The 115,343-nt window shown below is 36.1% G+C and carries 105 protein-coding genes, 1 tRNA gene and 2 riboswitches (1 of these 108 cut by a window edge); of the genes, 15 read left to right on the forward strand and 91 right to left on the reverse strand.

Annotation, left to right across the window (positions count from 1 at the left end):
• The 24 genes from ACXAGJ_RS13325 to ACXAGJ_RS13440 all read right to left on the reverse strand — a co-directional run.
• On the reverse strand, window positions 1-631 hold the 5' end (the start) of the coding sequence (locus ACXAGJ_RS13325) for an alpha/beta hydrolase family protein (RefSeq protein ID WP_474840626.1). The gene continues 1,409 nt to the left of window position 1, outside the view; only the first 631 of its 2,040 coding nucleotides appear in the window; it begins with the start codon at window positions 629-631; its stop codon lies off the left edge, out of view.
• Between the two features lie 56 nt (window positions 632-687).
• Window positions 688-1,137, reverse strand: a complete 450-nt coding sequence (locus ACXAGJ_RS13330; protein ID WP_474840628.1) for a hypothetical protein — start codon at window positions 1,135-1,137, stop codon at window positions 688-690.
• Between the two features lie 62 nt (window positions 1,138-1,199).
• Window positions 1,200-1,967, reverse strand: a complete 768-nt coding sequence (locus tag ACXAGJ_RS13335; protein ID WP_474840630.1) for a YwqG family protein — start codon at window positions 1,965-1,967, stop codon at window positions 1,200-1,202.
• 177 nt (window positions 1,968-2,144) lie between these two features.
• Window positions 2,145-2,561 carry a hypothetical protein gene (locus tag ACXAGJ_RS13340; protein ID WP_474840632.1) on the reverse strand — a complete coding sequence of 139 codons (417 nt, stop codon included), beginning with the start codon at window positions 2,559-2,561 and terminating at the stop codon, window positions 2,145-2,147.
• A 153-nt stretch (window positions 2,562-2,714) separates the two neighbouring features.
• Window positions 2,715-3,644 carry a hypothetical protein gene (locus tag ACXAGJ_RS13345; protein ID WP_474840634.1) on the reverse strand — a complete coding sequence of 310 codons (930 nt, stop codon included), beginning with the start codon at window positions 3,642-3,644 and terminating at the stop codon, window positions 2,715-2,717.
• A 93-nt stretch (window positions 3,645-3,737) separates the two neighbouring features.
• Window positions 3,738-4,787, reverse strand: coding sequence for a succinylglutamate desuccinylase/aspartoacylase family protein (locus ACXAGJ_RS13350; protein ID WP_474840636.1), 1,050 nt, complete (start codon window positions 4,785-4,787; stop codon window positions 3,738-3,740).
• 177 nt (window positions 4,788-4,964) lie between these two features.
• Window positions 4,965-6,185: a GTP-binding protein gene (locus ACXAGJ_RS13355; protein ID WP_474840638.1), complete on the reverse strand. Its 1,221-nt coding sequence runs from the start codon at window positions 6,183-6,185 to the stop codon at window positions 4,965-4,967.
• 30 nt (window positions 6,186-6,215) lie between these two features.
• Entirely contained in the window at window positions 6,216-6,629 is a 414-nt protein-coding gene (locus tag ACXAGJ_RS13360) for a phosphoribosyl-AMP cyclohydrolase (protein ID WP_474840640.1), read from the reverse strand.
• Window positions 6,630-6,637: 8 nt separating this feature from the next.
• The gene (locus ACXAGJ_RS13365) at window positions 6,638-7,258 is read right to left on the reverse strand and encodes a DUF1826 domain-containing protein (protein ID WP_474840642.1); all 621 of its coding nucleotides are present in this window, start codon (window positions 7,256-7,258) and stop codon (window positions 6,638-6,640) included.
• 152 nt (window positions 7,259-7,410) lie between these two features.
• Window positions 7,411-8,184, reverse strand: a complete 774-nt coding sequence (locus ACXAGJ_RS13370; RefSeq protein ID WP_474840644.1) for a hypothetical protein — start codon at window positions 8,182-8,184, stop codon at window positions 7,411-7,413.
• A 159-nt stretch (window positions 8,185-8,343) separates the two neighbouring features.
• Window positions 8,344-9,090: a HupE/UreJ family protein gene (locus ACXAGJ_RS13375; protein ID WP_474840646.1), complete on the reverse strand. Its 747-nt coding sequence runs from the start codon at window positions 9,088-9,090 to the stop codon at window positions 8,344-8,346.
• Between the two features lie 72 nt (window positions 9,091-9,162).
• A complete protein-coding gene (locus ACXAGJ_RS13380; RefSeq protein ID WP_474840647.1) occupies window positions 9,163-11,346 on the reverse strand; it encodes a M3 family metallopeptidase in 2,184 nt (727 codons plus the stop codon).
• Between the two features lie 215 nt (window positions 11,347-11,561).
• On the reverse strand, window positions 11,562-12,020 hold the full coding sequence (locus ACXAGJ_RS13385) for an META domain-containing protein (RefSeq protein ID WP_474840649.1): 459 nt from the start codon (window positions 12,018-12,020) through the stop codon (window positions 11,562-11,564).
• Between the two features lie 89 nt (window positions 12,021-12,109).
• A complete protein-coding gene (locus ACXAGJ_RS13390) occupies window positions 12,110-15,223 on the reverse strand; it encodes a VPS10 domain-containing protein (RefSeq protein ID WP_474840824.1) in 3,114 nt (1,037 codons plus the stop codon).
• A gap of 455 nt (window positions 15,224-15,678) precedes the next feature.
• Window positions 15,679-16,332: a hypothetical protein gene (locus ACXAGJ_RS13395; protein WP_474840651.1), complete on the reverse strand. Its 654-nt coding sequence runs from the start codon at window positions 16,330-16,332 to the stop codon at window positions 15,679-15,681.
• A gap of 11 nt (window positions 16,333-16,343) precedes the next feature.
• Window positions 16,344-17,060, reverse strand: a complete 717-nt coding sequence (locus ACXAGJ_RS13400) for a hypothetical protein (protein WP_474840653.1) — start codon at window positions 17,058-17,060, stop codon at window positions 16,344-16,346.
• Between the two features lies 1 nt (window position 17,061).
• Window positions 17,062-17,850 carry a DUF6503 family protein gene (locus ACXAGJ_RS13405; RefSeq protein WP_474840655.1) on the reverse strand — a complete coding sequence of 263 codons (789 nt, stop codon included), beginning with the start codon at window positions 17,848-17,850 and terminating at the stop codon, window positions 17,062-17,064.
• Window positions 17,851-17,912: 62 nt separating this feature from the next.
• Window positions 17,913-18,770, reverse strand: coding sequence for a helix-turn-helix domain-containing protein (locus tag ACXAGJ_RS13410; RefSeq protein ID WP_474840657.1), 858 nt, complete (start codon window positions 18,768-18,770; stop codon window positions 17,913-17,915).
• 248 nt (window positions 18,771-19,018) lie between these two features.
• Complete coding sequence (locus ACXAGJ_RS13415) at window positions 19,019-20,092, reverse strand: 3-keto-alpha-glucoside-1,2-lyase-like domain-containing protein (RefSeq protein ID WP_474840659.1); 1,074 nt, start codon at window positions 20,090-20,092, stop codon at window positions 19,019-19,021.
• A 57-nt stretch (window positions 20,093-20,149) separates the two neighbouring features.
• Window positions 20,150-21,019 carry an AraC family transcriptional regulator gene (locus ACXAGJ_RS13420; RefSeq protein ID WP_474840661.1) on the reverse strand — a complete coding sequence of 290 codons (870 nt, stop codon included), beginning with the start codon at window positions 21,017-21,019 and terminating at the stop codon, window positions 20,150-20,152.
• A gap of 202 nt (window positions 21,020-21,221) precedes the next feature.
• Window positions 21,222-21,725 carry a hypothetical protein gene (locus ACXAGJ_RS13425; RefSeq protein ID WP_474840663.1) on the reverse strand — a complete coding sequence of 168 codons (504 nt, stop codon included), beginning with the start codon at window positions 21,723-21,725 and terminating at the stop codon, window positions 21,222-21,224.
• A 162-nt stretch (window positions 21,726-21,887) separates the two neighbouring features.
• Complete coding sequence (locus ACXAGJ_RS13430; protein ID WP_474840665.1) at window positions 21,888-22,268, reverse strand: DUF1428 domain-containing protein; 381 nt, start codon at window positions 22,266-22,268, stop codon at window positions 21,888-21,890.
• 32 nt (window positions 22,269-22,300) lie between these two features.
• Window positions 22,301-22,690: an iron chaperone gene (locus ACXAGJ_RS13435; RefSeq protein ID WP_474840667.1), complete on the reverse strand. Its 390-nt coding sequence runs from the start codon at window positions 22,688-22,690 to the stop codon at window positions 22,301-22,303.
• 168 nt (window positions 22,691-22,858) lie between these two features.
• Complete coding sequence (locus tag ACXAGJ_RS13440; RefSeq protein ID WP_474840669.1) at window positions 22,859-23,611, reverse strand: hypothetical protein; 753 nt, start codon at window positions 23,609-23,611, stop codon at window positions 22,859-22,861.
• Window positions 23,612-24,012: 401 nt separating this feature from the next.
• On the opposite strand from ACXAGJ_RS13440, the gene ACXAGJ_RS13445 reads away from it, so the two are divergent.
• Both ACXAGJ_RS13445 and ACXAGJ_RS13450 read left to right on the forward strand, forming a co-directional pair.
• On the forward strand, window positions 24,013-25,164 hold the full coding sequence (locus ACXAGJ_RS13445) for a DUF1214 domain-containing protein (protein WP_474840671.1): 1,152 nt from the start codon (window positions 24,013-24,015) through the stop codon (window positions 25,162-25,164).
• A 200-nt stretch (window positions 25,165-25,364) separates the two neighbouring features.
• On the forward strand, window positions 25,365-25,592 hold the full coding sequence (locus tag ACXAGJ_RS13450) for a hypothetical protein (RefSeq protein WP_474840673.1): 228 nt from the start codon (window positions 25,365-25,367) through the stop codon (window positions 25,590-25,592).
• A gap of 291 nt (window positions 25,593-25,883) precedes the next feature.
• Here the strand turns inward: ACXAGJ_RS13450 and ACXAGJ_RS13455 are convergent, their stop codons facing one another.
• From ACXAGJ_RS13455 to mraZ, 18 genes are all read right to left on the reverse strand, one after another.
• Window positions 25,884-26,696: an alpha/beta fold hydrolase gene (locus ACXAGJ_RS13455; protein WP_474840675.1), complete on the reverse strand. Its 813-nt coding sequence runs from the start codon at window positions 26,694-26,696 to the stop codon at window positions 25,884-25,886.
• A 94-nt stretch (window positions 26,697-26,790) separates the two neighbouring features.
• Window positions 26,791-27,459: a hypothetical protein gene (locus tag ACXAGJ_RS13460; RefSeq protein ID WP_474840677.1), complete on the reverse strand. Its 669-nt coding sequence runs from the start codon at window positions 27,457-27,459 to the stop codon at window positions 26,791-26,793.
• A gap of 83 nt (window positions 27,460-27,542) precedes the next feature.
• Entirely contained in the window at window positions 27,543-28,265 is a 723-nt protein-coding gene (locus ACXAGJ_RS13465) for a hypothetical protein (RefSeq protein ID WP_474840679.1), read from the reverse strand.
• 375 nt (window positions 28,266-28,640) lie between these two features.
• Window positions 28,641-28,714 (reverse strand) — tRNA-Arg (locus ACXAGJ_RS13470).
• A gap of 16 nt (window positions 28,715-28,730) precedes the next feature.
• Entirely contained in the window at window positions 28,731-29,180 is a 450-nt protein-coding gene (locus ACXAGJ_RS13475) for a GatB/YqeY domain-containing protein (RefSeq protein ID WP_073315447.1), read from the reverse strand.
• Window positions 29,181-29,278: 98 nt separating this feature from the next.
• Window positions 29,279-31,252 (reverse strand): cell division protein FtsZ, encoded by a 1,974-nt coding sequence (gene ftsZ / locus ACXAGJ_RS13480; RefSeq protein ID WP_474840682.1) that lies wholly within the window; start codon window positions 31,250-31,252, stop codon window positions 29,279-29,281.
• A 75-nt stretch (window positions 31,253-31,327) separates the two neighbouring features.
• Complete coding sequence (ftsA, locus tag ACXAGJ_RS13485) at window positions 31,328-32,686, reverse strand: cell division protein FtsA (RefSeq protein WP_474840684.1); 1,359 nt, start codon at window positions 32,684-32,686, stop codon at window positions 31,328-31,330.
• Between the two features lie 7 nt (window positions 32,687-32,693).
• On the reverse strand, window positions 32,694-33,410 hold the full coding sequence (locus ACXAGJ_RS13490) for a cell division protein FtsQ/DivIB (protein WP_474840686.1): 717 nt from the start codon (window positions 33,408-33,410) through the stop codon (window positions 32,694-32,696).
• A complete protein-coding gene (murC, locus tag ACXAGJ_RS13495) occupies window positions 33,407-34,753 on the reverse strand; it encodes a UDP-N-acetylmuramate--L-alanine ligase (RefSeq protein ID WP_474840688.1) in 1,347 nt (448 codons plus the stop codon). Before murC ends, ACXAGJ_RS13490 begins: the two co-directional genes overlap by 4 nt.
• Window positions 34,754-34,777: 24 nt before the next feature.
• Window positions 34,778-35,872, reverse strand: a complete 1,095-nt coding sequence (gene murG / locus ACXAGJ_RS13500; RefSeq protein ID WP_474840690.1) for an undecaprenyldiphospho-muramoylpentapeptide beta-N-acetylglucosaminyltransferase — start codon at window positions 35,870-35,872, stop codon at window positions 34,778-34,780.
• Window positions 35,869-37,071: an FtsW/RodA/SpoVE family cell cycle protein gene (locus ACXAGJ_RS13505; RefSeq protein ID WP_073315452.1), complete on the reverse strand. Its 1,203-nt coding sequence runs from the start codon at window positions 37,069-37,071 to the stop codon at window positions 35,869-35,871. Before ACXAGJ_RS13505 ends, murG begins: the two co-directional genes overlap by 4 nt.
• 17 nt (window positions 37,072-37,088) lie before the next feature.
• Window positions 37,089-38,423, reverse strand: a complete 1,335-nt coding sequence (murD, locus tag ACXAGJ_RS13510) for a UDP-N-acetylmuramoyl-L-alanine--D-glutamate ligase (protein ID WP_474840692.1) — start codon at window positions 38,421-38,423, stop codon at window positions 37,089-37,091.
• On the reverse strand, window positions 38,424-39,653 hold the full coding sequence (gene mraY, locus ACXAGJ_RS13515) for a phospho-N-acetylmuramoyl-pentapeptide-transferase (protein ID WP_073315454.1): 1,230 nt from the start codon (window positions 39,651-39,653) through the stop codon (window positions 38,424-38,426).
• 37 nt (window positions 39,654-39,690) lie between these two features.
• Window positions 39,691-41,157, reverse strand: a complete 1,467-nt coding sequence (locus ACXAGJ_RS13520; protein WP_474840694.1) for a UDP-N-acetylmuramoyl-L-alanyl-D-glutamate--2,6-diaminopimelate ligase — start codon at window positions 41,155-41,157, stop codon at window positions 39,691-39,693.
• Window positions 41,154-43,148 (reverse strand): penicillin-binding protein, encoded by a 1,995-nt coding sequence (locus ACXAGJ_RS13525; RefSeq protein WP_474840696.1) that lies wholly within the window; start codon window positions 43,146-43,148, stop codon window positions 41,154-41,156. The genes ACXAGJ_RS13520 and ACXAGJ_RS13525 overlap by 4 nt, the downstream gene beginning before the upstream one ends.
• A 3-nt stretch (window positions 43,149-43,151) precedes the next feature.
• Entirely contained in the window at window positions 43,152-43,451 is a 300-nt protein-coding gene (locus ACXAGJ_RS13530) for an FtsL-like putative cell division protein (RefSeq protein WP_342039423.1), read from the reverse strand.
• Window positions 43,452-43,475: 24 nt separating this feature from the next.
• Window positions 43,476-44,381 carry a 16S rRNA (cytosine(1402)-N(4))-methyltransferase RsmH gene (rsmH, locus tag ACXAGJ_RS13535; RefSeq protein WP_474840825.1) on the reverse strand — a complete coding sequence of 302 codons (906 nt, stop codon included), beginning with the start codon at window positions 44,379-44,381 and terminating at the stop codon, window positions 43,476-43,478.
• 55 nt (window positions 44,382-44,436) lie between these two features.
• Window positions 44,437-44,901, reverse strand: a complete 465-nt coding sequence (gene mraZ / locus ACXAGJ_RS13540) for a division/cell wall cluster transcriptional repressor MraZ (RefSeq protein ID WP_474840699.1) — start codon at window positions 44,899-44,901, stop codon at window positions 44,437-44,439.
• A 302-nt stretch (window positions 44,902-45,203) separates the two neighbouring features.
• On the opposite strand from mraZ, the gene ACXAGJ_RS13545 reads away from it, so the two are divergent.
• Together ACXAGJ_RS13545 and yihA are read left to right on the forward strand one after the other, a co-directional pair.
• On the forward strand, window positions 45,204-45,974 hold the full coding sequence (locus ACXAGJ_RS13545) for an alpha/beta fold hydrolase (protein WP_474840701.1): 771 nt from the start codon (window positions 45,204-45,206) through the stop codon (window positions 45,972-45,974).
• A gap of 16 nt (window positions 45,975-45,990) precedes the next feature.
• A complete protein-coding gene (gene yihA, locus ACXAGJ_RS13550) occupies window positions 45,991-46,599 on the forward strand; it encodes a ribosome biogenesis GTP-binding protein YihA/YsxC (protein WP_474840703.1) in 609 nt (202 codons plus the stop codon).
• Here yihA and ACXAGJ_RS13555 read toward each other — a convergent pair.
• From ACXAGJ_RS13555 to gldB, 3 genes are read right to left on the reverse strand one after another with little or no spacing between them, the layout of a single operon-like run.
• Window positions 46,583-46,951, reverse strand: a complete 369-nt coding sequence (locus tag ACXAGJ_RS13555) for a GTPase (RefSeq protein ID WP_474840705.1) — start codon at window positions 46,949-46,951, stop codon at window positions 46,583-46,585. The two genes, yihA and ACXAGJ_RS13555, sit on opposite strands and share 17 nt — an antisense overlap.
• Before the next feature lie 44 nt (window positions 46,952-46,995).
• Window positions 46,996-47,334 (reverse strand): gliding motility protein GldC, encoded by a 339-nt coding sequence (gene gldC / locus ACXAGJ_RS13560; protein ID WP_073315463.1) that lies wholly within the window; start codon window positions 47,332-47,334, stop codon window positions 46,996-46,998.
• A complete protein-coding gene (gene gldB / locus ACXAGJ_RS13565) occupies window positions 47,334-48,302 on the reverse strand; it encodes a gliding motility lipoprotein GldB (protein ID WP_474840707.1) in 969 nt (322 codons plus the stop codon). Before gldB ends, gldC begins: the two co-directional genes overlap by 1 nt.
• Before the next feature lie 198 nt (window positions 48,303-48,500).
• Here gldB and nadE point away from each other — a divergent pair, with 198 nt between their 5' ends.
• Both nadE and ACXAGJ_RS13575 read left to right on the forward strand, forming a co-directional pair.
• Window positions 48,501-49,289, forward strand: coding sequence for an NAD(+) synthase (gene nadE, locus ACXAGJ_RS13570; RefSeq protein WP_474840709.1), 789 nt, complete (start codon window positions 48,501-48,503; stop codon window positions 49,287-49,289).
• 141 nt (window positions 49,290-49,430) lie between these two features.
• Window positions 49,431-50,063 carry a response regulator gene (locus ACXAGJ_RS13575; protein WP_073315465.1) on the forward strand — a complete coding sequence of 211 codons (633 nt, stop codon included), beginning with the start codon at window positions 49,431-49,433 and terminating at the stop codon, window positions 50,061-50,063.
• Here the strand turns inward: ACXAGJ_RS13575 and dnaG are convergent.
• The 17 genes from dnaG to rsgA form a co-directional block, all read right to left on the reverse strand.
• A complete protein-coding gene (gene dnaG / locus ACXAGJ_RS13580) occupies window positions 50,060-52,024 on the reverse strand; it encodes a DNA primase (protein WP_474840712.1) in 1,965 nt (654 codons plus the stop codon). The two genes, ACXAGJ_RS13575 and dnaG, sit on opposite strands and share 4 nt — an antisense overlap.
• Before the next feature lie 127 nt (window positions 52,025-52,151).
• Window positions 52,152-55,409, reverse strand: a complete 3,258-nt coding sequence (locus tag ACXAGJ_RS13585) for a fibronectin type III domain-containing protein (protein ID WP_474840714.1) — start codon at window positions 55,407-55,409, stop codon at window positions 52,152-52,154.
• A gap of 531 nt (window positions 55,410-55,940) precedes the next feature.
• On the reverse strand, window positions 55,941-57,011 hold the full coding sequence (locus tag ACXAGJ_RS13590; RefSeq protein ID WP_474840716.1) for a coiled-coil domain-containing protein: 1,071 nt from the start codon (window positions 57,009-57,011) through the stop codon (window positions 55,941-55,943).
• 74 nt (window positions 57,012-57,085) lie between these two features.
• The gene (locus ACXAGJ_RS13595; protein WP_474840718.1) at window positions 57,086-57,922 is read right to left on the reverse strand and encodes a hypothetical protein; all 837 of its coding nucleotides are present in this window, start codon (window positions 57,920-57,922) and stop codon (window positions 57,086-57,088) included.
• Window positions 57,903-58,472 (reverse strand): RNA polymerase sigma factor, encoded by a 570-nt coding sequence (locus tag ACXAGJ_RS13600; protein WP_474840720.1) that lies wholly within the window; start codon window positions 58,470-58,472, stop codon window positions 57,903-57,905. Before ACXAGJ_RS13600 ends, ACXAGJ_RS13595 begins: the two co-directional genes overlap by 20 nt.
• A 157-nt stretch (window positions 58,473-58,629) precedes the next feature.
• A complete protein-coding gene (locus tag ACXAGJ_RS13605; protein WP_474840722.1) occupies window positions 58,630-59,607 on the reverse strand; it encodes a polyprenyl synthetase family protein in 978 nt (325 codons plus the stop codon).
• 89 nt (window positions 59,608-59,696) lie between these two features.
• On the reverse strand, window positions 59,697-60,737 hold the full coding sequence (rlmN, locus tag ACXAGJ_RS13610; protein ID WP_473285552.1) for a dual-specificity RNA methyltransferase RlmN: 1,041 nt from the start codon (window positions 60,735-60,737) through the stop codon (window positions 59,697-59,699).
• 108 nt (window positions 60,738-60,845) lie between these two features.
• On the reverse strand, window positions 60,846-61,781 hold the full coding sequence (locus tag ACXAGJ_RS13615; protein ID WP_474840724.1) for a chalcone isomerase family protein: 936 nt from the start codon (window positions 61,779-61,781) through the stop codon (window positions 60,846-60,848).
• A gap of 291 nt (window positions 61,782-62,072) precedes the next feature.
• Complete coding sequence (gene queA, locus ACXAGJ_RS13620; protein ID WP_073315474.1) at window positions 62,073-63,122, reverse strand: tRNA preQ1(34) S-adenosylmethionine ribosyltransferase-isomerase QueA; 1,050 nt, start codon at window positions 63,120-63,122, stop codon at window positions 62,073-62,075.
• Window positions 63,123-63,233: 111 nt separating this feature from the next.
• Window positions 63,234-64,454, reverse strand: coding sequence for a 3-phosphoshikimate 1-carboxyvinyltransferase (locus tag ACXAGJ_RS13625; RefSeq protein ID WP_474840725.1), 1,221 nt, complete (start codon window positions 64,452-64,454; stop codon window positions 63,234-63,236).
• A complete protein-coding gene (locus ACXAGJ_RS13630) occupies window positions 64,454-64,711 on the reverse strand; it encodes a hypothetical protein (protein ID WP_474840726.1) in 258 nt (85 codons plus the stop codon). The genes ACXAGJ_RS13625 and ACXAGJ_RS13630 overlap by 1 nt, the downstream gene beginning before the upstream one ends.
• A complete protein-coding gene (locus ACXAGJ_RS13635; protein WP_073315477.1) occupies window positions 64,711-65,037 on the reverse strand; it encodes a nucleotide pyrophosphohydrolase in 327 nt (108 codons plus the stop codon). The genes ACXAGJ_RS13630 and ACXAGJ_RS13635 overlap by 1 nt, the downstream gene beginning before the upstream one ends.
• Before the next feature lie 2 nt (window positions 65,038-65,039).
• Complete coding sequence (locus ACXAGJ_RS13640) at window positions 65,040-67,079, reverse strand: DUF3857 domain-containing protein (protein ID WP_474840727.1); 2,040 nt, start codon at window positions 67,077-67,079, stop codon at window positions 65,040-65,042.
• A gap of 15 nt (window positions 67,080-67,094) precedes the next feature.
• Window positions 67,095-69,107, reverse strand: coding sequence for a DUF3857 domain-containing protein (locus ACXAGJ_RS13645; RefSeq protein ID WP_474840728.1), 2,013 nt, complete (start codon window positions 69,105-69,107; stop codon window positions 67,095-67,097).
• On the reverse strand, window positions 69,107-71,020 hold the full coding sequence (locus tag ACXAGJ_RS13650; RefSeq protein ID WP_474840729.1) for a DUF3857 domain-containing protein: 1,914 nt from the start codon (window positions 71,018-71,020) through the stop codon (window positions 69,107-69,109). The genes ACXAGJ_RS13645 and ACXAGJ_RS13650 overlap by 1 nt, the downstream gene beginning before the upstream one ends.
• Before the next feature lie 21 nt (window positions 71,021-71,041).
• Window positions 71,042-71,494 carry a D-aminoacyl-tRNA deacylase gene (dtd, locus tag ACXAGJ_RS13655; RefSeq protein WP_474840730.1) on the reverse strand — a complete coding sequence of 151 codons (453 nt, stop codon included), beginning with the start codon at window positions 71,492-71,494 and terminating at the stop codon, window positions 71,042-71,044.
• 165 nt (window positions 71,495-71,659) lie between these two features.
• Complete coding sequence (gene rsgA / locus ACXAGJ_RS13660) at window positions 71,660-72,610, reverse strand: ribosome small subunit-dependent GTPase A (RefSeq protein ID WP_474840731.1); 951 nt, start codon at window positions 72,608-72,610, stop codon at window positions 71,660-71,662.
• 116 nt (window positions 72,611-72,726) lie between these two features.
• Between rsgA and ACXAGJ_RS13665 the strand changes: the two genes are divergently transcribed.
• Entirely contained in the window at window positions 72,727-73,182 is a 456-nt protein-coding gene (locus ACXAGJ_RS13665) for a hypothetical protein (RefSeq protein ID WP_474840732.1), read from the forward strand.
• A 49-nt stretch (window positions 73,183-73,231) separates the two neighbouring features.
• Here the strand turns inward: ACXAGJ_RS13665 and ACXAGJ_RS13670 are convergent, their stop codons facing one another.
• From ACXAGJ_RS13670 to ACXAGJ_RS13695, 6 genes are all read right to left on the reverse strand, one after another.
• Window positions 73,232-74,314, reverse strand: a complete 1,083-nt coding sequence (locus ACXAGJ_RS13670) for a chorismate mutase (RefSeq protein WP_474840733.1) — start codon at window positions 74,312-74,314, stop codon at window positions 73,232-73,234.
• A 44-nt stretch (window positions 74,315-74,358) separates the two neighbouring features.
• The gene (locus ACXAGJ_RS13675) at window positions 74,359-75,207 is read right to left on the reverse strand and encodes a prephenate dehydrogenase (protein WP_474840734.1); all 849 of its coding nucleotides are present in this window, start codon (window positions 75,205-75,207) and stop codon (window positions 74,359-74,361) included.
• A gap of 9 nt (window positions 75,208-75,216) precedes the next feature.
• A complete protein-coding gene (locus ACXAGJ_RS13680) occupies window positions 75,217-76,410 on the reverse strand; it encodes a pyridoxal phosphate-dependent aminotransferase (protein WP_474840735.1) in 1,194 nt (397 codons plus the stop codon).
• Entirely contained in the window at window positions 76,407-77,237 is an 831-nt protein-coding gene (locus ACXAGJ_RS13685; RefSeq protein ID WP_073315486.1) for a prephenate dehydratase, read from the reverse strand. The genes ACXAGJ_RS13680 and ACXAGJ_RS13685 overlap by 4 nt, the downstream gene beginning before the upstream one ends.
• A gap of 342 nt (window positions 77,238-77,579) precedes the next feature.
• Window positions 77,580-78,767, reverse strand: a complete 1,188-nt coding sequence (gene kbl / locus ACXAGJ_RS13690) for a glycine C-acetyltransferase (RefSeq protein ID WP_474840736.1) — start codon at window positions 78,765-78,767, stop codon at window positions 77,580-77,582.
• A gap of 45 nt (window positions 78,768-78,812) precedes the next feature.
• On the reverse strand, window positions 78,813-79,787 hold the full coding sequence (locus ACXAGJ_RS13695; RefSeq protein WP_474840737.1) for an NAD-dependent epimerase/dehydratase family protein: 975 nt from the start codon (window positions 79,785-79,787) through the stop codon (window positions 78,813-78,815).
• A gap of 169 nt (window positions 79,788-79,956) precedes the next feature.
• Between ACXAGJ_RS13695 and ACXAGJ_RS13700 the strand changes: the two genes are divergently transcribed.
• The gene (locus ACXAGJ_RS13700) at window positions 79,957-80,418 is read left to right on the forward strand and encodes an Lrp/AsnC family transcriptional regulator (protein ID WP_073315489.1); all 462 of its coding nucleotides are present in this window, start codon (window positions 79,957-79,959) and stop codon (window positions 80,416-80,418) included.
• On the opposite strand, the gene ACXAGJ_RS13705 is transcribed toward ACXAGJ_RS13700, so the two are convergent.
• Window positions 80,401-81,705 carry a glycoside hydrolase family 1 protein gene (locus tag ACXAGJ_RS13705; protein ID WP_474840738.1) on the reverse strand — a complete coding sequence of 435 codons (1,305 nt, stop codon included), beginning with the start codon at window positions 81,703-81,705 and terminating at the stop codon, window positions 80,401-80,403. The genes ACXAGJ_RS13700 and ACXAGJ_RS13705 overlap by 18 nt on opposite strands.
• Before the next feature lie 303 nt (window positions 81,706-82,008).
• On the opposite strand from ACXAGJ_RS13705, the gene gldA reads away from it, so the two are divergent.
• The 5 genes from gldA (at window position 82,009) to ACXAGJ_RS13730 (ending at window position 87,919) form a co-directional block, all read left to right on the forward strand.
• The gene (gldA, locus tag ACXAGJ_RS13710; protein WP_073315491.1) at window positions 82,009-82,911 is read left to right on the forward strand and encodes a gliding motility-associated ABC transporter ATP-binding subunit GldA; all 903 of its coding nucleotides are present in this window, start codon (window positions 82,009-82,011) and stop codon (window positions 82,909-82,911) included.
• A gap of 154 nt (window positions 82,912-83,065) precedes the next feature.
• On the forward strand, window positions 83,066-83,632 hold the full coding sequence (locus ACXAGJ_RS13715) for a hypothetical protein (protein ID WP_474840739.1): 567 nt from the start codon (window positions 83,066-83,068) through the stop codon (window positions 83,630-83,632).
• Window positions 83,633-83,686: 54 nt separating this feature from the next.
• Entirely contained in the window at window positions 83,687-84,199 is a 513-nt protein-coding gene (locus tag ACXAGJ_RS13720) for an RNA polymerase sigma factor (RefSeq protein ID WP_073315493.1), read from the forward strand.
• Window positions 84,200-84,368: 169 nt separating this feature from the next.
• On the forward strand, window positions 84,369-85,286 hold the full coding sequence (locus tag ACXAGJ_RS13725) for a FecR family protein (RefSeq protein WP_474840740.1): 918 nt from the start codon (window positions 84,369-84,371) through the stop codon (window positions 85,284-85,286).
• Between the two features lie 14 nt (window positions 85,287-85,300).
• Window positions 85,301-87,919, forward strand: a complete 2,619-nt coding sequence (locus ACXAGJ_RS13730) for a TonB-dependent receptor (protein ID WP_474840742.1) — start codon at window positions 85,301-85,303, stop codon at window positions 87,917-87,919.
• Between the two features lie 68 nt (window positions 87,920-87,987).
• Here the strand turns inward: ACXAGJ_RS13730 and ACXAGJ_RS13735 are convergent, their stop codons facing one another.
• The 17 genes from ACXAGJ_RS13735 to ACXAGJ_RS13815 form a co-directional block, all read right to left on the reverse strand.
• The gene (locus tag ACXAGJ_RS13735; protein WP_474840743.1) at window positions 87,988-88,392 is read right to left on the reverse strand and encodes a response regulator; all 405 of its coding nucleotides are present in this window, start codon (window positions 88,390-88,392) and stop codon (window positions 87,988-87,990) included.
• Window positions 88,379-90,301 (reverse strand): PAS domain-containing sensor histidine kinase, encoded by a 1,923-nt coding sequence (locus ACXAGJ_RS13740; RefSeq protein ID WP_474840744.1) that lies wholly within the window; start codon window positions 90,299-90,301, stop codon window positions 88,379-88,381. Before ACXAGJ_RS13740 ends, ACXAGJ_RS13735 begins: the two co-directional genes overlap by 14 nt.
• Window positions 90,302-90,414: 113 nt before the next feature.
• Entirely contained in the window at window positions 90,415-91,164 is a 750-nt protein-coding gene (locus ACXAGJ_RS13745) for a head GIN domain-containing protein (protein WP_474840745.1), read from the reverse strand.
• Window positions 91,161-92,258 carry an acyloxyacyl hydrolase gene (locus tag ACXAGJ_RS13750; RefSeq protein WP_474840746.1) on the reverse strand — a complete coding sequence of 366 codons (1,098 nt, stop codon included), beginning with the start codon at window positions 92,256-92,258 and terminating at the stop codon, window positions 91,161-91,163. The genes ACXAGJ_RS13745 and ACXAGJ_RS13750 overlap by 4 nt, the downstream gene beginning before the upstream one ends.
• Window positions 92,259-92,329: 71 nt before the next feature.
• Window positions 92,330-93,283: a methylenetetrahydrofolate reductase [NAD(P)H] gene (metF, locus tag ACXAGJ_RS13755; RefSeq protein ID WP_474840747.1), complete on the reverse strand. Its 954-nt coding sequence runs from the start codon at window positions 93,281-93,283 to the stop codon at window positions 92,330-92,332.
• Window positions 93,284-93,300: 17 nt separating this feature from the next.
• On the reverse strand, window positions 93,301-93,783 hold the full coding sequence (locus ACXAGJ_RS13760) for a DinB family protein (RefSeq protein WP_474840748.1): 483 nt from the start codon (window positions 93,781-93,783) through the stop codon (window positions 93,301-93,303).
• Complete coding sequence (metH, locus tag ACXAGJ_RS13765) at window positions 93,783-96,455, reverse strand: methionine synthase (RefSeq protein WP_474840749.1); 2,673 nt, start codon at window positions 96,453-96,455, stop codon at window positions 93,783-93,785. The genes ACXAGJ_RS13760 and metH overlap by 1 nt, the downstream gene beginning before the upstream one ends.
• Window positions 96,452-97,459 carry a homocysteine S-methyltransferase family protein gene (locus ACXAGJ_RS13770; protein ID WP_474840750.1) on the reverse strand — a complete coding sequence of 336 codons (1,008 nt, stop codon included), beginning with the start codon at window positions 97,457-97,459 and terminating at the stop codon, window positions 96,452-96,454. The genes metH and ACXAGJ_RS13770 overlap by 4 nt, the downstream gene beginning before the upstream one ends.
• A 160-nt stretch (window positions 97,460-97,619) precedes the next feature.
• A riboswitch (SAM riboswitch) is annotated at window positions 97,620-97,726 on the reverse strand.
• 91 nt (window positions 97,727-97,817) lie between these two features.
• Window positions 97,818-98,138, reverse strand: coding sequence for a 2Fe-2S iron-sulfur cluster-binding protein (locus ACXAGJ_RS13775; RefSeq protein WP_073315504.1), 321 nt, complete (start codon window positions 98,136-98,138; stop codon window positions 97,818-97,820).
• 123 nt (window positions 98,139-98,261) lie between these two features.
• Complete coding sequence (locus ACXAGJ_RS13780; RefSeq protein WP_474840751.1) at window positions 98,262-99,317, reverse strand: NAD(P)/FAD-dependent oxidoreductase; 1,056 nt, start codon at window positions 99,315-99,317, stop codon at window positions 98,262-98,264.
• Window positions 99,304-99,906, reverse strand: a complete 603-nt coding sequence (locus ACXAGJ_RS13785) for a precorrin-2 dehydrogenase/sirohydrochlorin ferrochelatase family protein (RefSeq protein WP_073315813.1) — start codon at window positions 99,904-99,906, stop codon at window positions 99,304-99,306. The genes ACXAGJ_RS13780 and ACXAGJ_RS13785 overlap by 14 nt, the downstream gene beginning before the upstream one ends.
• Before the next feature lie 11 nt (window positions 99,907-99,917).
• Entirely contained in the window at window positions 99,918-100,694 is a 777-nt protein-coding gene (gene cobA / locus ACXAGJ_RS13790; protein WP_474840826.1) for a uroporphyrinogen-III C-methyltransferase, read from the reverse strand.
• Between the two features lie 77 nt (window positions 100,695-100,771).
• The gene (locus ACXAGJ_RS13795) at window positions 100,772-102,862 is read right to left on the reverse strand and encodes a HEPN domain-containing protein (protein ID WP_474840752.1); all 2,091 of its coding nucleotides are present in this window, start codon (window positions 102,860-102,862) and stop codon (window positions 100,772-100,774) included.
• Window positions 102,863-102,971: 109 nt separating this feature from the next.
• Window positions 102,972-104,219: a sulfate adenylyltransferase subunit 1 gene (locus ACXAGJ_RS13800; protein ID WP_073315508.1), complete on the reverse strand. Its 1,248-nt coding sequence runs from the start codon at window positions 104,217-104,219 to the stop codon at window positions 102,972-102,974.
• Window positions 104,220-104,284: 65 nt separating this feature from the next.
• Window positions 104,285-105,244, reverse strand: a complete 960-nt coding sequence (cysD, locus tag ACXAGJ_RS13805) for a sulfate adenylyltransferase subunit CysD (RefSeq protein ID WP_474840753.1) — start codon at window positions 105,242-105,244, stop codon at window positions 104,285-104,287.
• Window positions 105,245-105,263: 19 nt separating this feature from the next.
• Window positions 105,264-105,890, reverse strand: a complete 627-nt coding sequence (locus ACXAGJ_RS13810; protein WP_474840754.1) for a phosphoadenosine phosphosulfate reductase domain-containing protein — start codon at window positions 105,888-105,890, stop codon at window positions 105,264-105,266.
• A 45-nt stretch (window positions 105,891-105,935) separates the two neighbouring features.
• Window positions 105,936-106,202, reverse strand: a complete 267-nt coding sequence (locus tag ACXAGJ_RS13815; RefSeq protein WP_170864571.1) for a DUF2061 domain-containing protein — start codon at window positions 106,200-106,202, stop codon at window positions 105,936-105,938.
• Between the two features lie 266 nt (window positions 106,203-106,468).
• Between ACXAGJ_RS13815 and ACXAGJ_RS13820 the strand changes: the two genes are divergently transcribed.
• Window positions 106,469-107,011 carry a lipocalin family protein gene (locus tag ACXAGJ_RS13820; RefSeq protein ID WP_474840755.1) on the forward strand — a complete coding sequence of 181 codons (543 nt, stop codon included), beginning with the start codon at window positions 106,469-106,471 and terminating at the stop codon, window positions 107,009-107,011.
• 62 nt (window positions 107,012-107,073) lie between these two features.
• On the opposite strand, the gene ACXAGJ_RS13825 is transcribed toward ACXAGJ_RS13820, so the two are convergent.
• From ACXAGJ_RS13825 to ACXAGJ_RS13845, 5 genes are read right to left on the reverse strand one after another with little or no spacing between them, the layout of a single operon-like run.
• Window positions 107,074-108,252 (reverse strand): trans-sulfuration enzyme family protein, encoded by a 1,179-nt coding sequence (locus ACXAGJ_RS13825; RefSeq protein WP_474840756.1) that lies wholly within the window; start codon window positions 108,250-108,252, stop codon window positions 107,074-107,076.
• On the reverse strand, window positions 108,249-108,674 hold the full coding sequence (locus ACXAGJ_RS13830) for an OsmC family protein (protein WP_474840757.1): 426 nt from the start codon (window positions 108,672-108,674) through the stop codon (window positions 108,249-108,251). The genes ACXAGJ_RS13825 and ACXAGJ_RS13830 overlap by 4 nt, the downstream gene beginning before the upstream one ends.
• A gap of 13 nt (window positions 108,675-108,687) precedes the next feature.
• On the reverse strand, window positions 108,688-111,108 hold the full coding sequence (gene thrA / locus ACXAGJ_RS13835; protein WP_474840758.1) for a bifunctional aspartate kinase/homoserine dehydrogenase I: 2,421 nt from the start codon (window positions 111,106-111,108) through the stop codon (window positions 108,688-108,690).
• Between the two features lie 11 nt (window positions 111,109-111,119).
• On the reverse strand, window positions 111,120-112,082 hold the full coding sequence (locus tag ACXAGJ_RS13840; protein ID WP_474840759.1) for an alpha/beta fold hydrolase: 963 nt from the start codon (window positions 112,080-112,082) through the stop codon (window positions 111,120-111,122).
• A gap of 19 nt (window positions 112,083-112,101) precedes the next feature.
• A complete protein-coding gene (locus tag ACXAGJ_RS13845; protein WP_474840760.1) occupies window positions 112,102-113,391 on the reverse strand; it encodes an O-acetylhomoserine aminocarboxypropyltransferase/cysteine synthase family protein in 1,290 nt (429 codons plus the stop codon).
• A 125-nt stretch (window positions 113,392-113,516) separates the two neighbouring features.
• A riboswitch (SAM riboswitch) is annotated at window positions 113,517-113,623 on the reverse strand.
• 332 nt (window positions 113,624-113,955) lie between these two features.
• Between ACXAGJ_RS13845 and metK the strand changes: the two genes are divergently transcribed.
• Complete coding sequence (gene metK, locus ACXAGJ_RS13850) at window positions 113,956-115,212, forward strand: methionine adenosyltransferase (RefSeq protein WP_474840761.1); 1,257 nt, start codon at window positions 113,956-113,958, stop codon at window positions 115,210-115,212.
• Window positions 115,213-115,343: the final 131 nt, after the last annotated feature.

The raw sequence follows: 115,343 nt of genomic DNA on the forward strand, positions 1-115,343 counted from the left end.
CGATTAGTAACTTGGCTTTTAACTTTTCAGAATACACCGTGTCCTTAATTTGCTCTGGTAAAGGCATTTGAGTTAACAACTCAGGATTAAATTCTGCAACCCAAATTTGCCGTAAGCTATATTCGGCATCTTCTACAGCAAAGCCACCATATTTGTCTTCTCGTTTTTCTTCTTCTTTGGATTTATCCTCGGATTGAAGAAAAGCAATTTTTTGTCCATCTGGTGACCATTCGAAATTAGAAATGTTTTTTTTGGTATGGGTTACCTGAAAAGATTCTCCTCCTGCCGATCTAATCACCTGTATTTGTGTATTTTTCCCTTTTTTAGACAAAAAAGCAATCCATTTGCCATCAGGCGACCACTTAGGGTTATTACTTCTATTTTCAGCATTATTTGTCAATTGAAAAGGGGTATCTCCATTTTTGGATATCCACAATTCCCTATCGTATTTATTCTCGTTCCAATCCACAGATTGCGATTCGAACACTATATGTTGACCATCAGGTGATATGACAGGATTGGATACTGATCTCAAAGAAATCACTTCTTCAAATGAAGGATTTTTTGTGGTTTGCGCACTTATAGCGCACGCAAAAAAAGTAACGATTGTGATGAAGAATGCTCTTTTCATAATTTGCTTTGGTATAATTAGCTATTACGTTTTGTGTAAACCCTATTGTAATACGCTTATATGTTATTAGTATTAGATCTTTTAATTTCTTTTTTAAGTTGTTCAATTAGTTCATTTTCCCCTATAAAATCTTGAAAAAATTTACTTTTCGGAAGAAAGTATAATGTTTTTAATTGTCCAGATGCTTCATACTTTATTCTATAAGGAAAGTCATCAAAAAGAAAAGTTCGTTCAACAATTTTTATATCAGTTAATGGAACTAAATGTTTAGATTTCGCATGTCCAATGAATAAAGATTGGTGATTCCAATAGACGGTTTTGAGTTTGGCAATCCCCATTTGACGTAAGACGAGGATACCAATCAACCAACAAGCAAACAGTATCAAGTTTATTTTTAAGTCAAAAATGAATAGCAGCATAAAAACTACAATTGATAAAATGATAAATTTCACCATTAATGCGATCTGAAAGATTCTCGTTATATCAGAAGATATTTTTCTATTCATTTTTAGTTCTATACTAACTTTTATCTATATGTGCTGTAGTAGAGGAAAAAGTTACTTGTTTTTCAACAACAATCCCAATAAAAATATGCCTTAGAAAAGTCTTTTTTAATTAAGTTTTCTTTACTTATAAAAATATGCCCAAGCCCACTATCGCCAAACATTATATGATCATCAACATCAATTTGCAAAACCTGCAAATCATCTTTTTGGTCCGTGTTATAGTCTCTTGGATCAGATTGGGTAAATTCAGCATATCCACCTATTTTATGCCCCATTGCGTTAAAATATTCACCAAATAACTTTTCTTGTTCTTCGGTCAAGTCTTCCGTAAAATCCCAATAATCCTTTTCATCAAAAAGATAGTCAAACTGGGAATCCTCTGAACCACCATTATCAATTCCTTTTTCAAATGACAGTTGGTGAAGTTTATAAACGGGCATTTCGTCATAATCCTTTTCTGTAATAAATGAAAAATCAATCATATGCTCTTTCTTCAATTCCTCTACCGAATGATAAATGATAGCTGAATCATCTTCATACCAGCCTGAAATTGATAAAAAAAGTTGAAGAATTCCATTTTTTGGAAAGTAGTCTAATTCCGGAATTTGCTCAAAATTTAGTTGAGCAACCATTATCATAGGTTTCCCACTTTTATCTTTTGGATATTCTTTATGAATTGGAAAGAATGGTTTTCCTAGAAATTTACTATCCTTTAGATTCAGGTTATCTTCAAGAAGTTTTTCTTTTCTTGGTTTGGCATTTATTCGAACAAACTCACGTTCGTATTTTTTTAGATCAGATTCAAATTTCTTTAAAAAGTCAGGAATCATTAAGTTTTGTTTTTATTTCTCGCAACGTTTAACATATATGTTGAAGCGGGGTAAAATGTTACCACGCTTTTCGACTTTCTTGCCAAATGATTGCTATCTTTTATTAACAGTGAGTACAGCATCACTCCAAATAACCAGATTATCTGTTTAGTCATCAAGCTGCGATGACATGATATTTCATGTCGTAGCCTGTTTTTCCTCTTTTATTATATTATTTATTCTCTCGATTAGAACTATTCCTAAGATTATTGAAGCGCCAATCCAATCTTTTTTCCAAGAATGATATATTAAAATTCCGAACAAGATAGGAGCAATATAATCCATCATTTTTACAGAAACACGAATCCAAAATTTCACCGAATCTGGTAGTCTTGAAATGACAATGTTGGTTGTTTTATTTAACAACTCTCCTAAAAGATAAATGATAGTATACATCATAACAATCCCTATAACTCCGATAGTAAGAAGTCTCTCCGGACCATTTTCGGTAAAAAGGTCGACAAGGAATTTAATACAGAAAATAATAACTCCCAAAAACAGTATTGGTTTCATTCCTTTTTCCCAAATCGTAATTAAAAATTCTTTTCTATCCATGTTTATGCTATTACTTAATCACAAAGTCTTGTTTATAAGTAGTGCGAATTTTAATTCACAAACGTTTTAGTGGTACGATGACCTTTAATCTATTTCTATACTTTCTTTTTGTCATTTAAACAGTTATTAATGATAAACTTTGCCAGCAAATATTTAATTCGACTTTGTATTGAACAGTACGTCGGCATTTACCCAATACACTTCTCCTTTTTCAACACCTGCCCATCCTTTTTTTTCAGGGTTATTATATTTTCTGGAATAGATAAAATATTTTCGGTCAGAAGACATATACGGGCAATAATAACGCCAGTTGCTTTCGTATTTTAATGCTATTTCTTTCGGTTTTGTCCATTCACCGTTATCATTAAACGTTATCTGAAATTTACCTTGTCCATTAGTAATGGCATACCGCTCATCTGGTGAAACATAAGTTATCAGTTCTTTTTTCTCTGTCTTAGTAGTTACGATTACAGGTGTTTCAAATTTTTCATTTCCTAAATATTGTGCACGATATGTTTGCATTCCTCCTTTACTACTTGGTCTATTCGAGCGAAAATACAAACTGCCATCTGCTGTAACAACAGGATAGGTTTCTAAATATTCGGTGGAAACCGAAAAATCTACTTTAGAAGCTAATTGCCACTTACCATCCACTTTTCTACTCTTATAAATATCCGGTGGTATGGTATAAAGTTCTTCTCGAGTAACATCATTATTGTAAAGATTAGGGTCAACACCAAGGAAATACATTGTTTTTCCATCTTTAGTAATTGTAGGATCACAAGCAACTGAAACTATAACATTGTCATTATACATCTTAATGGGTTTAATTTCTGACCATTTTCCATTAATGAGTTCAGAATGGTGAATAACAAAACTGTTGTTCACAATTCTTGAAAAGAACATTTCTGTATGGTCATAATTAAAAACCACATTAAGTTCAATACTGTCTGTATTAACAATTGATGGGGCAAATAATTTAGGGGTTGTTGAAGGAAGTTCTTCATCGAAATACGAAATAGTATTCTTTTTACAACTAAAAAGTGTTGTGATAATTACGAAAATTAATAATAGTTTATTCATTACTGCAGAAATATTTGCTAACGGTTGTTGTTGCGTAACTAAAGGTTACCATATCTTTCAAAACAAGACATATAGTTACCTTAGGTATATACACTATTCTTTTTCTTGTGAACTGATACACATCACTGTATCATTAATGTTGATCGGTGGTGTAGCCAGATTATACAAAATCACTCCATCTTTGGGTGATTTGTACTCTTCCAAAACAGTTCCAAACTCGTCTGTAGAGTACCCCACTATGTCTCCTTTTTTAACCATATCTCCTGCTTTGTATTGGCTATAAAAAATTCCCTGCACGTTGGACTTGACATAGCTTTGGCTATTGCAGTACACAATATTAGGATGGGCGTCGGTGGCTTTGCTAGTATACATATCCATAGTTGCCAGCATATTAAATACTCCTTTTTTAATTAGGTTCACGTTATCTTCCTGAACATTACCCAATTTACCACACTCAATACTTAACGCCGTTTTTCCATCTTGTACGGCTTGTTTAAACGTATACTTGGCAGGATCAGTGTCTGAAATGGTATAGGGGTAAGAGACTACATACTCAAACCCACTATCTATCGATAGCTTTTTGGCCAAAGCAGTTTGTTTCGGCTTTTTGGTATTGTTGTAATAACATACAAACGGAATCAAATCTTCGGGAGCATCTCCCCCATGAATATCCAGAAAAACATCACTAACCGGGATAATATTCGTTGTAATAAAGTGTGCTTTTTGATAGGTTACACTACCTTCTGCTTTCCCAGGAAATGCGTTGTTGAGATTCTTTTGATCTTCAGGACTGATAAATGGCGTACGTGCAAAAAATGCGCCCATACTTGCGATCGGAATAATAACCAGAGTTCCACTAAGTTGTTCTGGGTTAATTTCTTTCATCAAGGCTTGTGTAGCAACAATAGGAGGATATTCAAAACCGTGTACTCCTGCCACAATAGTAAACGTAGGGCCCTCATTTTTACCTTTTATAATAGCTATTGGTAGATGGGTAGCATTTCCCGCAGTATCCGAAAAATTAATCCGAATGTTTTCTATTCCAGGTCCTGTGCTTGAACTAAAGGCCTTTTGAAATCCATTTTGGGAGGTAACAACCTGTGTTACAAAAAATAGGGTAAGATATAGAGTGATGATCCGCATTCTGGTTGCCTTTTAGATTAAGATTTGTGCAAAAGTTTGTAATGGTTGTTCGGATATAAAAGTAATAATATACAACCAAAAAACGAGGTCATACGACCCCGCTTTGCTAAGTTTTATATCAATTTTAACTGCTGAAAAGAAGACGCTATGCACAATCCCTACAACAACCTATCTATTCTATTCTAATGCATAGGCCCTTTGTATAGGCCAATCATCATCATAACCCAGTTTCCATCTTAAAGTTCCTAATTCTTCATCGGTAGCAAGACAAGCGTTCAAATCTGACAAAATTTTCTCTTTATCCATCTCCTGACCAATAAATACAATTTCAACTTTTCTATCTCCAAAAGAACGATCCCAGCGTTCTTCGATGATGTCTTGATTATCAATGTATGCTACATACTGCATTCGTTTTTGGATGGGCATACTACTCCACCATACACCCGCGCTATTCGCTTTTAAAGAACCTCCAGCCTGCCCCCAGATCAAAGCTTGTTCTGGTCTGGAAGCTAACCAAAATAACCCTTTACTTCTGATAATGGTATCCGGAAAATCGTGTGCAAAATCAAAAAAACGTCCTGGGTCAAAAGGTTTTCTAGATTTAAAGACAAAAGACGAAATTCCATATTCTTCAGTCTCGGGGGTATGTTCATCTTTTTCAAGTTCTTCGATCCAACCCGCACTTTGCTCTGCTTCTTCAAAATTGAAAAGCCCCGTATTTAAAATAGTTTCGGGAGCTACTTTGCTATAGGTGGATTCTATGATTTGCGCAGAAGGGTTTAATTTTTGAATCGCTCCTTTTAACTTTTTAAGATGTTCATCAGAGATTAGATCCGTTTTGTTTAAAATAATCACATTGGCGAACTCTACCTGATCGGTTAACAAATCGGCTATAGTACGATAGTCCCCTTCCATATCTGTAAGATCTCTATCCATCAATCTTTCTGGACTTCCAAAATCATTAAAGAAATTAAACGCATCTACCACAGTTACCATAGTATCGATATAACTGAACCTTGACAAATCAATTCCATTGTCTGTATCTACAAACGAAAAAGTTTGGGCTACAGGAACGGGTTCGCTAATTCCTGTACTTTCTATCAGCAAATAATCAAAACGGTCTTCTTTTGCCAACCGCTCCACCTCAACCATCAAATCTTCTCGTAGGGTACAGCAAATACATCCATTGCTCATTTCTACCAACTTTTCTTCTGTACGTGATAAAGTGTTTTCATTTTTAACCAACTCTGCATCCACATTTACTTCGCTCATATCGTTTACAATAACGGCTACTTTTAAGCCTTCTTTATTGTGTAAAACATGATTCAGTAACGTGGTCTTTCCTGCTCCAAGAAAACCGCTTAAAACAGTAACTGGAAGTTTTTTTTCTGCTATCATATCTATATGTTCGGTAAATTGTATCCTTTATTATTGCATGCCTTCGATGAATTGAAGACTATTTTGTTCGAGATCGAGTTCCCTGTAAAAACAAGCTTTACGATGCTTCCCTTTTGAATCGAAAGTGTGGCAAACACCATTACCTAATAAAGTGACCTGATACACTAGAGCATCCTGGTCGCAGTCGATTAAAATTTTATCAACCCTAAGCCAATCTCCCGAGGTTTCCCCTTTGGTCCAAAGTTGATTGCGAGAGGTACTCCAAAAAGTCGCCATCTTGGTTTTTAATGTTTTTGACAGCGCCTCTTTATTAACAGAGGCCAACATTAAGAGTTGCCCTGTAGAGCTTTCTTGAACAGCCACTGGCAGTAATCCATTTCGTTTTTCAAATTGAGGGTTTAATTGTAAACCTTCTTCTAATTCGACTATGGTTTGTGATATCATTTCTTAAATTACTTTGTATCGATACGGAGTAACAATCTTCTTTCTCCACTTTCTTCAATGGTCGGACTTCGGTGTACAGCACCTTTTGTGCCTTCTTTTGGATATATCGTTCCTTTTAGCATCAGTACAGATCCGGTTTCGACCTGTTGTATATGGTTATCATCAATGACGATAGATTGGTTATCTCTATATGTTTCCAACGCTTTTCGGTCAACATTATCTTCCGTAAGCCATAAAGTACCAGGACCGCTATAGGTGCAAAGCATTCGTAAATCGTTGACATCCATATGGAATTTTCTACACATATTAGAGTTTATAGTTGCCAATAGCAGTCGAAAACGTTTTGCGTTAGTCATCTCCTTAAAAAGTTCTAACAAATTTCGAATGTCTTGGAGGATCAATTGATGTTCCTCTTGCTTAATTACTTTTGAAACCTCGTTCAAAATAGTATCAATATTTCCACAAGAATCGAGTTGAATATCGCGTGTTAGTAAATGGCTAATTTCCTTTTCTAAAACACTTACATCTCTATGATAGATAGCGACATTTATATCACTTTGATGAATATTTTCAAGCACTTCGGGAGCAATGCCTTCTGCCCAATTCTTAACCAGTGTTACCGTTTTCATGCTAAAATCTTTTGGATATTCTAAGTTATATTCAACTAATGCAACTCAGTTGCAAAAATAAACAATTATTTTCAACTGCGACTGAGTTGCAATAAATTCATTTACGGTTTGTAGTCATTAGAAATGTTGGGAAGAGAAGACAGCCTCTATCTTCATTCTTTTTTAGTTCCTAATAAATATAGAACAACACCTGGGCCCGATTTTACTTTACCTATTTCCCAATTGTAATTTTCTGTTCCCTTTAAGTCCTTTACAAGTGCATTCATTTCTTTAATAGAATACGTTCGTAAAGAAGAAACAATACCATCCCACAACACAAATAATGGGACGATTGGAATGATGTAGGTAAAAATAATTCGCCCTAACCTAAATGGCCTTATAAAGGGTGTGGTTAATAAGACACTAATCGGTGAAAAAATCATCGCTATGATACTTGGTATACTCCTCTCCTGAGCCTCAAAAATTGCAATAAAACTGTTGGTATCAATAGCATTTTGAAGAATCTGTTTTGCATCCTTCGGTTGAAAATGGTGTAGTGATAAAAATTGCGTTCTCAATCCGTCTAATTCTGAAGGTACATTTCGTGCATCAACAGGAGTTTCTATAAACTTAAAATTATCAGCCTGCTTTTTTGTGAACCTAAAAGCCGAAATATTTGGATACAAATCGGTGAGCACTATTTTCAAATCTGGAATTTCCTTTTTTAGCTCCGTATTTAACCAAATAAGTCCTCCCCCACCTCCAGAACCTAAGTCGATGATCTGATTCGTTTTACTTTTTTGCAGTCCTTTTTTAATGATTGGGATAACAGGTTGATACATTTTTGTTTTGTTGGATAAAAATTGCAAAAAATCCGTTCCATAATTTCTTAGAAAACTTGGGAACCATTTTTGATCTTCGAATTCAAACAAATGTATTCTTCCCATATCGTTGGTTTATATGTGGTACAATGGTTTGCGTATGATAAGTTGTAATAGCTACTAAGTTAACAAAAAGGGGAGAAACCAAAGTCCATTAATGCATGAAATTCAGGTATATAGATGTTATCCCATGAATCGTATTAAGCTGGAATTCTAAATATGCTATTAAACCACTCTTTGAATGAACCAAAATAAGCCCACCAAGGCAATCATTATTGAGGCTGGAATTTGTACTCGCTGACGATACCAGCTTTTTTTCCGAATAAACCAAACTAATACAGCAGCGGTAATCAATACTAGTAACTGACCAATTTCGACCCCTATATTAAACGCCAGTAATGAAGGTACAAAATTATCTTTAGGTAATCCATATTCACTTAGTACTGATGCAAAACCTAAACCGTGTAACAACCCAAAGCTAAACACGATAAAAGGCCGCCATTTGTTGGTCTGTTTGAACGCGCAATTTTCGATCGCTATCCAGACAATCGAAAGCGCAATGAGGGGTTCAACTATATCACCAGGGGCTTGCACAAAACCCAGTGCTGCCAAGGCTAGGGTGAGGGTATGAGCAAGTGTGAAAGCGGTTACTTGCCAAAGTAAAGACCTAAAAACAAGGCTCGAAAAAAATAACCCTAATACAAAGAGAATATGATCCAAACCTTTCGGAATGATATGCTCAATACCCGATTTAATGAATAACAAAAATTTTTCTTGCCAAGGCATTGCTGCTAGTTGACGTAACCGCCGACGTTTTAAGGCGGCTTTATATTCATCCGTCATTTCCTGATCTTCAAAGGCAAGTTCTCCCTGTTCAATTTCCGATATAATAAGTTCGTCTTCGGGGTGAGCAAAAACTACAGCACTCGAACACAAAAACAGAAAGAAAACAAGAGTTGTAAGAAACCTCATAAGTATAACCAGGATATTTTAAACAAAAGCGGCACGGATTTCCGCGCCGCTTTTCAAATCATTTTAAAGGGATTAGTCTTTTGAACCGTCTAACCCTCTTACTTTTAAAAGTGCGTCTATTTTTGGTTGACGTCCACGGAATTGTTTATACAATTCCATTGCTTCTTCAGTTGAACCTTTTTCGTAAACATGCGTTCTCAATTTTGCCGCAAGTTCTGGATCGAATACATTTCCAGCTTCCTTAAAAGCTGCAAAACCATCTGAATCCAATACTGCAGAGTGCACATAGCTATAGTATCCAGCAGCATATCCACCAGCAAAGATATGTGCAAAATACGTGCTACGATAACGAGGTGCTATTTCTTTAATCAAACCAATTTTAGCCATTGCAGCATCTTCAAAAGCATCTGCATCTTTAAGTTCTTCATCTGCTTTAATGGTATGCCAATCCATGTCAAGTAATGATGCTGCCAGATATTCGGTATTTGCAAAACCTTGGTTAAACTTAGAGGCTTTCAGTAATTTACCGATTAACTCATCAGGAATAACTTCGCCAGTTTTATAATGCGTTGCGAACGATTTCAAGATTTCTGGTTCGCTTGCCCAATGTTCCAGAATTTGTGCTGGAAATTCGGTAAAATCGCGAGGTCCAGATGTTCCTGCCATACTACCGTAAGTAACATTAGTTAAAATACCATGCATAGCATGACCAAATTCATGGAATAAGGTAGTTACGTTTTCAAAACTAAGTAGTGCCGGATCATCACCAACAGGTGCTGGAAAATTACAAACGTTTACTACGATTGGGCGTTCTTTTCCATCAAGATTTGATTGCCCTTTAAAGCTACTCATCCATGCTCCACCACGTTTGTTTGATCTCGTGAAGTAATCCCCAATAAAAATTCCTAAATGAGTACCATCTTTATCTTTTACTTCCCAAACCCGTGCATCTGGGTGATAAACATTAATATCGAATATCTCGGTATAGGTAAGACCCCATAATTTGTTTGTTGTCGCAAATACACCATTAAGTACATTATCTAATGATAAGTATGGTTTCAATGCAGCCTCATCCAAATCATATTTAGCTTTACGAACTTTCTCTGAGTACTGCCACCAGTCCCAAGCCGCTATTTTAAAATTATGCCCCTCTTTATCAACAACTGCTTGCATATCTGCAACTTCAACTTTAGCTCTTTCCAATGCTGGTTTCCATAACTGCATTAACAAATCATAAACCTCCGCAGGAGTTTTTAACATTCGCTCTTCTAATACAAAATGTGCATGAGTTTCGTATCCCATTAACTGAGCACGCTCTGCACGCAGTTTTGCTATTTTTGCAGCGATCTCTTTATTGTCGGTTTCGTTATCATTATCTCCACGTTGCACATAAGATTTATATAACTGCTCACGTAGATCACGTCGTGTAGATTGTGTTAAGAATGGATACATGCTGCTTCGATGCGGCGTAAATACGTATTTGTCTTTATATTTTGCTTTTTCTTCTTCAGTTTCAGCTTTCTCCATTTTTTGCGCCGCTGTTTCTGCAGCTGCAGCTACAATACCATCAGACAGTCCCTCGAGGTCGGTTTTATCCAAAATAAGCTCAAAACCATTGGTTTCGGCTAATAAATTTTGACCAAAAGCAGTGGTTAACTCAGAAATTTTAGAATTGATTTCTGTAATTTTCGCTTTTTGTTCTTTATTTAATAGTGCTCCACTTCGAACAAACAACTTACGTGTATCTTCTAAAAGCTTGCGCTGCTCACTATTGAGATTAAGGTTATCACGATCTTGCCAAATTTTTTCTACACGATTAAACAATCCTTCATTAAGCGCTATCTTATCGTTGTGCGCTGACACTAATGGACTTAATTCACGTTGTAATTCTTGTAATTTAGGATTGGTATTTGAACCTGTTAAATTAAAAAATACACGTTGTACTTTGGTAAGCAATTCTCCAGTTCGTTCTAATTCTTCAAGAGTATTAGCGAAGGTAGGCGCTTCAGAATTATTCACAATCGCATCAATCTCAGCAAGGTTTTCTTCCATCCCCTTTTTAAATGCTGGCATGTAATGTTCATCCTTAATTTTATCAAATGGAGGAACACCAAATGGAGTATCCCACTCCTGATAAAATGGGTTTCCTGAGATTTGAGAATCTTCAGTTGTAGTTTTGTCTGTTTCGGTTTTGTTTGTTTCAGTTTTACAAGCACCCAAAAGCACTATTGCAGAAATAAAAAGGAGTTTTTTCATTCTTGATTTTGTTTATGATCTTGTAAATATAGTTTTTTTGAATAGTCGAAACTAAGAAAGTCTTAAAAGTTAGTTTTAAAATATTCTTAATTAACAGATCTCTCAATAGGAAGAAATTGATGTATAACTGCTCTAGTTTGGCCTATGAGAAAGTATTGCCATTTATAGCTTAAAATCTTTGCCGGGAAAATCCTTAATAAAAAAGGAATTACTCTTTAATCACGTTCAAAGGCAATGATATTTTCACCATTATTATAATACATTAAAAGTTCTGAATTTCGAATTTTAAAACTTTGAACAGCGATTACATTATATAATTGAGTCCATTCTGGCTCATTGATGAATGTTGAGAATACCGATCCTATTGTTATCTTCCCGATACCCTTAATAGTATATTCGCCTTGATAACTATTAGTAACCGTTATTCCCGAAATGGTTCCTTTGCCTTCAATATCTGGCTTAGAAAAACTTGCAGTGATATCTCCATTATTAGAGTCTGGCCATGTATTTTTATCCGCTTTAGTAATTTTTCTCCCATTCTCTATATAGTAAGCCACTTTCCAATCTCCACTTAGATCGTAAGAAGTTTCTCCATCGTCCTTTGAACAACTACCAATTAGGAATACAAAGATTAGTAATAGAGTCAAAGTTTTGATAAGAGGATAGTTTTTCATGACACCGCGTTTATTAAAAGATCAAAAAATCTAGTATCGGTTGCGTCAATTTATGGCTTTAATTCCTCTACATCTTATTCATTACCGATCTAATTCTTTTCAATTATTAAGGCCGGAATATTTAATGATTTGTACAAATTATTATAAGCTTTCATTTCGGTATTGATAATGGCATCTCTTTCATTTTCATATACCTGCCAGTCTTTCATGAGGTCGTCAAAACGTTCTTTCGCCCCTTTAGTTAACTTTGGATCTGCTTGATCTATATAGTTTAAGAGTTGTATGAGTTGCGAATTGAGTTTGTTATTAAAGTTAATGACATCTTGAAATGTTTTTTGTTTCTCCTGTACCAGGTTCTCTTCCCAACTATTGATCCGTTTTTTCAGTTCTTCTCCTTTTTCAATGAGCTCTTTTGCTTTGTCGTTCTCTTTTAAAAGTTTACCGTAATGGGCTAATTGTGATTTCGCAGAGCGCATTTGAATAACAGATTCATGCATATCCCTTAAGGTGTTTTCAATCTTTACCAAGATATTTTGTTGCTCTACAAAAGCTTCAGGAGTGGATTGAATTGCCGGATTGGGAAGAATTGTTGCCTTCGTTTCTACAGTTTCGTCCTCTAGAGATAATCTCAAAGTATACGTCCCAGGAGCAACACTAGATCCCGAATGCCCCCCAAAAACAAAAAGTTTTTTGATAGCAGGAATGGCCTCTCGATCAAAATCCCAGGTAAATCTATGGTATCCTTGTTTTGAAGGTAAGATTTGAGGTTTGGAAGGACCTCCTGGCCAAGTTTTAAAGTCTTTTGGTTTATTATTAGTATAGGATCTGATGACCTCTGTTCCTTGTAAAATATCCAACTTAAGATCTAATGAATCTGCATCTTTATCCAGGTAGTAATCAAATGTTACTCCACTTTTAGGGTTTTGACCTTGACCTACAGCTTTGGAAACACCTCCAAAAATGCGATAACTGGCTTTTGGTTGAAATAATTGAATGGCTTTTTGTGCTGTAGTCATATTTTGAAGAACACCCAAATCGTCTAAGATCCAGAACCCACGTCCAGATGTCGCAGCCACCAAATCGTTGTCCTGAATAATGAGATCATTAATAGCAACTACTGGCAAATTTAATGTAAGGCGTTGCCAATGTGCTCCATCATCGTTGGAAACATACAAACCAGTCTCTGTACCAGCATACAACAGTCCTTTTCGCCTTTTGTCTGCTCTAACCACTCGGGCAAATCCATTAGGGTCGTCCAACCCATTTACGATTTTTACCCAGGTTTTTCCATAATCATTTGTTTTAAAAATATAAGAATTGAGGTCTAATGATTTGTAGCGCATCAATACTACATAAGCTACTGCAGGATCATGTTCAGAAATGTCTATACTATTAATAATACCATCAGAAATACCTGCAGGTGTTATATTTTCCCAACTCTCACCTCCATTTTTGGTGATGTGCAATAAACCATCATCACTACCGGCATATAGCACACCTTCCTGATGCTGAGACTCTACCAATGCGGTAAGGGTATTGTAGTTTTCTCCACCAGCAGCTTCATTGGTATAAGGTCCTCCACCGGGACCATGCTTATCTTTTTCGTTTTTTGTCAAATCAGGACTGATTGTAGTCCAACTTAGACCCCCATCTGTTGTTTTAAAAACCACATTCCCTGCATGATAAATGGTTTTTCTATTATGAGGTGATGAAATGATTGGCGCATTCCAGTTGTAGCGATACTTCGAATCTTCTGGGGCTATACTCAATCCCAATTCTGGATACTCCTTGATCGCTTTCTGTTCTCTCGACGATTTGGTCCACTTGCTGATATTACCTTGATAGGTTCCTCCATACACCGTCTCTGGATTATCTGGATCAAATGCAATAAAAGCACTTTCTCCTCCCGCTACAGAATACCAATCCTTCCAATCAATTCCTTGGTCGTTGGTACGACTCGCAATAGCAATTGCCGAATTATCTTGTTGCCCTCCGTAGACATTATAAGGGACCAAATTATCAGTGATCACTCGATAAAATTGAGCAGTAGCCTGATTTTGTTGAGTGCTCCAACTCTTCCCTCCGTTGAAAGAAATATTGGCTCCTCCATCATTAGAATTGATTAGGTTGGTGTTATCGTATGGATTGATCCATAGGTGATGATTATCCCCGTGAGGAACCGGGATATTAGAAAAACTCTTACCTCCATCTATCGATTTCATCACTGGAGCATTTAAAACATATACTACATTTTCATTTTGCGGATCGGCAAAAATCTCCATGTAGTACCAGGAGCGGGCTATATTTACACGGTTTTTGTTTACTTGTTTCCATTTTTTACCAGCATCATCAGAGCGATACACTCCTCCTTTTTCACCTTCTGCTTCTATCACCGCAAAAACCCGTTCTGGATTTGCTCGAGAAACGGATATCCCAGATTTACCAAATTCTGTTGGCAGTCCCCCTTTCATTTTGGTCCAGGTATCACCTCCATCAGTAGATGTATACAAGCCAGAATGTTCGCCTCCAGATTCTATAAGCCAAGGGTAACGACGATGTTGCCACATGGACGCGTATAAAATACGTGGGTTTCTCATATCCATAGATAGCGAAGATGCTCCAGTATTTGTGTTGATGAATAGTATTTGTTCCCAGCTTTTACCTCCATCTACGCTTCTGTAAATTCCTCTTTCCTTGGTAGGTGCATATTGTGCTCCTTGTGCTGCTACATAAATGACATCTGGATTTGTGGGATGAATAATCACATCAGAGATATGGCAGGTTTTTTCTAGTCCTATATGAGTCCATGTTTTTCCTGCATCCATCGATTTATACACCCCATCTCCCATTGAAGTCATCACACCTCGAGCTGCATGTTCTCCCATTCCTACTACTACAATATTGGTATCACTTTCTGATACAGTGATTGCACCAACAGATCCTGTTTTAAAAAATTTATCCGAAACATTTTTCCAGGTAATACCATCATCCGTAGTTTTGAACACTCCACCTCCCGTAGAGCCCATGTAATAGGTATGAGGTTGTCCTATAACACCAGAAGACGCAACACTTCTGCCCCCTCTAAACGGGCCTATATTTCTCCATTTCAAACCATGAAACAAAGAATCGGTAAGCTTCAAAATAGGTTCTTGAGTTTTCTTTTTCCTTTTTTGTGCATGATGACTTACCGGTAGTAACAGCATGCAGATAAGAAGAAATTTTAGTGTTGTACTGAAGTTGCGTTTGGTTTGGGATGTAGATAAAAGTGTGAAAAATGTAATCATAGTGTATGAGTTCATTATTATGAGATACCGAATATTTGTGCGCACATTCTTGAAAATTCTTTGATAGAATTTTCAATGTGTCCCAAGATAACAAAATTGTAATGCATTCCGATGTAATACGGTATACATCTTTTTGTTCTTACTTTTTAGCAATACTTTCTATATCAAAGCAACAATCTCGAATAGTAATGGTATCATATTTTGGGTTCTGTTTGTATGTCCATTTAGCATTAGGATAAAAAAGTGACAGATGTAAACACTACGACTTTTATGGAAGGTAAGATAATTATTTAAAAACGGTTCGAGTAGTTACTCGAACCGTTAATCCCATAGAAAATATTACATACTGACTGCTATTAGAAATAGCATAAACTTTATGAAATAGCCTCACCAATGATGAAAACTAAATTTTCAAGGCTTTCATCTCTTTTGGGGAACAAGGCTTGCATCCTACTATCTTCATTCATTTTCTGTAAACTATCCGGAATATCGAAATAAACCCTATGAATTTCACTAGGTTGTTTAAAAGCATCGTTAGCAGCAGCAAATGGTATTAAAAATCGCTCAAAGTGAATGCCAAATTCTGGAAGAATAGTTGACACCTCTTGCTGATAATTTGCAAATTGTTTGTAGCTTTCTTTACCTTCTTTTAGATAAACCAATGCTATAGCAAATGTTTTTGTTGTATCTCCATGCTCTCTATAAAAATCCAAATTAGGATTTTCATTGGTTATAAATCCAAACATCTTTTCAATTGAGGTGGCTGCGTATTCTTTTTTCAGCTCTAAAAAATCGGGATCTGTATCAAATTTTTCCTTTGCCTCTATACTCGGGTAATAGGCAAAATGAATTTCATCTGGCAGCTCTAATTCTCCTTTTACTTGATTTGGTTTGATAATTCGCTCAATTCTTCCACCGTACTGTTCTAAAATTACATGCGCTCTATTTCTAAACTTTTCAAAATTAGATTTCGAGTCTTTTTTAAGGTAGAAAAAACCTGTATTTATTATTCCATTTTGTGTATCCATGATCTGTTGGGTTATTTTGTAGTTGATTTTGATATTAATACTGAAAGCTCATTCATATTGAATATTTTGTTTCTAACAGGAACCAACTTTTGTTGGTACTGTTTGTCTTCTAGAATACTCTTCATTGTACTCTCTTTTTTAGCTTCATAAAAATTGACCAATACCGTTTCTTTGGGGCCAACTCCCCTCATGAATTTTAGTATTTCGTAACTAGCAAATCTTTTTAAGCCATGTTTTTTACCGTATTTGGATAAGAACTTTTTAAAGTATTTATTGGCATCTTTTATCATATATCCATCTTGGAGCACAACAAAATCAATTAGAATGGTATTTTGTTTATTGTAGTCTTTTTCAAAGATTGTCTTTGCCATAAAAAAAGTCATTTTAGGCATATCATGAATCTTGTTTCTCTTGGGAACATATTTTTCTTTATACGTTTTGTCCTCAAAAACACCTTTTAAATTTTCTGGAGATTGTATCGAGAAAACACCTACTTTAACCGCATCTTCTGCCACAGTTCCTGATGCCTTCTGTAGAATCTGGAAATTCTCGAGATTCTGCATTCCATGTTTGTTCAAAATTGGCTCAATCTCTCCTCCATAACTGAGATGATCTTTAAGGTTATAACCATTGTTCAAAGTCACTATTTCTATAACTCTTAATGATTCTTGCGCATACGTTGCAGACATGAGTAGTGCAACCAAACAACTAACTATTATTTTCTTCATTTTACTTAATTTTATTGTTTTCTATTTTGAAGTTATTGTTGAATTTGACATCTATACTTTCATAGATCCCCGCTAACTTGTATTCTCCTTTTTTATCTGGAAAAATGCCCTTTCTTGTTGTGGCAACATAAACGCCATCGATAACCGAATACGTTAATTCCATTTTCAAGACGGGTTTATGAACACCAAAAGCAGGTAAAGAAAAATAAAAGAGATCTACAAGATGTGTTGTTGGGTTGAAATAAAGTATATATTCGTCATTACTAGGTTTACCCGTTTTGTTGCTATCATAGATAATACTTACTTTGTCATATTGGATATTGTTCACTTGTTCTTTACCAATATGTTTTGCGATCACAGCATCATCGTTTAGTTTATACATCATGGAAAACCAGAAGAAATTTACTCTTCTCAAAAAATCACCCAGCTGAATTTCGGGTTCACTGGTGATTTCTTTACCATTTAATTCTACTCTGATGTTTCCATTGATTAAACTCTGCGCTACTTTCCCTTCTGAAGTTGGCAACACGTTTACTTCGTGTAAAAAGTATTCTCCAAAGGAATGCTCTCCATCAAATATTAGACGTTCCTTGGAAACATCTACACCTTTTGCCATATCCCTATAGACATAAACAAACTCCACATCTTTTTTAGAAGACAAATTTTTCCGGCCACCATTTACGGCCTCTAGTTGATTAATAAGGAATTTGGCTTTTGCATCAGACTGCACTTTCAGACTGTGTGTTATACTTATAGCAAGCATAAACACGATTAAAAATGTTTTTTTCATCTTTTTTTGTAATTATTTAATAGTACAAAGATGAAAACAGGCCTATAGAAAATATTTTACAATTAGTTCAATGATTTGCCAAAATGGGTCGTTTTATAATTGGTAGGAGCTATTCCGTATTTGGATTTGAAACTTTTAGAAAAGTGTGAAGCATCTGCAAAACCGCAATCATATGCGATATCAATGGCTCTTAGTTCTGTTGAACCCAATAACTTTACAGCCTTTTCTAACTTTTTATCTCGTAAAAAGGACGCAGGAGGTTTTTTATATATTTTTCTGAATTCCCTTTTAAAAGTAGATAGACTTTTATTGGTTAATTGAGCCAGTTCTTCCAAAGTAACGTTCGAGAAATAGTGAGCCTCTATAATTTCTCTAAAAGTATAGGATGTAGGACTAAATAAATTAGAGAGTAAAACACGAATTTTTGGAGCATTTTTAGTCTGATTTAAGAGTAGTATGATTTCCTTTAATTTTAAAGCTAAAATCTCTTCATTGACCAGATTTGGATTACTGAAGTAAAAAAAGACGCTTTCCACATACTTTTTGATGATGATATCACTATTCAATTTTGCTATTCCAAAATCTACCGGTGTGGCATCTGTAAGAAATCCAGGCAATTTATTTTCATATATTTTTAATAACACTTCAGGATGGAAGTGAACTGCAAGAGCTTGGTATTCATTTCTTGATTCGGACGGCAACATTTTCGACAAATAATTACCGCATTTCATCAATACCGATTCATCAGTTTCTACTTTAATTTGTTCTTTAGGGGATAGTGAACTGTATTCCCCCTTCAAGATGTATAAAAAACAGGCTTCGTTTTGTAAGGGGGTTTCCTTTTTAAAAGGAGGGATCAGCAGTATTGTTTCGAAGAGTAACTTGCCAAATAAATTAATCTTTTTATAATCTAGAACCATTTTTGTAGACAAAGCAAGAGTAAAAAAATCATATTACATTTCCGATTTAGTCCAACTTTTTATTCTTTTAGGTCATACTGACATACAAATACTAGTGCATTCATGGTAACAAATTTCTACCCATAAACTTCTTATACAGATTTTCGAATTTGATATACTTTTTGGTAGATTATGAACTGATTGTGGCTAATGTATTCTGTATATAATATCTGTACACCGATCTATTATATGCAATGTTGTAAATCGTTTTATTCCAATTTACCTATTAGCCCCCATCCATTTGCCTTATCTATCACAACACAGTGAATGGTATTTGTTCCTTTTTCAAGTTCAAGATACAATTTGTTGGTATTGATATCCACATGTCCCGTATGTTGAATGCCTTTGGATCTAAAAGCATTATTACCTTTGAACATAAGTTTACCATTCAGGTATACCATTATTTTGTCACTATAATCAAATGAAAAGAGGCGAGTTTCGTTGTTCTCTGATTCGATGGTTTTGGTTGCAACTATATAATCTTCCTTGTTTTGTTCAAAACTACCAGCAGAAGACTTTTTAACGTATTTTGATATGGGCAATAGACCTGACTCTTCTGTAGTTACCGAAGTGTATTTTTCTTTGGCAAAAAACGTAAAGCTTAGCTTTTCTTCTTCATAAGGGAAAGACTTGGTAATCTTCCAATTGGTAATGATGTTAGGATCTCCTTTTGTTACTTTGGCGAGGTTAGGTTTTTCATCTATATCGCTATGCGAGACTCTAAAGTTCGAAAACCGATTCCCAAACAACGCCCAGAGCCCTACTCCTCCTTGATATTGCTCTGTTTTCAACTTGTCTACTGTCATTACCTTTGTATTATTGACAAAGATTTCTGCACTTTGATTACTCACCTCAACTCGCAGGGCATTCCATCCTGTATCTTTAAAAGGTACTTTTGCCTGGTGTTCTCTATACAATTGCCAATTTGACTCATTGTTAAACATGGGAGTGTACTGCACAGCGTCTACCTGGTTTGATTTGTGCATTCGCATATACACCTCCTCCAGATGGTTGTTGTCTTCTCTGAAATTGATACCCGCAAAGCTTCTTTTGGGATTAGCATATATATCTACCTCGATTGTCCCATTTGTAAAACTCAGATTTTTGACCGTAGCCCTCCCTTTTTTCAGGACAAGAGTTTCTCTATTGTCAAATTTTTCAAAAAGCGCATCTTTGGGAACATTCCATTTGGCAGGAATCATCTCAATCTTTTGCGGTGAACTTTGTCCAAAAGCCAGTTGAAGGCTCAACAAAGAAATAATGGAAAACAGGATTTTTGTCATGATTTTTTATTTACAAATATCAAGAATATCAATCCTTGTGGTCATATCATTTCAATCCTAAAAACTATCATTTTGAGCATTTTTTCTGTAGGCAACAGGACTAACACCCTCCATCTTTCTAAAAAATCTGGTCAAATTGTTGGGTTCACTAAAATTTAAATCATAGGCGATTTCTGCTATCGTTTTGGTAGAATACCGAAGTTCCCGCTTTACTTCTTGTAGTAGTCTATTATTGATGATTTCTTTTGAAGAGTGTCCCGTATGTTCTTTTACCAACTTGTTCAGTTTATGACGGTTTAATTGCAGCATTTCACAATAGTTGTTTACTGAATGTGTTTTGCGAATATTTAATTCGAGTAACTCTTTGAATTTGTGAATTCTGGTGTCAGATTGGGTATCTGGAGAAATATTATAAAAGGTGGAATAGAATCGATTAAGTTTTGATAAGGAAAAATACAACAAAGAACGTATGATATGAGAACTATCATTATGATAATGGTTGATCTCAGCAATTATCTCTTTCAAAGCAAATTGGATGATATCATATTCTTCTTCTTTCAGCAGTAGATATTGAGGATGTTGAGAGTTATAAAAGTATTGTAATCGATATGCAAACAGTTTGTCGTCAAAAAAATCGGACAAGAAGTTATTTTGAAACACCAAATGAAACCCTTTGATATCCTCGAGAGGGATTTTGCAGGACTTTTTTTGAAAGGGACAGATAAAAAATATACTGTTCTCAACAACTTCTAATAGCTGTCCGTTCAAATCCATCGTTCCCGAAGCTTTTTCGAAAATCATAATCTCAAAAAAATCGCAGGTATGGGGATCCGACTCAAAGAACACATTAGGATTGTTCTCAAAAGTGTGTACATCCATCAACAGCTCAAAGCCGTATTTCCTTTTTTCAAAAAAGAATTTTCGCAAGGATACTTATATTTTGATTTTTTAAAAGCTTTATTACGTTAAGGCTATAGATCATTAAAAATCCCATTGAGGAATTTTCTAAGAGTTCCAAGGTAACAAAATTGTGATGAATGTATATGCGCTTAACCCATTATAATCCAGGAAAGTTGGTGGTAACAGAGAATTCAAATCCAAGACACTATAAACACACTACCTGCCTTTCTTACTTCACTCTCGTATAAACCGAATAATCGGCAACAATAACTCCCTCTGGACTTTTTACGAATGAAGTTTCAGATTTAGAGTAATCATCATAGATCTTTAGTGTGTCGTTATTATTCGAAAAAGAAAAAGTATTGGTCTTATTAGAGTAATTACTTATATTTTTATCGGAGAACATAACTCTATAATCCATCTGGTAAGTTTTGTCATTGACTTTTTTCCACTTTCCAGTCCAAAAATCCTTTGGTCTGTTAATACACTCCTCTAACTTTTCTCCTTCTGTTCTTTTGAAAATAAGACTCCCGTCTGATTTATACTCATATCTGCTATTTTTAAAGCATTCTGACGGATATTCGATTTCAGTATTACCATCTTTAAAGACATGAACGGTTTTTTCTATTCTCCAAACACCTACAATAGGATCCATCCTATCACTTTTCTTTTCAACAAACGATATGCAGATACTAAAGATTAAAATACCTATTAGCAATTTTAGACTTTTCATATTGTAACTGGATTAGAGAGATTCATTTTTATAATAGTTCGTATACAATTTCTTAATCGAATTATCTTTTAGAACGGTTTTTCACTTACCAAATATACAAAGATTGTTGAGTGCGAACGAGTTGTTCATCCTGTTATAGGATGCTATTTTTTCACTTCCCTCTTATTCATTCGATTGTACAAGAGGTTTGAATCCCCCATAGACCATCCTACTGGCATCAAAAATCAATTTTTCTGGATGGGTCAATGGCGAAACTAATGAAGTCATTCTTGGGTCGGTAGGTACTTTTTTGTTGGCAGTATCCCGTATTTCTTTTGAAGGAAAAACAACCCACCCAAATACAATTTCTTCATCCTCTTTTGCATCTACAGTTTTTACAAAAGATTTTGTGCCTTCTAAAAACAAATCATCTCCAACAAATTCGAAGTATGCTATTGCACCGTACTCTTTCCAAATTTCAGCTACTTCTTCTGCTACTTTTTTGTATTCTTCCAAATAAACTCTAGGTATTGGAAAAACGAAGCCATCTATATATTGTTCCATATTTTATATATGAATTGGTTAGTTTATGATCATTACTTCTGTTTTTTTAGAAGTTCTTCATGTCTAAATTTTACCATTTGACGAATTAGTTCTTCTGGCAGTGGTGTATTGAATGAAAATTTGACTGTTCCTTTTCCTACATCAAAACCCTTCAATTGTTGGGCAAAATGGTTTACTGTAGCTTCTGAGGGATAAAAACTCACGTATTTAGTATATGCCGCGATCATCAATTGCTGTTCAGGTTTTATTTCTTTAATAAGCGTGAAAGAAGGAACTTTATAATTAGGGATTTCTACAACTTCTGGAATAGCTTCTTTGATCAAACTTCTGAGTTCACGTAAAATTAATTGTGCTTCACTTGATTGATTGTCTATATAGTCATCTACCGTCTTGTAATTGGGCATTGCTCCTTTTTTTCCCATTTCTTTTAGTTTTTAATTATCAATTCCTGTACTATTCGCAATACTTCGCTAACACTATTTTAAATATCAATCTTTGCGGAATATAAAAGAGGCGATGATCTGAGCTAGTACTTACTACTACAGGTTTCTTATTTTATTCACTTGCACCACTATTCCTTGCGCATCAAGCTAAGTAGTTCTTTTTCTTATTTTCGCTATTTGTTTCGCATATTCATACCCTAAAGGGCGTTCGATTCCATATTTTTTATATCCTAAACTTTCAGACCCCGAATCGCCGTAAAAGAAATTAAAAATTCTGTCGTATTCTTCTGATAGTTTATTTTCTGAATAATAATTCTCTATTTCTCTAAAGTTTACTTCTTTATAGCTTTGATCATCATCATTCTTGATTAGCGCAGAAAAAACTTCTTGTTCCAAATGTTCCTCAAGTGTTTTTGGCTGTGGATGGTTTACTCTGTAAAGTGTCCTGTTCAAATATTCTAAAGTTCTACTTTTAATTAATGCTCTTGAGTACGATTCACTTGTCCAAAAATAGGGCACACAAAATTTGCGGCTCACAAAAGCATTGAGCTTAAACTTACTATCAAAATCGGTAGAAAAGAAATTTGTCCATCCTCCTTTCAAATCATCTGCAATATTGAGAACAACAGTGATTTCTTTAGTAGGAGATTTATCCAGGGTCGAATTAAACTCCTTAATAGTTTCTTTCATTACCATTTCAGCATTAAGACCTTCTAATTCTGATATTTTCTGTAAGATATGTTCTTTTGCCATAGGATTAAATCCGCCAATAGGCAAAACCATATCTCCTTTTGTACCTCCTTGGAGTTTTGAAATATACGCTTTGAACCTCTCCGTTGATATTGGCTTTGCGTATAAGTCTTTGATTTCAGATAATATTGGTCTCAGCAGAAATTTCATTTGTTCATTTTAACACTGGTACCGTCTTTTATATACCAAGTAGTTAATTCTTTTCAATCTACAATATACTTTAATTTAGCAAACATTTCGGATCATACATTAGTCTGTATGAATTAGAGCTTGTTTTAATTTTCACATTTTAAACAAGTTCAGAAATGATACACCGTCCTTTTATCCGGTTAGTGATTTGCAAACTGGTGGTTAGCATCCTTTATTACATGCTCACTACATGTTGGAATTGTTATAGTATTTCCCGGAATTATGATAGTCAACCATTGTAAAAGCCTTTACTTTTATCCAAAACTATTAGAAATAATACGCATCTCATTATGAACGATTCACAAACGGAATTAACGGGCACGCTTCAATTCGCCCAAGCAATTGAGCAAGCACGAGAAATCATGTTAACAGCACCCTGGTATGTTTTTAGCCCAACACCAGAACAGGAGCTTGCTGCGGCAGAAAAGCAACTTAAACACCAGATAGCCGCAGCGCTAGACGAAGGTTTTGTTGTTCATGATCCGCTTCATCCTGAATTTAGGGTTATGAGTCAGCATAATCAATATGGGTTATACAATCCCGACAATAAGTATTTTGCCGCTACAATCTCGTCGGATGGCGTATATGTGATTCGCGGTAAACGAGGCACAAGTGCATCTCTGGAAATACAAGTTGGTGCGGGTAATCCCGGTTACAATGAAAACTTAACGAGCCCTATCACCATAGATCAAATTACAGGAGAAAAATTAAATATTAGGACAGACGGTACTTTTGAAATCATTATTAGCGATACCGAACCTGAAGGAGCCGAAAATTGGTTACAGAATTATAAAGGCAATCTTCAGGCAAACAGTATTCTGATCCGTGAAAGTTTTATGGATTGGGAAAAAGAAAAGGGCGGCACCTGGTATATTGAGCGTACCGACACAAGCGGTCAACCTAATTCCAACCCCAGCCCCAAAGTAGTAAATGCTCAATACGCACGAGCCTCTGAATATTTGATTAACTCTACAAAAGGTTGGGTAAAATTTGTGGATCGCTTAAGAGCAAACCTAGCCAGTGGTAACCTAAGCCAACCGCGTCCCACGCAAGATGGAAACGGTTTACCTGGTCAATGGAATGCAGCTGGATTTTTTACTATAGAATCTGATGATGCTCTTATTATTACAGTATCTAATTCTAAAGCTAAGTATCAATCCATTCAAATAGGTGATTTTTGGTTTAATGCTCTTGATTTTTACCACCGTCAAACAAGTTTAACTGCTGCGCAAGCACAGAGCAATGACAAAGGAGAATATCGATTGGTGATTAGTGCCAAAGATCCTGGTGTTGCAAATTGGCTTGACACATCAGGTACACAAAACATATTTGTTTTTATGAGGTGGCAAGGGATGCCAGAATGCGAAGAGCCATCTGGTGTTCACACAAAAATGGTCAAATTCAAAGAGCTTCGTAAGTGTCTTTCTGATGAACCGTTTTTTGGTCCAAAGAAAAGACAAGCACAGCTTGCAGCACGTAAAGTTTCAGCATTAACCAAACCTAGAGGGTTTTAGGAAATAACAAAAAGTATACAACATAAGGCAACAAGTCTATTATTCTAAACTTGTTGTCTTAAGTTCTTGAGTTCAGAGTGGTTTGGCATTGTGTTTTTATCTGTTTTTAATTTATTTCTATATTATCAATTCCATTTTGTTTAACATAATTTAAAGGTGCTTTTCATTAAATTGTTATCCAACTTAAAATCTTTTATATTATGAAAAAAATAGTCTTTCTATCGGTTTTACTGGTTTCATTACTAAGTTGTGAAAAAGAAGATATTCAGGATGAATCAATAGAAATTGGAATGGACCAAAATAGCGATAGTAAAATACAAAAAGAACAAACCTTAGATCAGTTCTTAAATTCAAAAACCAAGAAGCGATCAGATGCAAGAACCAGATCAAGTGTTGAATCCGGAAAAGGTTTAGCTGCAAAAAGATAACCCATTACAGAACAATAAAAATCAGTTATCTCATTAGCTTACACTAAATTGAAATTACTAATTATTCAAAATTTTAAAGAGGTATGCCAACAAAGGTCATACCTCTTTTTACTTATACTATATTCTTTCTAATATGATTTTTAAATCATCAGCAACGGTCTTGTATAAGGATAGTAGTGGATTTTCAGACACTAACTTTTCTGTTAAATAAAGACCTATTATATATTTACTAACTTTTGTTTTAACAATTAAACCGCTATTATTTTTTACATTGTTACCTGCTGGTTTTCTTTAATTTAAATAACTCAATACTTTATCTAAAACAGCTTTTGTTCTTAATATTCGAAAATGTCCTGTACCTTCAACTATTTCAAATTCAGACACAGTCCAATTTTGATGTACATTTTTTGACCTTTCAATAGGGATTACTTTGTCATTTTCATCATGAATGATTAGTGATTTTTCGACATTGATAGTCTTAACAAAATCACTAACATTTAAAATATTTACATCAATACCTGTTTCATTTTGTAATCTTTCAATTAATCTGGTTTTAACTTTCTGGGTAATTCCAACCATTTCTGAAACATCATCTATTCTTTCAGTAAATTTATCGGGTGTTGTTATCAATACATATTTTTCAATAAACAAATCTGGGTTATTAAATAATGCATAGGTTGTCGCAACTCCACCGAATGAATGGCTAATCAATGTTTTAATATTATGTTTTCTAATTAAAACTCCTACTAACTCCGTAAACTCGAATAGACTTGTACTTCCTTTACTACTAAAACCGTGAGATGGTCCATCAAAGGAATGAACAGTGTATCCATTTTCCAAGAGTAGTTCTATTAAATCAGAAAAGTTTCCTGCTTGACCTTCCCAACCGTGAATTAACAAAACTTCTTTTTCGCCACCTCTCCAAGTGTAAAGCTGTATATCAAAGTCTTTAAATTTTAGAGTTCCTTTCTCAGACTTATCCAAAGTATTTAGTTCATTTTGTCGAAGCTTACGAACTTGGGGATTTGTCAGTTGATTGTAGGCAAATGACATTATTGCATTTGGGAAAAGAGTTGATGCTATTCTAATTATTGTTTTTTTCATTATCATTTTTCAGCTTACAGGCAACGGAATTGTGTATGTTGCGTTAGCCTGTCGAAGGCGGTATATGCAATATACCAATTGTTACCTACCGTTTTTATTCTTTAAATTTTATTATCGGAAAATTTGGTTTCCACATCTTTCCCAGTTTGTGTTTATTTTCTGCAAATTCAATGTCTGTTATTTTGGCATTTTCAAGCTTATTTTTTAATCTCTCAGATACATAAACTCCCCAAGAATAAAATGGGATTTTGAAAAGGTCAATTTCAGAGTCAAAATTTTTTCCAAATACTACTTTTTTAGTTTTGAAGGAATAGCTTTTATTAGAGTCCGATTTATTTTCTGAAATCAAGTCTAGTTTGTGCTGATGTGATGTTACTTTTAATTCTTCTCCATTTTCGTCAGTCGCAAATATTTCACTTTCCTCAAAGTCAATCCAATTGTAACATTCATTTGCGTTTTGATCAGGAAATATGAGTTGAAAGTATTCATAAGATTTATTCTTTTTAAGAAATCCGAATAATTTTTCCTTTCTCAAGACTTTTGCTTCGTTCAAGTCATATTTAACAGTCTTACTTTCTTTGATAATATTCAGAGCTTTTTTATTAATGATATATTCGTTTGTCGAATGTAATATATCATTGAGCTCGTTAAAATTATCATCATCATACATTTTACAAATCGGTATCATTTTTCCATTGACTTTCTTGTAGTCGATATCTTCAATTGCTCCAGAATCGTCTATATGAAATGTATAATATGTCATTTTTTGTCAAATGGTAAGTAACGTTCCTTGTATATTGCGTTTGACTGCCGAAGTAGGCATAAGCAATATACAAACTGTTAGCATTAGTTTTTTATTCTTTTTGTCAGTAATTCAATTTCCAATTCAGAGTTTATTCCCTTCTTAAAATGTTCTTTTATCCAAAACTCGGCAGACTTAAGATCACCTTTTTGTTTATATAAAAAGGCTAAGATATATTCAGAGGATATAATTCTTTGCCCGATTTCAAATGCAGGAGATTCAACATCTTTTTTAAGTCCAGAAATATTTTCCTCAATAGTGGTTTTCTCACTAAACCATTTTTCCAGTTTGGAAATATTATTCGATAGTACTAGATTTAAACTGTTTCTGAATTTTTGTTCATTTACAGTACTTATTTTATCGGGATTGATGGGTTTGTTTTTTTCAAAACTTTCTTGCCAACCTTCTAATCGTTTGAAATAAATCACTTTTGTTGATTTTTCTGTCCGATGATTTATTATCTTTTTTCCTGATATTGAAGGGACGAAGTCGAAACAATTACCAAAAGAAAATGAGCCTCCGAAAGATTTAAACACATTGTATTCAATAACGTGTTTTATTCCCTCTTTATTAAAGTCACTATACCATAAATATTTTCCATTCCAATTGTCCAATCCAATTTCAGCAAATTTTGGAGTAACTACTTCGTTAAATATTTCAATCCGTTTTTCAAGTAAAACTTCGTCCAAATTTTTAATATCGTCATAGATCTCATTAATAGCTTTTTTTCTATCAATTAAATCTCGAATTTTACTAAAAATACTCATTTGTTCCTAATTAATGCTAACGTATGTGTATAGTTACTAAAGGTAACTATATTTCCCAAATACAGAATATATGCACCCCAATTGAACCAGAAAAGCAAGGATTAACCTTGTTGATCCTAACAAACTCACTGCTGCAAATAGAAAACCCCGAGCTAGCGCTCTGATTTTTTATTTTATTCCAAAACCTCAAAGCCAACTTCTGTTGATCAAGAGATCGGATTACCTTCGGTGATCCTAAAAAACTCACTGCTGCAAATAGAAAACCCCGAGCTAGCGCTCTGATTTTTTATTTTATTCCAAAACCTTAAAGCCAAAAGCTTTGGGTTTTTCCATAAAATAAAAAACCACGTCATTGACGTGGTTTTCTGCTTGATGTGACCGCGGAAGGATTCGAACCCTCAACCCTCAGAGCCGAAATCTGATATTCTATCCAGTTGAACTACGCGGCCTTTATGATCTTTACTATTAAGACAATTTACTTTTTACAATCGCAGAAATGGTTTTTCCATCGGCCTGTCCTGCCAATTCTTTGGATACGATACCCATTACCTTACCCATATCTTTCATTCCTGATGCTCCAATATCATCAATAGTCATTACCACAACCTTCTCGATTTCTTCTTCGGTAAGTTGTTCTGGTAAAAACTGCTCGATCACTTTGGCTTGATCCAATTCTGGTTGTGCCAAATCATCTCTTCCTTGCTCTGTAAAAATAGCGGCACTATCCTTACGCTGCTTTACCAATTTTTGCAAGATTTTAAGCTCCTCATCCTCAGTCAATTCTTCTTTGGCACCACTTTCAGTTTGTGCTAACAAAATAGCTGATTTGATAGCTCGCAACGACGTTAGCGCATTTGTATCTTTGGCTTTCATCGCTTCTTTCATAGCGGTCATTACTTGCTTCTGTAAACTCATTTTTACCGTTTTTAAACTATTGGATTGCGAAGATAAAAAATAAACCGATAATCCATGATTGGATTACCGGTTATCTGTGTATTTAACTCAAAATTTTACTAGTCTACATTATCATGCAGAAATGAATTGTTTTTTCGTAACTGGATATCGTCGTTATCATCAGTTCCTAGTGATGTTCTCGACAACCCAGAATCTTCTGGTTTGGCATCTACATCAATCCCAGCTCTTTTGTATGCTGGCTCTTTTTCGATATCATCGATATTCGAAGAGCTATTTCTGAACTTATAATTAAATTCTTTCATTTTTGCTCTTCGCTCTGCAGCTCTTGCTTTCAAAGTTTCTGAAATAGGCTGATTTACTGGATCTACCTCTCCCTGTTCTTCGGCTTCTGGTGCTGGAGCTACAACTTTCTTTTCAAAAACTACCTCTTCATCTTCTTCCTCCATCACTTCTGCTGGCTGTGCTTCGGTCAATCGTTTTTCTTCTTCCATGTAGTCCTCAAGACTATACTTACGAACACCTCCTGAAATCGTCTCACTAGGAGGAAAAACTTCAATAGGTTCGTTTACCTCCATATCCAAGATATCATCGCTAAGATCAAAGATAATTGGTTGCTCATCCTCTACAATTTGATTGTTTTGAGAAGGAACCTCTTTCACCTCTTCTTCTTTTTTGATTTCTCCAGCTGGCATATCAAAAGATAATGAGAATTGATCTGCAGCAGGTTCTTTTTGCTCTTCTACTTCTTCTGCATCTTTTACCTCAATCTCTTTGATAATGTCCTGAGCATTGATAATCACAAAATCATTTTCCGAAGAAAATGGACTTACTACCTCATACTCTACATCAATATTCTTAAGCAAATCGGTAGTTTTAATCAGATCAGAAGCTTCCTCCTCTGTATCATCTATCAATTCGTGCTTGATAACCTTTGGTTCTTCTACTTTATCATTCTTTGGCAACGAAGATGTAATTGGCGTCACCGGCCCGGTAGACTTTGGTGTTAAATCCTGCACCGTTGCTTTTTGCTCATCTTCTAAGGTGTGGATGATCTTTTTGGTTTCAGTATTTACGATTTCATCTTGTTGCTCTACATCAAAACCAGTAGCAATTACCGTTACAGAGATAGCATCTTCTAGTGATTCATCTTCACCAACCCCCATAATGATATTGGCACCATGACCAGCTTCTTGCTGAATATGATCATTAATTTCTCCAATTTCATCTATTGTAATCTCTTCTCTACCAGAAACAATCAATAACAATACGTTCTTAGCCCCTGTAATTTTGTTATCGTTCAGTAGTGGAGAATCCAACGCTTTTACAATGGCATCATGTGCACGTTTATTACCAGAAGCATGAGCAGAACCCATTATTGCCGTACCACTGTTACTTAATACGGTCTTAGCATCTCGCAAGTCAATATTTTGTGTGTAGTGATGTGTAATTACTTCGGCTATACCACGAGAAGCGGTAGCAAGTACTTCGTCGGCCTTAGAGAAACCAGCTTTAAATCCGAGGTTACCATATACTTCTCTTAACTTATTATTATTGATCACGATCAATGAATCCACATGAGCGCGTAATCGCTCTACTCCCAGTTGCGCCTGTTCGTTTCGCATACGTCCTTCAAACTGGAATGGAATCGTAACGATACCCACAGTAAGGATATCTAATTCTTTTGCCATTTTTGCGATAATAGGAGCCGCACCGGTACCGGTACCACCACCCATTCCTGCCGTGATAAAGATCATTTTGGTATTGGTATCCAACATCGTTTTGATCTCTTCATAACTCTCTACAGCCGCTTGTTCTCCCACTTCCGGATTCGCACCCGCACCTAGTCCTTCTGTCAATGAAACTCCTAATTGTATTTTATTAGGAATTGAACTGTTCTCCAACGCTTGCGAATCTGTATTACAGATCACAAAGTCCACTCCTTTGATTCCCTGCTGGAACATGTGGTTGATCGCATTGCTACCACCTCCTCCAACACCAATCACCTTAATCACATTTGATTGGTTTTTAGGTAAATCAAAAGAAATATTCTCAAACTCTTCGTTATTACTCATAATGGCTAATTTTCTGGTTCTCCTACTTTTTCTATTTTTTTATATATCGTATTGAATTCTTACTACTACCAAGCACTACTCAGCATTATCCAAGAATTCTTTAAATTTCTCTGTCCACTTCTCCAAGATATTTTTTCTTGGTTTAAGGTCCACTTTTGGTTGCTCTTCTTCGTTAATCATCTCCTCCGCATCTGTATCCGCTTCTGCATGAACTGCTGTTTCGGTTTTAGCCGCAGCTTTGTTCTGAACAACTTTTCGTTGTCTTTGCATATGTACCAAACCGTCCATCACTAGTCCCACAGCCGTAGCATACATTGGACTCGTGGTTTCTGAATCACTGTTACCCGCTAGGTGTTCATTGGGATAACCGATTCGAGTATCCATACCTGTGATATATTCTACCAACTGCTTCAAGTGCTTCAGTTGTGAGCCTCCTCCAGTAAGTACGATCCCTGCAATCAATTTCTTCTTTGGAGATTCGTGTCCATAATTTTTAATCTCCAAAAACACCTGCTCGATGATTTCCACTACTCGCGCATGAATGATCTTCGATAGATTTTTTAAAGTAATTTCTTTAGGCTCTCTTCCTCTTAATCCAGGAATAGAAACTATCTCGTTGTCCTTATTTTCTCCTGGCCAGGCAGATCCAAATTTTATTTTCAACAATTCGGCCTGCTTTTCTATAATCGAACATCCTTCTTTGATATCCTCGGTAATCACATTACCTCCAAAAGGAATCACTGCCGTATGACGAATAATACCATCTTTGAAAATGGCTAGATCAGTTGTTCCTCCCCCTATATCAATCAACGCTACACCTGCTTCTTTTTCTTCCTGACTCAAAACCGCATTTGCAGAAGCCAAAGGTTCTAGCGTAACATCAGATAATTCTAATCCAGAGCTCTTTACACATCTACCGATATTGCGAATCGAAGTGACCTGACCTACCACTACATGGAAATTGGCTTCTAATCGACCACCATACATCCCTACAGGTTCTTTTATTTCGGCCTGACCATCTACTTTGTATTCTTGTGGTAGTACATGTAAAATCTCTTCTCCTGGTAACATCACCAACTTATGCACTTGATTACATAGGGTGTCTATATCATCATCATCGATCACCTCGTCTGCATTGGGTCTGGTGATATAATCGCTATGTTGTAAACTTCTGATATGCTGTCCCGCAATCCCTACTGTAACGTCATTTATCTTTACTCCTGCTACACTTTCTGCTTCGTGAACGGCCTGTTGTATGGATTGGATGGTTTGTGTAATATTATTCACTACACCGCGATGCACACCCAAGCTTTTGGATTTACCAACTCCAAGGACTTCCATCTTCCCATATTCATTGTATTTCCCTACCATTGCAACAATCTTGGTTGTTCCAATATCCAGTCCTACCGCTATTTCATTTGTTGCTTTTTCCATATTGGTATTATTTTATAGTACACACCACCTGATTACTAAATTGTAAACTGACTTTTTTATACTTATCAAGGCTCTTGTCTTTGAGTGCCTTTTGATAAAAAGCCTTAAAATTTTTAACCTTACTATTTAAATTTTCTATTTTCCCTATCACGGTTCTAAATGAGTAGACCCTTACCTCTAGCTCATAATTACCCTTATGATTTCTAAAGACTCCAACTACGTGTTTCTTTAAGAAATCATCTTTCTGTATCATTTTTAACAATGGAAAAACTTCTTTGACTTCTCTTTCGGATACATTATGCACCAAAGGCACATGTGCCGAATAACTATCAGACAAAGGCATCGTATTTCCGGTAGCATCTACATAAAAAGGAGTCACCGCATTAACCCTAGCAATCGGGGTGCGTTGCTTTATTTGCGCCCTAAGTTCTCCATTTACAGTAAGATATACATCAGAGTGTTCGATCATTTTGTGTGAATCCAACTCCTGCTCTACAGTATTCAAAACTAAAATTTCTTTACCGACGTTCGTAACTCTTTCCTGATTTTGTATTAACAATTTATTAACCGACAGTTCACTCACGTATGGATCCTGCTCTTCAATGAATTCTATTTGCACTCGATTGATTTTTCGCTGCTTATTTCGCTCACTTGTGAACGCAAAAAGGACAACGATTAGCACAATCAATCCCACAAATCGTATATATGAAATCATTTTTTTCATCCTAACAATTCATTTTTAACACGTTCTACTTCTTCTCCTATATCTCCTGCACCTATGGTTAAAATCACCTGGGCATCGCTTTTCAAAATTTCGGTTGTCAAATCGCTCTTTGCCACTAGCTTTTTATTTTCATTTGCAATCAAACTCAGTAACCAATCTGAGGTCACTCCTGCGATGGGTAATTCTCTCGCCGGATAAATATCTAGCAGCATAATCTCATCGAACTGAGTAAGACTGGATGCAAAATCCACAGCAAAATCCTGAGTTCGACTAAATAAATGGGGCTGAAAGATCGCTAATACCTTTTTGCCTGGATGCATTTCTCTTACAGCCTGATGCAAAGCATTGATCTCTGTTGGATGATGCGCATAGTCATCTATGTACACCAAATTTTCAGTTTTAATTTTATAACTAAACCTGCGCTGAACACCCTTAAAAGAAAATAAAGCCTTTGCCAGCGAGGCGGTCGGGGAGCCGTATAGCAACGCGATGGCAAAGGCTGTTATAGCATTTAACAAGTTATGTCTACCTGGCAGGTTTAAATGCAAATCTTTTATATACTGTGTTGGTGTTTTTAAATCGAAAATATATGTACCATTATCAACTTTTACGTTTTGCGCACAATAATCAGAATCATCTTCTATACCGAATGTCATCCCATCAATAGGCAATCCATTACAAATCAAAAGATGATCTTTTACCTTAGCAGAAAAGTCTCTAAAAGATACTTCTAACTCATCGGCCTTTCCATAAATATCCAAGTGATCTGCATCCATTGACGTGACAGCCGCAATATCAGGGTGCAACTGTAAAAATGAGCGATCAAACTCGTCGGCTTCTACCACAACCACATCATTACCCTCTAACACAAGGTTAGAGTTATAATTCTCACTAATTCCGCCCAAAAATGCGGTTACCTTTGCACCACTTTCCTTTAATAAATGTGCCAAAATTGCTGTAGTGGTGGTTTTACCATGAGTTCCTGCTACGGCAAGTGTATATACCTCTTTGGTAATAATCCCCAAAACCTCTGCTCTCTTCTTGATCTGAAAGCCATTATCTTGTACATAGTTCAACTCCATATGATCTTTAGGAATTGCAGGGGTATACACCACCAATGTATCCTCTTTATCCAAAAACGATTCTGGTATCGCATTTACACTATCATCAAAATGAATATCGATACCAAGAGCAATCAAATCATTGGTAATCTGGGTAGATGTTCTATCATACCCCGCTACTTCTTTTCCAAGAAACTTAAAATAGCGGGCCAGGGCACTCATACCTATACCTCCTATACCTATGAAGTAAATGTTTTTTATGTGCGCTAAGGTGCTATTCATATATACTTTAGTTTCTACCAACTCTTATTGTATTAATTTTTCAATTTCGTCTGCAATCTCTGATGTCGCATTGGGTAATGCCATTTTTTTAATCGCATTTCCTAATTCCTCTTGTTCTTCTTTTGCTGCCATCAAACCTGCCATTGTATTTTCAAACTCTGCATCCAATTCACTTTCCCTCAACATCTTTGCTCCTCCTTTGTTCACAATAGCCAAAGCATTCTTGGTTTGATGATCCTCGGCTACATTAGGAGACGGGATAAACAATACCGGTTTCCCCACAATACACAACTCCGAAACCGATCCTGCTCCTGCACGAGAGATAATGATATCTGCTGCTGCATATGCCAGATCCATAGTGTCCAAAAACTCATGTACCTGTACATTCTCTATATCGTCATACTTCTTGTAATCTGAATAATACAGCTTCCCACATTGCCATATTAGTTGTACATTTTGTGCTGCAAAAAAATCCAGTTCTTTTTCTATGAGCTGATTTATTCTGCGAGCACCAAGGCTTCCTCCTATGATCAAAATTGTTTTCTTATCTGATGCCAGTTGATACTTTGCTATAGCTTGTTCTCTTTTTCCATTAATGCTTAACAAATCCTGACGAACAGGATTTCCTGTTTTAATGATCTTATCCTTTGGAAAAAATCGATCCATGTTATCATAGGCCACACAAATTTTGTTGGCTTCTTTTGCTAACCATTTGTTCGTGATTCCCGGAAACGAATTTTGCTCCTGGAGCACTGTAGGGATCTTCTTAGCATTTGCCATTTTCAAAAGCGGCCCACTTGCAAAGCCTCCAGTCCCAATAACCACATCTGGCTTGAATTTTTTGATAATGGTTCTCGATTTCCAAAGACTACTTATTAATTTCAATGGAAACAATAGATTACTAAGCGTTAACCTTCTTTGTATCCCACTAATCCAAAGTCCAACAATTTTATATCCAGCCTGTGGTACTTTTTGCATTTCCATTCGATCCTTTGCACCCACAAACAACACCTCTGCATTAGGAAATCTATTCTGCAGCTCCTTTGCAATAGCAATTGCAGGATAAATATGTCCTCCTGTTCCACCACCAGATAATATGACTTTGAAAGTCTTACTCATACTATTTCTTGTAACACCTCTAAAGGGTTTTCTTCTTTTTCTTTTTCTACTTCTTCTTCTACAATTGCTTCTCTTCTACTACTTACACTAAGTACTATACCGATAGCTAGACAGGTCATCCAGATCGATGTCCCTCCACTACTAATCAAAGGAAGCGTTTGACCCGTTACCGGAAATAATTCTACCGCTACTGCCATATTGATCAATGCCTGAAACACTATGGGCAGACCTACACCTATCACCAGCAGTTTACCAAAAACATCGCCGCATTTATGTGCTGCTATTACTAATCGAAATAATAGCAACAGGTAGAGCAGCATTAAAAACACACCTCCTACAAACCCCCATTCTTCAACAATAATTGCATAAATAAAATCTGAAGAAGACTGTGGCAAGAAGTTTCTTTGTACACTTTTTCCTGGTCCTGTACCAATAACCCCACCTCTGGCAATTGCTATTTTAGCGCGTTCTATCTGATAATCTTCTTGTGTTTCCTTATTATCTGCAAAATTCTCTATTCTACTCACCCAGGTATCTACACGGTTTGGAAACATCCCTGGAAACGCTTTGGCAAACAATATAAAGAACGTAAGCACCAAAAGTCCGGTTCCTAAAACCACAGCGATATGCCGTAAAGGATATCCTCCCAAGAACACCAACATCATCACCATCGAAAATATAATCGCTGCCGTAGAAAAGTTAGCAGGTAAAATCAACATCAACACCAAAAACACGGGCAACCACAATGGTAACAATGTTTCTTTGAAGGAAACGGTTTGATCTTTTATTTTGGAAAGATATCGTGCAACATAGGCCATCAACACTACTGCCGCAAGTGTAGAAGTTTGAAAAGTTACTCCAACAAAAGGAATTCTGATCCATCGACTTGCATTTGCTCCTTCTATCGTATTGTTTTGAGCCATGGTTACCAACAACAACACCAAAACCACAGGGATCATAATAATAGACAATCCTTTGAAATAATGATATGGGATCTTATGCACCACATAAATAATCAAAAACCCTAGTACCAAGTGCGCAAAATGCTTCACTAAAAAACTAAAGGTATCTCCATCTCCATACAAATACGCCAAATTACTACTAGCACTATAAACCGGTAAAAAAGAAAATAACGCCAACAAGGCAGCCACTGCCCATATCACTCTATCACCTTTTATATTTGCTAATACTTTAGTCATCTTTTAATCCTATACTCTTATAATTCTCTAACTGCTTCTTTAAACTGCCTTCCTCTCTCTTCATAATTTTTAAACAGATCGAAACTTGCACAAGCTGGCGACAACAATACGTTATCATTTCTCTCAGCGATTTTGTATGCAAGATTCACTGCTTCTTTCATAGATTGTGTTTCTGTAATATTATCTACGCAATTTCCAAATGCATTGATGATTTTAGAATTATCTACTCCCAAACAAATGATTGCTTTTACTTTTTCATTAACCAACGGATACAACTCCGAGTAATCATTTCCCTTGTCTACTCCACCAACTATCCATATCGTAGACGATTTCATAGCATCTAAAGCATAAAAGGTCGCATTTACATTGGTAGCCTTCGAATCATTGATGTACTGAACATTATTGATCTTTAGTACATTTTCTAACCGATGTTCTACTCCATGAAAATTCTCTAAACACTCTCTAATTGTAGTTTTTCTGATCTTCAATAACTGCGCTACTGTAGCGGCCGCCATTGCGTTTTTTACGTTGTGATTACCTTTTAATGCTAAATCTGATGTTGGCATGATTACTTTGTTGTTATCTATGATTATGTTAATGTTTTCGTTTTCTAAATATGCTCCGTTCTCCACCTTTCTGGTTAAAGAGAAAGGCAATAATTTTGATCGAACTGGGTGTTGTTCCAAATAAGTGGTGATCACTTCATCATCTGCATCATATATGAAATAATCTTCTTTAGTTTGATTCATCGCAATTCTAAATTTTGAGGCGATGTAGTTCTCAAACTTATTGTCATATCGATCCAAATGATCAGGAGTGATATTGGTCAAAATCGCAATATGTGGTGCAAAATTGATGATCCCATCTAATTGAAAGCTGCTTATCTCTAACACATAAAATGGTTTATCCATTTCAGCTACTTGCTTGGCAAAACTATCTCCAATGTTACCTCCCATATTTATTGCTAAGCCCCCATGCTTCAACACATGATGAGTAAGCATGGTTGTTGTTGTTTTACCATTACTCCCGGTGATCCCAATCATTTGAGCATCCGTATATCGAGATGCAAATTCGATTTCAGAAATCACCTCAACTCCTTTCTCATGTAGTTTTTGAATTAAAGGAACACTGTCTGCTATTCCCGGACTCTTCATCACTACATCAGCATTTAGAATTTTATCTTCGCTATGCTGTTGCTCTTCCCATTCGATTTCAAAATTTCTAAGAACGCCTTTGTACGTATCGGCGATTGTTCCTTTATCAGAAACAAATACCTCAAATCCTTCTTTCTTCCCTAAGATTGCAGTTCCTACTCCACTTTCTCCAGCTCCTAATACCACCAATCGTTTCATCTATCTTACTTTTAAAGTGATCACAGCTATAATTGCCAGTACAATACCCACAATCCAAAATCTAGCTACGATCTTACTCTCATGTATTCCTTTCTTTTGATAATGATGATGTAATGGAGACATCAAGAAAATCCTTCTCCCTTCACCATATTTTTTTCTGGTGTATTTAAACCAACTCACCTGCATCATAACCGACAGGGTTTCGATAAAAAATATCCCACACAAAATCGGTATCAAAAACTCCTTGCGAATAGCAATTGCAATCACTGCAATTACACCTCCGATAGTCAAACTTCCCGTATCCCCCATAAACACTTGCGCTGGATAGGTATTATACCATAAAAATCCAACCAAAGCTCCTGCAAAAGCGGTGATATAAATTGTCATTTCTCCTGAATTGGGGATGTACATCACATTGAGGTAATCTGAAAAAATGATATTACCGGACACCCAGGCAAACAAGGCAAGTGTGAGCACAATAATCGCCGAGGAACCCGCAGCCAATCCATCAATACCATCAGTCAAATTTGCTCCATTGGACACTGCAGTTACAATAAAAATCACAATAGGGATAAAGATCAACCATGCATATTTGGCTAGATCCGGGCTAATCCAAGTGATCAAATCCGAATAATCGAATTCGTTATTTTTGAAAAAAGGAATTGTGGTTTTAGTCGATTTTACTGCAGGCTTGAAATCAGATTGCTCTCCATCAACAACCACCTGTTCTGTATCTGCATTCACCTTTTCTTGTCGTACAGTTATGTCATTATGAAAATACATCGTACACCCAACAATAAGCCCAAGACCAACCTGACCAATCACCTTAAACTTACCCGCCAATCCTTCTTTGTCTTTTCTTTTTATTTTCAAAAAATCATCTGTAAACCCAATAATACCCATCCATATGGTAGTAACGATAAGCAAGAGCACATAAATGTTATCTAATCGCGCAAAAAGCAATACCGGAACCAAAGTAGACAGTATGATAATCACACCTCCCATAGTTGGAGTCCCTGCCTTTTGAGCCTGTCCTTCTAACCCTAACTCTCGGATAGTTTCTCCCATTTGCTTCTTTTGCAGGAATGCAATTATTCGCTTACCATAGATGGTAGAAATCAGCAGTGACAATATAATTGCCATGGCTGCCCTAAACGTAATAAACTGAAATAAGGAAGCCCCCGGGAACTGATATTGGTTTTCTAAATATTCGAATAAATAGTATAACATAAGTTTCTATCTCTTATGCATCTCGATGCATCTGGGTTTATTTATTTAGTTTGGTTAATTCTTCTTTTACAATTTTAAAATCATCAAAATCAAATCGTTTCCCATCAACTTCCTGATAGGTTTCATGTCCTTTTCCTGCTATGAGAATAATATCATCTCTTTCTGCTAACTGACAAGCGGTTTTGATTGCCTGTTTTCTATCGGTTATCGACAAGGTCTTTTTATAATCCTGAGGCTCTACTCCCTTTTCTATATCTTCTATGATTTGATCCGGATTTTCGGTTCTTGGATTATCGCTAGTAAAAATTGCTTTGTTACTTAATTTGGCAGCGATATTTCCCATTACTGGCCTTTTCATTTTGTCACGGTCACCTCCACATCCTACTACCGTAATCAATGTTTCATTTTTGGTACGTATATCATTGATCGTTTCCAAAACATTCTTCAAAGCATCAGGCGTATGTGCATAATCTACGATAGCGGTGATTTTCATGTCTTCAGAAATCAAATACTGAAATCTTCCGCTCACGCTCTTCAGATCACTCATCAATCGCAAGGTCTCTAAGGTCTCTAACCCTAATAATTCTGCTGTAGCAAAAATTGCCAGGAGGTTATAGGCATTGAAACTTCCTATTAGCTTTGCCCAAACTTCGTGGTCATTAAATTTCAGCAACAATCCTTCTAAGCTACTTTCTAAAATTTGCCCTCTGAAATCTGCATACGAACGCAAAGCATAACTATATGTTTTGGCTTTGGTATTCTGAAGCATATACCCGCCATTCTTATCATCCTTGTTAGTCAAAGCAAAAGCTGTAGGCGATAAACCATCGAAAAATGCTTTTTTCACATCCCGATATTCTTTGAAGGTATCATGATAATCCAAATGATCGTGAGATAAATTTGTAAAAATTCCTCCTACAAACGACAAACCTTCGGTACGCTTTTGATGGATACCATGCGAGCTCACCTCCATAAAGCAAAACTCAACACCAGCGTCGTTCATCTGCTTGAGGTATTTGTTGATCGTCAATGAATCCGGAGTGGTATGTGTTGCTGCAAACTCTTCCTCATCTACCAGCACCTTCACCGTAGACAGTAAGCCTACCTTATACCCTGCATTTTTAAAAAGTTGAAACAAGAGGGTAGCAATTGTAGTTTTACCATTGGTACCTGTTACTCCCACCAATTTTAAATTCGCCGACGGAGAACCATAGTAATTGGCCGCCATAATAGCCAAAGCCGATTGGGCATCCTCAACTTTTACATAAGTAACACCATCTGCTTTCCGCTCTGGAAGCTCCTGACAAATAACAGCAACTGCTCCTTTTTGGATGGCAGTATCAATAAATTTATGACCGTCTACCGTTACTCCCTTGATCGCCACAAACAAATCACCCTTCCCGATCTGACGAGAATCGAACTCAATCTTTTCGACACCTACAGAAGTATCACCTACCACGGTATCGATTGCCACTTTGTATAAAATGTCTTTTAGTTCTATCACGATAATTCGAGCTTAACAGTTTGATTTATTTGCACTTTGGTTCCTGGAGCTATAGACTGTGTTCTTACTTTTCCTGACCCTTTTATTTCGACCTTAAGTCCCATATTTTCCAAAAGTGAAATCACATCCATTGCTGGCATGTTTTTCACGTTCGGCATTATAGTTTTGTATTTTTGAGCCTTTTCGTAGTACGCATCATAACTCTTGGTTACCGTACTGCTTTCTTCTACCACATAAGGCACTTCATCAATCACGGGAATATCATTGTATATTTTGGTAGCAATCGTTTTAAAAACGGGAGCCGCTACTTCACTACCATAATATCCTTTTTCTTTATTCGGTTTATGTATTACTACAATGCAAGAATAAATAGGCTTGTCCGCAGGAAAATATCCTGCAAACGAAGAGATGTACTCTCTCTCTTTGTCCTTACCATAATTACCCCAGCAGGTTCCTGTTTTTCCTGCAATCATGAAATTATCTGTCTTGATATTGTCTGCTGTACCTCTTATCACCACATTTTTCATCATCTCGCGAACGATTCTGGCTGTTTTCTTTGAGCAGATCGTTGGATTCAACACTTCTTTATCAAATCGTTCTCTGGTTTTATCCCATGTTTTGACCTCTTTGATAAATCTTGGTTTCACCATCTCGCCATCATTAGCAACCGCATTATAAAAAGCTAAAGTTTGCAATGGAGTAATTGCCACACCATAACCATGCGCCATCCAAGGCAATGTGGTACCATACCAGTCATCATCTCCTGGATATGGTATTTTTGGCACTCCTTCTCCTTTGATCGAAACCCCCAACGTTTCGGCAAGTCCCATATTGATCAATCGATCTACAAATTTTCTAGGGTTATCCTTATAATTCTCATTGATCATTTTTGCAAAGGCTGTATTCGAAGACACTTCAAAAGCTTTTGCCATAGAAATTTTTCCGTAACCACCCCATCTCGAATCCTTAACTACACGATCATAAAATTTAACACGTCCTTTTTCGGTATCCACCACATAACTAGAATCAATCTTACCATCTTCTAGCGCCGCTACAATTGTCATTAATTTGAATGTTGAACCTGGCTCATGAGATTCTCCTACCGCATAGTTTAATTTTTCGTAATACTTACCCGCCTTGGTTCTTCCTAAATTCGAAATAGCTTTGATCTCTCCTGTTTTGGTTTCCATAACCACCACAGTACCGTGTTCTGCTTCAAAATCTTCTAATTGTGCCAATAAAGCATGATGTGCGATATCCTGGATATTTACATCAATAGTAGAAACCACATCGTATCCGTCTTGTGGCTCCACTTCATTAGCATCCCCAATCGGTTTCCATTGGTTTTTCGCTATCTTCTGTTTTTTGCGCTTTCCTTCTTTCCCGCGTAAAAACGGACCGTAAGCTCCTTCTAATCCGACTCTGGTATAATATCCTTGATCATCTCTTCTTTCGTATCCAACTGTACGTTCAGCTATTTTACCAATGGGATGCTCTCTTACCGTTCGTTGTTCTACGATTAATCCGCCTCTATTAGCACCAAATTGAAAAAGGGGAAACTTTTTTACCCTCATATATTCTGAATACCCTAGCCCTCTTCGAATCAGCAAATACCTATTCTTATTAGCTCTTGCTGTTCTAATCAACTTATCGTAGTAAGAAACTGGTTTATTGAATTCTTTGGAAAGTGCTTCGCACAAAGGTTTAATGTTCGCTCTGAAATCCTTATCAGTAACCGTTAAGGCATCAAATCGTATATCATACTTAGGAACAGAAGTAGCTAGCAAATTTCCTTTACTATCATATAAATTCCCTCTATTTGCAGGAATATCGAAAGTCCTAAACACTCGATCCTGCGCTTTTTGACGATACACATCTCCTTCTACAAACTGGATATTGACCAACTTCACCAAAACAGCTAAGGCAAAGAAGAACATACATGCCGCAATGAAATACAACCGATTTAATATGTTTTTTTCTTTAATCGCCAAATTCTAGTTTTTTACAATTATCTTCCTTGGTGGACTTGTTGGTCTTTTCAACCCTTTTCGTGTCATTTTTTTTATGATTGAAGACTCCATCTTCAATCGCATCAATTCTGTTTTGCCGTCGACAAATTGTGTTCTCAATTCTCTTACTTCATTATTCAATTTTGCAATTTCATGTACTTTACTTTCTGCATTGTGTGAGCTAGCGATCATGACAATCGCCAACAAGGAAAGAAACAGCAGCATACGCCAATTCTTCATCGCATCGTCTGCGATCAAAAACTTTCCTTTTAATATGTCATACATGGTTTGTCTCACAATCCTACTCGCTTAAATTCTTTTTGCTATTCTTAGTTTAGCACTTCGTGCTCTGTTATTTTCTTTAATTTCTTCTTCTGAAGGTATGATCAACCCACCTACTTTCTTAAATGGAACTGACACATTACCATACAAATCCTTTTCTGGCTCCCCTTCAAACATTCCGTTTCGGATAAATCGTTTTACCAATCTATCCTCGAGTGAGTGATAGGAGATTAAACTGATTCTTCCTCCTTCATCCAAAAGCTCTGTAGTTTGTTCCAAAAACTCCTTCAATACCTCGATCTCCTCATTCACTTCAATACGAATCGCCTGATAAATCTGCGCCAATATTTTATTCTCTTTATGTCTTGGCAAAAGTGGTTTCAATACCTCTTTTAGCATCAAACTCGTTTTTATCTTTTCACTAGACCTGGCACTAACTATTATCCTGGCTAGTTTTGGCGCATTTCTTAACTCTCCGTATTGCAAGAAGACTCTTCTCAAATCCACCTCCTCATACTCATTAATCACATGATAAGCCGATACCTCTTTCTTCTGATTCATCCTCATATCCAAATCCCCTTCAAAGCGTGTTGAAAAACCTCTTTCTGCGACATCAAACTGATGAGAAGAAACCCCGAAATCTCCCAAAATACCATCTACCTTTCTCACTCCATAGAATCTCAAGAATCGCTTGATAAACCGAAAGTTTTCATTGATCAGTGTAAATCTTTCATCCTTAATATCATTCTCTAAGGCATCTGGATCTTGATCAAATGCGAACAACTTTCCATTTTCTCCAAGTCTTTTCAAAATCTCTTTGGAGTGCCCTCCTCCGCCAAAAGTCACATCTACATATATTCCATCTGGTTTGATATCGAGACCATCGACAGTTTCTTTCAGTAAAACAGGGTTATGATATTCTGTTTGTTCCATTTCTTCCACAACTATTCTTAAAGCACTTAATCCTTTAAAGTTCTTCACTCGACCTTTAGTCTTCCATATCATCATCAAAGCCCATCACCTCTTCTGCCAAGTCTGCAAAATCATCTGCACTATCATCAATTGCCTTTTCATATTTCTCTTTATCCCAAATCTCAATGATATTAACCGCCGAAGACAACACCAGCTCTTTGGTGATCTCGGCAAAATTGATCAGATCTTTGGGTATCAGCAATCGACCAGCACTATCTATTTCGACTACTTTTACTCCTGCAGTAAACCTCCTGATAAAGTCATTATTTTTTTTCTTGAAGCGATTCAGCTTATTGATTTTTTGCATCAAAAGATTCCATTCTTCCATGGGATACAACTCCAAACACGGCTGAAACACAGATCTTTTCAAAACAAAACCCTCTTGCAACACAGGCGAAAGCTGCTTCTTGAAAGCAACAGGCATCATAAGACGTCCCTTAGCGTCTGCCTTACATTCGTATGTGCCGATTAGGTTTACCACTTCAATCCCCTTAAACGTTTAATTATTCAAATATATTGAAAAATTTACCACTTTTTACCACATTTTACCACATTGTTGATAAGTTATTCTTTAAAACAGGGAATTCGGAAAGCCAAAAACTTTAATTTTTTGTTTATCAGGACACTAACAAAAAGTCAAGTAAATCTTGTATTCCTCATGCATGAGACTCAAATAATGCATGAAAAAAAGAATTGTAAAAATTCATTCTGTAGTATTGATAAAAAATCTCCAAACTAATTATGAAAATGCTATATTTGCTTTAATTCTTGTAAGAAGTATTAATGAAGAACGAATTAAAAAAAGACGGAAAATTTAGTTATCTGGATTTAGGAGAGGGCACGCCAATAATCATTTTGCACGGCTTGATGGGAGGGCTAAGCAACTTTGAAGGTGTTGGTTCTTATTTCCCAAAAGAAGGATACAAAGTCTTAATTCCGGAACTTCCTGTTTACACCTTATCATTGATAAAAACCAAGGTAAGCACCTATGCCAAATACCTTAAGGACTTTATTGATCATCTTGGATATGGCGACAAAGAAGTTATTCTTTTAGGTAATTCGCTTGGTGGTCATATCGCACTTCTATGCACCAAAATGTATCCTGAAAAAGTAAAGGCGTTAGTTATTACTGGAAGCTCTGGTCTTTATGAGAGCGCCATGGGTGAAAGCTACCCGAAACGAGGTGATTATGAATACATTAAAGCTAAAGCCGAAAATGTGTTTTACGATCCTGCCATAGCCACCAAAGAAATTGTTGACGAGGTATATGCCACAGTTAACGATCGAAATAAACTGATCCGAACTTTGGCTATAGCCAAAAGTGCAATTCGCCACAACATGGCAAAAGACTTACCTAACATGCACACTCCCACGTGTATTATCTGGGGTAAAAATGACAATGTAACTCCTCCAGAAGTTGCCGATGATTTTAATCGTTTATTACCTGATTCTGATCTCTATTGGATTGATAAATGTGGGCACGCAGCAATGATGGAGCATCCAGATGAATTTAACCGATTACTTCACGATTGGTTAAAAGAACGAAAATTCTAATTCTAACCCTACAACCATGAAGATTAGCAGCGCTGAATTTGTGATAAGTAACAGCGATGTCGCTAAATGCCCAAAAGAAAAACTCCCTGAGTACGCATTTATCGGCAGATCGAACGTTGGAAAATCTTCTTTGATCAACATGTTGACCAACCGAAAAAGTTTAGCAAAAACTTCAGGAAGACCTGGTAAAACACAGTTGATCAATCATTTTATCATTAACAAAACTTGGTTTTTGGTAGATTTACCTGGGTATGGTTATGCCCGCGTATCCAAATCAGCCAAAAAAGTCTTTCAGAAATTCATTACCGCGTATTTCTCAAAAAGAACCCAATTGGTTAGCGCTTTTGTTTTGGTGGACTGTCGTCATGAACCTCAAAAAATAGATTTGGAATTCATGCAGTGGTTGGGAGAAAATCAGATCCCCTTTTCTATCATCTTCACTAAGGCCGATAAACTATCAAAAAACAAGCTCCCTGTACAGATCAACAACTATATCCAGACCATGCTGCAATACTGGGAAGAAATGCCCAATTACTTCATTACTTCATCATCTTCAGGAATGGGTAAAGATGAAGTACTCAATTACATCGAAGATATCAACAATCAACTTAAGAATTCACGGTAATCATATAGCCTTGTAGCACTTCAACAAGTTCTTCTACCGAGCTAAATTGTTTTAAGCGTTGTGCATCCAAAACCACTTCTAGCTGTTCTTTGTGATCACTATCAAGTATTATAGGAAATTCAAATTCCTGACCATATTGTTTCAAAAACTCATCCTTATACATAAAGACAAACTGAAAATCAGTGCTGTTTTTGAAGGCAGCCCACACTTTTCTTTCTGAAAAATTACCATGCGTAAGCGCACAGAGCTCACAATTATAGGTAGCTGGGCTGATGATCTTATGTGCAATATCGAGAGATTTGCTCCACAAATCAGACTGCGCATTATAAACAAAAAGTAATGTCTTATTCAATGTTTTTATCGTATTAGTCTGACTAACCAGAAAAACATTTCGAACTACTGTTGTTTCAGCTCTAATTTTTCTGCAAAGTAATCACAAAAGTCTTTCATGGTTGCTGCCATTTTCTCGTCTTGTGTAGCTCTGAAAAAAGTATCACTCATAGACACTAGAGTTTGATGAAAAAACACTTTCATCTCGTCTACTGGCATATCTTTGGTCCATAAATCTATTCTAAGGCTTTCTTGGTTTGCACTATCCCAAACCGACAGCAATACCGCCTTTGTTTCTTCATTTTCTACTCCCCCATCCTTAGCTGTCCAATGCAACTTTTCTGGAATACGATTCTCGTCTAATTCTACATCTATCTTTATTTCTGAAGTATGTGCGCTCGTCATTATCGTGCTGGTTTATATTTTGAATTGTTAAAAATTGTTTCGGCATCTGCCAATAATAATTGGCGCAAAGATACGCTGTTATTTTTCATATATGAAGTAACAATTTGCCATCCTATAAATTGACCTACCTTGTCTGGTGCTTCTTTATCAATTTCTTCTAAATAAAACTTGGAAAAAGGCCCTGGATACAAAAATCGCGGCATTAAACTACTATCGGTACTATATAATAATTGTTTGTCTATAAAAAATCGCCAAATAGGTTCTTCGTTATCCTGAACCCAATTAAATTGCTCTTTGGTATACCCTAATTTTACCGCATCATCGGTTTCTGGAAGGAAAAGGTTTTTGAGATACAATTCTTTCCCAAAAGAAATTATATTGGCCAAAAACGTTCTTTCACGTATGGGGCCTACCTGATTTTTAGCATATGCTCCTGCAACATCAGATATGATTTGTTCACGGATGAAGTTTCTTTTCAGATATTTTTGGATCGCCTCATAGAAATGATGATCAGCACCAAGATAGGTATCTAACGAAATAATCAATAAATCTTTGGAAATGACTACTTTATTTCTATAATCGACATCAGAGGTTATCGTAACAACTCTAGGCACACTGATTTCGGGAAAATAGAACTTAATATGTTGAAACAAGGAATGCAGTTCATCTATCTCTGCAGTAAGATCTGGAAACGCTTTTTCTACTTCTCGATTCACTTCTTGCTGAATCGTATCTTTTGCTTTTTTTAACCAAATACTATCCGCATACTTTGCCGAAAATAAGAATGGAAAATCTCTTTTCAGATCTGATAAATTTTCCTCATTTACATCTGCAAACAAACGATCAAAACGTTCTACCGTAATTTTAACTGGTATCTTTTCAATTTCTTTTTCGATCTTACTTTCTTTACCACAAGAGAATAAAACACAAAATACGAGGGCACATTTTAAAAATTTTAAACTTTTCATAACCGAATTCAGAGAACTTTTCAAATAATTTCCATTCCTGTAGAACGCCATCTTTTTTTATTAATTTTATGATCGCAAAGGTAATATATCGATTTACAATCTATACATTATAGTTTATCCCTATTTTAACCTTTTTGCACTCTAATTTATTAACACGAATTTTCTTTATTAATTACATTTCAAATAAAAGACTAAGATATGCAAACAGAAAAAGTAATTGATCACATTACAAATTGGCTAAAAGAATATGCTAACAATGCTAATATTACAGGATTTGTTGTTGGTGTTAGTGGAGGTATTGATAGTGCCGTTACTTCTTCTCTATGCGCAAGAACTGGTTTGAAAACCCTATGCGTCGAAATGCCAATACACCAGGCGCAAAGTCAGGTAACCAGAGCTCAGGAACATATTACTCAATTAAAAGAAAGATTTCCGAATGTATCCGATGCAAGAGTTGATCTAACTCCAGTATTTGAAGAACTAAAATCTGTAGTCCCTGAGGTTGAGCCCAGCGCACAGCTTGATTTGTCTCTCGCCAACACCAGAGCACGTCTACGAATGACCACACTGTATTATTTTGCAGGTTTGCACAAATATCTGGTAGCGGGAACCGGTAATAAAGTAGAAGATTTTGGAGTTGGTTTTTACACAAAGTATGGGGATGGAGGCGTTGACCTTGGTCCAATTGCCGATTTATTAAAAAGTGAAGTATACCAAATAGGAAAAGCACTTGGAGTACCTGAATCGATACAGGTTGCAGCACCCACTGATGGGTTATTTGGGGACAGCCGCAGTGATGAAGATCAAATTGGAGCCTCTTATGATGAATTGGAATGGGCGATGAAAATGAAAGATAAAGGAAAGAAAACAGAAGATTTTGACGGAAGGGAACAAGAAGTATTTAAGATTTTTACTCGATTAAATACCGTAAATCAGCATAAAATGAATCCCATACCTGTCTGTAAAATACCCGTTAATCTATTATAATCAACACTTTGTCGATAAATGGATAAAAAAAAGTTTACGAGGGCTAGTTCTTAGTAATTTTGCAGTAAGATTAAGAATTACCCCTAGCCTGAGAATGTTAAACTCTTAAAATTAAAATAACATTAACAATCGTAAACAAGAATGACAACCGTACTAATCGCTGATCATCACCCAATTACTAGGAAGGGGATCGTTTCTTTATTTCGCAATTCGGAAGATTATGAGATCATTGGCAAAGTGAGCAATGGAAACGAAATGTATGATGTGTTGAAGTCCAATACCCCAGATGTACTTATTATGGAGCTGGACCTTCCGCAGATCAACGGAATTATGGCCTTAAGAACCATCAAAAAAGAATTTACAGGAATAAAAGTAATTATTTTTAGCTCACATCCGGAAGAAATGTATGCCTTGAGTGCCATTAAAGCAGGCGCCTCTGCATATCTCTCTAAAACCGTTCCGACCAAGACGTTAAAAAAGGCTATCGAGCGTGTTGCCAGAGGAGGAATTTATCTTAATGATAATTTAACCCAGCAACTTGCCAATGGTAACGCCAATGAAAACAACATGGTTGTGAAATATAAAAAACTTTCCTCGAGAGAAATTGAAGTCCTGAATCTTTTATCATCAGGTAAGAGAAATAAGGATATTGCCACAACACTATCTATCAACGAAAAAACTGTAAGCACGTACAAAACGCGGCTACTAAAAAAGTTGAAAGTAGATAATCTTGCTGATTTAATTCATCAGTCGAGACTGTTACATATAAGTTAAATCACCCTGTTTAATTTATCAGATAATATTTTTCTAAGATAAAGGTAATCACTGATATCCGAAAGGATATCATGGTTACCTTCGTTGTTTTCCGGACTATTCAAGGACTCTTTTAGTTCCTCTATTTTCTTGCCTACCAAATGGCCTCTAAGATTGAGAATAATGTCGTTTACATATTGAGAAACAGAGTGCTTTTTGAGCTTTACATGTATCTCCTTATCATGCCATCGATCAATTTTATACTTCTCTTCATTCATTAATATCTCGGTAATTTCTGAAGCAATTTCTGGTGAAACTGTATTTACAAAAACATCTACCTTAAATTCTTCGGTTTGATGTAGTTGATTAATAATGGCTCCATAGATCTCTTGAAAATTATCATGAGCAAATTCTATTTCATCTTCCTGAAGATCTAGGTATATCTTTTCAAAAACTTTGGCGGTATGTACTTCTGGCTCCATCACGAGCTCTCCATCTTCATTCTCCTTGAGCATCATATCTTCAAATTCTTCCTCTTGCGCCCCATATAGCAATAACACTCCGATAATGCTTCTTTCTAACAAATGTTGCCTATCTACTTTTTGAGGTTTCTCGGTAGCAGGTTTTACTACCTCCATCGATTTTTGAGATTGCTTTTGTTGTTTCCGCTGGTCTTTGATATCCACATTACGGATCTGAGCTAAGGTATCAAAAAGCACCTCTTCAGAAATATCCATAATACGCGAACACTCTCTTACATATATTTCACGCTTAATTACGTCAGGAATCTTAGAAATACTAGTCACCATATCCCGAATCAACTCCGCCTTCTTTATAGGATCGTCTTTGGATTCCTGTTGCAATAAAGAAGCCTTAAAACTGATAAAATCCTGAGCATTTTCTTCAAGGTAGGCCGTAAGCTCTTCTAAGGTGTTTTGTTTTGCAAAACTATCAGGATCTTCACCTTCTGGGAAACTACAAACTTTTACATTCATCCCCTGCTCCAAAATCAAATCAATCCCACGAATAGATGCCCTCATACCGGCCGCATCGCTATCAAATAAAACGGTAATATTTTTGGTAAGCCGATTAATCAATCGAATCTGATCGGTAGTTAAGGCTGTCCCCGAAGAAGACACTACATTTTTGATCCCAGTCTGGTAAAACTGTATCACATCGGTATATCCTTCTACCAAATAACAATTATCTTCTTTGGCAATCGTCTGTTTGGCATGAGAAATACCATACAAAATCTTACTCTTATGATAGATATCACTTTCTGGAGAATTGAGATATTTTGCCGCCTTCTTTTCATTAGACAAAATTCTCCCACCAAAACCCAGAACTCTACCCGACATAGATTGGATAGGAAACATGACACGTCCTTTAAAACGGTCAAATTGTTTCTCTTCTTTTACAATGGTCAATCCTGTTTTTTCAAGATAATCCAGGTTATACCCTTTTCTAATAGCCTCTGCGGTAAATGCATCCCATGAGTTTGGAGAATACCCCAGGCTAAACTTTTTTATGGTATCCTCAGTAAAACCTCTCTCTTTGAAATACGTAAGCCCTATTGCCTTACCTTCCTCTGTTTTGTGCAATGAATTTTGAAAGAATGTATTGGCAAATTCGCTTACCAAAAACATACTTTCTCGCTCATCAGCTTGTTGTTTTTGTTCATCGGTCTGCTCGGTCTCTTCTACTTCAATATTATACTTTTTGGCTAAATATTTAATAGCTTCGGGGTAAGTAAAATGCTCATGCTCCATCAAAAAAGCCACGACATTCCCTCCCTTTCCACTCGAAAAATCTTTCCAGATTTGTTTTACTGGCGAAACCATAAAGGAAGGCGTTTTTTCTTCACTAAAAGGGCTGAGCCCTTTAAAATTACTCCCAGCCTTTTTTAATTGAACAAAATCTCCAATTACCTCCTCTACACGAGCAGCTTCAAATACAGCATCTACAGTGGTTTTATGGATCATGAAAGGGTCTCCTTTTTGTGTCAACAAAAATAATATAATTCTTGAGACACCATTTAGATCCATACTAAAATAAAAAAACCTGGCAGTCGAAACTACCAGGTTTTTAAGTTGGTTAATTATTCTAAAATTACTCTATAGTGAATTTTCTTGTTTTCATAACCTCAGGACCAGTGATTCTTGCGAAATATGTTCCTGCAGGGAAAGCACTTACATTAATTTGTGCTTCTTTACCTTGATATACTCTTTGTCCAAACATTGAGAAGATCTCAACATTTTCTAAAGGTATTTTACCTACTGAGATATTCAAGATACTTTTTGTTGGCACTGGGAATACTGTAAATACCTCATCACCTGCATCAGATAATGGATATGTGTCTACAGATCTTGCTCCACCTTCTACACAGAATGTAGTCGCTTCAGAACTAGTAAACTCTCCTCCGGTAACAATTGTACCTGCACTGCTTGATAATGCATAAGAACCGCTACCAAATCCACAGCAGATTCCATCACCGAAAGAATCAAAGATTGTAAACGTATAATCTCCATCTGCCAATCCACTGATCGTTTCAGTTACTGTAGAACCATCAGGATTTGCAGTAGAATAGCTTTCTGATGCTACAACAGCACCACTAGAGTCTGTAACCTCCCAAGATGTTTCTTGTGGGAAATTATCGAAAGTAATGCTCAATGTTAAGTCTCCAGATACACAACCGCTACCAGATCCACCATCAGTAATAAGTGAAATATCGTCAATCGCAGCATCCGCTCTCCAGGTTGTTCCTGTTAAACGGTTGAATCGTAATTGAACTCCTGTACCTAAATATGCAGCAAGATCTACTGTAGCTGTCTGCCAAGAGTTACCTTGGTTTCCGCTTCTACTCCAGATACTTGTCCAAGTTGCACCTTCGTCATTACTAGCTTCAAGATCTAATGAACCGAATCCGTTAGCTCCAAACATATGGTACTTGAAAGAGAATGTAGCCTCTGTAGCTGGTCCTAGATCAATACATGGAGATGTAATGATCGCACGTTTGTTAGGATATCCGATTCCGTTTCCAGAAGCTTCAACGTATAAGTAGAATGAACCTTCTACTGCGCTAGCTGGCCCTGTGTTTCTAGATGGAGTCCCATTTGCGTCTCTTATCCAGTCAAGGTCATCTCCGCTATCCTGAGTCCATGCTCCTATACCAGTTTCAAATCCTTCTCCATAAGGAGTACTAACCCCATTTAAACACCCTGTAGCTTCTGGTGTAGTCACACGAAGTGGACTACTTACGTCAGATTCATTACCAGCTGCATCTCTAGCCAATACTGTAAATTCGTATGTTGTTTGCGGAGTTAATCCTGAAACGGTAGCTGTTGTTCCAGCCACTGTAGCTACTACTACTCCGTCTTGTAAAACATCATATTCTGTAACTCCAACATTATCTGTAGAAGCATCCCAGCTTAGTGTAACCTGATTTGCAGCCAAATTAGAAGACGTTAAGTTAGCTGGTATAGAAGGAGCCTCTACATCTGGGTCTGCGGTTGTTACTGTTAATGTAGCACTTGCAGGTGATTCGTTTCCAGCTGCATCTTTTGCAATTACAAAGAAATCATAAGATGTACTTGCAGTTAATCCAGAAACATCAAAGTTTGTAGTTGCAGAAGAACCGATTACAGCTCCATCTTGATATACATCATAAGCAGTAACTCCAATGTTATCAGTAGAAGCATCCCAACTTAAAGTAAGTGAAGATTCGGTTACTGAAGAAGCTGCTAAATTAGCAGGAGCAGTTGGTGCCTCTGTATCTGGAGTATCAGGCTCTATTTTGAATGCTACTACGTGACTTCTTCTTACGTTTGGCGCTGGCCCTTTCATATACTCACTGATATGCCAGAACGTTAAGTCATCTGTTGGATCAATAGTAATTTGACCATAATCTCCGTAACGACCATCACCTCTGTTGTTTTGAGCATCTCCATCTGCAGAAACTTGCTCTGCAGCTGTCATTGTTCCTAATGGATCACTAGCCAATCTACCTGTAAATCTCAAAGAAGTAAATACAGTGCTACTTACAACAGTATATGCTAATCCTATATTTCCTTGAGCATCTTGTGCGATACTTCCACAAAAAGCACTAAGACCATCTGGCTGTACATATGTTCCTTCCTGGAAAATAGTCCAAGGTTGACCATCACCAGTTTGTCTTAATTCGTACCAACGGATACCAGCCAAACTATCAGTACCATCTAAATCCACCACAAAGTTTAATACGATAGAGTTGTGCGTACCAAAACGTCTGTAGTTCGTCATATACATCATAGTTGCCTGTAATGCATCAATATCTGGTCCATTACCTGGCTCGTCTAAGTTCTGAAATGATCCACCGTCAAATACACTATCAAATGGTGTAGTTGTAATCTCTTGTGGCTGCGAAATTGTAGAACTTGCAGGGTTTGTCCAATCTACATTAGTTGTCCATACTTTGATATGGTCTTGAGAGATTCCAGTCCAGCTATCATCCTGTAAGTATAAAATAGAATGTCCTACACCTACTGGAGGTAAATTAGGTCCTGTAGAGTGAGATCCACCTGGGCTATAGAATCCATTAGTTGCCGCTCCTGGAAGAGGGAAACCAATTAATCCTGCACTAGCGTCTCCTACTAACATTTTATCTCTTTCTACCGCAAATACTACATCATTACCACTTGGGTTATTCTGATCCTTGTTTGCTGTGATATAGTATCCATCACTCCAGATTGATAATTTTTCATAATCTGGGAATGATCCTGTATTAAATCTGTAAGTAAACCAACCGTCATTTACAGGGTCTGGTCCTTGCCCTACAGCAATCAGAATTCCATTTGGAGTATTACTAAATTGCATGATAATAAAGCGATCTGCATAATTATCATATACTACGATAGGGTCTCCCAGCGTTTCTCCCGGAAAGATAGTTCCTAATGAAGCTTCTGGAACAAGCACATTACCCGCTCTATCCAAAATACCAAAACCAGAGTTGAATGCATATACATAATGGTTTGGCCCAATGGCACCAGTTGCATCATTCAGTACAGTTCCGATATGAGCATCAAAAGATGCCAAAGGAGAAGTGGTAGCCATCTTTGTGGCATTTTTTTGCTTGGCTACAAGAGGGTCGATACCACCTGCAGGTTGAAATCCTTTACCAGGTACAAAAGTATTACTACCTCTTCTCTTAGGAGGTGCTTTATGTTCCATACCAGCCGCTGAAATTACGTTATCCATTTCTGCGATAGCAGGAATACTTCTTACGTAGGCCGCTTTACCAACAGAACTGGCTTTCATCGGGGCTCCTTTTTGAGCAAATAGCCCAAAACTACATAAAGTAAATAGTGTTACATAAAAGAGTTTTGTTTTCATGTGTGTGAAATTTGATTAATTGTTTGTGTGAATTATAATTAGTATAAAATGATTTAAATGAGTGCAATTTTGAAGATTTGTTTTTAGGTTGAATAAAAGATAAAACTCGTTTATAATTATCGTGAAGAATTACTTCAATTATGACATTGTTAAATATAGAATAATTCACCTAGAAACAAAAAAATAAGATGTCATAAAATACTTACAATCAAATAATTGTGCTAAAACCGTACTCTTAATGAGGCTTTATTTCCAAATTTACATATATAACAGATTGATATATATTAGTATATTATTTAACAAATTACTTTTCGCAAACACAAACTAATTTAACAAATCCTTGGGAGACCCAGAATTGACAATATGTAAGAAAAATACTGCTAGCAAAAAAAGAAAAGAGTGGCCTCAAAAAAACCACTCTTTCCCCGTGAGAACATTTGCTAATGTCTAATAACTATTTTAAAAATATTTTAAAGATTTGATTTCACTCGTTTCTAACTACTAAGATAGTTCATCGATAATATTAATCGATTAAAGGTCAAATCGCAATCCAAGAGATACATTATTTTGCTCAATTTCAGCGTTTCTGAAAACTGGAGAGATATCATATTTCAAATAAAAAGACATATCTCCAAAACCTAAATACGAACTTACTCCATAAATTAAATCACTGGTATTATAATCTCTTTTAATCTTGTCTTTTACCTTATCGCCATTTTCTTTGAATTTCAGTTTTTGACGTGTACTTATATTTGCTCCTACATATCCTCCAATTCCGATTCTAAATTTTCGAGCGGTATAATATCTAATACTTTTTTCGGTCTCTTTCACCCTCGAAGGACCAAATTCAAAGTGCACAGGCACCACAATATTATCCATTCTAAACTTGGACTTATCTAGCTCTACTGGAAACTCTTCCAAATTGGTTTGATTACCATTTTCTACAAAATATCGGTTTCCTGTAGGTTTTAAACCATTTGACACATAAGAGATTCCATATTTGAATCTTAGGAAATTAGTATTCTTAAATACTCTTGTCTTCCAGGCCCAACCCAACTCAAAAAATCGGCTTCCAGCAATCCTATAGTCAAGATCATCTAAAGACTGGTCCTCTGCAATAGCATTATTTAATCCAAAAGCTACTACCAGATCAGATGTGGTTCTTCGGTCATATTTTATTTCTTTCTCCTTTACATTTTTAAGCTGAATCCCAAACAAAATATCTCCATCTTCCAAATCTTTGGCTCCCAATCCAATTTCTAGTTTTTCGGTATCCGTCCCAAGGAATTCGTCTCCATTTCTCTCCAAAAGTGCAATTCGATTATCCAAAATAGCCAATCCGTTTTCAATATTTAAGGCATGAACTTTGGCCGCTTCTTCTTTTAATTTTTGTGCTTCTACTTTGGTAATTTCGTTATTCTCTAATCGTTTATTTATCGACTCTACCTCTTCTTTAAGCGCCTCTTTTTCTGCAATGATAATTTGCTCTTTTTGCTGTTTTAATCTTCCGATTTTTGTATTGTCTATGATTTCTTGTGCTCCCAAAAACTGGGCAATACATGTCATGGCTACGATTGTAGCTATAGTAACTAATGTCTTCATTTAAATTGATTTTGATATTCTGCACAATCCCTTTGTACCAAGGGATTATGCAGAACTTGATTGATGAATGATTCTTAATTTTCCCGCTCTGCTACAGCAGTTCTTACTTTCTTAAAACCAGTTTTAAGCGCTTCAAAAACTCGTTGTTTAAAAGTTTCATCGATTTCTTCTTCTACATCTTGCAGAAGTGCCGATGCACTAACTGTATTAGATTTTAATACTCTTTGTGATGTTATTTCTCGTTGTGCGTTACGCAATAGCTGGTTGATTTCCTCTTCGGTAACCTCATTTTGACCTTTTTGTAACTCATCTACCTGTGCTAATACGTCTGCTATTTTTTCTTCTATCACATTGGCATCTACAGATAAAACCTCTTTTTCATTTAAAGTCTCTGCTATAGCTTCTTTAGTATCAAATTGTTTGTTTAAATCGGCTCGATCAACTTTTTCAAAAGTGTCTTTTATTTTAGCACCATTATTTTTGGTAGTTTCTGCGACTTTATTATCGGTAGTAAGATCTTGTTTCTTTACTGAGATTACTTCAGACTTTTTCTTTTCTATGGCTACGGTTTCGTCCTTCCTCTCTTCTATCGGAATAATCTCTTTCTTCTCTTGCTCATCTAGTGTGATTTCTGTTTGGTTTTTTTTCAAAATCTCATCACTTCTATCTACTATTTCTATCCTATTCGGTTCTTCAGAAAGACCTTTGTTTTTCCATACGGCTGTTATCACTAATACTCCTACAAAAACAGCTGCTATACTGTACCATAAGATTTTGTTATCTTTTTTTCTTTTCTTGGCATCTTGTACATCCAGTTGAGACGCTAACTTCTCCCAAGAATTTACTGTAGGTTCTATAGCGCGTTCTTCGAGCTTCTCTCTTATGTTATCTTCAAATTTCAATGGCGCCATTACTTAATTTATTTTGTTGGTTCACTCTGTGCTGTAGCATTTTTCTTGCTTTAAATAATTGCGATTTCGATGTGTTTTCTGAAATCTCCAACATTTTTGCAATCTCGCTATGTTTGTACCCTTCTACAGCATACAATACAAACACCATTCTATATCCTTCTGGAAGACCATCAATTAACTCCTGAATTTGCTCTACTTCTAATTCTGTATTGATATTATTCCAGGACTCTTCTTTATAATTTGGCATTTCTTCGGTAAAGAAAATTTTCTTTTCTTTTCTTAAAAATGAAATCGATTCGTTGACCATAATTCTTCGTACCCAACCTTCAAAACTTCCTTCAAACTTAAATTTATTCAGGTTTAAGAATACCTTCAAAAAACCATTGAGCATGACATCCTCTGCAAACTGGATATCTTTAATATATCTCCTACATACACTAAGCATTTTTGGCGCATACTTGGTGTATAGCTGATGCTGAGCATCCCGCTGCTGATTGGCGGCTTTTTTGATAAGTTGCGTTTCGCTTTTATAAAATTGAATTACTTTCAACGTAAAGAGTGATTAATTTGATCTTCTATTAGCATAGACGTCAAAGAAAATAAAATGGTTGCCTATGTCATTATTTTTTTTGCTAAATCACAAAAAAAAATGCCTAAAACCTTTGTAAACCAGTGATTAAAAGGTAAGTAAATTTTTAAAAAATATTTTATTTTTTTCGGTCAATTACGTAATTCACCATTAGCTCTAGTGAAGATCTGTAATCAGAATTTGGATATTCTGACAAAATGGACAAGGCTTGATCCTTAAAATCGTTCATGATTTTAATTGCGTATTCCAAGCCTCCACTTTCTTTTACGAAAGCGATTACCTCTTTTACTCGCTTTTTGTCTTTGTTGTGATTTTTTACAGAGTTAATCAGCCATTTTCTTTTATCCTTGCTGCAATTGTTGAGCGTATAAATCAATGGCAAGGTCATTTTTTGTTCTTTGATATCAATCCCAGTAGGCTTTCCGATAGCTGTATCACCATAATCAAAAAGATCATCTTTTATTTGAAATGCCATTCCTATAAGCTCTCCAAATTTTCTCATCTTTTCGACATCCTCAGTTTCTGGTGCGACCGAACAAGCTCCCAGGCCACAACAAGCGGCAATCAATGTTGCTGTTTTCTGACGGATAATCTCGTAGTAAATCTCTTCCGTGATATCTAGTTTTCTTGCTTTTTCTATCTGTAGTAATTCTCCTTCACTCATCTCCCGTACAGCTACCGAAATAATTCGAAGTAAGTCAAAATCTCCATAATCAATGGACAACAATAGTCCTTTGGACAACAAATAATCACCTACCAAAACCGCAATTTTGTTCTTCCATAGCGCATTAATCGAGAAAAAGCCACGTCTGCGATTCGAATCATCCACCACATCATCATGTACTAAAGTAGCAGTATGAATTAATTCTATTACCGAAGCGCCTCGATAAGTTCTTTCGTTTACCTCTCCTCCAGAAACCAGTTTGGCAACCAAAAACACAAACATAGGTCGCATCTGTTTTCCTTTACGGTTTACGATGTAATGTGTAATACGATTAAGGAGCGCCACCTTTGAAGACATTGAATCTGAAAACTTTTTCTCGAAAAGTTCCATTTCATCAATAATAGGTAGCTTTATTTGCTCAACAACTTTCAACAGGAGGTATTATAATTCTACTAATAATTTGCTACGAAGATAGTATAATTTGTTTTTTGATAAACCCTAATAGTGTTAATAAAGAAAAATCAAGATTTGTTAGCCAATTGACCGCAAGCTGCATCGATATCTTTTCCTCTACTTCGACGAACATTTACTACAATCCCTTTACTTTCTAATGCAGAAATATATTGATCTATTGCGGCCGATGATGCCTGCTGAAATTCGCCATCATCAATAGGGTTATATTCTATTAAATTTACCTTGCAGGGTACGTAAGAGCAAAACCTAATTAATGCATCAATATCTTTTTTCTTGTCATTAATTCCTTTCCAAACTACATACTCGTAGGTAATTCTACTTTTTGTTTTGGCATACCAGTATTCTAATGCTTCTTTAAGGTCTGTGAGTGGAAAGGTCTCATTAAAAGGCATGATCGCCGTTCTTACATCATCTAAAGCCGAATGCAGAGAAACTGCCAACCTAAACTTCACCTCATCATCTGCCATTTTTTTGATCATCTTTGGCACTCCAGAGGTAGACAAGGTAATTCGCCTGGGAGACATTCCTAATCCCTCTGGTGATGTAATTTTATCGATCGCTTTAAGCACATTATTATAGTTCATCAGAGGCTCACCCATTCCCATAAATACAATATTAGATAACGGACGATTGTAGTACAATTTGCTTTCCTTATCAATGGCTACCACTTGATCATAAATCTCATCGGGGTTAAGGTTACGCATTCTTTTTAAACGTGCTGTTGCACAGAACTTACAATCCAGACTACACCCTACTTGAGAAGAAACACAAGCTGTAGTTCTTGTTGGAGTCGGAATAAGTACAGATTCTACAATCAAACCATCATGCAATCTTACTGCATTTTTTATAGTACCATCTGCACTGCGTTGCATTTGATCTACTCGAATATGATTGATCACAAAGTTCTCCTCCAACATAAGCCGTGTTGCTTTGGAGATATTGGTCATATCATCAAAACTATGAGCTCCTTTGTTCCAAAGCCATTCATATACCTGATTCCCACGAAAAGCTTTGTCTCCGTGCTCCTCAAAAAAAGATCGCAATTGGTCTTTTGTATATGCTCGTATGTCTTTTTTCTTTACTGCCATATCTTGCAAAAGTAAAAGATATTGTGCTACCGACACAAATATTATTGACAACAAAAAACCCTCAGTACAGTGCTGAGGGCTTCATTGTTTTCTCTATTTCTCGAGGAATTATTTCTTAGACTCCTTTATTCTTCTCCATTCATGTACTCCTCCGCCACCTTTGTACTTTACATAAAGTACGTCGCGCTTCTCTTCTTCTGTCCAAATTTGACAGTCGGCTTTTTCTCCAGTCCATACGTTGGTATAAGTACCTCCTTCATATTTATCACCACTAAAACGTAGGTTCTTAAGGATAGTCATTCCTTCTATCTTTTTGTTTTTGTCTTCTCCGGTACATTTGAAACAAACATCATCTCTTTCAGACTCTCTCATCATTTTTTCGATAGTACCAAAAACTTTACCGTCGATGATATATACCTGAACCATACTTAAAGCAACTCCAGATTCTTTATCGATCATTCTCCATTTCCCTAATACAGGGTTTGGTTTATAGGCAGCCAATAGATTTTCCTTCAAATCATAATCTACAGGATTTTCACCTAACCAAATTTTAAACAATGCAGTTTTGAACTCCATATTGGTCATCGTACCTAAAATGGTTCTATTTCTGAAAACAGTTAATTTCCCACCTTTGGTATGTAATATTTTGATGATATCAAATTTCTTAACATCATTGGGAAGAAGTCCAATAAATTTGCGAATTTGATCTTCTAGTTTGAAACTATTTCCGTTTGTAGCTACTTCAATTCCACCTCTAATTAATTTTTCAAGGCCTTTTTGATTCATAGAAGATAACACTTTGATCGTAACCGCCATTTCTTTATCCTTTTCGGCTACTTTTACTCCATCTTCTGGTCCTTCTACTTCGAAGTCAAGATATAATCCTATTGCATATAATTTTTCTCGTTCTCCGGCGCCATTAAGCATCAATTCCGTTTCTCCGAATTTATCGGTATCATTAAAACGAACTACACCGACTTTTGTTTGGGCCAAAGAGCATACAACAGTAAAAAATGTAAGGCAACACAATACTTTTTTCATCATTATCTATTTAGGTTTTGTTCAAGGTTTTTTAACAGGAAAACAAAAAACGGTCCAATTCTATAAAAAGTACCCCGATATTCTGTATTCAATATGTTATTTTCGACAAAAAACACAAATCATCGATAAAATGCAATATGTCATTACGGTAAAACCGTAAATTTTTGTCGCCGCGAAAATAACACTTTTTTTTTCATAAAAACCACTTTAACACCTTAATTTTTAAGAATATAACAAAAAACCCTGCTCAAAATATCGTTAAACAGGGTTTTCCTCAATGCTTTTCTATTTTGATTACAAGATTAACATTGCATCTCCATAGGAATAAAACTTATATTTTTCTTTTACCGCTTCTTCATATGCCTCTTTTACAAAATCATGTCCTGCAAATGCAGAAACCATCATTAACAATGTAGATTTTGGTGTATGAAAATTGGTAATCATACTATTTGCGATACTGAAGTCATATGGTGGGAAGATAAACTTATTCGTCCATCCTCTAAATTCATTAAGTGTTTTCTCTGAAGAAACCGAACTCTCTAAAGCTCTCATTACCGTAGTTCCTACTGCACATATTCTTTGCTTATTAGCAATACCTGAATTGATCACATTGGTTGCCTGAGCAGTAATAAATGCTTCTTCGCTATCCATTTTATGTTTTGATAGATCTTCTACCTCTACCGGATTAAATGTACCTAAACCAACGTGTAACGTTATTTCTGCAAAATCTACTCCTTTTATCTCTAAACGTTTCATCAAATGTTTAGAAAAGTGAAGTCCGGCTGTAGGAGCTGCTACAGCACCTTCATTTTTTGCGTAAATGGTTTGGTAACGTGTCTCATCCTCTGGTTCAGTATCTCTTTTGATGTATTTAGGAAGTGGTGTTTCTCCTAAATCTGTTAGTTTCTGTCTGAACTCATCGTAAGAACCGTCATACAAAAAACGTAACGTACGTCCTCTAGAAGTTGTATTATCAATCACCTCTGCTACTAGACTCTCGTCATCTCCAAAATAAAGTTTGTTTCCGATACGAATTTTTCTTGCTGGATCAACCAATACATCCCAAAGGCGAGTTTCAGAATTTAATTCTCGTAGTAAGAACACTTCAATTCTAGCTCCTGTTTTTTCTTTATTTCCATACAGTCTGGCAGGAAAAACTTTGGTGTTATTCACGACCATTACATCATTAGGCTCGAAATAATCTATAAGATCTTTGAACTGTTTATGTTCGATGGTTTGATCCTTTCTATTAAGAACCATAAGACGAGCTTCGTCTCTATTCTCTGCTGGATATTCGGCCAACAACTCCTGTGGAAGGTTAAAATTGAAATGCGATAACTTCATTAGATTTATTTTTTGAAGATGCAAATATACAATCTCGTGACAGGGGTTGTCAAGTAAAATGACATATATTTTAACTCTTCTGCCGTAAGCGCTTTAGAACCGCAATAAATACTACCCTAGTGCAAAACCTAACTTCTCGAGATCTCTCCAAAAATCTGGATATGATTTGGATACTACATCGGCATCTTCTATCGATAACGAAGTTCTAAGTGCTAGTGGAGCAAATGCCATTGCCATTCTGTGATCATGGTATGTTCCTATTAGCACGTCTTCTTCCATACGATTAGAAGCTGCCAATCGCAGACTGTCTTCTGTTATCTCAACCTCACCTCCTAATTTCTCTATTTCGGTTTTCAAAGCTTCCAACCGATCCGTTTCTTTGATTTTCAAGGTGTGTAGACCAGTTAAATGACAAGATATCCCTAATCCAAAACAAGTTACTGCGATGGTTTGCGCTATATCTGGCGAATTGGACAGGTCCAAACCATGAAGTGCTTGATAATTGGTGGTATTATTTTTTTTAAGTGTTACCGTATGATCGCCAAAAACCGTTTCTACTCCTAGATTCTTGTAAATAGTGGCTAAAGAAGAATCACCTTGGTAGCTTTTCTTCTTATAACTTCCTAAAGTGATTTCTGCATTTTGAGACAGCGCAACAATACTATAAAAATAAGACGCAGAACTCCAATCTGACTCTACGACAATAGTATTGTCGATATCGTTTTTATTTTCTGGTATGGTTATTACATTATCTTTAAAAGTACCTTTAATTCCAACGTCTTCAAGCAAACTAAGCGTCATATTGATATATGGCACCGAGGTCACCTTACCTTTTAAAACTATCTCTAATCCGTTAGGTAATGAGGATGCCATTAACATCAAAGCAGAAATGTATTGACTGCTTACATTAGCCTGTAACTCTACTTTATTCGCATCCGGCTTTGTTCCTAGTATATTAATTGGAGGGTACCCTTCTTCTTTTTCATATTTGATATCACATCCCAATTGTTGAAGGGCATCTACCAAAATCTTTATAGGTCTTTCCTGCATTCTTTTACTTCCGGTAAGCGTAGTTTTCCTACCCTCTTTCAAAGCAAAATAAGCTGTTAAGAAACGCATCGCTGTCCCTGCATGATGGATGTCTACGGTTTCGTCTGTACTAGCCAAAGCTCTTTGCATAAGTACAGAATCATCACTATTCGATACGTTTTCAATCTTTATATTGGGATATAACGCTTGTAAAATAAGAAGTCTATTGGTTTCACTTTTTGACCCCGTTATCTGTAAAACACCACTTTTTATAGCCGATACTTGCTGTAATTTCAAATTCATTATTGTCGATTTGATTTGCGTTTTCTAAATTCTAAATAATATCCAAAGATCATCCCATAGGTTAAGCCTCCAACCAAGCGAGAAAATACATAACGTATCCATCTACCATCTGCGACTCGTTCTTCGACAAAAGCGCTAAAAGCCAACCCCTTAAAATGCATAAAATGCTCGATAATGCTAAAAATAATGACAAAACCAAGTCCAATAAAACCAACGGTAGCCCAATATTTCTTTGAAGATATTATAGAGAAAAACATTATTTTAATTTTTCATTATTATGATGGCGATCGTGATCTCTTTTTGTTTTGAGATCCAACTTTTTATCAAAAGCATCCTGCAGATCCACTCCTGTTTGATTGGCAAGACAAAGTACTACAAAAAGCACATCTGCCAACTCTTCTCCCAGATCCTTATTTTTATCACTTTCTTTCTCACTTTGTTCTCCATAGCGTCGAGCAATAATTCTTGCTACTTCACCTACTTCTTCAGTAAGTTGAGCCATATTGGTGAGCTCATTAAAATAACGTACTCCATGGTTTTTAATCCAATCATCTACGGCTTGCTGTGCATTTTGAATATTCATACTTATATTTTTTTAAGAACCACCTGATCGCTCTCTTTTTCAATGATTTTGTTATAAAACTCTTTGATCGAAGGATAATATTCTGGTAATATCAGCGCCGAATTAATGGTTTCGTTAACTGAAATTTGAATCATTCCATTTACGATTTTAGCATTAAACGAAAATGACCCTAAATCATCAGGTAGTTTAAATCCTCCTGACTCAGGTAACTCAGCTATCTCGTATCCTTCAGGTATCTTAACATTTACCATATACACATCTGAAAAACCATATCCAAAATCTACTGGATATCTTCGATCATCAGATTTGAATATATTCTCTTTGTTACGCAAAAATAATAAAGGTGAGAAGAACATTTCATTATCTATGACCTCTATTTGATCTTCGACTACAAATTCGAATCGCTCATTAACCGGTTTCCCCAATTGATTAGCCCCTTTCACCTCATAATTTATCAATTCATCTATTTCGTATTTTTTAAGAATTCTTTTTTCCTGAGACTTCTGATCATAAATTCCGAATCGGTCACGAAAATTATGGGCTAAGTAATCCAAATGATACATATTAGATTTTCCTTTAACCATTCCATTAGCATCAATTTCGTACTGCAAGCTACTTCGGTTTAATGAGGGTTTTCCTGGTCTGAGGTTTAAACGTTGTGATTTTCCATTTTCTGCTATAATTCTAGCGGTCCCCTGTATTACCCGATTTGGAAGCACATTAGGCTCCCCATATTTATCTGTAGCGTCCAGGTAAATGCTATTACCATTAGGCAACTTAACTCTGGTGATCACATAATCAAATCCACCAAGGGTAGGAAACAGAGAAGTTACTTTTTGATTAGAGGTAACCAAGACTGGATTAGCTTTTACTCCTGCATGATTTAGCATTGAAGTAAGCATCAGGTTAATATCTGCCACATTACCCGTTCCTTCTTTATATGCTTTTCTCACACCAGATTGTACTGTTGCCCGATAATTGCCGTTCCAATTCATTTTTTGTTTTACAAAACCAAAGATCAATCCCGCCTTTTTTATAGGATCACTAATCCCTCCAACTAATTGATCAATATCTTCTTTGTAGTAATTTGTTTTATTTAGCTCCCCACCAAAATCTGCTCTGGAATACATTTTCTTGATAATTTCCTCCCAGGTCGTTGCATAGTTTTCTATAGAGGTTCCAAACTTGGTAAACTGAAGTTCGTACACCAAAGAAGAAATGTAATTATTGATATTACCTGAATAGGCTTCCGTTTTGAATGCCGGAACATCTGTAGACGAAATAGAGTTTACAATAATTTTGTAGTCTATTGGCGTAGGTTTATCCTTAGGTCGATTTGATCCATAAGATCTTGATTCTACATCAAAAAATTTAGCCCGGTTTGGAGTATAAATGAAACTTCCATCAGCATTTGATTCTTTCAAATCTATAGGCAAATAACCTGTAGTGAATTTTTTAAAATTAAAATACTCGGGCATTTTTATGTTTACATCTAATTTTTTGATCGGAATTTGATCCTGAAGTACAATTCTATCGATATTATAAACAAATGGCGAAATGATCTTATACTTATATTCTATTACTGAATTATCCTTAAGGTCTGGCATTGTAAATTTGATCTGATCATAATTTTCAGAATACTCATTCTCGAAAATCCCATCTTTTTGCAGTTTCGTTTTGATCACCTTACCTCCATCAAGAGAATAGGTATAGCCTTTTAAATCGCTCATTCTCTCTTCTGCTCTTTCATTCTTATACAATAAAAAATCATCCGAAGCATAATCAAATCCATTCTTGTTATATAGTTTTACCCGACGATGCACTTCAGTTATTAAAAGAAACCATCGTACGGTAGGATTATATTCGTAGTATACTTCTTTTTTATCATACAGAATCACCGCATTTGCAGTACTATCTGCTTCATAAGACTGTTCTTCCAATTCTGCTTTGGACACCTTTCCAAACTTATATTCTTGTCCGGAAGAGATATGAAAGGATAGTATACATATTCCTGTTAACAGCAGTTTATTTATAGGATTCATAATTATTTGATTGGTTTATATTTTTTTTAAGACTACCTGATCATTTTCTTTTTGAATGATCTGGTTATAAAATTGTTTGAGTGTAGGGTAATATTCTGCAGGAATAAATGGAGTTTTCAAGTTTTCAGAAATAGTAATCTGAACTTTATTAGCATTTACATTTGATCTATAGATAAAACTCCCCATACCATCTGGCAATTTAAATGCCTGACTTTTTGGGATTTCTGCTACTTCATATCCCTCTGGTATTTGAATAGAAACCATCATTTGATTAGCATATCCGTATCCAAAATCTACTGGATATAACCGTTCATTGGACTTAAAGATGTTCTCTTTATCTCTTAAAAAAAGTAAAGGAGCAAAGTATATTTCGTCTTCAATCACTTCTGTCTGGTCATCTACAGCAAACTCGAATCTTTCTACTACAGGTTCCCCTAATTGATCAACACTCTTTAATTCGTAATTACTTAAATCGGTAATTTCATATCTCTTTTTAAGCCTTTTTGTTTGCGTCTCTTTATCCTTTATCGCATGGGCAGTACGAAATGAGTGTGCCAGATAATCTTTATGATATAAATTTGTTTTTCCGGTGATTACTCCATCTTCGCTCAATTTACATTGCAAGCTGAATCTTCCCATAGCAGGTTGCTTTGGCCGAAAATCTATTAATTGAGATGTCCCTTTTTCGGATATTATTCTACCTGAACCATGTACTACTCTATAGGGAAGAATATTAGGTTCTCCATATTTATCTGTAGCATCCAAGAACAGAATTTGATCTCCCGACTTTACCCTTGCGATTACATAATCAAACCCTTCTAAAGTTGGAAATAATGAGATCGTCTTTCGAACGGAGCTCACCAATACAGGGTTAACCTCTACACCAGCATATTTCAACATCCCAATCAACATTAAATTGATTTCTGCAGAATTACCAACACCATCTGCGTACGCTTTTTTTACTCCATTTCTTGTTACTACCCCGTATTTATTATTCCAATTCATTTTTCCTTGCACAAAACTATAAATCAAAAGTGCCTTTTTGATAGGATCTGTAGTAGTTCCCAAAAGCTCGTCAATATCTTTTTTGAAATAAGCAGTTCTTTCTAATTCGTTCCCAAATCTTGGATTCTCGAAGACAGATTTTGCAACTGCCTCCCAGGTGGTAGCGTAGTTTTCTATTGAATTACCAAAGCGCGTAAACTGAAGTTCAAAAAGTATAGAAGACAAATAGTTTTCTGGATTGCCCGAATACGGTTCTTCTATAAATGCAGGAACATTGGTAGACGTAATGTTGTTTATATTAACCTTATAATCAATTCGGTCCACAGAATATTTAGTCTCTCTAGATCCAAAAGTATTCGCTGATTTAGAATTAATAGAAATATTCTTATTGCGACTAGATTCTTTAAGATTAACCGGCAAATACCCTGTAGTGTATTTTTTGAAATTATAGTATTCAGGGGTATTTACTGAGACTTCCAGTTTTTTAATAGGTATGCTCTGTTGTAAGTATATCTTATCAATGTTGTATATAAAAGGAGAAATAATTTTATACTTAAACTCAACTATCGATCCTTCTGATAAGGATGGCATCGTAAACTTTACCTCGTTATAATTCTCTGAGTATTCGTTTTCAAAAACATCATCTTTATCCAATTTTGTTTCGTTAATTTTATTATCAACCAAACTGTAAGACACTCCTTTTAAGCCACTTATTTTTTCTTTATTGCTATTATTTCTATACAGTAGCACCTCATGTGAGGCATGTTCAAATCCGTTTTTGTTATACAATTTAATTCGCTGATACACTTCTGTAACCAATTGAAATCCTCGTGTCTGCGAATATTCGTACCATACTTTTTTGTTTTTATACAATACTGCAGCATTAGCATTACTATCCAATGGATAGGACTTTTCCTGCAGTTCATCTTTGGAAATCTTACCAAATTCGTATTTCTGGCCATACGACGTTTGAACTGCAAAAACCAAAGTAAAACAGGCAATTATGTAATTAAAATTCTTCATTAAAGTTGTTTTAGTACAATTTTGGATTTATCGATTTTTTTAATGCCAGCCCTAAACTCGCGATACTCTTCGTATTTTTCTTTTGGAAATGTACCATCCTTTATTTTGAGGTATCTTTTGAATTTTAAACTGGCGTCATCTATTTTTTCTAATTCCCAAGAGTATTTCCCAAACTCTGTTTCTATTATTTTTTTGTCCGGAATACTGGAAACCGCATATCCCTGAGGGACATGAATAATATATTCGTCAGTGTTAACGTAACCTCTGGATATTTCTAAAGGCATTTTTCTATCCTCATATTTTGGAAGGTTACTTTGATCACAACTAAATGCATTTGGAGCCACCAATAAACGGCTACCTACCTTCTTCATATAATTCCTACATGAAACTTTGACCTCTTCGTAAAATGAGATCGCATCTACGTCATTTTCAAAATTTAGCGAATTAATTTCCAGATTATTTACATATCCCCAAAGCTCCTTATAATACACCTTTTGATCCTTTGGTGTTTCGAATCGAATACCATTATTCCAATCATATTCCAATCCTTTGGATTCTCTTTTTATTTCCGCTACCAGGGAAGCGTCTGACCCCAAATTAATAGTGGCCTGAGTATGAAGTATATTTTCTTCAGGTTCGTATCGTTTGGTTCTTTTAATTTCTCCTCCGTCTGGGGTTACTACCAGCACATTTCGATCATCTGTAAAATCACCAATAAAATCAAAAGGAGCTGTTTGACTGGTACATTCTAACCATATATCCTCATCTTCTTCTGGAATATTAAGAATGACATGATTTCCTTGCATAGCCGCAAAGTCTGGATCAATATCTCTTCTTTCATTTGCAAAAACCACTGTATAATATGATAATATCCCTTGGCTTTCCAGTAAGGCTTTGGTATAATTAGTAAGTGCTTTACAATCTCCATAGCCCAAGCGATCTACATCACTTGCCAAAAAAGGCATCCAACCCCCAACTCCCAACTGCACACTAATGTATCTGGTTTTTCCTTGTACATACTCATAAATTCGTTTTGCTTTTTCTCTTTTTGTAGTTAAACCTTCTGTTAGTTTTGCAACTTCGTTTATGGTTTCTTGCGACAATTCATCTCTTCCGGTCAACAACTTATCATATTGCCATTTCCCCATAGTCTTCCAATCGGTAGCAGCACCTTTTACTCCTTGAAGATAAAATTCATTTAAGGTTGCCCTTACCATAGGGACTGTATTTCTATATGACGGACTTAGTACTTCCCTTAATCTTGAAGGCATCCGATCAATGGTATATTTTCTTTGACCATTAGATTCGTCTTTTTGCACGGGAAAACCTTCAAAATTTGTTTCATTATATCGAATAGAAATATCCGTATTATTCACTATGGTATAAGAAGACTTTTGCACGCCCAATCTATACCCCAATAGTGGCAACCAAGGAGTAATAAATGCAGTAGATGATTTTTGCACTTCACTCTCAAAAACCAACGTATACGGATAGTCTACAGGAGTATAATCAAAATACAACATTCGATCATCATTCATCAAGGAAATACCATCATGTCTACTCCTATCCTTAAAATCCTTCTTTTTGTATTTTTTAATTTCTTTTCCATAGGCATCGTAGACCGTAGCTTCAAGCTTTTTAATTTTTATAGAAGGGTCATACCATTCAGCAGAGTTTGCGTAGCCTCGCCCATATTTATTAAGGACTGTAACAATCCTTTTATTTTTAACGGTAATGGAGTTGATAGCATTAATTTCTATCTGTACATCTTCAGACAGAACTACCGCATTTGCATCTTTAAGAAGCGTCGTGTCTATTGAAGAGAACTTCAAATCTACTTCTTCTTGTGCTGAAGTTTTAGAAAAATACAGTACAAAAACTGCTACCACATAGGGTAGTACTTTTTTTAGCATATCTATTTATTTTTGGGGTGGTTATTCTCTATTTTTGGTATCTATTATGATCGTTACCGGTCCATCGTTAAGCAGCGCAACTTTCATGTCTGCTCCAAAGATCCCGGTCCCTACTTTTTTGTTTAATTCGGTTTCAAGTTGGTTAACAAAACGCTCATAAATTGGTATAGCTATATCAGGTTTTGCAGCTTTAATATAACTAGGCCTATTTCCCTTTTTGGTGCTTGCGTGTAAGGTAAATTGACTTACCACAATCGCATCTCCACTTACATCAAGTAGACTCTTGTTCATCACCCCATTTTCATCTCCAAAAATTCGTAATCGTGCAATTTTTCCAGACAACCAAATAATATCTTCTTCTGTATCCTGCTCTTCTATTCCTACTAAAATGAGCAACCCAGATTGTATGCTAGAAATCTCTTTTTGATCTACCGAAACTGAGGCTTCGGTTACCCTTTGTATCACCGCTCTCATATCTTACTTAGCTTTTACATCTTCAACCTACAATACGACCGAAAATTATCTCGCGCATTTGCAAGTATACACTATACCAGTTTCATTTTTTGAAACTTAGTTTTTTGTTTTCCTATTTGTGTATTTCATGAATTTCCAAAATGTTACCCTACTCTTGAAAAAAAATTATTCTTCATCATAATTATTTTTACGGTAGTGTTCCTCATCCCCTTCGAGTATTTGAAGGTAACTTTTGTATCTAGACCATGCAACCTCTCCGTTATCCAGAGCTAATTTAACTGCGCATTTAGGCTCATTAATATGTAAACAATTATTGAATTTACATTGAGATTTTAAGGCAAAAAATTCAGGGAAATAATCTCCTACCTCCTCTTTATCCATATCAACTACTCCAAATCCCTTAATTCCCGGAGTATCGATAATTTTTGCCCCTATACTCAAGTCAAACATTTCTGCAAAAGTTGTAGTATGTTGCCCTTGTTGATGCTGTTCACTGATTGCTGCTGTCTTTAAGGATAAATTTGGTTCAATCAAATTGACCAGGGTAGATTTTCCCACGCCACTATGCCCAGAAAACATGCAGACTTTATCTTCCATCAAAGATTTTACCTTATCAATATTTTTTCCAGTTTTTGCAGAAACACCAATGCATTCATATCCTATATCTCTATATAATGCAGCGAGATATTTTATTTCTAAAAGCTCTTCCTCATTATAGGTATCTATTTTATTAAAAAGTAACACCGCCCTTATACCGTATGCTTCTGCGGTAACCAAAAAACGATCAATAAATGCTGTAAAGGTTGGTGGATTATTTAATGTAATTAACAAAAAGACCATATCAATGTTTGCCGCGATAATATGGGTTTGCTTAGAAAGATTTACAGATTTTCTAATGATGTAATTTCGGCGCTCATGTATATGTTCTATAACCCCTGTTTCCTGATCATTTTTGGTTTCTAATTTAAAATCTACAACATCTCCAACCGATACAGGATTTGTACTTTTTATACCCTTAATCCGAAATTTCCCTTTTATCCGGCATTCATAGACATTACCATCCTGTGTTTTAACGGTATACCAACTCCCGGTAGATTTATAAACTGTACCTGTCATAAGCACAAAGATGCGAATATTAAAATTTATTTAAGACCTATTTTTTTCTTTGTTCAAAAAATATGGCATACCAATTGATAAGTTAGCAGATATTAATCTTAAAATTAAAATCCATTATGAAAAAAAACTTAGTACTAGTCGCACTTTTTATGCTTGGTTTAAACACAACTTTTGCTCAAGATGTCTATGAATACCAAATCGTAACGGTTATAGAATCTATTGTTCCTAGTGGTTTGGGTAGATCCAGAATGCTTACCAGCAATGAAGTTAGAGATTACAAAGAATTCACTTCTACACGTACTGGGGAAGATGACAAAAGAAATAAATCCAACCGAGGTGAAATTAGAGTAAAAGGCTTTGATGAAACCAAACTTTTAAACTTCTTTAATCTTGGTGGGATCCGTTTTCAAAATATCGCTGCAAACGACGCTATAGTTACTTCAAAACTTAACGAAATGTCTACTCTAGGTTGGGAACTAACTTTTGTAAACAGTGGTGTTGAAAGTTTTGGTGGTAAAGGCGACGGTAATGGAATTTATATAACCCGATATACTTTCAAAAGAAAAAAATAGACTACAACTTTATAAAGAAGCCACTCAAATGTATTTGAGTGGCTTTTTATTATGAACGTGCTACTTTTTTCTGATGATTAATCGACTCTTGGTGAATTGCCTTATAGATCCTAAGCATAAATTCTTCACTTAATCCTTTTTCTTCTCCTTCAAGAATCATTTTTCCTAAAATTTCATTCCATCTTTTAGACTGCAGGATCGCTACGTTTTGTTTTGCTTTGACTTTACCAATTTCATCAGAAATCTTCATCCTTCTTGACAACACATCCAGCAACTGATTATCTACAACATCTATTTTTGCTCTCAGTTCACTTAGTGCTTTTTGATACGCTTCGTCCACACCAACTTCTTTTCGGATTTTTAAATCTTTCATATATTGAATTAATGTTTCTGGTGTAATTTGCTGTTTTGCATCACTCCAAGCATTATCCGGATCAAAATGTGTTTCTACGATCAATCCGTCAAAATTAAGATCTAATGCAGTTTGCGAAAGATCAAAAATAAGATCTCTTCTTCCTGCAATATGAGAAGGGTCCAGAATCAATGGTAAATCTGGAAAACGATTTTGCAAATCAATTGGAATTTGCCACTCTGGGATGTTACGATATTTTGTTTTTTCATAAGTTGAAAAACCTCTATGAATCACACCCAAATTCTTTACATCAGCCGTGTAAAAACGTTCTACTGCACCTAACCATAAAGAGAGATCAGGATTGATTGGATTTTTTATTAAAACCGGATTATCGATTCCTTTACAAGCATCTGCAATATCCTGAACAATAAAGGGAGAAACAGTACTTCTTGCTCCGATCCAAAGCACATCTACACCATGTTCTAAAGCTAACTCTACATGATGTGGATTCGCCACTTCGGTAGCAATTTTAAGACCCGTTTCTTCTTTTGCTCGTTGCAGCCATTTTAATCCTAAAGCTCCTACACCTTCGAAATTACCAGGTCTGGTTCTGGGCTTCCAAATTCCTGCGCGTAATACTGTGGCATCAGAATCTTTAAGCTGATGTGCAATTTTTAATACTTGTTCTTCGGTCTCTGCGCTACAAGGGCCACTGATTACCAAAGGGTGATCCAGATTGTAGTCATCTAACCATGTTCTAAGTTCCTTCTTATTTTCCATTGCTATCTTTTATGCATTATGTTTATAGTCGTTTTTATTTATTGTTATGAAATTCCTTTCAAAATTGTCTTAATATAGTTTGTATTTTCCATCTCCTGATAGATTTGATCAAATTTATCATTTTCCATTAATTCTTTGAACTGATTAAGGTTAGTTATGTACTCTTGTAATGTTTCGATAACATTTTCCTTATTTTGCTTAAATATAGGAGCCCACATTGCCGGAGAACTTTTGGCCAATCTCACCGTAGAGGCAAAACCACTTCCGGCCATATCAAAAATATCTCTTTCGTTTTTCTCCTTTTCTATTACGGTTTTACCCAGCATGAATGAACTTATGTGAGACAAATGAGACACATATGCAATATGCTTATCATGAGATACCGGATCCATATAACGAATTCGCATACCTAATCTAGAAAAAATTTCCATGCCTTTTTCCTGTAATTTAAAAGCAGTTTTCTCTACCTCACAAATAATATTGGTTTTCCCACGGTATAAGTTAGCAATTGCCGCTTTTGGTCCAGAAAACTCTGTACCTGCTATTGGATGTACGGCTAGATAATTTCTTCGCTTGGGATGATCCTCTACAATTTTGCACAGTTTTTTCTTAGTAGAACCTACATCAAATACTAAACAATCATCATTAATTTGATCAAGAACTTGCGGTAGTACCTTGACTGTTGCATCTACAGGTATTGCAATGATTACTACATCGGCTTGATCAAGTTGATCAAAATCAGAAGCATGATCTATAAAATCTAAAGAAACTGAATTTTCTAAATGTTCTGGATTACCATCAATACCGAATATTTTGGCATCATTAAAAGCTGCCTTGATATCGATCGCAAAGGACCCTCCTATTAAACCTACCCCAATAATAAATACATTCATACCTGTATGTTATGCCTTTTGATTCATAAGTTCATTATTAAACTCTAATTCTTGATTTCCAAATCGTTGAATAGCTTCTTGTATATTATCTTTTGAAACACACAAGGAGAAACGAATATATCCTTTCCCATTACTACCAAAAATATCTCCTGGAGCAACAAAGATGTCTTTTTTATACAATACATAATCTGTAAAAGGAATTGCTTCCAGTCCGTTGGGTAATTTTGCCCACACAAACATTCCTTTGGCAGTTCTATCAAAAGTACATCCTAATTTTGAAGCTAGTTCCCAGATCAGTGCTCTTCTTTCGGCATAAATAGCATTCATTTTATCGTACCACCCATTCGAAATTTTTAACGCTGCTATGGCACCTTTTTGTATCCCTTGAAACATCCCACTATCCATATTACTTTTTACCTTGAGAATAGCCTCTATTTTATCAGAACTACCACTCACCATACCTACTCGCCAACCCGCCATATTAAAAGTTTTACTCAGAGAATTAAGCTCTAGCGCAACTTCTCTAGCTCCTGGGACAGATAGAATGCTTACCGGACTATCGTTTAATATAAAACTGTATGGATTATCTTTTACCAATAAGATGCTATGTTTTTTTGCAAAATCCACTATTTTTTGAAACATCTCTACACTCCCCGAAGCTCCTGTAGGCATATGTGGATAGTTGATCCACATCAGTTTAACCTTGCTCAAATCTCTTTTTGAAAGGCTATGTAAATCAGGTTCCCATCCGTTCTCCTCAACCAAATCATAAAAAACAGGTGTTGCTCCAACCAATTTGGTCACCGAGGTATACGTTGGGTATCCGGGATTTGGCACCAGTACCTCATCTCCTTCATTGAGGTATGCTAAAGAAATATGCATTACCCCTTCTTTGGATCCCATAAGCGGTAGGATCTCATTTTTTGGGTTCAAATCAACCGCATACTTTGTTTTATAAAAATCTGCAATAGCTTCACGCAACTCCGGCAATCCCTGATAACTTTGATATTTATGTGCCCCCTGTTCTAAGACAGCTTCTTGAATTGCTTTTACCACTTCTGCCGGAGGATCTAAATCCGGACTTCCAATAGCCATATTAAGTATAGGTTTTCCCGAAGATGCTAACTCACGCACTTCTCTCAACTTGGTTGAGAAGTAGTACTCTTCTACCGTATCTAATCTTTTTGCTGTTTGAATGTTCATCCGTTTTGATTTTTATATTCTCCTAACACCTTTAATTCTAATGCCATTATTTTTAAAATCGACATTGCCTTTTGGTAGTCTTCATAATTGTGAAAAGTAACATCTACAAAAAATGAATATTTCCAGGGCATATCAATAATGGGTAAGGATTGAATCTTTGTTAGGTTCAAATTGCAATCACTCATTACATTAAGCACTGTGGCCAGGCTCCCTCTTTTATGATCTGTATGAAACTTTAGCGAAGCTTTATTGATCTGATCCTTTGGCGTTTTTGCTTCAGACTTTGCATTAAGTACAAAAAAACGTGTGCTATTGGATTTAATGGTCTGAATCTCTCGAGCTAAAATACTTAACTCATAAATAGACGCTGCAGTTTCTCCTGCTACTGCTGCCACTCCCATCAACTGTTGTTCACCAATCCTACGAGCCACATCGGCAGTATCTGCATCCTCTACCAATTTGATATGAGGATGTTTCCTAAAAAAATCCTTGCATTGTAACAAAGCCATTGGATGAGAATACACCTCTTTTATATCAGCAATTTGCTGCCCTTCTATTGCCATCAAACAATGATGTATAGGTAAGAAATACTCCCCATTGATCGTGAGATCATGCTCATCTATATATGCATAATTAGGAATAATAGATCCTGCAATAGAGTTTTCTATCGCCATGACAGCATCCGTGCTTCTATTATTTTCTAAACTCACTACTAATTCCTGAAATGACATACACTCATCTACTTCTATATCTTTTCCGAAATAGGCTTGTGCCACCCCATGATGGTAAGATCCTTTTACTCCTTGTATTGCAACTTTTTTTCTCAACCGTTGTTTATTTTATGTCAAAAAAAAATCCCGACTTTTCATCGGGATTCTTATGATATGTTTTTACTAATATTTACATAGCAATCCCGATCTTACTTTTAAAATAAAAGAAGAAAAAATAAAATCGGTTCCAAGTAAATACGTTGCTCATTTCTTTCAGTATTACAGTGCTAAAGTAGTTAAATCTATAATGAATCAAAATATTTTTTCATTTTTTTCACTATCAAAAACACATTATCATCAAATTCTAAACAAAGAGCAGCTATTGCTATTATATTCGAAACAAAAATGCTCGTCTGTTATAAATTTTTCAGTATTTGAAGCACTAACAAACGTTCGTAATTAAATCACTCCCAGTTCTTTACCAATTTTGGTAAATGCAGCGACCGCTTTTTTCAAGTGGTGTTGCTCGTGCCCAGCGGATAACTGAACTCTAATTCTTGCTTTTCCTTTAGGAACCACAGGATAAAAGAATCCGATTACATAAATCCCTTCATCCAACAGTTTGGCAGCAAACTCCTGAGCCAATTTAGCATCATATAGCATTACGGGAACAATAGGATGATCTCCTGCAAGGATATCAAAACCTGCTTTGGTCATTTCCGATCTGAAGTACTTTGTATTCTTTTCAAGCTTATCTCTCAATTCTGTTGAGGCACTTAACAAATCCAAAACCTTGATCGAAGCTCCAACAATAGAAGGAGCTACAGTATTTGAAAACAAATAAGGTCTGGAACGTTGCCTAAGCATATCTACAATCTCCTTTCTAGCAGCTGTAAATCCTCCAGAGGCACCTCCAAGTGCTTTACCATAAGTTCCTGTAATGATATCGACACGTCCCATCACATCTCTATACTCATGAGTACCTCTTCCTGTTCTACCCAAGAAACCTGTAGAATGACATTCGTCTATCATAACCATGGCTCCGTACTGATCAGCCAAATCACAAATTTTATCTAGCTGAGCTATTGTACCATCCATAGAAAAAGAACCATCGGTAACAATTAATACTCTTCTACTCCCTTCTGCTTCTTTTAATTTCTTTTCCAGATCTACCATATTATTATGCTCGTATCTAAAGCGTTTTGCTTTACACAAACGTATTCCATCAATAATGGAAGCATGATTAAGTGCATCAGAAATGATCGCATCTTCCGGACCTAGTATGGGTTCAAAAACACCTCCGTTAGCATCAAAAGCAGCAGCGTAAAGAATACAATCTTCCATTCCCAAAAACTCAGCGGTTTTACGCTCCAATTCCTTATGAATATCTTGTGTTCCACAAATAAAACGAACCGAAGACAAACCATATCCATGGGAGTCGATCGCTTGTTTTCCTGCTTCAATAACATCCGGATGTGATGAAAGCCCAAGATAATTATTAGCACAAAAATTAAGTACATGTTGTGTCTTGGTAGTATCTATTTCTGCACCTTGCGGTGTAGTGATAATTCGCTCTGACTTATATAAACCCGCTTCTTTGATTTCGTCGAGCTCCTTTTGAATATCTTCTTTTATATTGGTAAACATATTTTTGTTGTTTTGTTATTCTGTTGTTTTTAAAATAATGAAAGCTTAGAGCGCTAGCATTTCCAGATTTTTTGAACCTGTTTTGTACTTTTTCTTGAGTTGCTGTATCATCGTTGTGGTTATTCCTTCCAGATCATAAGAAGGCTCCCAACCCCAGTCTTGCCTCGCCTTTGAGTCATCTATCGACTTTGGCCATTTTGAGGCAATTTCCTGTCTGAAATCCGGATTATATACCACATCAAAATCTGGATATAATTTACGAATTTCTGCAACGACTTCTGAAGGAGAAAAGCTTACTCCTGCAATATTATAAGAAGTTCTCATGGTGATCGCTTCTTTTGGTGCTTCCATCAACTCTATAGTTGCTCGAATAGCATCTTCCATAAAGATCATAGGTAGCGTAGCATTCTCTTTCAAAAAACAATCAAATTTTTCTTCTAGCACTGCTTTGTGATATATATCTACCGCATAATCGGTAGTTCCTCCTCCTGGCAAAGACTGATACCCAATAACTCCAGGATATCTTATTGATCGTACATCTAACCCATACTTTAAGAAATAATATTGAGCCCAGTTTTCTCCGGCTGCCTTACTAATACCATAAACCGTTGCGGGATCCAAATAGGCGGTATTGGGCGTATTGTCCAAAAGAGCTCCTTCACCAAAAACAGCAATTGAACTAGGAAAGAATACCTTTTCTATATGTTGTTTCCTGGATACCTCCAAAACATTAAAAAGGGTTTTCATATTGATATCCCAGGTCTGTAGCGGATTTTCTTCTCCTTTTGCAGAAAGGATGGCCGCCAGATGATAAATCTGAGTCACTTTATACTTTTGAACTACCTCCTCGATACGCTCCATATCTGTAGCATCGATAACTTCAAAAATCCCCTTATACCCATCTCTCTTTCTTAAATCTGAAGCAATAACATTATTGGTTCCAAATTTATCTTGCAAAGCTGTAGTAAGTACGGATCCTAATTGTCCGTTTGCTCCTATTATTAAAACCACCGTCTTCATATTGTATTCCTTTTACAAAAAGCGTTATTTACTTACTAAAGTAACAAATAACCATATATTAGCCATGAATTATAAAAAATTAAGTTATTTTTACTACAAGAAACACATTTAGCCATATTATTTACTTTTAAAAAGTTAAAAATAGGTGGCCAATAGTAATTTTTTTAGCATGGAACAATTAGATCAAACGGATATCACTATACTTCGAATACTACAAGAGGATTCTAAAAAAACTGCAAAAGAGATTGCAAAAATTCTAAATCTTACGCCATCTCCTGTTTATGAAAGAATACGCAGGTTGGAACATCAAGGATTTATCAAAAAATATGTAGCCATTCTCGACAAAAAATTAATCGATAGATCAATTACTACCATTTGCCAGGTATCTATGAGGTATCACAATGAAGCTTTTATCGAAAAATTTGAAGAACAAATCCAAAATTTGCAAGAGGTACAAGAATGTTATCACATGGCTGGGCAAGTAGATTTTATCTTAAAGATTCACACCAAAAGTCTAGAGGAATATCATGATTTTGTAAAATCCAAACTATCCAAAATTGAAAACATTGGAGTTCTAAACAGTACGTTTGTATTGAAGGAAATCAAACACACTTCAGAGTTTTACATTTGACAAATAGTCTTGCAACCAATGCGCTGTTTTTTTGAAGGTTCGATCCAACGTAGTAGGATCAAAACTTATAATGCCAAATTTAGGTACATACCCTTCGGCCCATTCAAAATTATCTACCAAAGTCCATAGTAAAATTCCTTGTAGACGAACTCCTTTTCTCAAAACCATATCCATGCCCGCTATTACTTTTTTGTAATAGTCAATTCTTTTGGAATCATCTTCATCTTCAGCCAATGCCATACCACACTCCGACAACCACAATGGTTTATCAGGATCATATTTTGCAAAGCGTTCCAAAAAGTAGGGAATCCCATCTGGATATGTTTCCCACCCCATTATAGATGTTTCTACATTTCTATGTTTTGGTTTGACCAGCATAGCTCCCAAATACGGGATATACCAAGCACTTTTCACCACTTCTCTGGTATACGTTTGTATCCCCCAAAAATCAAAATCTGTAGTAAGATCTTGAATATCGTTTTTCTTGCAATATTTTGACATTCCTTTCAGTATGGGTAAATCTTCTTCGGGGTACCCCATACCCAAATGAGGTTCGATAAACAAGCGATTCATGAGTGTGTCAATACGTTTTGCGGTTTGGATGTCTCTCGAAGTGTTTTTATAAGGTTCTATTTTGGTACAACCTATTGCGGTTCCTACTTGCAATCCTTCTTTCTGTTTTAAAACCTTAAATCCTTTTGCCTGTGCAAGCAACAAATGATGCGTGCTGGCTAAGAAATTACTAATCCCTATTTTTCCCGGAGCATGCACGCCCAAAAAATATCCACCTCCCATACATACAATTCCTTCATTTATCAAAATCCAATGAGTAACTCTATCTGCAAAATGTTCTCTAAGTACACTTACATAGTCTGTATACCAACTTACTACATCTCTATTGGTCCAACCTCCTAATTCTTGAAGTTTTTGTGGTAAATCCCAATGATAGGTGGTGATCCAAGGCTCTAGCCCAGCTTCTAGACAATAATCGATAACCTTGTTGTAAAATTCAATTCCTTTGAGGTTGATTTTTCCAGTTCCTTCAGGTAGTATTCTGGGCCAGGAAACTGAAAATCGAAATATTTTTAACCCAATACGTGCGGCCAGGTCAATATCTTCTTTGTACCGATGATAAAAATCTATGGCCACTTTCGCGTTAGATCCATCTTTAATTTTTCTGCGTTTTTCTGTAAACTTGTCCCAGATAGAAGCGCCTTTACCGTCAATATTATAAGCACCTTCCGTTTGAGCAGCAGCAATGGTAACTCCCCAGATAAGATCATTCATAAATCTCACAAAATATTAAGCTGTGAGATTTAATGTTTGAATAAACTTTTTCCAAAAAAAGAATATAGTAGTACAAAGAATAACCTTTGCATCGAGCAAAAGAGTTCTCGAGCGATTTTCTTAAATAATTGCTTCAAAAACGAAACCATAACAACACCTTTTGTATTTCAATAAATTTATAAACAAAAGACGGCAACTTCATTATCTAAATATTACCAAAGTGTTAATCTCTATTGTTTTTTAAGATCATTAAAACAATAAATCAGGAATTATTACTTTTGATACGTATAAGCACTTTTATTTATGTCCATATCTGTATCTAATATATCCAAATTCTATAAAGACCAAAAAGCGTTAAATGATATCTCTTTTGAAATTAAACAGGGAGAAATTGTTGGTTTCTTGGGGCCAAATGGAGCAGGAAAATCCACCATGATGCGAATATTAACCTCGTATTTGGATGCAAATAGTGGTTCGGCTATGGTTAATGGATATGATGTAAACAAAGAGGCAATTGAGGTTCAAAAAAGTGTTGGGTATCTTCCAGAACACAATCCTCTCTACACAGATATGTTTGTTAGAGAATATCTCGCTTTTAATGGTAAGGTCCACAGCGTAAAAGCTTCCAGAATAGAAGAAGTCATACAACTTACCGGTCTTACCCCTGAAGCTAACAAAAAAATAAATCAGCTCTCCAAAGGGTATCAACAAAGAGTTGGTCTCGCTTCTGCTCTACTTCACGATCCTCAAGTACTTATTTTGGACGAACCTACCACTGGGTTAGATCCTAATCAATTGGTTGGCATTCGTGAACTTATACGTGAAATTGGCAAAAAAAAGACCATTTTACTTTCTACTCATATCATGCAAGAAGTCGAAGCCATGTGCGATCGAGTGATCATTATTAACAAAGGTGAGATAGCGAGTGACAAATTTTTGAAAGATCTACTCAATGAAGAAGCACAAATCATTGAAGTCGAGTTTGACTACAGAGTCGAAGAAGCCTTTTTATTAAAACTACCTCATGTATCTGAAGTAAAAAACATTGTCGGGTTCACTTATCACATCACATTTGACACTGCCAATGACATGAGACCAAAAGTCTTTGATTTTGCGCATGATAACGAATTAAAAATTCTTCAACTATCAAGAAAAAACAAAAATCTGGAAAGTTTATTCAGAGAGCTTACTTCTTCTGAAAGTTAAGCCAGACGCTAGCACTACACTCTTTTCAAAATCAATTATTTATACTTCAACTCTAATTTACTCCATAGGCAGACAAGGAAACAAAAATAAAAATTAGGGTATTTTATTTCTCCTGTGTTTTAGGATTGTAATTTAATTAATTCGGAATACAAAAATGGGAAACAAAGTATTGACGATGCTGTTGATCATGTGTACTAGTGGGATAATGGGGCAGGATGTAAAAAACGAAAAACCTAAAACGTTTAAAAATAGTATTAAAATCCGTCCTTTAAATTTTTTTGTTAACGAATTGGTTTTGGATTACGAAAGGGTGATCGACCCAAAAAGTTCTTTACATATTACTGCAGGGCAAGGGTATCAAAAAGATCGGTTGTTGGTAGGAGGAACAGTAGAAAATTACACCTCATTCTTAGAAGTGGATTACAGGCGTTATTTTTCAAAAGATAAAATTGCTCCGAGAGGATGGTTTGCCGGAGCAGGAATATTTGGACTTTATGAGTTAGATCGTTTTAAAAATATAAGAGGAACTGTGGATCCAAATTTTGATCGCGATTACTTTTCCACAGGAGTCTCAGTAGATACTGGATATCAATGGGTGTTCAAGAATGGTATTACCATTGGTCTCTCTGGAGGAGTAGATTTAAGAATACCTATTGATCACAGTATTAACTCGAGTAGCATACGACCAAATCTTAATTTTTCTGTAGGTTATTCATGGTAATATGAATATCTTAATAGGTAAAAACCAACATGAACTAATTAAATATAGCTGTACATGACCAAAAAAACTGTAAGTGTTTGCGAGGAAAAAGTATACGAACAACTTTATCATGATCATGCAGAAAAAATATATCGCTATCTGTGTTATAGATATGGAGATATTGAAAAAGCTCATGATATCGTGCAAGATAGCTTTGCTAAACTATGGGTAAACTGTTCCAAAGTGATTTTTGAAGCAGCCAAAAGTTTCTTGTACAAAGTGGCGAACAATGCTTCTTTAAACGAAATACGGTCTCAAAAGACAATGCTGAAATATCAAGCAACGACTCAAAAGACCTATACCAATGAATCTCCAGAGTTTCAAATGGAAGAAAAGGAGTTCATGGATCGTTTAAACAGAGCAATTAGTAATTTAAAAGATCGACAACGAGAAGTCTTTTTATTAAGTAGAATGGAAAAAAAGACCTACCGGGAAATTGCAGAAATATTAGATATTTCAGTAAAAGCAGTAGAAAAAAGAATGCAATTGGCATTATTAAATTTAAGAAAATCAATCCCAAATATTTAAACAATTATATCATGAATATATCAGATAAATATTCACAAAATGAATTTTTGATTAAATGGATACATGGTACTTTATCTACAGAAGAATTCACTTCTTTTCAGAATTCTAAGCTGTATAGAAATTTAGTATCATCTAAAGAAGTTAATAAAACACTATAAAAGTCTATACAATGTCAGATTATAAAAAAGATAATAATTTTTTGGCACGTTGGTTAGCGGGAGAAATTACAGAAGAGGAAAAGAAAGTTTTTGAGAAGTCAAAAGATTACTTGGCTTACAAAGATATTCTTAACGGTGTTGAACGTTTTGATCAACCTACTTTTGACACCATACAAAACCTGATTAAGCAAAAGGAATACAACAAAACGTATCAGGAGAAAAAAACAAAAGTGGTTTCTTTTAAGCCATGGCTTTACGCTGCAGCAGCAATACTTTTGGTCATTGTAAGTATCAGAGTATTTAGCCCGAATCAAACAGTAGTTACTACCGAAATGGCTCAAACACAAACTTTGAAATTACCAGATAACTCTGAAGTAGTTTTGAATGCCGAATCTTCTATCTCCTATGATGCTGAATCTTTTTTAGAAAAAAGAGAACTTACCCTAAAAGGACAGGCTTATTTTAAAGTTGCCAAAGGATCAAAATTTGTGGTAAAAACCAAAAATGGAGATATCGCAGTTTTGGGGACGCAATTTGATGTGTTTTCAAGAACTCAAAAACTGGAGGTACACTGTTTTGAAGGAAAAGTGCAGGTATCCCAACAAAAGGAGCAAGTAATTCTAACCCAGGGCAAAGCGGTAAAATCTACTCCTGCGCAAAAACTCCTATTGTTTGACATTCAGAATCAAAACCCTTCATGGGTGAATGGAATAACACATTTTAAAGAAGTTCAACTTAAAGAGGTGATTAGTGAATTAGAACGACAGTTTGACGTTAAGATCAAACCTGGCAACATTGATTCACAACGTATGTTTACTGGATTTTTTGATCATCAGGACATCAAAAAAGCCTTGCAAACTTGTTTTGAACCCATGAATATTAATTATACATTTACAAATGATAATACCATTGAACTCCGAAATAAGTGATTAATCAAAAATTAGTGTGTTTTTTTCTGCTACTGGTATCTCTAGGATACACGCAGGAGATCACTATTGCTAATTCTGAAAAAAAAATACAGATAACCAAAGTTCTGGAAAGCTTTCAGACGAATCATCAATTCAACTTTTCCTTTGATGCGGATACCATTAAAGATATTACCATCGATGTGGACCAGGATCTTCTTTCTATAGAAGAACTTCAAAGCATCATTGAAGTACAAACAAAGTACAGATTACAAAAGATCAATGACACGAGTTATATCGTGATTGAAAATGACACTTTGATTGAAGTTTGTGGTATCGTAATCGATGATGTCACCTCTTTTGAACTAGTGCAAGCGGATGTTATTAAAAATAAAACAACGGTAAAACTAACTGATAATTCTGGTGCATTTTCCATTCAGTTACGACCTGGCGATACGCTAACGCTTTCTCATTTAGGATATTATTCTAAATCCATCGCTGCAAATACGTTCTCCAGCACTTGTGACACTATTCGTTTACAACCAAAAATCGAAAGTTTAAATCAAGTTGTTATTAAAGAATATCTTACACGAGGGATTCAAAAAAATGAAGACGCCTCTGTAAAAATATCTACAAAAGAATTACGAATTTTGCCTGGTTTGGTCGAACCTGATGTATTACAAAGTTTACAACTTCTCCCGGGGATTAGTAGCCCTACCGAAGATCCAGCTGGCTTATATATCCGTGGAGGTACACCGGATCAAAACCTTGTACTATGGGATGGTATCAAGATGTATCATACAGGTCATTTTTTTGATCAAATTTCGACATTTAACCCATATATCGTCGAGAGTGTCAATGTGTATAGAGGGGGGACTAGTGTGCGATACGGAGATCGCCTATCTGGGGTTATTGAAATAGAATCTGCCAATGATCTTACTGATAGATTTCAAACCGGCGGAGGACTTAATCTTACCCACGGAGATCTTTTTGTAAAAGTACCGCTATCAGAAAAAGTGGGGATCATGCTTGCTGGTCGAAGGTCTTCAACAGATATCTATCAAAACATTAGTTACAACAATCTGGTACGTAAAGTTTTTCAGAATACAAGAGCGAATATTCCTGAAAACAATAAAAATGGTACAGATGAAATGGAAAAAGATGATTTCTCATTTTCGGATAGCAATTTCAAGTTTGTCTGGAAACCCAACGACAATCACATCTTTAAGGCAAGCACTTTGTTTGTAGAAAACAGATTAGATATTATTCGGGACGTAGAAAGTGAGACGAGAGGTGATCTACGTTTAAAGGATGTTTTAAAACTTAGAAACTTTGGTTCTAGTATCAATTGGACTGCAAACCACAAAGGAGGAGTACAACAATATGCTAATTTCTATGTTTCTCTTTATGACAAGAGATACACTCTAAATGTTGACGATAGAAATCCAAGTACTTTTTTGGAATTTGATCGAAATATAGTCGTAAAAGATATAGGTGGAGAATATTCGATAAACATACCCTTTGAAAACAATCAACAGTTAGGTGTTGGTTATCAGTTTACTTATAATGAGAATGACAACGAAGCCATAACCGATGAACGATTTGATGGGACTGAAAATCCATTCATGGATGAAATCAAAAATCAAAACAATAGCCATACGTTATATCTAGAGTATCTTTTCAAAACCCCAAAATCATACCTAAGCATCGGCCTTAGAAATTCATTGCTTAGTAACACCAATCGGTTTTTGGCAGAACCCAGAATATTTTCGTCCTTTGAAGTTTTTAAAAATTTTAGGATTACAGCTTCCGCAGAACTTAAGAACCAACAATTAAATCGATACCTTAGTTTCAATAGCACTGCAGCTGATATTGGTTTTTTACCAGTGGCGGATGATTTTTGGGTAAATTCTGGAAGTTATCGAACTCTAGAATCTATCGATATTAGTTTACCCGTATTTAGAAGTTCTCAATTTACTTTTGGGTCATTATATTCTATTAATGGCTGGAACTTTGATGTTGAAGCTTATTACAAGAGATTAGGCAATATATCGTCTTTCAACAACCTAATTCTCGATATTGCCCTTTCTGATTCCAATCAATTTGTAATTACCGGTGAAGAGAATAGAATAGGAGTTGACCTTCTAATAAAAAAGCGAATTAAGAATTACAGGTTTTGGCTGGGGTATTCCCTTAGTAATACAGAAGTTAAATTTCCAGATGTACAAGAAACCTTCTTCCCAGGAAATTTTGACCAACGCCATGTATTCAATATTTCTCAAACTCTCAAAGTTAAAGACTTTGAGTTTTCTTTGGGGTGGAATTATGCTACAGGAAGGCCATTTACCAATATCGTTAGAGACCCAGAAAACTTTGCTTTTGGGGTACGAATTGATGAAAAAGGAATCAATCGAAATAGATTTAAAGATTACCATCGACTTGATGCCTCAGTGCTATACCGGTTCAACCCTAATAAAGATAGCCGATGGAAAGGAATGGTTGGTTTTTCTTTAAGAAACATCTACGATCGCAAAAACACGATTAGTCAAGGTTTTCTGGGAAGAGCAGACACCCAAGACTTAACCGAATATATTGAAAGTTTCCAAAGGGAATCTTTACGATTTACTCCCGATTTTGTGGTCCGTTTTTCTTTTTAAGCTCACGATTAGCATAATAAAGGAACATTGTATAAAACCATGCTTCCACCTATACTTAAATACTTTATTTACACCGCTTTTTCTAAATCATTAAGCACTTCCTTTAGTTTTGCCACGGTGACTGGTTTTACGATGTAATCGCTAACCAATTCGTAAGATCTTGCTCTATGCATATCTTCTGGATCTACGGAAGAGGAAACAATATAAATGACGATTTTTTTATCGCATGGTATTTTGATAAACTCATCCAAAAACTGCCATCCATCTAGAACCGGCATGTTGAGATCTAGCAGAATAACATCAGGCAGCTTTTCATTGTTGGATATTATGGATTTTAAATTATGCAGTGCCTCTTCTCCATCTCTAAAAACCATTAGGCTTTTACAAAAGTCAATAAGGTCCATTATTTTCCTAACTCCAAAAATGAAGATAGGATCATCATCTATAATACATGCAATGTCAATTTTTTTCATATCTCAAATAAACTTTAAACGTTGTACCTAGATTCACTTCACTTTTGACTGTAATTCTTCCTCCCATGGCTTCTATTTGATTCTTGGTAATAAAAAGCCCTATACCCCTGGCATCTTTATTATGATGGAACGTTTTGTACATCCCAAACAGTTTTGAACGATGCTTTTTTAAATCAATACCCAGACCATTGTCTGCTACGCTAAGAACCACAAAACCTTTCTCGATTTTGGTGCTCAACTCTACATAACTATCTCTGTTTTTTGCACTATACTTTATACTATTAGTGATTAAATTTAATAAGATGCTATCCAAATAAGCCGAAATACCCAAAATTCTAATATCTGGTGTCACATTATTTCTGATTTCGACCTCAGCCTCGGTTGCTATGGCCTTTACGCCCTCTATAGTTTTATTTGTTGCATCATAAAGATCTAGACCTACCAAATTTTCATCCAGCGAAGTATTCATTAACACCACCTCATTAAGATGAGAAATCGTTTCTGTAAGATGCCCGGAAGCGGTTTTAAACAACTTGATAATTTCGTTGTATTTCAACTCGGGATTTTCTTGCACAAATAAATCCAATAACATTTCAAAATTACCAGAATGAGACTTCAAGTTATGTGAAACAATATGTGCAAAGTTTTTCAATCGTTTATTTTGGTCTTCTGCTACCGCCAGCAGGGATTTTAGCTCTTCCTTTTTCTTAATTTTTGTAATATCATTGGCATGAATAATAATCCCTCCTACTTCATCTTCATCGGTATACCAGGGGCGAAACTCCCAGGATAACCATTGAATCGATCCATCTATTTTTTCAATGCGTTCTTCGCTATTCTTAATTACACTTCCTTGCAAACATTTTTTATGACTAAGCCTCCACTTTTTACCGATTATAGGCAACACCTCATAATGTGACCTTCCTAATACCAGTTGACCTTCGAGATCAAAAACACTTAACCATTCTTCTGATGCGGCCAAATATTCCATATTTCTATCAAGCATAGCAATAGCAGTAGGAGCTTGCTTAATAAATTGCTTGTTACGTTCATATGCCTTTTTCTTTTCGGTAATTTCCTGATGAGAGCCTACCATCCATTCTGGGTTCCCTTCTTCATCCCAACTAACCACTTTTCCCCTATCCAAAACCCAAATCAATTTTCCATTTCGATGACGCATTCTGGCCTCACACTCATAAATTTCGGTTTTACCCGCAAAATGATCTAGTAAAAGAGCATTCGACTTTTCCAGATCTTTTTTATAAGCATATTTCATCCAGGTATCAATAGAAACGGGTTCTAGCTCTTCTAGGTCATATCCTATGATCTCTGCCCAACGTTCATTAAAAATAGTTGCACCTGTTTTTACATTCCATTTCCAGGTTCCAAGGTTAGTCCCAGTGATTACTTGTTCAAAAAAGGCTTTTTGTAATCGTAACTCTTCCTCCTTTTCTTTAACCCTAGAGATATCTGTATGCGCTCCCAACATTTTCAGAGGCTTTCCATCTGCATCTCTAAACATCATCCCTCGGCATCGTATCCATACGGTATGGCCTAACTTATGTCTAAACCTAACGATCTGATCATACGGAATTTTGGGATCCTTGGCATGGGAGGCAAAATTGGCATATATATTTTTTAGATCTTCTTCAAAAACAATGGGTTGCCACGAAGAGGATTTATGTGGCATTTTCTTGGGGTCGTATCCAAACGTAGTCCAATACTCTGGACTCATCCATACATTATCGGGATTATCAAGATCCCAAAACCATATACCATCAAGTATAGCTTCCTGCAAAAAATCCAATATAGAAGTATCGGATCTAATTAAATCGTATAATTCTTTTTTGAGATAGTTTTCTTCGTTACCCAACAAGGAACCCTCTAAAATCTTTTGTTCTTCTTTCATCTTTTCGTCCTTTGTGAGATGTGTTTACCTGGGGTATATATAAATTTATAAATAATCTCACAGAACCTGCTGCTACAAAACCACAGTATTTAGATGTTAATGCCGTAAAAAATCTATTGAAAAATAAGCTCTCCAGTAAAGAACTGTTCTACCTCAACTACTGCAGGCCTGTTTACAGCGATAACATCTCCAGTACTTCGTATTGAACCGCGTAAAGAAAGTTGAGGATTAATAATAACCTTATTCGTTCCTCTATGAAAAACTTGAACATCATCTGCCACTAATTTTGCCGCTTCAAATCTTCCTGTGCCAGAAAAAATACCAACATTAAGATTTGTGGTCCTCCCAGAAATAAAGAAAGAAGTAATATTATTTCCGACTACTATTAAATCGTCTGAGTTTATGTTTAAATGAAAAGTTCCCGTTGTCGTTCCGGTATTCTCATTAAAATCTTCTGACAACAATCGTAGTGTTGGGTAATTCAAAACTCCGTCAGAAGAAATGTCAAATTGAGTTGCACTTCGTATTTCGGTAATATTAGGTGCGGTAACAAAAATTTTGGTTTGATTAAAATCTCGAAAAAAAGCACAATCATTATCGTCTTGAAGCACTAGTCGATCACCTTCTACAACAGCAGTCACTTCGTCAATCAAATTATCGCCTGTTTCTATAACAACAGCTCTATTTTCTCCCTGTCTAATAACCAACTCAACATTTGGGTTCACCAAAATCCTTGAAAAATCAGGGATTTCTACTTCTTGCCGAACAATATCTCCAGTTCGTTGAAAGCAATCAGGAGCATCTTCGGTATCACATCCAAAAAGCAATAATACTAACCCTATAAAGTATCCTATTTTCTTCATAACCTATACCCTATTGTAAATTCCATCGCTTCGGCTTTCGCTCCATGTGATCGTACAGTGAATTCGCCTATCCAATTTTTGGTAAAGTAATATCTTAATCCTGCACGTAAATAGGTTTGCCCTTCAAAATCAAAAGGATAATATACGTAATATCCGTATTGTGTTAAAACAGACACCTTGTTTACCCTTAGTTCATGACCAAGATACAATCCAACACGCTTTGAATCCTCGTCCCCTGTGGTACCATCATTAAAACCTCCACTAGCCCTGAAGTCTATAAATCGTTCTAGCGCTTTGGAGAAGAAAATTTCTGTTCCCAATTGAAAAGCGCTTTTTTTGTTGATTCTCTTATCTATAAAGGCTCCCAACGTATAAAATGGAAATTGCCCAGATCCTACTACATCGCTTTCATTAATACCACTCCGAAACAAAAAACCATATCCAAAAGGCTCACTACCTTTTACCAATCCCTTTTCTTTTTCTTGATATTCTGGGATATCTGCATCTAATTGATAGGTGATCCCAGCATTCAAAAACAAAGTGTTTGTACTTTTATTGGGCGCCTTGGCATTACCATTGGAATAATGTACAACACCAAGTCCGGCTTGTAATCCCAGCCCTTTTAATAAGTTTTCCTTTTTGAAATTCAATAAAAAGTAAGTAGCACTTGTTAAGTGCGAACCATGAGCTATATTCCTAAAATTATCATCTTCGTCATAGGGGTTAGTACTATACGCAAACCCTTGTCCTAAACGGAACATGAGATGTCGTTTCAAAAAATAAAAATTATAATGTGCGAAAAGACTAAAATGTTCTCCTAGGTAGGTATTATCCAGATCATTATAAATGAAAGAAACACCATATTCCGGATTATTATATAGCCTTTGCCACTCTTCGTCTCCAAATGTCTTTTTCTGAAAAGAAAAAATAACCCCAGAAGGATGTCCAGTGATCAGGTGAGATATATCTGGATTGTGTTTTAAAATAGTCCCGTAAAAATTATTGACATCTACTGTATACCAAGATTTAGACTCATTTTGAGCATACAGTTGAAAGCTAACAATGCATAATACGAAAGCCAGTCGTTTAATCATCGGGTAAAAGTAGTAATATTGGTAAAATTACCAACACCTGAAATACACAATGTTCAAAACGTTTTGAACAACTAAAAAATTGCTGAGGCGATCTTTTTTATATTATCCGATTTTCCCATAGAATAATAATGCAACACAGGAACTCCATACTCCATTAGTTCTTTAGACTGTTGAATTGCAAATTCTATCCCAACTTCTCGAACTTCCTTATTGGTTTTACATTGCTCTACCTCTTTTACCAATTCGTCTGGGATATCTAATTTAAATACTTGAGGCAATAACTGAAGATGTCTTTTTACAGCTACAGGTTTGATCCCAGGGATAATTGGAACATCAATCCCAGCTTCCTTTGCCTTTTCTACGAATTCAAAATATTTTTTATTGTCAAAAAACATTTGTGTAACTACATAATCCGCTCCAGCATCTACTTTATCCTTTAGCCTTCGAATATCAGAATCCATAGAAGGAGCTTCCAAATGTTTTTCAGGATATCCTGCTACTCCCACACAAAAATCGGATTGATTATCAGTTTCTATTACTTCATGTAAAAACTGTCCATTATTCATGTTTACAATTTGTTCTACCAACTCGTTGGCATAGCAATGCCCTCCTTTTGTAGGTGTAAAGTATTTTTCTTCCTTCATCGCATCACCGCGAAGCGCCATCACATTATCTATCCCTAAGTAATGACAATCCACCAACAAATATTCTGTTTCTTCTTTGGTAAAACCACCACATAATACATGCGGTATAGTATCTACATTATACTTGTGTGTAATCGAAGCACAAATCCCCACCGTACCTGGTCTCATTCGGGTAAGTTTTTTATCCAAAAGTCCATCTCTATCAATATAAATAAACTCTTCGCGCGAAGTCGTGACATCAATAAAGGGAGGATTAAACTCCATCAACGGATCTATATTATCATATAACTCCTGAATACTTCTTCCTTTTTGTGGTGGAATTAATTCAAAAGAAAACAAGGTTTTGTCTTTTGCTCTTTTTATATGATCGGTAACTTTCATTAGTGATGTTTATATTTTTATTGATGATTATTTTTTACTTGACTATAGATCAAATTAATTTGACCCAAATGGTAGATATCGTGGTCAACCGTTCCATTAACCATATATAGATTGGTGTAATCCTTGCCTAAAACAAATTCATACAACCAGGAATCGCGTTTACCTTCTAACAGCTGACATATAGTGTCTTGCAATACCACAATCTGATCGATGATTTCATCTTTCTGTTTCTGGTTGTTAATTGAGACATTTGGTCGCCAATCTTTGTCCGAATTCATCTCGATGCTATAGGTCTCGTTATCCTGTAATTTTTCTACCACAAACTTTTTCCAATCCATGGTATGAACCACCAATTCTGAAATAGAATGTACACCTCCTTTTGGTTTTTGATCCCAGAAGGTTACCGGAATCTTTTTGAGGCTACTCAAAAACGAGGGACCAAACCAAGGTTGGCCATCAAAAACTTCTTCGAGACGTGAAATACAATCTTCTATATCCATTACTGTTCAATTATGTTTGGGTTTAGCCATTTCTTAGCATGATCTAGGTCAATATTCTTTCGGTTTGCAAAATCCTCAACCTGATCTTCTTTAATCTTACCTAAACCAAAATATCTTGCCTCAGGATTACCAAAGTAATAACCAGAAACTGAAGCGGCAGGCCACATAGCCAGACTTTCAGTAAGCTCGACTCCAATAGCCTCCTTCACTTTTAACACTTCCCAAATAGTTATTTTTTCCAAATGGTCGGGACATGCTGGATATCCAGGAGCTGGTCTAATACCTTCATACTCCTCTTTGATCAACTCTTCGTTAGTCAAAAGCTCATTATTTGCATAACCCCAATCTTCTTTACGAACTTTTTCATGTAAAAATTCTGCAAAAGCCTCTGCCAATCGATCCGCCAAAGCTTTGATCATAATCGAGTTATAATCATCATGATCTGCTTCAAATTGAGCGGCTAATTCCTGAGTCCCAAAACCTGTAGTCACGCAAAAACAACCCATATAATCCTGTAATCCACTTTCTTTTGGAGCTATAAAATCGGATAAGGCAAAATTAGGTTTGCCTGCGTGTTTTTTTAATTGTTGTCTTAAGGTTCTAAACGTAAATATCTTGTCTTTATGAACGATTTCAATATCATCATCATTCACTGTATTGGCTTCAAACAAACCATATACCGCCTTTGCTTTCAATAATTTTTGATCGATTACTTTGTTAAGTAATTCTTGTGCATCCTTAAAAAGAGAAGTAGCTTGTTCACCTACGACTTCATCCGTAAGAATCCCTGGGTACTTGCCATGCAGATCCCAGGATCTAAAAAATGGTGTCCAATCGATATAGTCAATTAATTTGGCAAGTTCAAAATCTTGGATCACAGTCACTCCAAGAGCACTGGGAACATTAATACTAGATGTAGACCAGTTAATTTTGTACTTATTCTTTCTGGCTTCAGCAATAGACAAATATTCTTTTTGTTTCGTTCTCTTCAAGAAACCCTCTCTGAATTTCTCATAATCATCCTTTAAATCTCCCACATACTTTCCAGAATTCCTTTTATTCAACAAATCACCTACTACAGTAACTGCTCTGGATGCATCATTTACATGAACCACAGCGTTCTTGTATTGAGGATCAATCTTTACCGCAGTATGCGCTTTGGAAGTAGTCGCCCCTCCTATCAACAATGGAATTTTGAAATTCTTACGTTCCATTTCCTTGGCCAGATACACCATCTCATCGAGTGAAGGTGTGATCAACCCACTTAGTCCAATGATATCTACTTGTTGATCAATCGCTGTTTGTATGATTTTTTCGGGAGGTACCATCACTCCCAAATCAACGATTTCATAATTATTACATCCAAGGACTACAGAAACAATATTTTTCCCAATATCATGTACATCTCCTTTGACAGTAGCCATCAAAATCTTCCCGTTGGATTCGGTAACTGCATCTTTATCCTCTTCAATGAAAGGCAACAAATAAGCCACTGCTTTTTTCATTACACGAGCTGACTTTACTACTTGCGGAAGGAACATTTTCCCAGATCCAAAAAGGTCACCTACCACATTCATTCCTGTCATTAGGTGCCCTTCGATAACTTCTATGGGTTTGTCCACACTTTGCCTGGCCTCTTCAACATCTTCTTCAATAAATTGATCTATCCCTTTAACCAAAGCTCTGGTCACACGATCTTGAAGCGGTTCTTCTCTCCAGGAAAGGTCGATTGCTTTTTCCTTCTTAGTTCCTTTAACCGTTTCGGCAAAATCCAATAATCTTTCGGTAGCATCTGTTCTTCTATCCAAAATAACATCTTCTACATGCTCCAGTAGATCTTTAGGAATATCATCATATACCTCCAACATAGCAGGATTTACAATACCTATATTCATTCCCGCTTTGATAGCATGAAATAAGAATACCGAATGCATTGCTTCCCGAACTACATTATTACCTCTAAACGAAAAAGAAACATTACTCACACCACCGCTTACACTACAGTGAGGTAAGTTGCTACGCACCCATCGTGTAGCTTCTATAAAATCTATAGCATTTTTACGGTGTTCATCCATCCCGGTTGCTACTGGGAATATATTGAGATCAAAAATGATATCTTCAGGTGGAAAATGAACCTCATTGACCAAAACATCATAAGAACGTTTTGCTATTTCTATTCTACGTTCATAATTATCTGCTTGCCCTACCTCATCAAAAGCCATAACAATCACAGCAGCACCATATCTTTTTATGGCCTTAGCTTGTTTTATAAATGCAGCTTCTCCCTCTTTGAGGCTTATTGAATTTACTACGCACTTACCCTGCACCACCTGAAGACCAGCTTCTATAATCTCCCACTTAGAGCTATCAATCATTATTGGTACCCTGGCAATATCTGGTTCTGAAACAATTAGGTGTAGAAACTTTACCATAGCTTCCTTACCATCGATCAAACCATCATCCATATTAATATCGATGATTTGTGCTCCTCCTTCTACCTGATGCCTTGCTATAGATAGGGCCTCTTCGTAATTTTCTTCTTTGATCAATCTCAAAAATTTACGTGACCCAGCAACATTGGTTCGCTCACCAACATTAATGAAGTTAGACTCTGGAGTAATGATTAATGGTTCCAGTCCCGATAGTTTCATATATCGCACTTCTTTACTCATATAGTCTCAATGGTTTTTGCAGATCTAGGTTTATAATCACTTACTAAATCTGCAATAGCTTTGATATGTTCCGGAGTAGTTCCGCAGCATCCTCCAACAATATTTACTAAACTTTTATCCAAATATTCTTTGATCTGATCTGCCATTTGTTCTGGAGTTTCATCATACTCTCCAAACGCATTAGGCAATCCTGCATTAGGATGCGCCGACACTGCAAAAGGTGCCTTTTGGGCCAGTACTTCTAAATGCGGAGTAAGTTGCTTCGCTCCTAGAGCACAGTTAAATCCAACCGATAACATCGGGATATGTGAAACCGATATCAAAAAAGCTTCAGCAGTTTGTCCCGACAAGGTTCTGCCACTAGCATCTGTAATCGTACCACTCACCATTATTGGAATAGCAATACCCCTTTCATCTTTCACTTCTTCTATAGCAAAAAGAGCTGCTTTGGCATTAAGCGTATCAAAAATAGTTTCTACCAACAATATATCAGCTCCTCCATCTACAAGCCCTTCTACCTGTTGTTTGTATGCTACTTTCAACTCTTCAAAACTAATTGCTCTAAAGCCTGGATCATTCACATCAGGAGACATGCTTGCTGTCTTATTTGTAGGTCCAATAGCACCTGCAACGAATCGAGGTTTGTGAGGTTCGGCCTTGGTAAATTCGTCTGCGACCTCTTTTGCTATTTTGGCAGATTGATAGTTCAGTTCATACGCTAATTCTTCCATTTCATAATCTGCCATTGCTATTGTTGTCCCTGAAAACGTATTTGTTTCAACGATATCTGCTCCGGCTTCAAAATACAAACGGTGGATTTCCTTAATCGCTTCAGGCTGTGTAATACTTAACAAGTCATTATTTCCTTGTAAAGGAACTTTCCAATCCTTAAATCGATCTCCTCTAAAATCTTCTTCGGTAAATTTATGACGCTGTAGCATGGTTCCCATTGCCCCATCAAGAACAAGAATTCGTTCTTCTAGTATTTCTCTAATATCTTTCATTATCTTTTTCCATATAAAATAGTACTCTTTCCTTAGAGATTAGATTCTTGTCTGGGAGAATCCCATAACAAAAACGACAAACTTCTCTTATAAGAGTCTACGTATTATTAATAATTATGATATCAAGAAAAATGAAAGGTAGTCTCTATGGCCTTTCTTCGGGTTATCTTCTCCTGAATTTCAGGATAGAATGTAGCACCTTCTTTAACAGATAAAGGGTTGCTAAGGTTTCACAGGGTCTACTCCCTCCACCTTTCTTGATAACAATTACATGAATTTATGAACTAAATAGCTATCGCTATTAATCGCATACAAATTAAAGGCATAGCCATTTGTTATGCAAGTTTATTTACTACTTTTATGATTCTGGAGCCAACTCAATTTCCAACCCATCCAATGCTGGAGTGATCGGAATCTGGCAACCTAATCTACTATTATCTTCAACATAAAAAGCCTCTGCCAACATCAGATCTTCATCATCACTCATCTCTGGCAATTCGTGATCTGATAAAACATAACATTGACAAGAAGCACACATCGCCATTCCTCCACACGTTCCTTCTACCGGAAGTTCATAAGCTTTACAAACCTCCATCAGATTCATATTCATATCTGTTGGTCCTTGCACTTCGTGCACTACTCCTTCTCTATCCTTAATCTTTATGGTAACGTCTGACATATTTCTTGTCCTTAATGCTTTAAAAATTCAACAAATATAGTGGTGTTTGTGTTTTTGAAGAATTATTTAAGATATACTTAAGTTTTCTCTTCTCTTTTCAGAAAAGAGAAAACTCAAATTGTCTTATATGATTGCTTTTACAACTTCTTTCTTTGCCTCTTTTTTGGTACCATCAAATCCTTCTACTCCACCTACAGTTGTATACTTCATTACGTATTTCTTGTCTGGGTGAATTCTTTGGTATGCACTCTGGCACATGATAGCGGCTTCGTGGAAACCTGAAAGAATCAGCTTAAGCTTTCCTTTATAGGTATTTACATCTCCTATGGCGTAGATCCCAGGAATATTAGTTTGATAATCATAAGAATTATCAACTTTTATAGCGTTCTTTTCTATTTCTAATCCCCAATTGGCCATTGGCCCTAATTTTGGAGACAACCCGAATAAAGGAATAAAATGGTCGGTTTCTAATCGGATATCACCTTTGGTTTTATGTTTTATCCCAACAGCTGCCAAGTGATCTTCTCCTTCTAGTTCTTTTACTTCTGCCTCTGTAATCAGATTTACTTTACCTAATTTGGATAGTTCACCAACCTGCTCTACAGAATCTAACGCTCCTCTAAACTCGTTACGTCTATGTACTAGCGTCACTTCGCTTGCTACATCCGCCAAGAAAATGGTCCAATCTAGTGCAGAGTCTCCTCCACCTGCAATCACTACTCTTTTATCTCGATATACTTCGGGATCGCGAATAATATAGGCTACTCCTTTATCTTCAAAATCCTGAATATTTGGAATAGGAGGTTTACGTGGCTCAAAAGATCCTAAACCACCTGCAATTGCAATAACAGGGGCATTATGTTGAGTTCCTTTGTTGGTCGTTACCAAAAAGGTATCATCCTCTAATTTTTCAATAGTTTCTGCTCTCTCACCAAGCGTAAATCCAGGATTAAAAGGCTTAATCTGCTCCATTAGATTATCTACTAATTGCCCTGCCAAAATCTCAGGAAATCCTGGGATATCATAGATAGGTTTCTTAGGATAAATTTCTGAGCACTGTCCACCTGGTTGTGGAAGCGCATCAATTAAATGCGTTTTTAACTTCAATAATCCCGCTTCAAAAACAGTGAATAACCCTGTAGGTCCAGCTCCGATGATTAAAATATCAGTCTTGATCATGTTCAACTTCTTTTTTTCCTATTAATCCTTTTGTGAATTCGTTTAGCGTTTCCACTTTTTCTTCGAAATCACCTTTTATTGTTTTTCTATATTCATTTAAATTCTTTACCAAGTCGTCTATGTTTTCTGGCAATACTTCTTCAAAAAACTGACGCAATCTTTTGGCTGTTGTAGGCGACTTTCCGTTAGTCGAAATCGCCACCTTTACATTACCTTTTGTAACGATTCCTCCCATATAAAAATCACAGTATGGGGGATTATCTGCTACATTCACCAATTTGCTTCTTTTTCTACAGTCTTTGTACACTTTCATATTCACTTCTGGCACGTCTGTAGTTGCAATCACTATATGTTTATCTTTAAGGAATCGTCTATGATATTTCTTTTCTATCATTCTTACTCCAAACTTATTGGCCAGAGCAATGGTTCCTTCTCTAAACATAGGCGATACCATCGTCACCTTAGCATCAGGACTGGATTTTGTCAAGAATGTTAGTTTTTCTTCAGCTACATTTCCTCCTCCTACGATAAGCACCTCAAGGTTTCTAACCTTCAAAAAAACCGGATATAGATTATTTCTTTCTTCCATCACTATCATCCTTACGATCCAGATGCATCTATTTTGTTTACCTCTTCATAAATTGAAGCCAGTTGCACTTTCTGTCGAACTACTTCTCCTATCACAATTATAGCTGGCGAAGACAATTCTTGATCAGCAACAACCTGCTCAATTGTTTGTATGGTACCCATACCAAACTGTTCTTTTTCGGTAGTTCCATTTTGAATAATCGCTACAGGCACCTCTTCTTTATTTTCGGCTGCAAAAATACGAACTATTTCGCTTAACTTACTCATCCCCATCAAAATTACCACAGTTGCTTTTGATTTTGCCGCCAGGTAAACATCCTGTGATAATTTGTGGGATTTTGTAGTTCCGGTAATTACCCAGAAGCTTTCTGAAGCTCCTCTTCGGGTTAACGGAATTCCTTGGTATGCTGGCACCGCCAATGAAGAGGAAATACCAGGCACCATATCCGTTACAATACCAAATTGTTTAACATAATCGATCTCTTCAGCACCACGACCAAAAATAAATGGATCGCCTCCTTTGAGTCTTACTACATGACCATGGCTTTTTGCTCTCGCCACTATTAAATCATTGATCTGCTCTTGCCTGTAGGCATAGCATCCTTTCCTCTTACCTACAAATATTTTTTCGGCATTAGGAGCGTAATGCAATAACTCTTCATTGATGAGTGCATCATACAACACCACATCCGCAGCCTCTAGAGCTTTTATTGCCTTCAACGTGATCAGATCAGGATCCCCAGGACCTGCTCCTACTACTGTTAATTTTGGTGTTTTATGAATACTCATCATTTACTCTTTTCTTTTATTTTTACACTTACTTGATCACGGGTTTATCCCTCTACGAATCAAACAAATGTATAGCTTTAAGCACTTTCTACCTCAAGCGCTCTGTAAGATTGTACTTTTTGTAAAAATTGCTGTGCAATTTTAATATAATCCAAAGCAAAGTCCTTTGTTGGTGCGTTTTTCTGAATCTGATATACCAGATCCGCAAAGGTTCCTTCCAGGTTTATCTTTTTAGTCTCAACAAAAAGTTCATCAAACTGTCTGATAATTCCCGCATGCGTATTGGTCTTTTTGTTTTCTGCAATCAATAATGCCTTTGCAGAATTCACTAAAGAACTATAAGTATGATATACCGCATCAGAATACACTTCACTATCAAAGGAAGTTTTGGCATTTTGGATTTTCTCTTCACTTTCCAAAAATAGCGTAGCTACCAAATCAATTACTACACCTGCACATTCTCCTACACCAATGGCTTTTATATATTTTTCTTCATTACCCCAATCCACAAAATCTTCTGGAGTAAGGTTATCAATTTCAGAAAGGTCTGTAAGCAAATCATAGAAATACTTTTCTCCCTTTTCTGCATAATAATCTACAAAAAGTTGATCCTTGGCATTCGCTTCAAAATCATTAAGAATACGTCTTAAAGCCTCTGGTCCTCTTCTACTTGGGATTTTCACCACTTTGTCTGCAAAACGACCATTTCCGTCTCCTAAATTCCCACCACCTAGCAATACCTGAAGTGCTGGTGCTACTAACTTATCCTTAGTACGAATCGACATCCCCTGGAAACCTATATTAGCCATATTATGTTGCCCACAAGCATTCATACATCCACTAATTTTGATCACTAGATCTTCTTTTTCCAAATATTGTGGATATTCTGCCTTAAGTACTCGCTCTAACTCATCGGCAATACCAGTACTACTAGCAATTCCCAAGTTACAAGTATCCGTCCCTGGACATGCAGTAATATCTACCGCTTTGTTGTATCCTGCTTCGGTGAAACCAAGTTTTCCTAATTCCTGATAGAAAAATCGAACTAAATCTTCTTTAACAAAAGGAATCAATATATTTTGACGCAAAGACAATCTTAACTCTCCCGCTGCATATCGTTCTACTAAATCTGCTAATAATCTTGCTTTGTCTGTATAAAAATCTCCTAATAGTACTTTAATTCCTATCGCAACATATCCTTCTTGCTTTTGAGGGATCACATTCGTTGATTTCCAAAGTTCAAAAGCTTTCTGATCTTTGATAGTTACCTGAGGGGCTTCTACAGCTACTGGAGTAGAAACTTCGTAGGCCTCTGCATCGATAGGTACCGTTTTATTTACAATTGCTTTTTGCTCTGCTTCTACCAGCTCTTTGAATGCCTCTAGACCGATATCCTTAATCAAGAACTTCATTCTGGCCTTGGCTCTACTCTTTCTCTCACCGTGGCGATCAAAAATTCTTAATACCCCTTCCATTAGAGGAATAATTTTATCAGTCGACAAAAAGCTATATAATTCATCTGCATGTCTAGGCTGTGATCCTAATCCACCACCTAACATTACTTTAAAACCTCTAACTCCATTTTCAATTTTGGCAATAAAACCAAGATCGTGCATATAAGATAGTCCTGTATCCTCATCGGTTCCAGAAAAAGAAACTTTGAATTTACGCCCCATTTCCTGACAAATCGGATTTCTCAAGAAATTTTGAAACACTGCATGTGCATAGGGAGACACATCAAAAGGTTCATTTACATCAATCCCAGCAGTTTCTGAAGCCGTTACATTACGTACTGTATTTCCGCAAGCTTCTCTTAGGGTCACATCATCTTTTTCCAGTTCTGCCCACAACTCTGGAGTTCTATTTAAATCTACATAATGAATCTGAATATCCTGACGTGTAGTGATATGCAAACGCCCTCTGGAATACTCATCAGACACTTCGCAGATACGTTTTAATTGATTGGATTTCACTTTTCCATACGGTAGCTTAATACGAATCATCTGCACTCCTTCCTGACGCTGACCATATACTCCACGAGCCAAACGAAGGCTACGAAACTTCTCTTCATCAATCTTACCCTTATGGAATTGCTCTATTTTATTAGCCAATTCGATGATGTCTTTTTCGACAACTGGGTTTTCTATTTCAGTTCTAAAACTTTGCATCTTTTTTGGTGTTTCGGCCCTTCAAAAAAGGACATAATTATGACTTTTGTGTATTTATTTTTTACCGCAAAAATCGTATGATTTTATTCTGTGAAAATCGACTCTATCTTTACTCTATAAATCCAACTCCTGATGTATTATTGGTTTGTGAATCTATTAATATAAAAGAGCCCGAAGCTTTATTTTTACTATATGAATCAAATGCCAATGGCTTACTTAACTGTATCTGTACTTTACCAATTTCATTAAGTGTAAGCGTATTCTTTGAAGTATCTTCTCCAGAGAAATCTGTCGCAATGGTCCCACTTATGTTTTTCACTTTAGCCAAAATGCGATTGCTCCCACTTTGCACAAAGTAATTGCTCCCTGGATTTAGCGCTTTACTATCCATCCAGCAAACAGTTGCTGTTAATTGTTTTTCAACTTTTGGTTGCTCTTCTGATTTTACAATCATATCACCCCTACTAATGTTGATATCATCTTCCAGGGTTATGGTACAAGAACTTCCTCTTCCTGCTGTATCAAACTTCTTATCAAAGAAATAAATCTCTTTTATTTTTGAAGAAGTTAGTGAAGGTAGTACAGTTACTTCATCTCCTACAGAAATATCTCCTCCATACAATTTCCCAGCATATCCTCTGAAGTCATGAAATTCTTCAGTCTTCGGTCGAATTACAGTTTGCACCGGGAAACGAACTTGCGCTTTTTCATAAACATCCTGAGCATTTAGTTTTTCCAAGTGTTCCAGTAATGTTTGTCCTTCGTACCAAGGTGTACTTTCTGATTTTTCTACCACGTTATCTCCTTGTAAAGCACTTACCGGGATAAAGGTGATATTTTGATCTTTATATTCGCTCTTATCAATAAGTTTCTGAAAATCTGCTTTTACAGCTTCGTAAGTTTCTTCTGCATAATCTACCAAATCCATCTTGTTGATCGCTACAATCACATCTTTTACTCTCAATAAGTTATTGATGAAAAAATGACGATAGGTTTGTTCTACCACTCCTTTTCTGGCATCTACCAAAATAATAGATGCTTGCGAAGTTGATGCTCCCGTTACCATGTTTCGGGTATACTCAATATGACCCGGAGTATCAGCGATGATATAGCTCTTCTTTTTTGTTGAAAAATATATGTGTGCTACATCGATTGTTATTCCTTGTTCACGCTCGGCTACTAAACCGTCTGTAGCTAACGAGAAATCTAAATAATCGAATCCATTAGCTTTACTCTTTGCCTCAATAGCTTCTAATTTATCGGTCGTCAATGACTTGGTATCGTATAGAATTCGACCAATCAAGGTACTTTTACCATCGTCTACACTTCCTGCTGTTGCTATTTTTAGTACTTCCATCCTACTATATTTGGTTGATGTTTGAAAATCAAAACTGTTTTTTTACAGTCTAAATGATCAACTCATTAAAAATATCCTTGTTGTTTACGTTTTTCCATCGCTGCTTCAGATCGCTTATCATCAATACGCGCTCCTCGCTCCGAAATCTTTGATTCTCTTATCTCTGCTACTACTTTGTCTATAGATACTGCCTCAGACAACACTGCCGCCGTACAAGACATATCTCCTACAGTACGAAAACGTACCATTCTCTCCTCTACGATTTCATCTTCTTCTCGAAATACCACATCGTCTTCTGCAGACCAGATCATACCGTCTCTGATAAATGTTTTTCTTTTGTGGGCAAAATAAATTGATGGTATTTCTATCTCCTCCTTTTGGATATAACTCCAAACGTCAAGCTCTGTCCAGTTACTGATTGGGAATACACGTACATTTTGTCCCAAATCTATTTTCCCGTTAAGGTGATCAAATAATTCTGGGCGTTGATTTTTTTCATCCCATTGCCCAAAATCATCTCTAACCGAGAAAATACGTTCTTTGGCTCTAGCTTTCTCTTCGTCTCTTCTGGCTCCACCTATCGCAGCATCGAATTTAAATTCTTCTAACGCATCTAATAGTGTAGTAGTTTGTAAACTATTACGACTTGCATACTTTCCTTTTTCTTCTACTACCTTTCCTTGATCGATAGAATCCTGAACATTTCGAACGATAAGTTCAACTCCCAATTCTTCTACCAATCTATCTCTGAATTCTATAGTTTCTGGAAAATTATGCCCAGTATCGATATGTAAAAGTGGGAAAGGAATTTTTGCTGGATAAAAAGCTTTTTGAGCTAATCTCACCAAGGTAATCGAATCTTTTCCTCCAGAAAACAGAAGTACAGGCTTCTCGAATTGAGCTGCAACTTCTCTAAGAATATAAATCGCTTCACTTTCTAAGGCGTTTACCTTCAACAATGAAGCACTACTCAAATCTTCTTTTAATCCGTTTAGTTGCTCTACTTTCTTTTCTAGTATTTCCATGCTTCGTTCTTCGTTATTATTAGTTAGTATGCAACCCACACTCCCTGTTCTCTAACACCTTGGTTGGGTCAAAATATTTAAATTCGTTAGGTAAATTGTTTTCTTCTAAATACACATCCAATTCTGCATCACTGTAGTAGTAAAAAGGACTTACTTTTAGCACTCCATCTTTCCCCACACTCAAAATATCAAGAGAATCTCTTAATGCAGTCTGTCCTTTTCTCAAGTTGGTAAACCATACATCAGGAGCATGTTCTGCCATTGCTCTCCCAAAAGGTTCTAATTTTACTTGCTCGGTAAATTCTTTGTGCTTTGGATCATCGATATCAGGAATACCCATTACAACATCACGATGTGCAGTAGTTTGTTTAGGCACATACAATTTGACATTCAATTCTAATTGCTCAATTACATGCTCTGCATGTCTGTATGTATTTGGAGTATTATATCCAGAATCACACCAAATCACAGGCATATCTTTTTGTGCACCAACACAAACATTAAGTATAGCCGCCTCGTAAGGCCTAAAATTAGTAGTTACCACAGCTTTTTTTGCTTGTGCAACCGCCCATTGTGCTATTTCTAAAGGAGTCTTTTCTTTAAGCTCCCTATTTAAATCTTCAATTTCTTTTTCTGTAAAGCTCATTTTATCGTCTTGATTCAGGACCTTATTTCTTTTTCAAAATCACAATTATTTTCCCCATTTGATACGATTCCAAATTCTTTCATGGAAGAAATACAGAATCATTTTGGTGACAAAATCAACAGATGCGATAGAAGTAGCCAATACGATTTCTCCAGTCAACAAGTAAGAAACCACAAGCGTGTCCAACGTTCCTATAACCCTCCAGCTAATCGCTTTTGCTATACTACGAATAGGCTTTTCTGATGTCCTATCGCTGTCATAGGTCGTTTTCTTGGAAGCTACTTTATCTAATATCATTTGATCAACAATCATACTTTTTTTTGCTAATTCTATTATCCTATCGGAATACTAGGATTTAAAACAAATGTATATATAAAATTTTACATAGTACATACCATTGGTCGATTTTTATGAAATTACTAACAAAGCCTATATAAATTCATGAATATTATTAACCTTCCTTATCTTTTATGTTAAATCTTAGGTGGTATATTAACAAAACCTAAGTACTTTTATAAACAATATGACTGTAAACAAAGCGTTTATGAATGTATAAATTCAAAAAAACCAAAAGCAAGATGAAAAGATTAGCCTTATTATTATTTTTAGCCGGTTCGACATTATTCGTTTCATGTGGTGACGATGATGACGCAATTGAAATTAATGGGTCTTTGATCCCCGGAGAATGGAATCTAACAGAAATTAGATCCGAAAATGGAAAAGCTTCGACAACTATTGAAGGCATTCCGGTAAGTGGAGATTACAGTATTTCTGGAAAAGATTACACCGCAACAGTAACTTTCACAGAAGCTACTGCAGAAAACGAACCCAACACTGTTACCGGTTCTGGAGGATTTACACTAGTAGCTAGTGTTACGATACCTACGCAAGATCCTATTGAAGTAGAACAAAACATCCCTGAATTTATAGGTTCTGGAGAATGGTCTGTATCTGGCAATACACTTACGGTTACCGTTCAAAACGAAACTACTTCTTACGAAATCACTTCATTAACAGAGCAATCTATGACATTAAAAATTGCTATTGATGAAGAACGTACTATAGAAAACCTAACAGTCGCTGTTACTGGAGATCAATTTATAGTGCTTACCAAACAATAGTATTAGATAACAAGATGTTTTTAAACAAAGAGAGGCAAATGATGAACTGCCTCTCTTTTTTGTTATAGTGTAGCTAAAGCTTGTTCTATATCGGCAATGATATCATCAACATGTTCCAGCCCTACAGAACATCGAACCATTCCGTCGGTAATTCCAACCACTGCCTTATCCTCTTGTGCCAGTTTGCTATGGGTGGTAGAAGCCGGGTGGGTAACAATAGTTCTGGTATCTCCAAGATTAGCAGACAAAGAACACATTTGTATGCTATCAAAAAATGTTTTTCCTCCTTGTACACCCCCCTTAACTTCAAAAGCTACGATATTGCCCCCTAATTTCATTTGTTTTTTGGCAATATCATACTTTGGATGAGATTTCAAAAAAGGATACTTTACCCAATTCACTTTGGGGTGTGACTCCAGGAATTGGGCTAATTTCAGGGCATTTTCGCAATGCTTTTCTACCCGAACTGCCAAGGTTTCCAAACTTTTGGATAACACCCAAGCATTAAATGGCGACAATGCCGGCCCAGTATTTCTAGAAAACAGATAGATCTCTCTGATTAACTCTTTTTTACCTACAGTAACTCCACCCAAAACTCGTCCCTGCCCATCAATCAATTTGGTAGCAGAATGGATCACCAAGTCAGCACCAAAAGTAATTGGATTTTGAAGGTATGGTGTAGCAAAACAGTTATCGATAACCAGAAGTAGGTTATGTTTTTTTGCAATTTGACCCAGAACCTCCAAATCCAGAACATCTACTCCCGGATTGGTAGGAGATTCAGCATAAATGATCTTAGTATTAGGTTGAATCAACCCCTCTACGTTTTCCAGCTCATCCACTCTGAAATAGCTAGTTTCTATATTCCATTTTGGGAAATATTTGGTAAACAAGGTATGCGTAGAACCAAACACCGATCTAGCCGAAACGATATGATCTCCAGCATCTAGTAAAGCCGCAAAAGTAGAAAAAACTGCCGCCATCCCTGTTGCAAAAGCATAACCATCTTCTGCTCCTTCCAGTTTGCAAATTTTATCTACAAACTCTGAAGTGTTTGGATTGCTAAAACGGCTATACAGATTTCTTTCTTTTTCTTCGGCAAAAGAAGCTCTCATTTCTTCAGAATCTTCAAAAGTAAACCCTGAGGTCAAATACATAGGAGTCGAGTGCTCCAAAAATTGTGTTTTTTCTGTTTGCGTTCTTACCGCTTGTGTTTCAAAATGTTGGCTATTTTTGCTCATACTTCTTCATTATTTACAACCACCTTGTAATTGATGGTCGCCGTAGGCTCAAGGGTTTTTGATACAGAGCAGTACTTTTCGAATGATAATTGTGCTGCTCGTTTTGCTTTTTCCGGAGCAATATCTCCTTCTAGGTACACAGTAACATCGATTTCTTTAAATGGCTTTGCTCCATCAATTTCTACACGTGTTCCATCCACCTCTGCTCTATAATCTGTGATATCTTGTCTTTGTTTTTTCAGAATAGAAATCACATCTATCGCACTACATCCTGCTACTCCCATCAATACATATTCCATTGGACTTGGAGCCAGGTCATGTCCTCCAACTGCTGCTTTACTATCGATATGGGTAACATGCCCTCTTTCGTTTTTTAATTCGAAGTGATAATCGTTATCTATTCTTTTTAACTGTATTTTCATTTGTTTAATTTTTTTAATGATTTCCTTTTTCTGCCAATCGAAGTATATCACCAAATACACCACGGGCGGTAACCGCTGCTCCGGCACCTGCACCTTGAATAACGATCGGCTGATCTCCATAGGATTCAGTGTAAATCTCGAATATGGAGTCGGAACCTTTTACTTGTCCTAACGCGCTTGTTGCCGGAACCGAAACCAATTTCACATCCAAATTCCCCTTTTCCTGAGAGAGATCCCCCCAAAGATCACCAATATATCTCAATACACAACCCGGCTTTTGCGCATCTTTAACTTTTTGATACACCTCATCCAATTCGGAAATCCGATTTAAAAAGCCGCTAACCTCTCCTTCTCTCAGATTTTCCGGAATTAAATTATGGATTTGCACATCATCAAATTCATTACTCAAATCCAATTCTCGAGCAAGAATCAACAGCTTCCTCCCCACATCATTACCACACAAATCTTCTCTAGGATCTGGTTCTGTATATCCACTATCAATTGCTTCTTGTAATACTTCACTAAATGGCCTATCCTCTACAGAAAAGGTGTTGAACAAATAACTTAACGACCCAGAAAACACCCCTTTAATTCTAGTAATATTCTCGCCAGACAAATGCAACAGTTTTATGGTGTCGATTAATGGCAGCCCAGCTCCCACATTGGTTTCATATAGATATTCCTTTTGATTTTCTCTAAGTTTTGCTCGTAAATCTTTATAAAAATCAAATTCAAGGGTGTTTGCTACTTTATTAGAAGACACCAGATCAAAACCGTGATCGATCAATTCAATATAGTTAGACACAAAACTTTGACTAGCCGTATTATCGATAGCTATTAAGTTTTCGAGGTGATGTTGCTTTGTAAAATCAATCACATCCTGAATCGTATATGGTTCGCCAGCATCTTTGATTTCTTGTTTCCATCTAGTATCGATTCCATTTCGTTTTAACAGTACCTTCTTAGAGTTGGCCACTGCAAAAACATTCAACTTGATATGTTTTCTACTTTCGATTTGCTTGGCAGATTGCAAGATCTGATCAATTAAGGTCCCTCCTACCAAACCGTGTCCAAATATGGCAATATTTACCTTTTTAGAAATTTCAAAAATCTCACCATGAATCACATTAAGCGCCTTATGTAACTGCTCTTTTTTAACTACAAGACTTACATTTTTTCCGGAAACCGTATTGTTAAACAGTAACGGAATCACTTGGTTTTTGATCAACGCATTATAAGGCTTATGAAAAGTACTCAAATCCTGGCCTATGATCGAAATTACAGCAACTTGATCTTCAATACTAATAGCACTTACATCTCGTTTGTAAAAATCGGCTTCAAACTCTTCTTCGAGAATAAATTTGGCTTCATTGGCTTGATCCGCCTGGACCACAAAGCCGATCCCTCTTTCTGAAGATCCTTGCGAGATAATACTTACGCTAATATTTCTTTGTGCCAGAGTTCTGAATATTCTAGCATCGATTCCTACTTTACCCAGTAGACCCCTACCTTCCAAATGAATTAAAGCTACATTATCAAGAACAGACAAAGATTTTATTCCTTTTTCACTTTCTTCTGAAGTAATTAAAGTCCCCTTGTTACCGTGATCAAAAGTATTTAAAATACGTAACGGGATGTTTTTTTCTAGTAAGGGAATAATCGTCTTGGCATGCAAGATATTAGCCCCAAAATTAGCCAATTCGTTGGCCTGGGCAAAAGACAATTTTTCTATTTTTTGCGCTTCTGGAACCAGGTCGGGATTAGCCGTATAAATTCCATTTACGTGTGTAAAATTTTGCAACTCTTCGGCCTCGAGGTAATTTGCCAATAATGAGGCTGTATAGTTACTCCCGTTTCTTCCTAACGTAGTTGTTTCCTTTTTTGTATTCGATGCAATAAAACCGGTAACCACATTAACTGTACTCCCATTGTATTTTTCAAAATGGGCCAAAATATTTTCTTTCGACAATCGATCCAGGGGCTGTGCATCTCCAAACTGTTCGTCGGTGACAATTAACTCTCTACTATCGGTAAAATTTGCATTGATATTTTTTGCCTTAAGTAGTTGAGTAACCAGTTTTGCTGAAATCACTTCTCCTTGAGACAACACCTGATCTTTTATCCGTTTGCTATAATCACCTAATAGCGAAACTCCTTCAAAAAGTTTATCCAGTGTATTAAACTCATTCTCAAACTGAACATTTTCAAAATCTGCCAGTTGATATTTCTTGAAAGCTTCTAATTGTGCCTTGTAACTTTCATTTTTTCTGGCTTTTTCCAATATTTTTTCCAGCTCGTTAGTTGTATTTCCTCTAGCAGATAAAACAACGGTGATCTTTTCTCCTTGTTTGACTTTATCTTCTATAATGGTAACCACGGTTTCAATTCCTTTTCCGTTGGCTAACGATTTTCCTCCAAATTTTAGAACTTTCATTTTTCTTTTCTTTAAAAAATCTCTTTCAACAATTCGTTCATTTGTTCAAACTCAATCAAAAATGCATCATGACCGTGTACAGAGTCGATGAGACTATGATTAATATTTTTTTTCACTTTCTTCAATTCGTTGTAGGTAGCTACATCTTCGGCTGCTGTAAAAAAGACATCAGAATTAACACTCACCAGATGAATATTGGATGAAATCCTACCAGCTACCTCAAGAAAACTTCCTCTTGATGCTGTGATGTCGATATTTGCTAGGATATAATTCAACTCTTTGTACGCCGAAAGGGTAAATCGATGCTTCAATTTTTCTCCATGATGCAATAGCCAACTTTCTATATTAAACATGTCTTTATCTGCATTATAGGTCCTATCGAACTTTTGCTTAAAGGATTCTGGAGATCTATATATCAGCATCGCATGAAGTCTGGCATCATGAACTGGATTACTAGAATTAAGCAATATTTGTTCTTGCACCAAGCAATTGGCTTTTAGCCAATCTGTGGATTTCCAATCGGTAGCTACGGGAATTAAATTTTTAATCAAATCGGGCTTTAACGCTGCCAATTCCCAGGCAATACCTCCTCCTACAGAACCGCCAATTACAGCATACAGTTCATGAATAGCTAATACCTCTAACCCCTCTGCAAAAAGAACAGCAACATCTCTTGCGTTAAACAACCTATAGTCATCAATCAAATTCTCTACTACTCCATCATATCCGTTACCCGGAATATTAAATGAAATCACAGTATATTTATTGGTATCAATACATTTCCCCGCCCCAATAAGGCCATTCCACCATCCTTCATTTCCACATACTGTAGAGTTACCCGTTAACGCATGATTAACCAGTACCACAGGAGCTTGATGAATCGGTTTCCCAAAAACCTCATAGGTTAGAGGAATATGATCGATATGTTTCCCTTTTACCGTTGTAAAATTTGAGATGTCTATTTTTTGCAGCATGCAAACCTATTCTATTAAGTTATTGTATTGTCTCTCTCACTTTAGAAAAAGCAACTTGCAAATCTGTCTTAAGATCATCGATATCTTCTAATCCTACAGATAATCGAATCAAATCCTGGGTTACTCCTGTGGATTGCTGTTGCTCATCCGTAAGTTGTTGGTGTGTTGTACTAGCCGGATGAATGATCAATGATTTAGAATCTCCGATATTCGCCAGTAACGAAAAGATGTTAGTTTCGTTTGCCACAGTTTTTGCGGAATCGAATCCTCCTTTTACTCCAAAAGTGATAATTCCACTTTGTCCTTTGGGAAGGTATTCTTTTGCTAAAGCATGGTACTCATCATCTTGTAAGCCTGGATATCGTACCCAGGTTACTTCATCTTGTTCTTGTAACCATTGTGCTAATGCTAATGCATTTTCGCTATGCTTTTTAATTCTGATTTCTAATGTCTCCAGCCCTTGAAGAATTTGAAACGCATTAAATGGGCTAAGTGCGGCCCCATGATCTCTTAATCCTTCAATTCGAACTTTGGCAATAAATGCAGCAGCGCCTAATGCCTCATGATATACTAATCCGTGATAACCTGGGGAAGGTTCTGTAAATTCTGGAAACTTTCCACTTGACCAATCAAAAGTACCTGCATCAATAATCGCTCCTCCCAGAGAGGTCCCGTTACCGCTTATGTACTTGGTTAAAGAATGGATTACAATATTGGCGCCGTGTTCTATTGGATTCAACAAAGCAGGAGTAGCTACTGTATTATCTACAATCAAAGGTACTTTGTATGCCTTGGCTTCTTCCGAAATGGATTTCAAATCCAACACATCTAACTTTGGATTCCCCAAAGACTCTACAAAAAATACTCTGGTATTTTCTTGTACTGCATCCTTGAAATTTTTGGCATCAGACGGATCCACAAAAGTGGTAGTGATCCCGAATCTCGGCAGGGTGACATTCAATAAATTATAGGTTCCTCCATACAAGCTGCTGGACGCCACAATATGGTCACCTGCTTTCAACAAAGTCAACAACGTAGTATTGATGGCCGCAGTTCCTGAAGCAGTAACGACTGATGCAATACCTCCTTCTAAGGCTGCCAAGCGTTGCTCCAAGATATCATTGGTGGGGTTATTTAATCGAGTGTAAATGAATCCCGGCTCGGAGAGGTTAAACAAATTAGCTGCATGATCTGCATTGTTAAATACATACGAGGTTGTTTGATAAATAGGAACTGCTCTTGTCCCTCCATTTACGGTAACATCATGACCTGCATGTAAAGCTTCTGTTGCAAATTTTTGTGTGCTCATAATTTTCTACTTTAAATTTTAATATTGATTTAAAATTCAAATACATCAAATACTCCAACACTATTGAGTAGATATAGAAAATTAAAAAGAAAGGATATTAGAATTACCTAAACGGTAATTACATCGAGTTATCTTTTCCTGAATCTCAGGATAGAATTTAGCACCTTCTTTAACAGTTAAAGGGTTGCTAAGGTTTCATAGGGTCTATTCCCTCCACCTTTCTTAATAACTTACTAAAATGTATAAGAAACTTCGCAACAAAGCTAGTAATTATTTTGGAACTGCAATATGATCTCCAAAAAAATTATGAATTTTGAAAATATTCAATCATTGAATCCTACACATTGCAGAAGAATTAATGATTCGTTAAATACTTTTGCATATTGTCATTTTTTTTACCTTTGCCGAGATATTTTTGGAAATAGATTGGGTTAATTATAAGCATGTAGCCTTGTTAGTTAGGTCACAAAAAACACCTTACCAATACAACAAACCCGCCTGATAATCGAAAGTTTATCGCGATAGTTTCGTCTGAAGTATCTAAAACATACAAAACAACAAAGAATGGCATATTTATTCACCTCAGAGAGTGTATCTGAAGGACATCCAGATAAAGTAGCAGATCAAATAAGTGACGCTTTATTAGATAACTTTTTGGCTTTTGATCCAGAATCAAAAGTAGCTTGCGAAACTCTGGTAACTACAGGTCAGGTAGTTTTGGCCGGAGAAGTAAAATCCAATACTTATCTTGATGTACAACAAATTGCCAGAGATGTCATTAATAAAATTGGATATACCAAAGGTGCCTACCAGTTTAGCGGCGATTCTTGTGGCGTGATTTCACTAATTCATGAGCAGTCTAAAGATATCAACCAAGGAGTTGACCGAGAGACAAAAGAAGAGCAAGGGGCTGGAGATCAAGGAATGATGTTTGGATATGCTTCCAAAGAAACTGCGAATTACATGCCATTGGCTCTTGATATATCTCACAAGATTCTGATCGAACTTGCAAAATTAAGAAGAGAAGGAAACGAAATTCCTTACTTACGTCCAGATTCTAAAAGTCAGGTAACCATAGAGTATAGCGATGATAATGTTCCGCAACGTATTGTTGCTATTGTTGTATCTACTCAGCATGATGATTTTGATAAGAATGACGATGTAATGTTATCCAAAATCAAAAAGGACATTGTATCCATTCTGATCCCAAGAGTTATCGCTCAGTTCCCGGAGTATATTCAAAAATTATTCAACGATGATATCGTATATCATATCAACCCTACCGGCAAATTTGTAATCGGTGGGCCTCATGGAGATACTGGTCTTACAGGAAGAAAAATTATTGTGGATACTTACGGAGGAAAAGGTGCCCATGGTGGTGGTGCTTTCTCTGGAAAAGACCCTAGTAAAGTAGACCGATCTGCAGCTTATGCATCACGACATATTGCTAAGAATCTAGTAGCTTCAGGAGTAGCCAACGAAGTTTTGGTCCAGGTATCATACGCTATTGGTGTAGTAGAACCGACCTCTATTTTTGTAGATACTTATGGAACGAGCAATTTAGCACTTACCGATGGTGAAATTGCTGAAAAAGTTGGTGAGATTTTTGATATGCGCCCAGCAGCAATTGAAAGCCGCCTCAAGTTACGTAATCCTATCTATCAGGAAACCGCTGCGTATGGACATATGGGTAAAGAACCTGTGACAGTTACCAAGGTATTTAACAGTCCATATTCTGGAAATGTTGAACGAGAAGTTGAGTTGTTCACATGGGAAAAATTAGACTATGTAGAAGCCGTAAAAGAGGCTTTTAACATCTAGTTCACCGAACCTTTATAGCGCTTTATCGATTTAACGACTTGTTGCAAAAAAAATGTGGTTTTTCCGCAGATAAAACTCACGTAATATTACTATTTTTACCGCGTTAATGGATAGATACATAAGGTTACTGT

Source organism: Aquimarina sp. AWH4_224 (assembly GCF_056160245.1).

Coding starts and splice junctions, on each gene's coding strand:
- ACXAGJ_RS13330 (WP_474840628.1), bottom strand. CDS start 1,137: ATGAATAGAAAAATATCTTCTGATATAACGAGAATCTTTCAGATCGCA.
- ACXAGJ_RS13335 (WP_474840630.1), bottom strand. CDS start 1,967: ATGATTCCTGACTTTTTAAAGAAATTTGAATCTGATCTAAAAAAATAC.
- ACXAGJ_RS13340 (WP_474840632.1), bottom strand. CDS start 2,561: ATGGATAGAAAAGAATTTTTAATTACGATTTGGGAAAAAGGAATGAAA.
- ACXAGJ_RS13345 (WP_474840634.1), bottom strand. CDS start 3,644: ATGAATAAACTATTATTAATTTTCGTAATTATCACAACACTTTTTAGT.
- ACXAGJ_RS13350 (WP_474840636.1), bottom strand. CDS start 4,787: ATGCGGATCATCACTCTATATCTTACCCTATTTTTTGTAACACAGGTT.
- ACXAGJ_RS13355 (WP_474840638.1), bottom strand. CDS start 6,185: ATGATAGCAGAAAAAAAACTTCCAGTTACTGTTTTAAGCGGTTTTCTT.
- ACXAGJ_RS13360 (WP_474840640.1), bottom strand. CDS start 6,629: ATGATATCACAAACCATAGTCGAATTAGAAGAAGGTTTACAATTAAAC.
- ACXAGJ_RS13365 (WP_474840642.1), bottom strand. CDS start 7,258: ATGAAAACGGTAACACTGGTTAAGAATTGGGCAGAAGGCATTGCTCCC.
- ACXAGJ_RS13370 (WP_474840644.1), bottom strand. CDS start 8,184: ATGGGAAGAATACATTTGTTTGAATTCGAAGATCAAAAATGGTTCCCA.
- ACXAGJ_RS13375 (WP_474840646.1), bottom strand. CDS start 9,090: ATGAGGTTTCTTACAACTCTTGTTTTCTTTCTGTTTTTGTGTTCGAGT.
- ACXAGJ_RS13380 (WP_474840647.1), bottom strand. CDS start 11,346: ATGAAAAAACTCCTTTTTATTTCTGCAATAGTGCTTTTGGGTGCTTGT.
- ACXAGJ_RS13385 (WP_474840649.1), bottom strand. CDS start 12,020: ATGAAAAACTATCCTCTTATCAAAACTTTGACTCTATTACTAATCTTT.
- ACXAGJ_RS13390 (WP_474840824.1), bottom strand. CDS start 15,223: ATGCTGTTACTACCGGTAAGTCATCATGCACAAAAAAGGAAAAAGAAA.
- ACXAGJ_RS13395 (WP_474840651.1), bottom strand. CDS start 16,332: ATGGATACACAAAATGGAATAATAAATACAGGTTTTTTCTACCTTAAA.
- ACXAGJ_RS13400 (WP_474840653.1), bottom strand. CDS start 17,060: ATGAAGAAAATAATAGTTAGTTGTTTGGTTGCACTACTCATGTCTGCA.
- ACXAGJ_RS13405 (WP_474840655.1), bottom strand. CDS start 17,850: ATGAAAAAAACATTTTTAATCGTGTTTATGCTTGCTATAAGTATAACA.
- ACXAGJ_RS13410 (WP_474840657.1), bottom strand. CDS start 18,770: ATGGTTCTAGATTATAAAAAGATTAATTTATTTGGCAAGTTACTCTTC.
- ACXAGJ_RS13415 (WP_474840659.1), bottom strand. CDS start 20,092: ATGACAAAAATCCTGTTTTCCATTATTTCTTTGTTGAGCCTTCAACTG.
- ACXAGJ_RS13425 (WP_474840663.1), bottom strand. CDS start 21,725: ATGAAAAGTCTAAAATTGCTAATAGGTATTTTAATCTTTAGTATCTGC.
- ACXAGJ_RS13430 (WP_474840665.1), bottom strand. CDS start 22,268: ATGGAACAATATATAGATGGCTTCGTTTTTCCAATACCTAGAGTTTAT.
- ACXAGJ_RS13435 (WP_474840667.1), bottom strand. CDS start 22,690: ATGGGAAAAAAAGGAGCAATGCCCAATTACAAGACGGTAGATGACTAT.
- ACXAGJ_RS13440 (WP_474840669.1), bottom strand. CDS start 23,611: ATGAAATTTCTGCTGAGACCAATATTATCTGAAATCAAAGACTTATAC.
- ACXAGJ_RS13445 (WP_474840671.1), top strand. CDS start 24,013: ATGTTAACAGCACCCTGGTATGTTTTTAGCCCAACACCAGAACAGGAG.
- ACXAGJ_RS13450 (WP_474840673.1), top strand. CDS start 25,365: ATGAAAAAAATAGTCTTTCTATCGGTTTTACTGGTTTCATTACTAAGT.
- ACXAGJ_RS13455 (WP_474840675.1), bottom strand. CDS start 26,696: ATGAAAAAAACAATAATTAGAATAGCATCAACTCTTTTCCCAAATGCA.
- ACXAGJ_RS13460 (WP_474840677.1), bottom strand. CDS start 27,459: ATGACATATTATACATTTCATATAGACGATTCTGGAGCAATTGAAGAT.
- ACXAGJ_RS13465 (WP_474840679.1), bottom strand. CDS start 28,265: ATGAGTATTTTTAGTAAAATTCGAGATTTAATTGATAGAAAAAAAGCT.
- ACXAGJ_RS13475 (WP_073315447.1), bottom strand. CDS start 29,180: ATGAGTTTACAGAAGCAAGTAATGACCGCTATGAAAGAAGCGATGAAA.
- ftsZ (WP_474840682.1), bottom strand. CDS start 31,252: ATGAGTAATAACGAAGAGTTTGAGAATATTTCTTTTGATTTACCTAAA.
- ftsA (WP_474840684.1), bottom strand. CDS start 32,686: ATGGAAAAAGCAACAAATGAAATAGCGGTAGGACTGGATATTGGAACA.
- ACXAGJ_RS13490 (WP_474840686.1), bottom strand. CDS start 33,410: ATGAAAAAAATGATTTCATATATACGATTTGTGGGATTGATTGTGCTA.
- murC (WP_474840688.1), bottom strand. CDS start 34,753: ATGAATAGCACCTTAGCGCACATAAAAAACATTTACTTCATAGGTATA.
- murG (WP_474840690.1), bottom strand. CDS start 35,872: ATGAGTAAGACTTTCAAAGTCATATTATCTGGTGGTGGAACAGGAGGA.
- ACXAGJ_RS13505 (WP_073315452.1), bottom strand. CDS start 37,071: ATGACTAAAGTATTAGCAAATATAAAAGGTGATAGAGTGATATGGGCA.
- murD (WP_474840692.1), bottom strand. CDS start 38,423: ATGAAACGATTGGTGGTATTAGGAGCTGGAGAAAGTGGAGTAGGAACT.
- mraY (WP_073315454.1), bottom strand. CDS start 39,653: ATGTTATACTATTTATTCGAATATTTAGAAAACCAATATCAGTTCCCG.
- ACXAGJ_RS13530 (WP_342039423.1), bottom strand. CDS start 43,451: ATGTATGACATATTAAAAGGAAAGTTTTTGATCGCAGACGATGCGATG.
- rsmH (WP_474840825.1), bottom strand. CDS start 44,381: ATGGAACAAACAGAATATCATAACCCTGTTTTACTGAAAGAAACTGTC.
- ACXAGJ_RS13545 (WP_474840701.1), top strand. CDS start 45,204: ATGAAGAACGAATTAAAAAAAGACGGAAAATTTAGTTATCTGGATTTA.
- yihA (WP_474840703.1), top strand. CDS start 45,991: ATGAAGATTAGCAGCGCTGAATTTGTGATAAGTAACAGCGATGTCGCT.
- gldC (WP_073315463.1), bottom strand. CDS start 47,334: ATGACGAGCGCACATACTTCAGAAATAAAGATAGATGTAGAATTAGAC.
- gldB (WP_474840707.1), bottom strand. CDS start 48,302: ATGAAAAGTTTAAAATTTTTAAAATGTGCCCTCGTATTTTGTGTTTTA.
- nadE (WP_474840709.1), top strand. CDS start 48,501: ATGCAAACAGAAAAAGTAATTGATCACATTACAAATTGGCTAAAAGAA.
- ACXAGJ_RS13575 (WP_073315465.1), top strand. CDS start 49,431: ATGACAACCGTACTAATCGCTGATCATCACCCAATTACTAGGAAGGGG.
- dnaG (WP_474840712.1), bottom strand. CDS start 52,024: ATGATCCATAAAACCACTGTAGATGCTGTATTTGAAGCTGCTCGTGTA.
- ACXAGJ_RS13585 (WP_474840714.1), bottom strand. CDS start 55,409: ATGAAAACAAAACTCTTTTATGTAACACTATTTACTTTATGTAGTTTT.
- ACXAGJ_RS13590 (WP_474840716.1), bottom strand. CDS start 57,011: ATGAAGACATTAGTTACTATAGCTACAATCGTAGCCATGACATGTATT.
- ACXAGJ_RS13595 (WP_474840718.1), bottom strand. CDS start 57,922: ATGGCGCCATTGAAATTTGAAGATAACATAAGAGAGAAGCTCGAAGAA.
- rlmN (WP_473285552.1), bottom strand. CDS start 60,737: ATGGCAGTAAAGAAAAAAGACATACGAGCATATACAAAAGACCAATTG.
- ACXAGJ_RS13615 (WP_474840724.1), bottom strand. CDS start 61,781: ATGATGAAAAAAGTATTGTGTTGCCTTACATTTTTTACTGTTGTATGC.
- queA (WP_073315474.1), bottom strand. CDS start 63,122: ATGAAGTTATCGCATTTCAATTTTAACCTTCCACAGGAGTTGTTGGCC.
- ACXAGJ_RS13625 (WP_474840725.1), bottom strand. CDS start 64,454: ATGAATTTGAAATTACAGCAAGTATCGGCTATAAAAAGTGGTGTTTTA.
- ACXAGJ_RS13630 (WP_474840726.1), bottom strand. CDS start 64,711: ATGTTTTTCTCTATAATATCTTCAAAGAAATATTGGGCTACCGTTGGT.
- ACXAGJ_RS13635 (WP_073315477.1), bottom strand. CDS start 65,037: ATGAATATTCAAAATGCACAGCAAGCCGTAGATGATTGGATTAAAAAC.
- ACXAGJ_RS13640 (WP_474840727.1), bottom strand. CDS start 67,079: ATGAATCCTATAAATAAACTGCTGTTAACAGGAATATGTATACTATCC.
- ACXAGJ_RS13645 (WP_474840728.1), bottom strand. CDS start 69,107: ATGAAGAATTTTAATTACATAATTGCCTGTTTTACTTTGGTTTTTGCA.
- ACXAGJ_RS13650 (WP_474840729.1), bottom strand. CDS start 71,020: ATGCTAAAAAAAGTACTACCCTATGTGGTAGCAGTTTTTGTACTGTAT.
- dtd (WP_474840730.1), bottom strand. CDS start 71,494: ATGAGAGCGGTGATACAAAGGGTAACCGAAGCCTCAGTTTCGGTAGAT.
- rsgA (WP_474840731.1), bottom strand. CDS start 72,610: ATGACAGGTACAGTTTATAAATCTACCGGGAGTTGGTATACCGTTAAA.
- ACXAGJ_RS13665 (WP_474840732.1), top strand. CDS start 72,727: ATGAAAAAAAACTTAGTACTAGTCGCACTTTTTATGCTTGGTTTAAAC.
- ACXAGJ_RS13670 (WP_474840733.1), bottom strand. CDS start 74,314: ATGGAAAATAAGAAGGAACTTAGAACATGGTTAGATGACTACAATCTG.
- ACXAGJ_RS13675 (WP_474840734.1), bottom strand. CDS start 75,207: ATGAATGTATTTATTATTGGGGTAGGTTTAATAGGAGGGTCCTTTGCG.
- ACXAGJ_RS13680 (WP_474840735.1), bottom strand. CDS start 76,410: ATGAACATTCAAACAGCAAAAAGATTAGATACGGTAGAAGAGTACTAC.
- kbl (WP_474840736.1), bottom strand. CDS start 78,767: ATGTTTACCAATATAAAAGAAGATATTCAAAAGGAGCTCGACGAAATC.
- ACXAGJ_RS13695 (WP_474840737.1), bottom strand. CDS start 79,787: ATGAAGACGGTGGTTTTAATAATAGGAGCAAACGGACAATTAGGATCC.
- ACXAGJ_RS13700 (WP_073315489.1), top strand. CDS start 79,957: ATGGAACAATTAGATCAAACGGATATCACTATACTTCGAATACTACAA.
- ACXAGJ_RS13705 (WP_474840738.1), bottom strand. CDS start 81,705: ATGAATGATCTTATCTGGGGAGTTACCATTGCTGCTGCTCAAACGGAA.
- gldA (WP_073315491.1), top strand. CDS start 82,009: ATGTCCATATCTGTATCTAATATATCCAAATTCTATAAAGACCAAAAA.
- ACXAGJ_RS13715 (WP_474840739.1), top strand. CDS start 83,066: ATGGGAAACAAAGTATTGACGATGCTGTTGATCATGTGTACTAGTGGG.
- ACXAGJ_RS13720 (WP_073315493.1), top strand. CDS start 83,687: ATGACCAAAAAAACTGTAAGTGTTTGCGAGGAAAAAGTATACGAACAA.
- ACXAGJ_RS13725 (WP_474840740.1), top strand. CDS start 84,369: ATGTCAGATTATAAAAAAGATAATAATTTTTTGGCACGTTGGTTAGCG.
- ACXAGJ_RS13735 (WP_474840743.1), bottom strand. CDS start 88,392: ATGAAAAAAATTGACATTGCATGTATTATAGATGATGATCCTATCTTC.
- ACXAGJ_RS13740 (WP_474840744.1), bottom strand. CDS start 90,301: ATGAAAGAAGAACAAAAGATTTTAGAGGGTTCCTTGTTGGGTAACGAA.
- ACXAGJ_RS13745 (WP_474840745.1), bottom strand. CDS start 91,164: ATGAAGAAAATAGGATACTTTATAGGGTTAGTATTATTGCTTTTTGGA.
- ACXAGJ_RS13750 (WP_474840746.1), bottom strand. CDS start 92,258: ATGATTAAACGACTGGCTTTCGTATTATGCATTGTTAGCTTTCAACTG.
- metF (WP_474840747.1), bottom strand. CDS start 93,283: ATGAAAGTTACCGATCATATAAAAAGAGCAAAAGACAAAACCTTGTTT.
- ACXAGJ_RS13760 (WP_474840748.1), bottom strand. CDS start 93,783: ATGGATATAGAAGATTGTATTTCACGTCTCGAAGAAGTTTTTGATGGC.
- metH (WP_474840749.1), bottom strand. CDS start 96,455: ATGAGTAAAGAAGTGCGATATATGAAACTATCGGGACTGGAACCATTA.
- ACXAGJ_RS13770 (WP_474840750.1), bottom strand. CDS start 97,459: ATGAAAGATATTAGAGAAATACTAGAAGAACGAATTCTTGTTCTTGAT.
- ACXAGJ_RS13775 (WP_073315504.1), bottom strand. CDS start 98,138: ATGTCAGACGTTACCATAAAGATTAAGGATAGAGAAGGAGTAGTGCAC.
- ACXAGJ_RS13780 (WP_474840751.1), bottom strand. CDS start 99,317: ATGATCAAGACTGATATTTTAATCATCGGAGCTGGACCTACAGGGTTA.
- ACXAGJ_RS13785 (WP_073315813.1), bottom strand. CDS start 99,906: ATGGAAGAAAGAAATAATCTATATCCGGTTTTTTTGAAGGTTAGAAAC.
- cobA (WP_474840826.1), bottom strand. CDS start 100,694: ATGAGTATTCATAAAACACCAAAATTAACAGTAGTAGGAGCAGGTCCT.
- ACXAGJ_RS13795 (WP_474840752.1), bottom strand. CDS start 102,862: ATGCAAAGTTTTAGAACTGAAATAGAAAACCCAGTTGTCGAAAAAGAC.
- ACXAGJ_RS13800 (WP_073315508.1), bottom strand. CDS start 104,219: ATGGAAGTACTAAAAATAGCAACAGCAGGAAGTGTAGACGATGGTAAA.
- cysD (WP_474840753.1), bottom strand. CDS start 105,244: ATGGAAATACTAGAAAAGAAAGTAGAGCAACTAAACGGATTAAAAGAA.
- ACXAGJ_RS13810 (WP_474840754.1), bottom strand. CDS start 105,890: ATGAGCTTTACAGAAAAAGAAATTGAAGATTTAAATAGGGAGCTTAAA.
- ACXAGJ_RS13815 (WP_170864571.1), bottom strand. CDS start 106,202: ATGATTGTTGATCAAATGATATTAGATAAAGTAGCTTCCAAGAAAACG.
- ACXAGJ_RS13820 (WP_474840755.1), top strand. CDS start 106,469: ATGAAAAGATTAGCCTTATTATTATTTTTAGCCGGTTCGACATTATTC.
- ACXAGJ_RS13825 (WP_474840756.1), bottom strand. CDS start 108,252: ATGAGCAAAAATAGCCAACATTTTGAAACACAAGCGGTAAGAACGCAA.
- ACXAGJ_RS13830 (WP_474840757.1), bottom strand. CDS start 108,674: ATGAAAATACAGTTAAAAAGAATAGATAACGATTATCACTTCGAATTA.
- thrA (WP_474840758.1), bottom strand. CDS start 111,108: ATGAAAGTTCTAAAATTTGGAGGAAAATCGTTAGCCAACGGAAAAGGA.
- ACXAGJ_RS13840 (WP_474840759.1), bottom strand. CDS start 112,082: ATGCTGCAAAAAATAGACATCTCAAATTTTACAACGGTAAAAGGGAAA.
- ACXAGJ_RS13845 (WP_474840760.1), bottom strand. CDS start 113,391: ATGAGCACACAAAAATTTGCAACAGAAGCTTTACATGCAGGTCATGAT.
- metK (WP_474840761.1), top strand. CDS start 113,956: ATGGCATATTTATTCACCTCAGAGAGTGTATCTGAAGGACATCCAGAT.